This is a genomic window from uncultured Fibrella sp., from assembly GCF_964250085.1.
Lineage (GTDB): Bacteria > Bacteroidota > Bacteroidia > Cytophagales > Spirosomataceae > Fibrella.
On the sequence record NZ_CAXUEC010000009.1, the window covers coordinates 57,672 to 173,014 of the forward strand.

Annotated in this window: 95 protein-coding genes and 2 pseudogenes (2 of these 97 cut by a window edge); 49 read left to right on the forward strand and 48 right to left on the reverse strand. The window is 52.8% G+C overall.

The features are described from left to right. From ACFE8Q_RS23260 to ACFE8Q_RS23270, 3 genes are all read right to left on the reverse strand, one after another. Positions 1-1,121 carry the 5' portion of an MFS transporter gene (locus tag ACFE8Q_RS23260; RefSeq protein ID WP_375447838.1) on the reverse strand. The gene continues 157 nt to the left of window position 1, outside the view, so 1,121 of the gene's 1,278 nt are visible here — the first part of the coding sequence; its start codon is at positions 1,119-1,121; its stop codon lies beyond the left edge, outside the window. 78 nt (positions 1,122-1,199) lie between these two features. Beyond that, complete coding sequence (locus tag ACFE8Q_RS23265; protein ID WP_375447839.1) at positions 1,200-2,468, reverse strand: MFS transporter; 1,269 nt, start codon at positions 2,466-2,468, stop codon at positions 1,200-1,202. 37 nt (positions 2,469-2,505) lie between these two features. Then, entirely contained in the window at positions 2,506-3,456 is a 951-nt protein-coding gene (locus ACFE8Q_RS23270; RefSeq protein WP_375447840.1) for a hypothetical protein, read from the reverse strand. Between the two features lie 87 nt (positions 3,457-3,543). Here ACFE8Q_RS23270 and ACFE8Q_RS23275 point away from each other — a divergent pair, with 87 nt between their 5' ends. From ACFE8Q_RS23275 to frr, 10 genes are all read left to right on the forward strand, one after another. Further along, positions 3,544-4,671: a BamA/TamA family outer membrane protein gene (locus tag ACFE8Q_RS23275; protein WP_375447841.1), complete on the forward strand. Its 1,128-nt coding sequence runs from the start codon at positions 3,544-3,546 to the stop codon at positions 4,669-4,671. A gap of 200 nt (positions 4,672-4,871) precedes the next feature. After that, complete coding sequence (locus ACFE8Q_RS23280) at positions 4,872-5,465, forward strand: LemA family protein (RefSeq protein ID WP_375447842.1); 594 nt, start codon at positions 4,872-4,874, stop codon at positions 5,463-5,465. A 96-nt stretch (positions 5,466-5,561) separates the two neighbouring features. Next, on the forward strand, positions 5,562-5,987 hold the full coding sequence (locus tag ACFE8Q_RS23285; RefSeq protein ID WP_375447843.1) for a TPM domain-containing protein: 426 nt from the start codon (positions 5,562-5,564) through the stop codon (positions 5,985-5,987). Positions 5,988-6,022: 35 nt separating this feature from the next. Further along, positions 6,023-6,844 (forward strand): TPM domain-containing protein, encoded by an 822-nt coding sequence (locus ACFE8Q_RS23290; RefSeq protein WP_375447844.1) that lies wholly within the window; start codon positions 6,023-6,025, stop codon positions 6,842-6,844. 165 nt (positions 6,845-7,009) lie between these two features. Beyond that, positions 7,010-7,999 (forward strand): tRNA dihydrouridine synthase DusB, encoded by a 990-nt coding sequence (gene dusB, locus ACFE8Q_RS23295; RefSeq protein ID WP_375447845.1) that lies wholly within the window; start codon positions 7,010-7,012, stop codon positions 7,997-7,999. Between the two features lie 108 nt (positions 8,000-8,107). Beyond that, positions 8,108-9,028, forward strand: a complete 921-nt coding sequence (locus tag ACFE8Q_RS23300) for a DMT family transporter (RefSeq protein ID WP_375447846.1) — start codon at positions 8,108-8,110, stop codon at positions 9,026-9,028. Positions 9,029-9,119: 91 nt separating this feature from the next. Further along, positions 9,120-10,247: a hypothetical protein gene (locus ACFE8Q_RS23305; protein WP_375447847.1), complete on the forward strand. Its 1,128-nt coding sequence runs from the start codon at positions 9,120-9,122 to the stop codon at positions 10,245-10,247. Between the two features lie 106 nt (positions 10,248-10,353). Continuing rightward, positions 10,354-10,851, forward strand: a complete 498-nt coding sequence (locus ACFE8Q_RS23310; protein WP_375447848.1) for a biotin/lipoyl-containing protein — start codon at positions 10,354-10,356, stop codon at positions 10,849-10,851. A 224-nt stretch (positions 10,852-11,075) separates the two neighbouring features. Further along, the gene (gene pyrH / locus ACFE8Q_RS23315) at positions 11,076-11,807 is read left to right on the forward strand and encodes a UMP kinase (RefSeq protein ID WP_375447849.1); all 732 of its coding nucleotides are present in this window, start codon (positions 11,076-11,078) and stop codon (positions 11,805-11,807) included. A gap of 117 nt (positions 11,808-11,924) precedes the next feature. Next, on the forward strand, positions 11,925-12,485 hold the full coding sequence (gene frr / locus ACFE8Q_RS23320; RefSeq protein WP_375447850.1) for a ribosome recycling factor: 561 nt from the start codon (positions 11,925-11,927) through the stop codon (positions 12,483-12,485). 186 nt (positions 12,486-12,671) lie between these two features. Here frr and ACFE8Q_RS23325 read toward each other — a convergent pair whose 3' ends face one another. Both ACFE8Q_RS23325 and ACFE8Q_RS23330 read right to left on the reverse strand, forming a co-directional pair. Next, on the reverse strand, positions 12,672-13,652 hold the full coding sequence (locus ACFE8Q_RS23325; RefSeq protein ID WP_375447851.1) for a UDP-glucuronic acid decarboxylase family protein: 981 nt from the start codon (positions 13,650-13,652) through the stop codon (positions 12,672-12,674). A gap of 58 nt (positions 13,653-13,710) precedes the next feature. Continuing rightward, positions 13,711-15,024, reverse strand: a complete 1,314-nt coding sequence (locus tag ACFE8Q_RS23330) for a UDP-glucose dehydrogenase family protein (protein ID WP_375447852.1) — start codon at positions 15,022-15,024, stop codon at positions 13,711-13,713. 375 nt (positions 15,025-15,399) lie between these two features. Here ACFE8Q_RS23330 and ACFE8Q_RS23335 point away from each other — a divergent pair, with 375 nt between their 5' ends. Continuing rightward, positions 15,400-16,563, forward strand: coding sequence for an acyl-CoA dehydrogenase family protein (locus tag ACFE8Q_RS23335; protein ID WP_375447853.1), 1,164 nt, complete (start codon positions 15,400-15,402; stop codon positions 16,561-16,563). Here ACFE8Q_RS23335 and ACFE8Q_RS23340 read toward each other — a convergent pair. Next, positions 16,552-18,231, reverse strand: coding sequence for a gliding motility-associated C-terminal domain-containing protein (locus ACFE8Q_RS23340; RefSeq protein ID WP_375447854.1), 1,680 nt, complete (start codon positions 18,229-18,231; stop codon positions 16,552-16,554). The two genes, ACFE8Q_RS23335 and ACFE8Q_RS23340, sit on opposite strands and share 12 nt — an antisense overlap. Positions 18,232-18,485: 254 nt before the next feature. Between ACFE8Q_RS23340 and ACFE8Q_RS23345 the strand changes: the two are divergent. The 5 genes and pseudogenes from ACFE8Q_RS23345 to ACFE8Q_RS23365 all read left to right on the forward strand — a co-directional run. After that, a pseudogene (locus tag ACFE8Q_RS23345) lies at positions 18,486-18,632 on the forward strand (hypothetical protein); the annotation flags it as partial. Between the two features lie 518 nt (positions 18,633-19,150). Then, a pseudogene (locus ACFE8Q_RS23350) lies at positions 19,151-19,219 on the forward strand (hypothetical protein); the annotation flags it as partial. Positions 19,220-19,336: 117 nt separating this feature from the next. Then, on the forward strand, positions 19,337-21,808 hold the full coding sequence (locus tag ACFE8Q_RS23355) for an outer membrane beta-barrel protein (protein ID WP_375447855.1): 2,472 nt from the start codon (positions 19,337-19,339) through the stop codon (positions 21,806-21,808). A gap of 29 nt (positions 21,809-21,837) precedes the next feature. Further along, the gene (locus ACFE8Q_RS23360; RefSeq protein WP_375447856.1) at positions 21,838-22,845 is read left to right on the forward strand and encodes a YncE family protein; all 1,008 of its coding nucleotides are present in this window, start codon (positions 21,838-21,840) and stop codon (positions 22,843-22,845) included. Between the two features lie 112 nt (positions 22,846-22,957). Next, entirely contained in the window at positions 22,958-23,854 is an 897-nt protein-coding gene (locus ACFE8Q_RS23365) for a hypothetical protein (RefSeq protein WP_375447857.1), read from the forward strand. A 51-nt stretch (positions 23,855-23,905) separates the two neighbouring features. Here the strand turns inward: ACFE8Q_RS23365 and ACFE8Q_RS23370 are convergent, their stop codons facing one another. The 5 genes from ACFE8Q_RS23370 to ACFE8Q_RS23390 all read right to left on the reverse strand — a co-directional run bounded on the left by ACFE8Q_RS23370 (position 23,906) and on the right by ACFE8Q_RS23390 (position 29,159). Further along, positions 23,906-24,349 (reverse strand): hypothetical protein, encoded by a 444-nt coding sequence (locus ACFE8Q_RS23370; RefSeq protein WP_375447858.1) that lies wholly within the window; start codon positions 24,347-24,349, stop codon positions 23,906-23,908. Between the two features lie 67 nt (positions 24,350-24,416). Further along, the gene (locus ACFE8Q_RS23375) at positions 24,417-26,663 is read right to left on the reverse strand and encodes a TonB-dependent receptor domain-containing protein (RefSeq protein ID WP_375447859.1); all 2,247 of its coding nucleotides are present in this window, start codon (positions 26,661-26,663) and stop codon (positions 24,417-24,419) included. Between the two features lie 65 nt (positions 26,664-26,728). Next, positions 26,729-27,151, reverse strand: coding sequence for an EamA family transporter (locus ACFE8Q_RS23380; protein ID WP_375447860.1), 423 nt, complete (start codon positions 27,149-27,151; stop codon positions 26,729-26,731). Between the two features lie 5 nt (positions 27,152-27,156). Continuing rightward, a complete protein-coding gene (locus tag ACFE8Q_RS23385; RefSeq protein ID WP_375447861.1) occupies positions 27,157-28,428 on the reverse strand; it encodes a sensor histidine kinase in 1,272 nt (423 codons plus the stop codon). Further along, on the reverse strand, positions 28,425-29,159 hold the full coding sequence (locus ACFE8Q_RS23390) for a response regulator transcription factor (protein ID WP_375447862.1): 735 nt from the start codon (positions 29,157-29,159) through the stop codon (positions 28,425-28,427). Before ACFE8Q_RS23390 ends, ACFE8Q_RS23385 begins: the two co-directional genes overlap by 4 nt. A gap of 161 nt (positions 29,160-29,320) precedes the next feature. Here ACFE8Q_RS23390 and ACFE8Q_RS23395 point away from each other — a divergent pair, with 161 nt between their 5' ends. After that, positions 29,321-30,028, forward strand: coding sequence for a hypothetical protein (locus tag ACFE8Q_RS23395; protein ID WP_375447863.1), 708 nt, complete (start codon positions 29,321-29,323; stop codon positions 30,026-30,028). Positions 30,029-30,147: 119 nt separating this feature from the next. Here the strand turns inward: ACFE8Q_RS23395 and ACFE8Q_RS23400 are convergent, their stop codons facing one another. The 5 genes from ACFE8Q_RS23400 to ACFE8Q_RS23420 form a co-directional block, all read right to left on the reverse strand. Beyond that, complete coding sequence (locus tag ACFE8Q_RS23400) at positions 30,148-31,521, reverse strand: NAD(P)/FAD-dependent oxidoreductase (protein ID WP_375447864.1); 1,374 nt, start codon at positions 31,519-31,521, stop codon at positions 30,148-30,150. A gap of 181 nt (positions 31,522-31,702) precedes the next feature. Next, the gene (locus tag ACFE8Q_RS23405; RefSeq protein ID WP_375447865.1) at positions 31,703-32,359 is read right to left on the reverse strand and encodes an OmpH family outer membrane protein; all 657 of its coding nucleotides are present in this window, start codon (positions 32,357-32,359) and stop codon (positions 31,703-31,705) included. Positions 32,360-32,378: 19 nt separating this feature from the next. Continuing rightward, positions 32,379-32,960, reverse strand: a complete 582-nt coding sequence (locus ACFE8Q_RS23410) for an OmpH family outer membrane protein (RefSeq protein WP_375447866.1) — start codon at positions 32,958-32,960, stop codon at positions 32,379-32,381. 155 nt (positions 32,961-33,115) lie between these two features. Further along, on the reverse strand, positions 33,116-35,692 hold the full coding sequence (gene bamA / locus ACFE8Q_RS23415; RefSeq protein WP_375447867.1) for an outer membrane protein assembly factor BamA: 2,577 nt from the start codon (positions 35,690-35,692) through the stop codon (positions 33,116-33,118). Positions 35,693-35,789: 97 nt separating this feature from the next. After that, positions 35,790-36,527 (reverse strand): isoprenyl transferase, encoded by a 738-nt coding sequence (locus ACFE8Q_RS23420; RefSeq protein WP_375447868.1) that lies wholly within the window; start codon positions 36,525-36,527, stop codon positions 35,790-35,792. A 273-nt stretch (positions 36,528-36,800) separates the two neighbouring features. Here ACFE8Q_RS23420 and ACFE8Q_RS23425 point away from each other — a divergent pair, with 273 nt between their 5' ends. Both ACFE8Q_RS23425 and ACFE8Q_RS23430 read left to right on the forward strand, forming a co-directional pair. Next, on the forward strand, positions 36,801-37,760 hold the full coding sequence (locus ACFE8Q_RS23425) for a fasciclin domain-containing protein (RefSeq protein ID WP_375447869.1): 960 nt from the start codon (positions 36,801-36,803) through the stop codon (positions 37,758-37,760). Between the two features lie 92 nt (positions 37,761-37,852). Next, the gene (locus ACFE8Q_RS23430) at positions 37,853-38,290 is read left to right on the forward strand and encodes a DUF1569 domain-containing protein (protein WP_375447870.1); all 438 of its coding nucleotides are present in this window, start codon (positions 37,853-37,855) and stop codon (positions 38,288-38,290) included. Between the two features lie 104 nt (positions 38,291-38,394). Here the strand turns inward: ACFE8Q_RS23430 and ACFE8Q_RS23435 are convergent, their stop codons facing one another. Next, positions 38,395-39,516, reverse strand: coding sequence for a Gfo/Idh/MocA family protein (locus ACFE8Q_RS23435; protein ID WP_375447871.1), 1,122 nt, complete (start codon positions 39,514-39,516; stop codon positions 38,395-38,397). Positions 39,517-39,739: 223 nt separating this feature from the next. On the opposite strand from ACFE8Q_RS23435, the gene ACFE8Q_RS23440 reads away from it, so the two are divergent. Both ACFE8Q_RS23440 and ACFE8Q_RS23445 read left to right on the forward strand, forming a co-directional pair. Further along, positions 39,740-40,843, forward strand: a complete 1,104-nt coding sequence (locus ACFE8Q_RS23440) for an alcohol dehydrogenase catalytic domain-containing protein (RefSeq protein WP_375447872.1) — start codon at positions 39,740-39,742, stop codon at positions 40,841-40,843. Then, complete coding sequence (locus ACFE8Q_RS23445; RefSeq protein ID WP_375447873.1) at positions 40,843-41,655, forward strand: alpha/beta hydrolase; 813 nt, start codon at positions 40,843-40,845, stop codon at positions 41,653-41,655. The genes ACFE8Q_RS23440 and ACFE8Q_RS23445 overlap by 1 nt, the downstream gene beginning before the upstream one ends. Before the next feature lie 73 nt (positions 41,656-41,728). On the opposite strand, the gene malQ is transcribed toward ACFE8Q_RS23445, so the two are convergent. The 5 genes from malQ to ACFE8Q_RS23470 form a co-directional block, all read right to left on the reverse strand. Further along, positions 41,729-43,237, reverse strand: coding sequence for a 4-alpha-glucanotransferase (gene malQ / locus ACFE8Q_RS23450; protein WP_375447874.1), 1,509 nt, complete (start codon positions 43,235-43,237; stop codon positions 41,729-41,731). A gap of 102 nt (positions 43,238-43,339) precedes the next feature. Next, entirely contained in the window at positions 43,340-43,663 is a 324-nt protein-coding gene (locus ACFE8Q_RS23455; RefSeq protein ID WP_375447875.1) for a DUF3467 domain-containing protein, read from the reverse strand. 338 nt (positions 43,664-44,001) lie between these two features. Further along, on the reverse strand, positions 44,002-45,603 hold the full coding sequence (locus ACFE8Q_RS23460) for a ribonuclease E/G (RefSeq protein ID WP_375447876.1): 1,602 nt from the start codon (positions 45,601-45,603) through the stop codon (positions 44,002-44,004). A 355-nt stretch (positions 45,604-45,958) separates the two neighbouring features. Further along, a complete protein-coding gene (locus tag ACFE8Q_RS23465; RefSeq protein WP_375447877.1) occupies positions 45,959-46,825 on the reverse strand; it encodes a tetratricopeptide repeat protein in 867 nt (288 codons plus the stop codon). An 81-nt stretch (positions 46,826-46,906) separates the two neighbouring features. Beyond that, a complete protein-coding gene (locus ACFE8Q_RS23470) occupies positions 46,907-47,209 on the reverse strand; it encodes an HU family DNA-binding protein (protein WP_085412611.1) in 303 nt (100 codons plus the stop codon). An 85-nt stretch (positions 47,210-47,294) separates the two neighbouring features. Here ACFE8Q_RS23470 and mutY point away from each other — a divergent pair, with 85 nt between their 5' ends. The 3 genes from mutY (at position 47,295) to gldE (ending at position 50,497) form a co-directional block, all read left to right on the forward strand. Next, positions 47,295-48,464 carry an A/G-specific adenine glycosylase gene (mutY, locus tag ACFE8Q_RS23475; RefSeq protein ID WP_375447878.1) on the forward strand — a complete coding sequence of 390 codons (1,170 nt, stop codon included), beginning with the start codon at positions 47,295-47,297 and terminating at the stop codon, positions 48,462-48,464. Between the two features lie 69 nt (positions 48,465-48,533). Continuing rightward, positions 48,534-49,049: a single-stranded DNA-binding protein gene (locus ACFE8Q_RS23480; protein ID WP_375447879.1), complete on the forward strand. Its 516-nt coding sequence runs from the start codon at positions 48,534-48,536 to the stop codon at positions 49,047-49,049. A gap of 110 nt (positions 49,050-49,159) precedes the next feature. Next, complete coding sequence (gldE, locus tag ACFE8Q_RS23485; protein WP_375447880.1) at positions 49,160-50,497, forward strand: gliding motility-associated protein GldE; 1,338 nt, start codon at positions 49,160-49,162, stop codon at positions 50,495-50,497. An 88-nt stretch (positions 50,498-50,585) separates the two neighbouring features. On the opposite strand, the gene ACFE8Q_RS23490 is transcribed toward gldE, so the two are convergent. Together ACFE8Q_RS23490 and ACFE8Q_RS23495 are read right to left on the reverse strand one after the other, a co-directional pair. Then, positions 50,586-51,890 carry a DUF2851 family protein gene (locus ACFE8Q_RS23490; RefSeq protein WP_375447881.1) on the reverse strand — a complete coding sequence of 435 codons (1,305 nt, stop codon included), beginning with the start codon at positions 51,888-51,890 and terminating at the stop codon, positions 50,586-50,588. A 186-nt stretch (positions 51,891-52,076) separates the two neighbouring features. Continuing rightward, on the reverse strand, positions 52,077-53,894 hold the full coding sequence (locus tag ACFE8Q_RS23495) for a glycosyltransferase (protein WP_375447882.1): 1,818 nt from the start codon (positions 53,892-53,894) through the stop codon (positions 52,077-52,079). 180 nt (positions 53,895-54,074) lie between these two features. Between ACFE8Q_RS23495 and purU the strand changes: the two genes are divergently transcribed. Both purU and ACFE8Q_RS23505 read left to right on the forward strand, forming a co-directional pair. Continuing rightward, complete coding sequence (gene purU, locus ACFE8Q_RS23500) at positions 54,075-54,935, forward strand: formyltetrahydrofolate deformylase (protein ID WP_375447883.1); 861 nt, start codon at positions 54,075-54,077, stop codon at positions 54,933-54,935. 82 nt (positions 54,936-55,017) lie between these two features. Next, positions 55,018-55,374 (forward strand): YraN family protein, encoded by a 357-nt coding sequence (locus ACFE8Q_RS23505; protein WP_375447884.1) that lies wholly within the window; start codon positions 55,018-55,020, stop codon positions 55,372-55,374. A gap of 101 nt (positions 55,375-55,475) precedes the next feature. On the opposite strand, the gene rdgB is transcribed toward ACFE8Q_RS23505, so the two are convergent. From rdgB to ACFE8Q_RS23525, 4 genes are all read right to left on the reverse strand, one after another. Then, complete coding sequence (gene rdgB, locus ACFE8Q_RS23510) at positions 55,476-56,078, reverse strand: RdgB/HAM1 family non-canonical purine NTP pyrophosphatase (protein ID WP_375447885.1); 603 nt, start codon at positions 56,076-56,078, stop codon at positions 55,476-55,478. A 65-nt stretch (positions 56,079-56,143) separates the two neighbouring features. Continuing rightward, on the reverse strand, positions 56,144-57,079 hold the full coding sequence (locus tag ACFE8Q_RS23515; RefSeq protein WP_375447886.1) for an FKBP-type peptidyl-prolyl cis-trans isomerase: 936 nt from the start codon (positions 57,077-57,079) through the stop codon (positions 56,144-56,146). 168 nt (positions 57,080-57,247) lie between these two features. Beyond that, the gene (locus tag ACFE8Q_RS23520) at positions 57,248-58,189 is read right to left on the reverse strand and encodes an FKBP-type peptidyl-prolyl cis-trans isomerase (RefSeq protein ID WP_375447887.1); all 942 of its coding nucleotides are present in this window, start codon (positions 58,187-58,189) and stop codon (positions 57,248-57,250) included. A gap of 48 nt (positions 58,190-58,237) precedes the next feature. Next, a complete protein-coding gene (locus ACFE8Q_RS23525) occupies positions 58,238-59,251 on the reverse strand; it encodes a bifunctional oligoribonuclease/PAP phosphatase NrnA (protein WP_375447888.1) in 1,014 nt (337 codons plus the stop codon). Positions 59,252-59,504: 253 nt separating this feature from the next. On the opposite strand from ACFE8Q_RS23525, the gene ACFE8Q_RS23530 reads away from it, so the two are divergent. Beyond that, a complete protein-coding gene (locus ACFE8Q_RS23530) occupies positions 59,505-60,608 on the forward strand; it encodes a VWA domain-containing protein (protein WP_375447889.1) in 1,104 nt (367 codons plus the stop codon). Between the two features lie 72 nt (positions 60,609-60,680). Here ACFE8Q_RS23530 and ACFE8Q_RS23535 read toward each other — a convergent pair whose 3' ends face one another. Next, entirely contained in the window at positions 60,681-61,172 is a 492-nt protein-coding gene (locus ACFE8Q_RS23535; RefSeq protein ID WP_375447890.1) for a GNAT family N-acetyltransferase, read from the reverse strand. 79 nt (positions 61,173-61,251) lie between these two features. Further along, the gene (locus ACFE8Q_RS23540) at positions 61,252-62,295 is read right to left on the reverse strand and encodes a quinone-dependent dihydroorotate dehydrogenase (protein ID WP_375447891.1); all 1,044 of its coding nucleotides are present in this window, start codon (positions 62,293-62,295) and stop codon (positions 61,252-61,254) included. Between the two features lie 111 nt (positions 62,296-62,406). Between ACFE8Q_RS23540 and gcvH the strand changes: the two genes are divergently transcribed. The 7 genes from gcvH (at position 62,407) to ACFE8Q_RS23575 (ending at position 67,192) form a co-directional block, all read left to right on the forward strand. After that, entirely contained in the window at positions 62,407-62,790 is a 384-nt protein-coding gene (gene gcvH / locus ACFE8Q_RS23545; protein WP_375447892.1) for a glycine cleavage system protein GcvH, read from the forward strand. Positions 62,791-62,944: 154 nt separating this feature from the next. Next, a complete protein-coding gene (locus ACFE8Q_RS23550) occupies positions 62,945-64,285 on the forward strand; it encodes a dihydroorotase family protein (protein WP_375448076.1) in 1,341 nt (446 codons plus the stop codon). A gap of 17 nt (positions 64,286-64,302) precedes the next feature. Continuing rightward, a complete protein-coding gene (locus ACFE8Q_RS23555) occupies positions 64,303-64,830 on the forward strand; it encodes a DUF4199 domain-containing protein (RefSeq protein ID WP_375447893.1) in 528 nt (175 codons plus the stop codon). A gap of 12 nt (positions 64,831-64,842) precedes the next feature. Then, positions 64,843-65,391: a DUF4199 domain-containing protein gene (locus ACFE8Q_RS23560; RefSeq protein WP_375447894.1), complete on the forward strand. Its 549-nt coding sequence runs from the start codon at positions 64,843-64,845 to the stop codon at positions 65,389-65,391. Between the two features lie 3 nt (positions 65,392-65,394). Continuing rightward, positions 65,395-66,117 carry a gliding motility-associated ABC transporter permease subunit GldF gene (gene gldF, locus ACFE8Q_RS23565; protein WP_375447895.1) on the forward strand — a complete coding sequence of 241 codons (723 nt, stop codon included), beginning with the start codon at positions 65,395-65,397 and terminating at the stop codon, positions 66,115-66,117. A 20-nt stretch (positions 66,118-66,137) separates the two neighbouring features. Further along, complete coding sequence (locus tag ACFE8Q_RS23570) at positions 66,138-66,509, forward strand: VanZ family protein (RefSeq protein WP_375447896.1); 372 nt, start codon at positions 66,138-66,140, stop codon at positions 66,507-66,509. Between the two features lie 5 nt (positions 66,510-66,514). After that, complete coding sequence (locus ACFE8Q_RS23575) at positions 66,515-67,192, forward strand: hypothetical protein (protein WP_375447897.1); 678 nt, start codon at positions 66,515-66,517, stop codon at positions 67,190-67,192. Positions 67,193-67,216: 24 nt separating this feature from the next. Here the strand turns inward: ACFE8Q_RS23575 and ACFE8Q_RS23580 are convergent, their stop codons facing one another. After that, complete coding sequence (locus ACFE8Q_RS23580; RefSeq protein WP_375447898.1) at positions 67,217-70,393, reverse strand: efflux RND transporter permease subunit; 3,177 nt, start codon at positions 70,391-70,393, stop codon at positions 67,217-67,219. Between the two features lie 108 nt (positions 70,394-70,501). Here ACFE8Q_RS23580 and ACFE8Q_RS23585 point away from each other — a divergent pair, with 108 nt between their 5' ends. The 6 genes from ACFE8Q_RS23585 to ACFE8Q_RS23610 all read left to right on the forward strand — a co-directional run bounded on the left by ACFE8Q_RS23585 (position 70,502) and on the right by ACFE8Q_RS23610 (position 77,414). Beyond that, positions 70,502-70,753: a response regulator transcription factor gene (locus ACFE8Q_RS23585; protein WP_375448077.1), complete on the forward strand. Its 252-nt coding sequence runs from the start codon at positions 70,502-70,504 to the stop codon at positions 70,751-70,753. 194 nt (positions 70,754-70,947) lie between these two features. Further along, positions 70,948-71,160, forward strand: coding sequence for a hypothetical protein (locus ACFE8Q_RS23590; RefSeq protein WP_375447899.1), 213 nt, complete (start codon positions 70,948-70,950; stop codon positions 71,158-71,160). A gap of 63 nt (positions 71,161-71,223) precedes the next feature. Continuing rightward, positions 71,224-72,486 (forward strand): 6-bladed beta-propeller, encoded by a 1,263-nt coding sequence (locus tag ACFE8Q_RS23595; protein WP_375447900.1) that lies wholly within the window; start codon positions 71,224-71,226, stop codon positions 72,484-72,486. Positions 72,487-72,494: 8 nt separating this feature from the next. Continuing rightward, positions 72,495-73,103, forward strand: coding sequence for a hypothetical protein (locus tag ACFE8Q_RS23600; protein WP_375447901.1), 609 nt, complete (start codon positions 72,495-72,497; stop codon positions 73,101-73,103). Positions 73,104-73,176: 73 nt separating this feature from the next. Further along, a complete protein-coding gene (locus ACFE8Q_RS23605; protein WP_375447902.1) occupies positions 73,177-74,292 on the forward strand; it encodes an efflux RND transporter periplasmic adaptor subunit in 1,116 nt (371 codons plus the stop codon). Further along, entirely contained in the window at positions 74,289-77,414 is a 3,126-nt protein-coding gene (locus tag ACFE8Q_RS23610) for an efflux RND transporter permease subunit (RefSeq protein WP_375447903.1), read from the forward strand. Before ACFE8Q_RS23605 ends, ACFE8Q_RS23610 begins: the two co-directional genes overlap by 4 nt. Before the next feature lie 61 nt (positions 77,415-77,475). On the opposite strand, the gene ACFE8Q_RS23615 is transcribed toward ACFE8Q_RS23610, so the two are convergent. Beyond that, a complete protein-coding gene (locus ACFE8Q_RS23615) occupies positions 77,476-78,831 on the reverse strand; it encodes a tetratricopeptide repeat protein (RefSeq protein ID WP_375447904.1) in 1,356 nt (451 codons plus the stop codon). A 271-nt stretch (positions 78,832-79,102) separates the two neighbouring features. Between ACFE8Q_RS23615 and miaB the strand changes: the two genes are divergently transcribed. The 5 genes from miaB to secG all read left to right on the forward strand — a co-directional run bounded on the left by miaB (position 79,103) and on the right by secG (position 83,944). Then, complete coding sequence (miaB, locus tag ACFE8Q_RS23620; protein ID WP_375447905.1) at positions 79,103-80,527, forward strand: tRNA (N6-isopentenyl adenosine(37)-C2)-methylthiotransferase MiaB; 1,425 nt, start codon at positions 79,103-79,105, stop codon at positions 80,525-80,527. A gap of 99 nt (positions 80,528-80,626) precedes the next feature. Then, positions 80,627-82,003, forward strand: coding sequence for a sigma-54 interaction domain-containing protein (locus tag ACFE8Q_RS23625; RefSeq protein WP_375447906.1), 1,377 nt, complete (start codon positions 80,627-80,629; stop codon positions 82,001-82,003). 97 nt (positions 82,004-82,100) lie between these two features. Next, positions 82,101-82,565, forward strand: coding sequence for an LPS assembly lipoprotein LptE (gene lptE / locus ACFE8Q_RS23630; protein ID WP_375447907.1), 465 nt, complete (start codon positions 82,101-82,103; stop codon positions 82,563-82,565). An 85-nt stretch (positions 82,566-82,650) separates the two neighbouring features. Next, positions 82,651-83,511 carry a hypothetical protein gene (locus ACFE8Q_RS23635; protein WP_375447908.1) on the forward strand — a complete coding sequence of 287 codons (861 nt, stop codon included), beginning with the start codon at positions 82,651-82,653 and terminating at the stop codon, positions 83,509-83,511. A 43-nt stretch (positions 83,512-83,554) separates the two neighbouring features. Then, positions 83,555-83,944: a preprotein translocase subunit SecG gene (secG, locus tag ACFE8Q_RS23640; protein WP_375447909.1), complete on the forward strand. Its 390-nt coding sequence runs from the start codon at positions 83,555-83,557 to the stop codon at positions 83,942-83,944. Positions 83,945-84,105: 161 nt separating this feature from the next. Here the strand turns inward: secG and ACFE8Q_RS23645 are convergent, their stop codons facing one another. The 10 genes from ACFE8Q_RS23645 to ACFE8Q_RS23690 form a co-directional block, all read right to left on the reverse strand. Then, positions 84,106-85,026, reverse strand: a complete 921-nt coding sequence (locus ACFE8Q_RS23645; protein ID WP_375447910.1) for an AEC family transporter — start codon at positions 85,024-85,026, stop codon at positions 84,106-84,108. A gap of 152 nt (positions 85,027-85,178) precedes the next feature. Beyond that, positions 85,179-85,895, reverse strand: coding sequence for an ABC transporter ATP-binding protein (locus tag ACFE8Q_RS23650; RefSeq protein WP_375447911.1), 717 nt, complete (start codon positions 85,893-85,895; stop codon positions 85,179-85,181). Positions 85,896-85,933: 38 nt separating this feature from the next. Then, positions 85,934-86,443 (reverse strand): hypothetical protein, encoded by a 510-nt coding sequence (locus ACFE8Q_RS23655; protein WP_375447912.1) that lies wholly within the window; start codon positions 86,441-86,443, stop codon positions 85,934-85,936. 33 nt (positions 86,444-86,476) lie between these two features. Further along, entirely contained in the window at positions 86,477-89,509 is a 3,033-nt protein-coding gene (locus ACFE8Q_RS23660) for a hypothetical protein (protein ID WP_375447913.1), read from the reverse strand. A gap of 62 nt (positions 89,510-89,571) precedes the next feature. Then, complete coding sequence (locus ACFE8Q_RS23665; protein ID WP_375447914.1) at positions 89,572-90,438, reverse strand: SDR family oxidoreductase; 867 nt, start codon at positions 90,436-90,438, stop codon at positions 89,572-89,574. 12 nt (positions 90,439-90,450) lie between these two features. Then, positions 90,451-92,703 carry an ATP-binding protein gene (locus tag ACFE8Q_RS23670; protein ID WP_375447915.1) on the reverse strand — a complete coding sequence of 751 codons (2,253 nt, stop codon included), beginning with the start codon at positions 92,701-92,703 and terminating at the stop codon, positions 90,451-90,453. Between the two features lie 56 nt (positions 92,704-92,759). After that, positions 92,760-93,929: a serine hydrolase domain-containing protein gene (locus ACFE8Q_RS23675; RefSeq protein WP_375447916.1), complete on the reverse strand. Its 1,170-nt coding sequence runs from the start codon at positions 93,927-93,929 to the stop codon at positions 92,760-92,762. A gap of 192 nt (positions 93,930-94,121) precedes the next feature. Continuing rightward, the gene (locus ACFE8Q_RS23680) at positions 94,122-94,715 is read right to left on the reverse strand and encodes a TetR/AcrR family transcriptional regulator (RefSeq protein WP_375447917.1); all 594 of its coding nucleotides are present in this window, start codon (positions 94,713-94,715) and stop codon (positions 94,122-94,124) included. Between the two features lie 161 nt (positions 94,716-94,876). After that, positions 94,877-95,650: a class I SAM-dependent methyltransferase gene (locus tag ACFE8Q_RS23685; RefSeq protein WP_375447918.1), complete on the reverse strand. Its 774-nt coding sequence runs from the start codon at positions 95,648-95,650 to the stop codon at positions 94,877-94,879. Positions 95,651-95,755: 105 nt separating this feature from the next. After that, complete coding sequence (locus tag ACFE8Q_RS23690) at positions 95,756-96,217, reverse strand: redoxin domain-containing protein (RefSeq protein ID WP_375447919.1); 462 nt, start codon at positions 96,215-96,217, stop codon at positions 95,756-95,758. Between the two features lie 219 nt (positions 96,218-96,436). Here ACFE8Q_RS23690 and ACFE8Q_RS23695 point away from each other — a divergent pair, with 219 nt between their 5' ends. Further along, positions 96,437-97,357, forward strand: coding sequence for an ROK family protein (locus ACFE8Q_RS23695; RefSeq protein WP_375447920.1), 921 nt, complete (start codon positions 96,437-96,439; stop codon positions 97,355-97,357). Positions 97,358-97,437: 80 nt separating this feature from the next. Here the strand turns inward: ACFE8Q_RS23695 and ACFE8Q_RS23700 are convergent, their stop codons facing one another. Next, entirely contained in the window at positions 97,438-99,927 is a 2,490-nt protein-coding gene (locus ACFE8Q_RS23700; RefSeq protein WP_375447921.1) for a hypothetical protein, read from the reverse strand. Between the two features lie 580 nt (positions 99,928-100,507). Between ACFE8Q_RS23700 and ACFE8Q_RS23705 the strand changes: the two genes are divergently transcribed. Beyond that, entirely contained in the window at positions 100,508-100,978 is a 471-nt protein-coding gene (locus tag ACFE8Q_RS23705; protein WP_375447922.1) for a hypothetical protein, read from the forward strand. A gap of 35 nt (positions 100,979-101,013) precedes the next feature. Here ACFE8Q_RS23705 and ACFE8Q_RS23710 read toward each other — a convergent pair whose 3' ends face one another. From ACFE8Q_RS23710 to ACFE8Q_RS23720, 3 genes are all read right to left on the reverse strand, one after another. After that, the gene (locus tag ACFE8Q_RS23710; RefSeq protein WP_375447923.1) at positions 101,014-101,193 is read right to left on the reverse strand and encodes a hypothetical protein; all 180 of its coding nucleotides are present in this window, start codon (positions 101,191-101,193) and stop codon (positions 101,014-101,016) included. 291 nt (positions 101,194-101,484) lie between these two features. After that, positions 101,485-104,553, reverse strand: coding sequence for a TonB-dependent receptor domain-containing protein (locus tag ACFE8Q_RS23715; protein ID WP_375447924.1), 3,069 nt, complete (start codon positions 104,551-104,553; stop codon positions 101,485-101,487). A gap of 113 nt (positions 104,554-104,666) precedes the next feature. Continuing rightward, positions 104,667-105,371, reverse strand: a complete 705-nt coding sequence (locus ACFE8Q_RS23720) for a DUF2064 domain-containing protein (protein WP_375447925.1) — start codon at positions 105,369-105,371, stop codon at positions 104,667-104,669. A gap of 412 nt (positions 105,372-105,783) precedes the next feature. Between ACFE8Q_RS23720 and ACFE8Q_RS23725 the strand changes: the two genes are divergently transcribed. Next, the gene (locus tag ACFE8Q_RS23725) at positions 105,784-108,849 is read left to right on the forward strand and encodes a DEAD/DEAH box helicase (RefSeq protein WP_375447926.1); all 3,066 of its coding nucleotides are present in this window, start codon (positions 105,784-105,786) and stop codon (positions 108,847-108,849) included. Between the two features lie 76 nt (positions 108,850-108,925). Here the strand turns inward: ACFE8Q_RS23725 and ACFE8Q_RS23730 are convergent, their stop codons facing one another. Then, on the reverse strand, positions 108,926-110,038 hold the full coding sequence (locus ACFE8Q_RS23730) for a chemotaxis protein CheB (RefSeq protein ID WP_375447927.1): 1,113 nt from the start codon (positions 110,036-110,038) through the stop codon (positions 108,926-108,928). Between the two features lie 183 nt (positions 110,039-110,221). Between ACFE8Q_RS23730 and ACFE8Q_RS23735 the strand changes: the two genes are divergently transcribed. Continuing rightward, on the forward strand, positions 110,222-114,871 hold the full coding sequence (locus ACFE8Q_RS23735) for a CheR family methyltransferase (RefSeq protein WP_375447928.1): 4,650 nt from the start codon (positions 110,222-110,224) through the stop codon (positions 114,869-114,871). Positions 114,872-114,888: 17 nt separating this feature from the next. Here ACFE8Q_RS23735 and ACFE8Q_RS23740 read toward each other — a convergent pair whose 3' ends face one another. Further along, positions 114,889-115,343, reverse strand: the final stretch of a protein-coding gene (locus ACFE8Q_RS23740) for an RND family transporter (RefSeq protein WP_375447929.1). It continues 1,909 nt past the right edge of the window; 455 of the gene's 2,364 nt are visible here — the last part of the coding sequence; the start codon falls outside the window, past its right edge; it ends in the stop codon at positions 114,889-114,891.

Consider the following 115,343-nt stretch of genomic DNA (forward strand, 5'->3'; position numbering starts at 1 on the left):
AGCATACCCCGCACAATACTGGGAACCGACGTGGTTGCCGTAGCCCGCAGATTGGTGCCATACTGCTCGGCCACCATCGTCAGATACATGGCAATATAGCCCGTACAGATACCCAGCAATAAGCAGATAGTATACAGACTATCAGCCGTTTTAACGCTGCCGAACAGATAAACGGCACAGAGCGTCAGGCTTCCCATCAGCAGATACGTTACCGCCCGTTTTCGCGACTGTAACCACTGACTGAACGGCCCTGAGAGCAGATCGCCCACCGCCAGGCCAACGTACAGCAACATCACACACCGCCCCGGCTCAACCAACGTACCCAGCGCCATTGCTTCGCCAAATTCGTTGGCAAACGTGGCCAGAATACCCACGATGAACCAGGTAGGTAGCCCCACCGCCACGCAGCGAAAATACTTTTTTAGCTGGCCATAGCTACTGAAAAAATACAGAAAATTGCCCCGGCTTATATCCGTGTGTTCCTGCTTTAGATTAGTAAACAACCCCGACTCGAACATGCTTACCCGCAACAGCAGCAGTGCAAGTCCCATGCCGCCACCTACGAAAAAAGCCGTCTGCCAGTCGAACAGGGTATTGGTGGCGTAGGCTACACCCGCGCCGAGGTAGCCGATACCCGCCACAATCGACGAGCCGTAGCCGCGAATGGCTTTCGGCAAAATTTCAGATACCAGTACCATCGCCGCGCCAATCTCGCCCGACAGCCCGACGCCCGCCACAAAACGCATCAACGCATAATACGTAGTTGGCGATATGATGGTAATGTACGGCACAAACCCGCAGGCAATATTAGCCAGCGAATACATGATGATACTGCCGAACAAAACGGACATGCGCCCCCGGCGATCCCCGATTACACCCCATAAAATACCCCCAATCAGTAAGCCGGCCTGCTGGAAATACAGAATGTAGGCCCCCATTCGCGAAACGTCGGCCTTGGATAACCCCAGCGACTGCAAACTGGGCACGCGTACAATGCTGAAAATGAGCATATCATATACATCGACAAAAAAGCCAAGCGCCGATACGATAACAGGCAATGACCAGAGTGGCGACAGTGACGAGCGAGCAGCGGAGGGCAGAGGGCTTGGGGCGGAGAGCATGGGATGGCGGTGCTTGGGGCAGGGGGCTCGGGGCAGAGGACAGGAGTTTATATCCTAAGCACCCTGCCCCAAGCTCAATTATTCTTCAATGAAATCCATATCTTTCCCGTGGGTTTCGGGAATGGTCAGGATGCTGTAGAAGCCCAGGGCAAAGGCGATAATGCCGACCATAGCCCCCGCGTAGATGACGCCATGCAAAGGTTTGGCGAACTGATAGAGCGTTGTCATCGGGAAGGTCAGCCCACGCACCATGTTAGGAACGGTGGTGGCGGCAGTAGCCCGCAGGTTGGTACCAAACTGCTCGGCCCCGATCGTGACAAACATCGCCCAGTACCCAATGCCAAAGCCCAGTGCCAGACAGGTAAGGTATAAGGCTGTGGCATTGGTCAGACCTGCAAACAAATACACCAGGGTCGACAGGAAGGTGAAAAGCATCAGTAAACTGACGGCCTTTTTCCGTGACGCCAGCGCCTGACTGATGAATCCACTAGCCAGATCGCCCGTTGAGAGGCCTACATAACACCACATAATGGCCAGACCGGGCTTAATCTCTTCGGATATACCCAGCGCCGTACCAAACTCGTTTGAAAACGTGGCCAGTACGCCAATCACAAACCAGGTTGGAATGCCTATTCCGATGCATTTCAGGTAACGAAATAGCCGCTCGCGATTGGTAAAAAAAGCAAAGAAATCACCCTTTCTGACCGAATGATCGGCTGATACGTTTTTAAACATCCCCGATTCGACCACCCCGATGCGCAACAGCAACAGCCCGATACCCAGTCCGCCCCCAATGAAATAAGCCAGCGGCCAATCGAACAGTTTAACGGTAAAATAGGCCACTACAGCCCCCGAAAGGCCTACGCCCGCCACCAGCGACGTACCTATGGCCCGCAGCCGGGTAGGTAACACTTCACTGACAAGCGTGATACCTGCTCCCAGTTCACCCGCCAGCCCAACGCCAGCCACAAAACGCATCAGCGCATAGTAGCTGGTTGGCTCCATGAAGGTCACATTCGGAATAAACCCGCAGGCGATGTTGGCAATTGAATAGGTGATGATACTACCAAACAAGACGGAGAGCCGACCACGCTTATCGCCCAGAATACCCCAAAGAATCCCGCCCAGCAGCAGCCCGACCATTTGCCAGTTAAAAATCCGGGTGCCCTCACTGGAAATCTGCTCGGGTGTGAGCCCCAGGGCTTTCAGGCTGGGAACGCGAACAATGCCAAACAGCAGCAGGTCATAAATATCGACGAAGTAGCCGAGGGCGGCCACAATAACGGGCAAACTGAAAAGCCCAACGTCTTTTTTCGTTGGTCCGGTATCAGGTAAAGAGGTTTGCATGGTTAACTGGAAGTAAGGCTACGTACAGAAAGGAAAATCAGGAAGGAAACAACGAATTATCGGCGGTATCCGACTCATCAGCAGGCTGAATCGGCGGATGATCGGGTCGACTGGGCGGCACCGAACGCATGACAGGATGAGGTAGTGAATTACTATTGATAAGTGCAATATGTAATGACCAGACGTTCAGCACAACCCGGCTGAACACAAACGCCTGCTGCAACACGAATAGCAAGCCGATCAATAGCCAGTTATGCGCCTGAAACAACGACTCGAACAGCAGGTAAATCGCCAGCAAAACCGTTCCGATCAGGATCAGCAGCAGGTAACGGCCAAAGGTGGCTCTGGCATGCTGACCAACAAACCGCCAGCTTCGCCCGTAGGCCCGGAGTGCTGCCGTTTCGTCTTGCTGGTACATCAGCACACTTGCATATTGACTCGTGCACAGAATACGAATCAGAGCGAACCCAAACAGGAGTAGCCCCATAGCACCAATGGCAACGTACCCACGCTCAGAAAATGAATTGCCGGGAACAAGCTCCAACAGCAGGCCAACCAATATGCCAACCAGGATCAAAACCAACAGCCATAGTAGCACGAAAAGGCTTGTAAGGCCCAACAGACGCAGGTTTCGGCCGAAATAATGCGTTCCTGCCTGCCAGAAAGTAACCGCAGAGAAGCTGTTGGTGAGGCTGTAGAGCACCCCTCCTTTTGCCCATATGCTGATCAGCAGCGACAGCACCACCGTCCACCAGCCAGTGCGAATCAGCGGCCAGATAGCCCGGCCATGATCGTGCATGAAATCGGCAAAAACGGTGTAGTTAAAACCCGGCAGCATCTGCAACGGAGCCAGCGACCCCTCGCCCTCACTCGTCAGCGTACCGAAAAAAGCCAGGGCCGACGGCAGGGCGGGTAGCAGCGTGAGCAGGAAAAGCAAAACCAGCAAATGCCACTGGCGCAGGGTGTTGGAAAACGTCTGGGAAAGCATAGGAACGCGGCGAATAGCCACGCCGAAGATAACCAACCGCCTGTGGCCTACCAAAACCTTATGCAGCCCTTCCGCGTATAAACGGGTATGCTCCACGCGCTACTCCTATCGCTTTCAGTCCTGACGCCCCCCGATTCGGCCGCGCCAAAACGGTTCAGCCTGCTCCCCCTTCCGCTGATTTACTACACGCCCGAAACCCGGTTCAGCTACGGAGTAGCTGCCACGGCCACCTTCCGGTTCAAGGGCGACACCACCCGCCAGGGCTCTCCCTTCCAGGTACGTCCCTCGCAGGTGACGTTGGGAGCAGCCTACACCCAGAATAAGCAACTCCTGTTTTACCTGCCCTTCCAAATCTTCTACAAAAACAACCTGTACTTCGCCAACGGTGAACTGGGCTACTACCGCTACAACTACTACTTTTTCGGGCTTGGCCAACGCGACGTACCTGCCGAACTGTATGGCGTCAATTTCCCGCGTGTTCGGGTCAATGTGTTCCGGCGACTAACCAAGGCCGATCCCGCCAGACCGGGGCGCGGCCTATATGCAGGACTTCGGTACCAGTACGAAAACTATATCCTAACGAGTGTTGCAGCGGGTGGTGCATTAGCCTCCGGCAACGTGCCCGGAATGCAAATTCCGGGTGGCACGGGTAGTCTGCTGTCAGGCGTAGGTACGGGGCTTTTCTACGATTCTCGCGACAACGTGTTTTACCCCAGCCGGGGCATGGTAGCCGATCTAACGTACCTGAGTCAGGGGGCGGCTGTGGGTAGCCAGGTACGTTTCGACAGGTACGTTGCCGATGTATCTACCTATCATCCGCTTGGTAACCGGGCCACGCTGGCGCTCAACTACGTGCTGAGCGTTACCAGCGGTGGCGACGCGCCCTTCAACGCGCTGTCGTTGCTGGGCGGCACCAAACGGGGCCGTGGGTATTACGAAGGCCGCTTCCGCGATGAAAACATGGCGCTGCTTCAGGCCGAATTTCGCCTGCGTGTCTGGAAACGACTGGGTGCCGTAGCTTTCGGCTCGGTGGGTACGTTGGGAAATCGCAGCGATTTCATGCGGCTCAACGACCCGAAGGCAGCTTACGGGGCGGGCCTCCGGTTCCGCGTCAACCGCGATCTGGTCAACATCCGCCTCGATTATGGCCGGGGCATTCCTTACGCCAGCCTCGGCTCCAGCGGCATCTACCTAACCATCGGCGAAGCGTTTTAACAATGATCAATGATCAGTGCTGCCAGGTAGAGCCTTTATACCAGTAGCAGTGCTGATCATTGTTAATTGATCATTGTAGCCGTCCAATCCTGTACGCTGGGGACCGACCATTGATAATTGATAATTGAAAATTGATAACTGTTCTTAGCTTTGACCCGTTTACTGAACCATAAGCCAATTCGGCCAAACCACGTAAAACCATGTCAAGAGGATTAATCATTTTTATTGTTGTTGCCGCTATATTCGGTATGTATGGCTGTAGTTCATACAACGGCTTAGTTGATAAAGATACGAACGTCGATAAGTACTGGAGCCAGGTACAAACGCAATACCAACGCCGGGCCGACCTGATTCCCAACCTGGTACGTACCGTACAGGGCGTTGCCGATTTCGAGAAAAGCACCCTTCAGAGCGTTATCGAGGCCCGCGCCAGTGCTACGTCGATCAAATTATCGGCCGATCAACTGACTCCCGAAAATATCCAGAAATTCCAGGCCGCTCAGGACCAACTCGGTGGTTCTCTGTCGCGATTGCTGGCCGTTTCTGAGAACTATCCGCAGTTACGCGCCACACAGAACTTCTCGGAATTACAGGCCCAGTTGGAAGGTACCGAAAACCGAATTGCTGTGGCGCGGAATGACTTCAACGGAGCCGCCACTGAGTATAACAAGTCGGTACGGTCGTTTCCGAACAACATCTTTGCCGGCATCTTCGGCTTCGCCCGCAAAGGCCTGTTTGAAGCCAGTGCCGCCGCTCAGAACGCCCCAACCGTCGATTTCGGCACCAAGAAGTAGAAATCAATAACCGATTATCAATGATCAATTGTAGCATTGCTCAGGTACGTTGCCTGGCAAAGCCATTGATCATTGATAATTGCTAGTTGACAAGCTATGATCCTATCTCCCGACCAGCAGCAGCAGATTATTGCCGCCATCCGGCAGGCCGAACGCGAAACGTCGGGCGAAATCCGGGTGCATATTGAAGCAAATTGCCCCAATGGCGACCCCGTAAAGCGAGCCATCGAGGTGTTTCGCCATTTAGGCATGCATCAGACGAAAGAGCAAAATGGCGTGCTCTTCTACGTGGCCCACACAGACCGGAAGTTTGCCGTGCTGGGCGATAGTGGCATCGACGCTAAAGTGCCTGCCGATTTCTGGGAGAGCACCAAGAGTCTGATGCGCCAGCACTTTGCCGCCAACGAGTATGCGATTGGCCTGAGCCAGGGCATCGAGCGAGCTGGTCAGCACCTGAAAGCGTTTTTCCCGCGCGCCAGCGACGACGTCAACGAACTGCCCGACGATATTTCATTCGGCTGAGCCCTACATAGCTCCGCCAGACTTCACTGTACTCCGTGACTGCTTCCCGATCTATTTTCCGGTTGTTATCTGCCAGGCTCACCGGGGGCCTGTGGCTGCTTTGCCTGCTACTCTCCGTAACGCTGCACGCACAGACAGTGCCCGATGATTCATTGCCCAACCGCCCGGCGCCGCCCCGTCTGGTCAACGACCTGGTGGGTATGCTGTCGCCAACCGAGGTACAGCAACTGGAGCGAAAACTCGTCGCGTATAACGACTCAACCTCGTCGCAACTAGCCATTGTCGTGGTTAAATCGACAGGTCTTTACGAGCCCGCTGATTATGCGTTCTCCATTGGGCGTAAGTGGGGAGTGGGCCAGAAAGGCAAGAATAACGGCGTGGTGCTGCTTTGGGCCACCGGAACCCGTAAAATATACATTGCCACCGGCCGCGGGATGGAAGGCGCGTTGCCCGACGCCATTGCCAAACGGATCATCAGTCAGATCATCGCGCCTAATTTCAAACAGCAGCAATACTACCAGGGCCTCGATCAGGCCGTTGACGAAATGTTCCGCCGGGCTACGGGTGAATACAAAGCAGACTCTAGCTCAGGCGACGATTCGGGCGGAGGCGAGATCTTCATCTGGTTACTCATCATTGGGGTAATCATTTTCTTTGTGATTCGCTCACGCGGCGGCGGAGGGGGCGGCACCCGTTACCGGGGCGGGGGCGGCATGTTCCTGCCCTACACCACCTTCTCGGGCTGGGGCAGTTCGTCCGGTAGCTTTGGGGGAGGCAGCAGCGGTGGAGGTGGTGGTGGCTTCGGCGGTTTCGGTGGCGGCGATTTTGGCGGCGGTGGCGCAGGTGGCGACTACTAAAAATGAGTCCTCGGTCTACTTTCCTCTATTGCGCTACTACATCGCCAGTCTCGCTGGGTAGCAGCGAAACAAAGGGCAGCAGACTGTGAAACATTGGATGTTGTGCCTGACAAACTATTCCATCTTGCCCGGCGTTGGAAAGAACGTACAGCGTAGAAAGGGATTATGGTTAAGATTGGGTCAATTGAATTAGGTGATTTTCCGTTGCTGCTGGCTCCGATGGAGGATGTCAGCGACCCGCCGTTTCGAGCAGTTTGCAAGGAAAACGGGGCCGATTTGATGTACACGGAGTTCATTTCATCGGAAGGGCTCATCCGCGATGCGGCCAAGAGCGTTCAGAAGCTCGACATTTTCGAATATGAACGGCCAATTGGTATTCAGCTATTTGGATCAGACATTGAAACGATGGGTGAATGTACCCGCATTGCCACCCGCGCCAACCCCGACCTGATCGATATTAACTACGGCTGCCCGGTGAAAAACGTGGCTTGCCGGGGTGCCGGGGCCGCGCTCTTGCAGGACATTCCGAAGATGGTGCTCATGACCAAAGCGGTTGTAGAGGCCACTCACCTGCCCGTAACGGTGAAAACCCGCCTCGGCTGGGATGATAGCACCAAGAATATCATGGACGTAGCCGAACGCCTTCAGGATATTGGTATTCAGGCGCTTACCGTTCACGGACGTACCCGCGTGCAGATGTACAAAGGCGAAGCCGACTGGACGTTGATTGGCCGGGTGAAAGAAAATCCCCGTATCAAGATTCCGATTTTCGGCAATGGCGATATCGACTCTCCCGAGAAAGCGCTGGAGTACAAAAACCGCTACGGCGTCGATGGCGTCATGATTGGTCGCGCCAGCATTGGCTACCCCTGGATTTTCAACGAGATCAAGCATTTCGTCAAAACCGGGCAACACCTTGCCCCACCAACCGTAACCGACCGCGTAGCCGCCTGCCGCAAACACCTCGACTTCTCCATTCAATGGAAAGGCGACCGGCTGGGTATTTTCGAGATGCGCCGCCACTACACCAATTACTTCAAAGGCCTGCCCGATTTCAAACAGTTCCGTATGCGCTTCGTCGTTGCCGACTCTTACGATGAACTCCTGGGTATCCTCGCTGAGGTATGCGAAACATACGACGGCGTCATGGCTTAATGGTACGCGGATTTATAATGGGTACCGCGCGGTCCGCTGCTGCGGTACCCATTATAAATCCGCGAAAATCCCTTTAATCCGCCCAAGCCGTGTACCCATCATCTCTATATGACTGAAACAACTACGCCGGAACCTGTTCTTGTTACCCAAAAACGCCCGGTGCTTGCCTGGGTACTGCTTACCTGCATGGCGTTGGTGTGGGGTAGCTCGTTCATTATGATGAAAAAGGCACTGGGCGCTTTCACCGTGCAGCAGGTGGCGTCGGGACGAATCTTTTTCGCTTTTCTCTTCTTTGTTCCGTTCCTCGTTGTGCAGGCTCGTCAGCCCGACGTGCAATTGGCGCTTCGTCGCCGCTGGCTGGCGTTGCTGGCATCGGGTGTGCTCGGCTTTTTACTACCGGCCTTTTTGTTTGCCGAAGCGGGGGCACATTTAAGCAGCTCGTTATCAGGTACGTTAAACTCACTCAGTCCGCTGTTTGTGTTGCTTACAGGTACGTTATTATTTAAGCAGCAGTTTAAGGCCAATCAGGTTTGGGGTATTCTGCTGGGCTTCGCCGGCTCGCTTATTCTGGTGTTTTTCAGTGCTACGGGTACGTTCACCATCAACGGATACGCCTTTCTGGTGGTGCTGGCCACGGTCATGTACGGCATCAATACCAACCTTATTGGCAAGTACCTGAGTCACTTACCCGCCCTCGTAGCTACGCCCTGGACGTTTGCCTTTGTTGGCCCGATCGCTGGGATATTCCTGCTTTCTACCGATTTTATCAGCCGGGCCGTGGCTGCCGACGCCCTCATTCCATTGGGTGCTGTGCTGTTTCTGGGCATTATGGCGTCGGGTATTACGTCGGTACTATTTATCCGGGTGGTGCAACTGGCGTCGGGCGTATTTGCGGCGTCGGTAACGTACCTGATCCCCGTGGTGGCTGTTGTCTGGGGTTTGTTCGACGGCGAAATGATTTACCCCCAGCAATACCTCGGTCTCACGATCAGCCTGCTGGGCATTTACCTGGTAAATCGGCAGAAATAAACGTTGTGCCCAGTCGATCAAATTCACAGTAATTTAACGGGTAATCTCTGCACGGTTGGTATACTTGCCCTCCTACTCAACCTGCAACTTTATGTCTTCTTTACGTCGCGTCGGCCTGTCATTAGTAGTCGTTGGCGGGCTGTGGTCTTGCCAGGAAAAAGCCCCGGATACGCCCACGCCTCTCCCCGATCCCGGCCTTAGCTGGCAGGCCAGTGATGCCTTTCTTTACGGAAACAAAATTCAACTGAACAGCTACGCAGACAGCAGCAGAATCATTCTGGCAGGTAGCCAGACAACATCCATTGCCCCCGGCGAATCGCGGCCCGGCACAGATACGACCTTCGTGCACTACAGTGGCCAGGCCCAACCCTACGGCAACACGTATCAGCGGCCAGCTATTGGTAGTCAGTTACTTGCCTTCGCCAACACCAGTACTGTCAACCTCGTTTCCGTAGCCAGCCCGGTTGCCAATTATTCAAATGCCGTGGTGCGGATGAAGGATGTAGACCCCGACTTTGCCGATTTTAACCTGGTCCCCTATTCAGTCGGCGACTGCATGGCCATCAACCAGCAGCAGCAGGTATTGATCCCTTACAGCAACTACGACCGAAGTTACCAAACGCCCGTGATCGACGGAAATACGTTGCACCTGGCCCTGGTTTCAACGGTTATAGCGCCCACCAGCGGATACGTCAGTGTCAGGAGTGTGTTGCCTATCCATATTCCGAATACGGGACAGGTAAGCAATCTGGTTGCGCAGGGCAACTATTTGTTTGTGGCTACCTACGGAGGAGGCGGTGCCTACCGGATTGCGCCGAACGGTTCGTATCAGCAGACGTACCCGTATAGTATCCTGCGCTTTTTTGTGGGAAACGGCACGCTCTACGGCTTGACGTACGCAAATACTCAATCGCTCAAACTGATTGCATCTACTGATCAGGGTGTTAGCTGGAAGGTACTTACCGACCAACTTCCGGCTGATTATCAATCATTGCAGATACGCCAGGTGAACAATCAGCTCATTGCCTGGTATAATAGCCAGCTTTTTCAGCTAACCATAACGCCAACCAAACTGACAGCCGTTGAGTTAGACAATACAGGGCTGTACGGAAACCAGATCACGTCGGTGGCTACCTTCCGCAATACGGTGTATGTGTCGACCCTATCGGGCGTATTTACAAAACCTGTTCGTACCTTTCTGACGCCGAAAAAAGTCTGAAAAAGTCTCAAATCTCAGGTTTCGAGTGCTGCGCTTGCCCACCAGTTGGTAAGCAAGCGCAGCACTCGAAACCTGAGATTTGAGACTCGAAACTTAACATAACTCCATGTATACTGCTTCCGTCAACAACGCCGCTCCCGTCAGTATCGACATTCAGCCTGCGGGCATTATGCTCAACGATCAGCCCTACGACTGGGATTTATCAAAACTGGGCGAGGGTATGTATCACATCCTGAAAAGCGACCGGTCGTATTCAGTAGAAGTGTTGGCGGTCGATGCGGCCACCAAGACGGTACAACTAAAAATCAACGGGCATATTCACGACGTTGCGGTAAAAGACCGGTTTGATCTGCTGCTCGAAAAGATGGGCATGAGCAACGCCGCCGCCAGCAAAGTCAACAACATTAAAGCCCCCATGCCCGGCCTCATCGTGGGCATCAGCCTCGAAGTGGGCAGTGTTGTAAGCAAAGGCGATACGGTGTTGATTCTGGAAGCGATGAAGATGGAAAACGTCATTAAAGCCCCAGGCGACGGCACCGTTAAAGCCATAAAAGTCCAGAAAGGCGACCGCGTGGAGAAAGGGCAGGTACTGGTTGAGTTTTAGAAGCGGGTAACTGCTAATACGTTTTTATTAGCAGTTACCCGAAACACCTGCTGGCTACGGCCCTGGGTCTGCACTCGCAACACATATACCCCCGCAGGCAACGTACCTGCTCTAGTCAAGGGCCAAATACCCGGCTCCTCTGAATCTCGCCCATTCGTGGTCGTTGCTCTTCCTACCTTTCGCGGGTTTCCTTATCTTTGCCCCCGCAAAAACGGCACCTACGCATGGCTCAACAACCCAAGTACAAACGCATCCTGCTCAAACTGAGCGGTGAAGCACTCGCTGGCCCTGGCGGCTATAATATCGACCCGGCTATTCTGGAGCAATACGCCAAAGAAATCAAGCAGGTCATCGAACTGGGCGTCGAAGTGGCGGTAGTAATTGGGGGTGGCAATATTTTCCGGGGCGTCTCGGGCGAACGTTCAGGCATCGACCGCGTTCAGGGCGATTATATGGGCATGCTGGCCACGGTCATCAACGCAATGGCCCTGCAAAGCTCATTTGAGAAGCAGGGCATGTTCACCCGCGTGATGTCGGCCATCAAGATGGAGCAAATCTGCGAACCCTACGCCCGCCGCCGGGCTGTTCGGCATCTCGAAAAAGGGCGCATCGTCATTTTCGGCGCCGGTACCGGTAACCCTTATTTCACCACCGACAGCACGGCCGCCCTGCGCGCCAACGAGATCGAAGCCGACGTGGTGCTGAAAGGCACGAAGGTTGATGGCGTCTACACCGCCGACCCGATGAAAGATAAAACGGCCACGCGCTACACGCACATTACCTTTCAGGACGTTTACGAAAAGAAATTGAGCGTAATGGACCTCACCGCCTTTACGCTTTGCCAGGAAAATAATCTTCCCATCATCGTCTTCAACATGAACGAGACCGGCAGCCTGCTCCGCCTCGTGCTCGGCGAAGACGTAGGTACGTTAATCACCGTAGATTTACCAAAATAAAAATAGTCATTTGCTTCGCGTCATTGATAAGCATTAAATGGTCACTGGTTGTAAAACAAAAAATGACTATTTAGTGACCACTTAATGACAACGCAGCGTAATGACTAAAATTTAAACATGGAAGAGATTGAATTATACCTCGATGACGCCAAAGAGACGATGGAAAAGGCGTTTAAACACCTCTCTATCGAACTGACCAAGATCCGGGCGGGCAAGGCGTCGCCCGATATGCTGGGTGGTATTCAGATCGACTATTATGGCTCTAAATCGCCGATTACCAACGTGGCCTCTGTCACTACGCCCGACGCCCGCACCATTGCCATCAAACCGTTTGACCGGAAGATGATCGGTGAGATCGAGAAAGCGATTCGAAACAGTAACATCGGCCTTGCGCCCATGAACGATGGCGAACTGATCCGCCTGAGCGTGCCACCGCTGAATGAAGAACGCCGTCGCGACCTGCTGAAACGCGTAAAACAAGAGATCGAAGTGGCGAAGGTGAACGTGCGCAACATCCGCAAAGACACCAACGACGCCATCCGTAAACTGACCAAAGAAGGGGTATCGGAAGATGCCGTAAAAGTAGGCGAAGAGCGCGTTCAAAAACTGACCGACGCCTTTATCAGCCGCGTCGATGAGACATATTCGGCCAAAGAGCGCGATATCCTGACGGTATAAAAATGTCGCACAGGGCACCAGCCCTGTAGTAAAGCATTCCTATTTTCACTACAGGGCTGGTGCCCTGTGCGATGTTTGGCAACAAAAAACCTGCAAACGAAAAGCTTGCAGGTTTTCTAAAGACAGCTAAATGGGTAAGCCCTGTGGACTTACCGGACGTAAATATAATCGTTTGAGCGATACACTTTACTTCTTCACGAAATCGCGGTGGTTGGCGGCCGAATAAAGTTCTTCCTGCGGCAAACTACGGAAGTAGTCATACGTAATTTTCAGTCCTTCCTCGCGCGACACTTTAGGCTCCCAATCGAGCAGTTCTTTCGCCTTGGTAATATCCGGGCGGCGCTGTTTCGGATCATCAACGGGTAACGGCTTCAGAATCAGCTTCTGCGACGTACCTGTTAGTTTGATAATCTCTTCGCCAAACTCTTTGATGGTAATCTCGACCGGGTTACCGATGTTGACCGGATACGCATAATCGCTCAGCAGCAGACGGTAGATTCCTTCGACCAGATCGGCCACGTAGCAGAACGAGCGCGTCTGCGAGCCATCGCCGAATACCGTCAAATCTTCACCACGTAACGCCTGTCCAATGAAAGCGGGCAACACCCGACCATCGTTGAGGCGCATACGTGGCCCGTAGGTGTTGAAAATTCGGACAATACGGGTTTCCAGGCCATGATAGGTATGATACGCCATCGTCATCGCCTCCTGGAATCGTTTAGCTTCGTCGTACACGCCACGTGGGCCAACCGGATTTACATTGCCCCAGTACTCTTCCGGCTGCGGATGCACGTTCGGGTCACCGTATACTTCGGAGGTTGACGCGATGAGCACCCGTGCTTTTTTCACCCGGGCCAGGCCCAGGCAGTTGTGAATCCCCAATGACCCTACTTTCAACGTCTGAATTGGAATTTTCAGGTAGTCGATCGGGCTGGCCGGTGACGCAAAATGCAGAATGTAATCCAGTTCGCCAGGTACGTGGATAAACTTGGATACGTCGTGGTGGTAGAACTCAAAATTGGGCAGCTTGAAAAGGTGCTCGATATTACGCAGATCGCCCGTTATCAGGTTATCCATCGCAATAACGTGGTAGCCTTCCTTAATGAATCGATCACACAAATGCGACCCGAGGAAACCGGCCCCTCCCGTTATCAATACTCGTTTCATAGTTGTCAGTGAATTTATCGTTGGCGTAATCCCCTGGAGGAGGTTACGCCAACGATTATTAATTGCTTACGACCTCCCGGCCGATCGAGTAGTACGTATACCCCATCTCGCGCATTTGATCGAGTTCGTAGACGTTACGACCATCGAAAATCACTTTGCTCTTCAGCAACAGGTTCATCTTCTCGAATTCGGGCGTGCGGAACATTGGCCATTCAGTCATGATCACCAGCGCATCGGCATCGTCGAGGGCCGCGTATGACGTGTGGGCAAACGTGATCTGGTTACCCAGAATATTACGTACGTTTTCCATGGCTTCCGGGTCATAGGCCGTTATTTTGGCACCAGCCGCCAGTAGTTCGCGAATATTGTCGAGGGCGGGTGCTTCCCGGATATCGTCGGTATAAGGCTTGAAGGCAAGACCCCAAACGGCGATGGTTTTTCCCGTCAGATCACCACCAAAGTGCTGTTTGATAAGGGGCAACAGGCGCTTTTTCTGGGCATGGTTCACGTCCATCACCGATTGCAACACTTTAAAATCGTAGTCATAATCCTGGGCTGTTTTAGCCAGTGCCTGCACGTCTTTGGGAAAGCAGCTACCGCCATAGCCAATACCGGCGAACAGGAACCGCTTGCCAATCCGGCTGTCGGTGCCAATGCCTCTGCGGATATCGTCGACGTTGGCGCCTACTTTTTCGCAGAGATTCGCAATCTCGTTCATGAACGTGATTTTGGTAGCCAGAAACGCATTGGCGGCATACTTGGTCATCTCGGCCGAGCGCTCGTCCATGAAAATGACGGGGTTACCCTGGCGAACCAGCGGCGCGTAGAGCCGGTTCATCACCGATTTGGCTTTCTCCGATTTGGTACCGATCACGACCCGGTCGGGCTTCATGAAATCTTCAACCGCTACACCTTCACGCAGAAACTCCGGGTTAGACACCACGTCGAAATCGACCCTGGCGTTTTTAACGATACCCGCGTGTACCTTTTCGGCTGTTCCCACGGGCACGGTGCTTTTGTCGACGATCACCGCATATTGCTCCAGGATTGGTCCCAGATCATTGGCGACGCCAAGGATATACTTTAGATCGGCCGATCCATCCTCGCCCGGAGGCGTTGGTAAGGCCAGAAAGATGACCTCTGCGCCTTTGATTCCTTCGGCCAGATTGGTCGTAAATTTCAAACGGCCTTCTTCCACATTCCGGTGGAACAGCACATCAAGGCCGGGTTCGTAGATGGGAATAATGCGGTTGTTAAGCTTTTCAACCTTCCGCTCGTCAATGTCGACGCAAGTAACCTGATTGCCGGTCTCAGCGAAGCAGGTGCCGGTAACCAGCCCTACGTACCCCGTACCTACTACTGCTATTTTCATACAAATGGATTATATTCTATAGACGATTTTTGAGCCGTTGGGCCACATGTTATTTTGTACTATTTTGACATGGCTGATTGGCGGTCACAAAAATAGACGTTTTTCCTAATTGCACGAATTCGCGACGCAATACACTGATTAAGTGATTTTTTTGCCAATTAGCCGATCACCTGGATTATAGCTGGAATGCCCTATATACCCTCTATTATGTGGTAATTTTTTAGGATCGAACTATACTATTCTGACAATTAGCGTATACGCCTACCGGCCACTTTTTTATCGAGTGGCTACGGGAAACATCGGCTTCCGAATTCGGTTATCTCACTATATATTACTGACTACTTCATCAATATACAACGCCCTTAACGAATTGCCATGACTATAGAAATAGTAGAAAACCAAGTTGATAATGTCCAACTAATTCGTGAATCGGTGCGCGACTTTGCCGGCCGGCATCTGGCCCCACACGTTCGGGAATGGGATGACGATCAACACTTTCCGGCCGATGAGTTCCGGCAGATGGGCGAGTTGGGCCTATTGGGCATGCTTGTTCCCGAAACCTACGGCGGAGCGGGCCTGGGCTACCACGAATACGTAGCTGCCATTGTTGAATTATCGAAAGTCGACGGTGCCGTGGGCCTGTCGATGGCAGCGCATAACTCGCTCTGCACCAACCATATATTAACCTTTGGTTCGGAAGCTCAGAAACAGAAATACCTACCGAAACTGGCTTCTGGCGAGCATATTGGTGCCTGGGGACTCACCGAGCCAAACACTGGCTCGGACGCAGGCAACATGCGTACCCGCGCGGTTCAGCAGGACAACGGCGACTGGCTGCTCAACGGGGCTAAGAACTTCATTACGCATGGCCGGTCGGGCAACGTAGCGGTGGTAATTGCCCGTACGGGTGAACCCAACACGCCCCACAACGCCACGGCCTTTGTGGTCGAACGCGGCACGCCGGGTTTTCGGGGTGGCAAGAAAGAAGACAAGCTGGGAATGCGGGCGTCTGAAACCGCCGAAATGATTTTTGAGGATTGCCGGATTCCCGACAGCCAGCGGCTGGGTGGCGTTGGCGAGGGCTTTGTGCAGTCGCTGAAAATCCTGGACGGTGGCCGTATTTCGATTGCCGCGCTGAGCCTGGGGATTGCGATGGGCGCTTATGAAGCAGCACTGGCCTACGCGCAGGAACGGCAGCAATTTGGTCAGTCGATCTTTAATTTCCAGGGTATTTCGTTCAAACTGGCCGATATGGCTACCGATATTGAAGCGTCGCGGCTGCTGATCGAACACGCCTCGGAGTTGAAGAATCAGCATAAGCCGGTCACTAAAGCGTCGGCAATGGCTAAGTTGTTTGCCTCCGAAGTGTCGGTACGGGTTGCCAATGAGGCCATTCAGATTATGGGTGGCTACGGCTACATCAAGGATTTTCCGGTCGAGAAATTCTACCGCGATGCCAAGCTGTGTACCATTGGCGAAGGCACCAGCGAAATTCAGAAACTGGTAATCGCCCGGCACCTCATCAAGTCAGCGAAGTAAGGTCAGTTCTCCCCGGTATTCTTCGCCGGGAAAGCCGGTTCTGATCAGGTACGTATACAGGCCCGACGGGGCGGGTGTATCCCCCACTCGCCCCGTCCAGGGTGTTGCGTAGCCTTTCGAGTAGAAGATCACACTGCCCCAGCGATTGAAAATAAACACGTCGGCATCCGGCATCGACTCGATGTTCTGCAACGTCCACGTGTCATTTTTGCCATCATCATTGGGGGTAAATGCCGACGGAATAAACAGCCGATTGGCCACCACTACCCGAATCCGCAGACCAGCCTTACAACCAGCCGGGCTAGTGCCAGTCACCTGATACGTAACCGAATCGAGGGGCGTACATACCGGGTTCAGCGACGCAGGATCATCCAGATACAGCGGTGGACGCCAGGTCAGCGTTGTACCGGGCAAACTCGGCCGAACGGGCAAGGGAACGCCAACCGTCGGCGCAACGCGGTAATAAGTTTCGCCGGTCAACGTCAGGCTCGGCGACAGGGTTACCAAAACTGCCTGCGAAATCGTTTCGTTGGTACAGGTCGTAGCCGAGCTTTTCACAACCGTATACGTACCTGAAGTAGCCACCGTTAGCGTCGGACCAGTTGACCCAATCAGATTGCTCTCGTTTTTCTGCCATTGATACGACCACTTCGGATCGTTTTCGGTCGTCAGCGTTACCGAAGCGGGCAAACATACGGACACCGCCGACAGCGCCTGTCCCTTACTCAGGATCACGGCGGGGGGCGGCGTCACGGCATTACAGTCGACAACGGGCAACTGGAAATCCCGGCGAACCAGCCCGATACGAACGCCATTACGCCACTCTTCTACCTGCACGGTGAAGAGAAACAGCCCCTGCCGGTTTGCCTTTACAGACAGCTTTCCCGTTGAACTGATGGCCAGGGCCGGATTGCCGGGAATAGCGTTTTGCGCACTCAACCCGGTTGACCAGCTAACAAGCGGAAACGAACTGTGCGAAACGGGTAACACCAGCGGATCGGCGAACGAGGTGAACCCGCGCATGGGCGTCACGATTGAGTAACGAAGTTCATCACCGTCGGCATCCGTCGCGCTGAAATCGGTGGTAAACAGCTTTTCCTGACAGATGTACTCCCCGTTTGGAAAGCCAAATTCGGGCGACGAGTTTACGACGTTACTGCCATTCCGTACCATCGCCGGAAACTCCATATAAAAGAGCATTCCCACGTTTGTACCGTTGGCAATATTGCTGATGTCGTTATTCCGGCAACAGCGATCCCACGATATGTAATAGCCTTCCGCGTCAGCGTACCGGTTTTTATCGAGTTGAATGGTGGCGTTGTAGATGGCTTTCAGCGTCCGAAGATTACGCTGCTGAGCGCAAAGCACATTTTTATACGCGACCGAACTGGCTTGCCGAAAAACCAGCCGTACCGTATCCATCAGCGCATTGTCGCGCTTCCGAAAAATGCCCACTGTAGCACTGGGATCACGATTGCCCGTGTTGGCATTCAATTCGTTCCAATACTGATTCATCTGAACCAGAAAAAGGCCCGGCGTATTGTTGGTCACCCGCATGGTGAGTTCGCCGCCCATGATATGCGACGCCCAGACTAACCGGCTACTGGTCAGCAACAGAGCTATGAGCACGTACCTGATTACCGTTTCCCGTTGGTATTTATCTATCATTGACTAGCTACAGACTATCTTTCTTCTACTGTAAATCTATGACAATCACGGCGATACTATTTTTTATTTAGCCCTTTCTTATTAAAAGTGACTGAACATAAACATTATGTTTCAACTATTGAATATTATTGCACTTATATACCATAAGTAAAACATACAACACTTTACCTGTTCCATTTATGATTCGTCTAACTCAGTCACAAATGCAGCAACTTTTTGCATTGCATGACTACATACGCGACCACTTTACCAAGATGGACTGGATCAAGGTGGCCTACCTGACCAACAGCCTCGACCTGATCGAAGACCATCCCCGTTTGCTCCGCAGCCTCGACTTCAATGACGACGACTACGAAGGAAATAGCCTTCAGGTACTGGCGCGGATCATTAGTACCGACTCTGGTTATCTGGCCGATATAGAAGAATTTATAACCGAGAAGAAAATGAAAGACAAACAGCCTGCGGCCCCGTCCGTCGACGAATTCGTGTCGACTATCCGCACCACCATTCCCGAACGCGTAATCCGGTTTGCGCCCGACGTATTTCAGATTCCCGACAAATCGGTGGAGCCGAACGTGCTGTCGGTGATGATGCCGTTTGAGGGCCGGTTTGCGGGAACGTACCTGGCCATTCGCAATGTATGCGCCCGACTGAATATCGTGTGCCGCCGCGCCGACGACATCTGGGACAACAGCATTCTGATTCAGGACGTGTTCGATCTGATCTTTACGAGCCGGGCCGTCATCACCGATTTCACCGACCGGAACCCCAACGTGTTCTACGAAACCGGTGTGGCGCATACGCTGGGCAAGCTCGTGATTCCGATCACGCAATCGGTGGCCGATATTCCGTTTGACCTCAGGCATCACCGCGCCCTGACGTACCTGCCAAACCAGGAAGGCCTGCTGAAGCTAGAAGCCGATCTGGAAAAAAAGCTGGCGCGCGTTTTTACTACATGAGTCTATCTACAGGTTGTCTTCAGATTTGAGCAGTTTGTTTGCAGAAGTAGCCTATTCGTCGGTTTTACACCAGACCCAATGAACCAAATCAGGCATTCTAAGCCTGTTCTGAGTAGAGTTTGGTATACAACCTGTTCAGACACTTCATGATCCGTTTCTTACTTCTATCAATTGCAGTTCATCTTTTTATCAGCCATCCGGGACGTACCCAGACGCTGTCTAGCCGGGGCCAACTAACGGGGCGCATTCTGGATGCCGCCACGCAGCAACCCATGCCCTTTGCCACGGTAGCGGTCTGGAAAAAAACGGGTACCGATAGTACCCTTGCCGGCGGTGCTCAGACAGATGATCAGGGGCGTTTCTCGGTAACGAATCTACCCGCCGAACGGCTCTGGGCGGTGGCTTCATTCGTCGGCTACGTCTCGAACGGACAAACCATCACGCTCACCGATAGCCAGTTAACCGCCGATCTGGGTACGTTATCCCTGCGCTCCGACTCGCGCCTGCTGAACGAAGTAAAAGTAACGGGTGAAAAAGCCGCGATCAGCCTGAGCACCGAAAAACAGGTTTTCAACGTAGCCAAGAACATAACCACCGTGGGCGGCACCGCCGAGGCATTGCTGCGAAATGTACCCTCGATCAGTATTGATGAAAGTGGTAACGCAACGCTGCGGAATCTGGCCACGACCGTCTACATCAATGGCAAACCAACGCAGCTTACCCTGGCGCAGATTCCGGCCAACCAGATCGAATCGGTGGAGGTAATCACCAACCCCTCGGCGCGGTACGACGCCTCTACATCGGGCGGCATTGTGAACCTGGTGCTGAAAAAGAACCGGCAACCGGGCTATAACGGGCTGATTAGTCTGGGCATCGGCAACAACCACCGCTATGATGCAACCGCCAACATCGACTGGCGGCAGGGGCGCTGGAACATAACGGGGCTTTATAGCCTCAACGCCACACAAAACCCACTGACTGGGTACGTTAGCCGTACCAACCGGGACGCTATAACGGGCAGGTCAACCAGCTTTTTCGACCAGAATACGAACATTCAATTAAACAATACTTTCCAGAACGGGCGCGTGGCGGTTGACTATACAGCCAGTCCGAACAGCGTGCTGTCGCTGGCGGGGACGGTGGCAGAAGGCGCGTTCAACAACGCGTCGGATCAGCAATATACCTACCGGGACGCTGCGGGCAACCGGACTGGCTATGGTGGTCGCACGGTTGATCCGCGCAACAATTTCAGCAACGTCGGCGTCGAGTTTGGCTGGAAACGTACTTTTTCGCGCAAAGGGGAAGAGTTGAACGTGATATCCTCGGTCAACCGCAACCAGGTATCCAACGCGGCCGACTGGTACACCACCTCGTTCAACACCGAATCGGGCACAACAGCGGGCCCAAGCCAGCCCGGTTTTCCCGAACGTGACCGCATCGATGGCCGAACGGCCGGTACGCAATACCTGGCGCAACTCGATTATGTCCGACCAATGGGCGATTCGGCCAAGTGGGAATTTGGTGCCCGTAGTTTCACCTTCAGCCGCGATCTTCAGTACTTTTTTAACCAGCAGAACGAGGCTACCCAGGCGTATCAACTTCTAACTACCTATTCGCAGAACGCGGCTATCACCGAGACGGTAAACGCTGTTTATGCCATGTATACCAGGCAGTTGCGCAATGGCATCGGAATTCAGGCAGGGTTACGGCTTGAGCAGTCGAGTTTGAATGGGCTGAACCGCTTCGATAACAGTTCGTTTGGCTATAACTATCCGTCTGCGAATGGGCAGAACTGGTTCCAGGCTTTTTTTCCCACTTTTTCGGCCACGAAGAAGCTCAGCGAATCGAGTGAACTGGGACTGAGTTTGAGCCGGAAAGTAGGTCGCCCCGGTTTTCGGCAGGTGTCGGCGAGTATTCAGGCGAGCGACCGGCAGAACATCACGATCGGCAATCCGGCATTGCGCCCCGAATTCGTAAATACCGCCGAACTGATCTACAACCGCAGCATTGGCGCGGCGCAGTGGCTGGCAACGGCTTATTACATCTATGAAGACCATACGATCAAGCCCTTTGTGCAGCCCTCGCTCACCGATTCGTCGTTGCTTGTTACCACCTTCGTCAACGTGAAAGCGGATATTCAGTACGGGCTTGACCAGACGCTGAAACTGGATGTTGGGCGGCACCTGAGTTTGCTGGGTAGCCTGAACCTACGGCACTTCATCATCCAGTCGACCACGATGCAGAATGAATTGTGGGTGTACAACGCCAAAATAAACCTGACCTACCGGTTCCCGGCCAACATCACGGCGCAGGTGACCGGCACCCGCGACAGCCGGTCGGTGCAGTTGCAGGGGTATCGCCTGCCCGTAACGGCCGCCGATTTTGCGTTGCGGAAAGGCCTATGGCAAAACCGGGGCAGTCTGGTTTTCAGCGTCAACGACATCTTCAATTCGCGGCGATTCGTGACGACGTATGAGCAGCCTACCGTTTTCCAGCAGTCGATGAACCGGCGCGAGGTACGTTTCTACAAAATTACGCTTCAGGTACCGCTGGGCGGTGGCGATGCCAGCAAACGCAAAGAACGCAACGACCGCCCCGACGTTGATTTCAGCAATTAAGCATTTATACGAATATAGCTCTACAACCCATGTCACTACGCAAAGTAACTCTACTGACTACCCTTTTCCTGGTCATATTCCTGGTCCATCAGGGAGCCGCCCAGCCAGCCTACCAGTTACTCAATAGCATTAGTCTGCCGGGCGACGGTAAATGGGACTATATGAAAATGGACGGAGAACGGCTTTTCGTTTCGCATGGCGATCGTGTTCATGTTGTTGACCTGAAAACCAATGCCCCTATTGCCGAGATCACCGGCCTGAACGGCGTTCATGGCATTGGTTTGGCCAAAGACCTCAACAAGGGGTATATCACCAACGGAACCGACAACACGATCACCGTCTTTGACTACACGACCTGCAAGGTGCGGCAAACGATTCAGGTTGAAGGTAAAAAAGCCGATGCTGTACTATACGACCAATTCTCGAAGAAACTATTCATTTTCAATAATGGAAGTGGCAACGCCATCGTGATTGATGCGGTTACAGACAAAGTAGTGGGGAAGATCGAGATGGGCGGTGCTCCGGAGTTTGCCTGCAGCAACGATAAAGGCCTTGTCTTCAACAACAACGAAGACACAAACGAGATTTTCGGGATCGATACGAAGACGCTGACCGTCAAGCATAAATTCTCGCTTGCCCCAAACGAAGTAGCTACCGGCCTGACTATCGACATAGCCAATAACCGGCTGTTTTCTGTGTGCCGCAAAACCAAAACGCTGGTTGTGATGGATGCATCGACCGGCAAAATCATCCAGACGCTACCCATTGGCGGCGGAGTTGATGGGGTAATCTACGATAAAGACCTGAAGCTGATTGTCACCTCCAACGGTGAGGGAAATGCAACCATCGTTCATCAGGATTCGCCCGATCAGTACCGGGTTGTTCAAACGCTGACGACGAAACCCGGTCAAAAAACGATTGTTCATCAGCTTGCTACGCACCGCATCTTTCTAAGTGGAGCCGACTATAAAGACGGGACCAGAGAGCTGGCACCAGGTACGTTCGGCGTGTATGTATACGGGCCGAAAGCGAACTAAATCGCTCGTACATTCGCTGCGGAAACCGTTGGCTGGCCTTGTACATGCCACTAAATCAGCTTCGCACTAACTTGCGCCGGGTTAAAACCCGGCGTTTTGTTTTTACTTCCGTATGCAATCACTCCCCTTTTTTCTGCTTACTCTTTTTGTTGTCAGCAGTTGTCATGAGAAAAGCAGTTCATCCACGACCTCACAAGCCGACTCAATGCTGTTTGCCCAGCCAGAGCAGCTAGGCGACCTGAATGATGGCCTACTTTCGGAGTCGTCGGGCGTGGCACCCAGTAAGCAAAACCCCGGCTACCTCTGGACGGAAGAAGATTCGGGGAACCCGGCGGAGATCCAGTTGATCAACCAGAAAGGCGAGGTAGCGGGCCGGTACACACTGGCGGGCGTAGACAACCGCGACTGGGAAGATATTGCCGTTGGGCCAGGGCCATTACCGGGCAAATCGTATGTGTATGTGGCCGAGATTGGCGATAACAAACTGCGCTACCCGGTTAAAATCATTTACCGCTTCCCAGAGCCAACGTTACCCCGAAACAAATTACCTGTCGTAGATACTATCAGAAACTTTGATCATATCAGACTTCAGCTTCCCGACGGCCCCAAAAACGCCGAAGCCATTATGGTTGATCCAGGTACGTTAGATTTATATGTGCTCTCGAAGGAAGACAATTGCGTTCTGTACAGGGCTAGTTACCCGCAGTCGCTGACCAAAACCACGATGATGCAGCGGCTGTCAAGCATTCCCATCGGCTACGTAACGTCGGCGGCTATATCGCCCGATGGTCAGGAAATTCTGGTTCGCAGCTATCACCAGCTAGACTATTTTCGGCGCGGAGTTGATGAATCAATTGTAGATGCCCTGAAGAAGCCGCGCTTGTTGCCTCTTGCCGAAGAACCACAGGGTGAAGCCATTGGCTGGGCAACCGACGGGTCAGGTTATTACACCACCAGCGAACGAACTTTCTTTTTCGCGCAACCCCTTTATTTCTACCGGAGGAGATAAAGGGGTGCTTCGGAGTCCGTTTCAGGCCAGGGGGTATTGAACTGGCTTACATTAGTTCAACGGCTTGCCCGTTGTGTTGAACAGCAGATCTTTCCCTCCTACTTCGGCTTCAAATACCTTAACCCCTTTTGCATCAACGATTTCGGCAGCTTCTTTAATCGGTTTGCCAGGCATCCGTTTGGCAATATAGTTGCGTATGGCGGCGGGCAAATCACTTACTGCGATAACCGTTTCAGTTTCTTTCACTACTCCTTTTGCATCCAGCACCACCGACATTGCCTTACCGTTATGGGTAAACCCAACCTCGTAACCGGCATTTTCTTTTTCGTACTTCACTCCCTTGGCCGTTGGATAAAGGCGGGTAATCGTTGCTTTTACGGCGGCAGGTGTAGGCACCGCCGCGAAGGTGAGCATCAGCTTCTCTCCGGCAACCGAAGGAAGTACTGCGGTGATCGTGGCTACGCCGAAGATGGTAGCAAACAGGCTATTTTTCATAGGTAATCCTGGTCGTTGATTTGACAACTTCTGAAAGATACCAACTGATTCTGAAGCAATTCTGGATTTAGTGATGCAGCTTATAGCGAAGCGCGAGATTGACGATACGCCCTTCCTGCGGGCCCCAGAGTGGCGCAGTAGACGGGTTATTGCGTGAGCCTGTAACGACCGGGCCGTACTGAATCTGTTGCACATTGAACAGATTCTCAGCGTTTAACACAATGCTGACTTTGCCAAACATCCGCTCAAGCGCAGCGGCCCAGAACCAGTAATTCGGCACCAGTTGGTTATCGTACAGGTATTGATTGCCCACCCAACTCGATTCGATACCAAACCGCCATTTGTCGGGAATGCTGTAGGCCAGGGTCAACGAGAATTTGTCGCGGGGGCTGTAGGGTAGGAACGAGTTGGCTCCGATTGGTGTCACATCGCTTCCCTGCCGAATGGCATCGCCCCGCCGAACGGCCGTGTGGTTAAAGCCCAGATAAAACTCGATCTCGCCGTACTCCATACGCAGGTATGTATCTGTGCCCAGGCTGGTGATGTCGTAGGCGGCGTTCTGCAGTATGGTTCGCTGGTTGGCCGACGTTGAGCCAGCCGCCGTGACGGCCACTACCGGATTGCTGATGGCAGTATAATAAAATGCCTGATCGAGTTGAACGCTCAGTTCGCCAATGTTCCCGTGGAACGCAACGTCCATGTTTACTCCCAGCGATCGTTCCGGCCGGGTATCGGTATTAATCGGGAGCAGGTAACGATAGTTAAGACTGGTGCGGGCATCGGCACCGGTTAGGTTTGAAAAGGTGTTGGGCGTTTTGTAGCCCGTTCCAATGCTGGTTCTAACGCTCCACTGATCGTTCGGCTTGATGAGCACTGACAGGCGCGGGAGGAAGAACGTGCCAAACACATTGTGTTGGTCCAGCCGCAGACCACCCTGAAACGTCACTTTGCCAACCCGGTAATCGTCCTGCACAAACACGCCCAGCGTCTGGTAATTATAGTCGGTGATGCGTGTGCTGTCTCCTGCGCCTTTACGGAACTGCTCCAGCGTCAGGTTCGCCCCGGCAACCATCGTGTGTGGCCCATGCTCAAGGTAATCGGCGGCTTCAAAATAGCCCGATAGCTGTTTACCCGCAAACAGATAGCCTTCGTCAACCTGGGTACGGTCGAAAAAACTGGCGGTACCGCGGGCTGTCAGCGTATTGGTCTGGCTGAATGACTGGTTTAGCGTAGCGTCTACCGTATGCCGTTGCGAGGTGTTGTCAACGATGTAGGTACGTGCTGCATCGCGTCCGTAAATAGCCTCCACATCGCCACCCGTCCGTTTTTCGTCTACCAGCGTGTAGCCAACGTTGAGCTGGGTACGTTCGGTTGGTGTCAGAAACAGGCGTGGGTGTAGGGTAAATTGTTTGATGAGCGGCACATCGGCGTAGCCATCACCGTTTACATCAACGGCGGGCTGATCGGTATAACCGCCAAAAATGGTTGCGCCGATTTTGGAGCTCCACTGCTCTGAATAATAGGCGTTTAGGTTGCTTTCCTTTAGTGTCGAGCGGTTCAGTACGGCAGTTAGTTCACGTTCTGCTTTTGGGCGGCGCGACACCAGGTTGATCAATCCGCCGATGGCCCCGCCACCGTAGAGTGTAGAAGCCGAGCCCTTCACTATTTCAACCTGCTTCAGGTCGAGCGGCGGAATCTGCAACACACCCAGATTGCCCGAAAAACCTTCAAAGAGAGGAAGTCCATCGCGCAGAATCTGGGTGTATTTCGGGTCCAGCCCCTGCATTCGTATTCCCTGGTTTCCCGTGGTCAGGGAGGTACGTTGTACGTGTATGATCGAAATATCGCCCAGGATACTGCCCACATTGCCGGGCACTACGGCGGCTTCTTCATCCATATCTTCCTGCCCCAGCACTTCCACTTTAATGGGCAGATCCTCGATACGTCGGTTGGTACGCGTGGCCGTTACCACCACTTCCTCCAGCGCCGCCTCGGCCGCAACCAGCCGAATGGTCAATACAGAGTCGGGGTTGATCTGCGGCAGGGTCAATGTGTAGGGCGCATCCTTGTAGCCAACCAGACTCACGATCAGGCTGGTCGGGCCGGGCTTCAGATTGGAGAGCCGGGCGATCCCATTGGCATCGGCAGCCGCACCCGTTGGTGGTTTGGTCTGAACGCGCACCGTAGCACCCGCCAGCGGTTGGTGGGTCAGGCTATCTTCGATGCGGAGCTGTACGGTTTGCGCTTCTGCCGCACCAGCAATGAGCAACAGACTGACCAACGCGAGTAGAAAAACAGGAATACGTTTGTGCATAGGGTAAAATCTTTGGCGTGAAAGTAGCCGCGAATGTTGAAGCGAATCTGAAGCGACACTTTTTTTCAACGCCATACCAGGACCAGTAGCCCGATCAGGATCAGGCCGCCGCCAAGCAGTAGTTTTGGCGTCACCGGCTCACGAAGCAACGTAACAGAGAGCAGGATCGTGATAATGATGCTTCCCTTGTCGATCAGGGCCACATCAGAGACGCGGCCAATCTGAATGGCTTTGTAGTAGAACACCCAGGAAAGCGAGGTGGTCAGGCCAGATATCGCCAAAAAACCGACCGTTCGGGCGTTAAGTTGATTCACTTCGCGGACGTTCTGAAAGACCAGGAAGTTGAGCAGAACCAGCCCGAACACAACCGTTGTACGCACGGCCAGGCCCAGGTCAGAACTAATGTCTTTCAAACCCATTTTGGCAATAACCGAGGTTAACCCGGCAAAGAACATCGAGATAAGGCTGTAGATTACCCAGGTTGGCATACGCATCAAGTGGCAGGGAATAAGACGGTGAAGGTGTGTAAGCGAGTAAGCGGGTCGTAGTGGTGGTGTACGGTTTGGTTATACCGATCAGCAATCTGCCAGACTAACGCCAGGCCAAGCCCCGTTGACTCGGGACGGGATGGATTCTTAACGAAACGCCCAAAAAGCTGCTCGGCCGGAAACGGGAGCGGTGGCGCTTCGTTGACAGTTTTCACATAGGAGTTAGTCAAAACTACCTTCGTTTCTGTGTTCGGAAGCGAATGAACCAACACATTTTTGATCAGGTTGCTAACCAGCACGTCGGCCAAATGGGCGTTCATGGGTCGACATACGTTTGGTGTAATGGCACTAGTCCAGTTGAGGTGCCGATGATGGGCGTATGATTCCAGATTTCGGATCTGCTTTTCAACGATTTCACTCAGGTTAACCGACTGTTGATCAGCAAATTGATTATTGTCGATCTTGGTTAATAGTAGCAAGCTTCGGTTGAGTTGCACTAGCCTCCGAACCGATCCCTGCGTTTGCTCCAGGTACGTTACCTGCTCGGTCGTCAGTGGTTCTGTGCCCAGCAGTTGGTCCAGTTGAGCCGTAACCACAGCCAGGGGCGTCTGCATTTCGTGGGCGGCATGGTCCGTAAATTCTTTCTGCACCGTATACTGCCGGTGCAGATTTTGGCTCATCGTATTCAGAGCCAGCCGTAATTGCCTAAACTCATCGATGGTACTATCAGTAAAAGTTAGGGGTGTTTGGGAATCGAGCCGGTACGCGCTCAGTTGCTCGATCAGTTGATAAAAAGGGTGCCATAACCGGCGAGATACCCAGCTATTGAGCACAACGAGAAAGCCAAGCAACAGAAGAAAGGCCACGATGATGCTGACAGAGAGTAACCTGGCGATCTCGTCAAATTCGCCCATTGCCTGTTTCACCGTAATCAGGTACGTCTGTTTACCCGCCTGCGTGGTGGCCCGTAGCTCACGCACGGGAACGAGTTCTTTTTCACGCTGATCATAGTCCATCGTATCCAGATAAAGCCGGGGCATTGGTCGACTCGCGGGCGCGATGGCGATGTGCGGATCGCCCACGTACTGCTCACGATTTAACAACGTACCGGCCGCCGCAAGCTGGCTATTCACGTATGTGAGATCGCTGCTGAGTTGCTCATCTACTTCGTAGCGAATTCCCCGGTAGATGAGCGTATGAAAGAGCCAGCCGCCGCCAATGCCCACCGGAAGGGCCACTAGAAAAAGGTAAAGCAACGTTTTGCGCAGTAGACTCATGCCGTTGTGGTGAAGATGTAACCCGCTCCGTAGCGCGTTTTCAGGTAATCGGGGCAGCCGCCATCCATAAGCTTTCGGCGAAGATTTTTGATATGCGTGTACAGGAAATCGTGCGAATCGACCATGTCCATATGATCGCCCCACACCGATTCGGCAATGGCGGCCTTCGTCAATAATCGATTGGGGTTAGCCATGAAGAAAAGCAGTAATTGATACTCTTTCTCCGTCAGGTCGAGCGTCTGCTCCTGAACACTCACCCGGTGCACGTGCGGGTCAATGGAAAGATCACCAAGCCGGATCAGCTTATTTCCCCCAAAAAAGCGACGGCGAAGTACCGATTTTATCCGTGCATTAAGCTCTGGTAGATGAAACGGTTTAGTGATATAATCGTCAGAGCCTAGCTCCAGCCCTACTAACTTATCATCGAGCGAGTCATTCGCCGAAATAATGATGAGACCCGGCATGGAGGTGCCCGGCATGGAGGTGCCCAATTCTTTGCGATCAGGCAACAGAGCCCTGTTTTCGGTAGCCTTTACTTGTTTAACCAGGTTCAGCCCGTTTCCGTCGGGCAGGCCAATGTCGACCACAACACAGTCGTAGTCATAATCGTTGAGTAACTGCGAGGCTGTGGCAAAGTTGGCCGCTGTGGTGATGAGGTACCCTTCTTTGTCAAGGAATTCCCGCATAGCCCTGAGCAAAGCAGGCTCGTCTTCGACCAGCAGAATTTTCATAGCCCAGTTCGTTTAGCCAAAAATGCGCACAAAAACTGTAGCAATTCTGTGTTGGTCCATAAACAGGTCCGACTTCGTGTTTCTCCGCTACGGGTGTAGACAGACAAAGCGAGGCGTAACTATTTCGTATCTTCACAAAGCGTACCAGTAAAACCAGACTCATGAAGAAACCATTGATTTTTCTGACCTCAGCTCTCCTGATGTCAGTTAGCTCTTATGCCCAGACACTCAGCGAGGTAGTGAATAAACACATCACCGCCATCGGTGGGCTCGATAATCTGAAAGCATTTAAATCGGCGAAGTACATGCAATCGACTATTGCGCCCGGCCAAACCATTGATGCTACCGCTACCGTCATTTTCGACAAAGCATTACGCATCGATATGAACATGGGTGGCACCGATATCGTGGTGGCGACAAAAGGGGCCGCCGGCTGGGCGCAACAAGGTGGTGCAGCGGCTCAGGACGTACCTGCCGAACAGCTTAAAGCCATTACCGAGAGCGTAACACTGCCCGGCCTTGAAATCGCCAATGCCTCGTTGAAAGGGCAAACGATAGACTTTAAAGGCAAACAAACGATAGACGGTAAAGAGTATTACGGCCTGTCGATACCTATTCAGGGTGGTACCTCTACGTTTTATATCGACCCGGCAACGTACCTGATCACTATGCGCAAGGGGTCGGTTCAGGCAATGGGCCAAACGGTAGACGCTAGCCTTGAGTACGACGATTACAAAAAAGCTGGTGCCCTGACCCTGCCCTACAAAGTGATTACAGAAGCGATGGGCCAGTCGGTTACAATACGCTTAACAGCTTTCGAAGCCAACCCCGCCATCAACGAAGCGATCTTCGACAAGCCGAAACAATAAAGGAATGTCATTAATTGGTGATTTAACTACGCTGTCATTGATAGTCATCATTGTGAAAAAGCAATAGATGACTATCAATGACAGCGTAGTTAAATCACCAATTAATGACGTCTCTAACGTTAGCTAGCTGCCGTTGTTCGGTCGGTCACCAGTTGGCCGTCGTTACGCATGGCGTAATCCTGCCCTGCTTTATCATCTTTGCGCACAAACGGACGGATGATGAGCCGCGTGCCCCGGTCGTAGGTGAACAGGCGGTATATCCAGTTGCTCAGTACGACGAGCTTACTGCGGAAGCCGATCAGATACCAGATGTGCACAAACAGCCAGGCTATCCAGGCAATGAAGCCACTGAGATGCAGGCTTTTCGATAAATCCGCCACTGCCCTGTTCCGGCCTATAATGGCGAGTGATCCCTTATCGAAATACTCAAACGGGCGGATTTCGCCATTTCGCAACATAAGCGTCAGGTTCATGGCCAGGTGTTCACCTTGCTGAATAGCCGGTTGCGCTACACCCGGATGCCCGTTCGGCCACTTCTCCGACTTCATATTGGCGATATCACCAATGGCATAAATGCCTTCTACGCCCTTAACACGGCTATATTCGTCGACCAGGTAACGGCCCCGCTCCACCGATTCAGCGGGCATCCCATCAATGGTTGCACCCGCCACACCCGCCGCCCAGATCAGCGTCTGCGTCGGAATCGTCTCACCCGATTTGAACGTCACTACATTACCGTCGTAGCTATCGACCAGCGTCTTGGTCTTGGTAATAACGCCCAGATCGTTCAGGTAGCCCTGCGTTTTGGCCGCTGATTCCGGCGACATCGGCGGCAGCACACGGTCTACGCCTTCTACAAGGTAAATATTCATCTTGCTGAAGTCCAGCCCTGGGTAATCGTTGGGTAGCACATGCTTGCGCATTTCCGCCAATGATCCTGCCAGTTCAACGCCCGTTGGTCCACCGCCAACAATAACGAAGTTGAGCAGGCTTTGCCGTGTTTCAGGATCTTTGATGATGCTTGCCTGCTCAAACGACTGCAGCAGTTGGCTCCGTAGGTTCAGCGCGTCGGGGATGGTCTTGAGCGGAAACGAATTATTCTTGATCTGATCATTGCCGAAGTAATTCGATTTAGACCCGGACGCAATCACCAGATGATCATACTTGATATCGCCAATCAGTGTAGAAACGGTCTTCGTGGCTGGGTTCACTCCCGTTACGCGCACCAGCCGAAAATGAAAATCGTCGTATTTTTCGTCGAATAGTTTGCGCAGTGGTTCGGCAATGGCGTCGGGTTCCAGGCCGGCCGTGGCTACCTGGTACAACAGAGGCCAGAAACCGTGATAGTTCTGTTTATCGAACATAACTAGCTGAAAACCTTTGTTTCTCAGCCCCTTTACTAAATTGATACCACCGAATCCGCCACCAATCACCACCACACGCGGTTTATTCGTGTCAGGAATGTTTAGTGATAATTTATCGAAGTTTACCATCTTATCAGTCTGTTGAATACCTACTGCTCTATCTACTGGTTTTGAGCGAGTTTTGTTTTCATTTCAGCACAACCTATCTCCAAATGAAGTCTGTCGAGGAAAGGGCATAAACGAAAAAACGCCCGGCCTAACAGACCGGGCGTTTGCCTTAACGTACCTACCGCAATCAGCGTGAGTACATTTATTTCTTTGGCGTGGCCGCCGGTGTTGTGGCTGGAGTGCCAGCAGGCTTAGGCGTTACACCCATCTTCTTCAGCACCATATCCGAAATGTTGCCATCTTCCGGCGCATACAGCAGAATAACGGCTGTACCGGCACCGGCATCGAGGTTGAACACGTGCGAATAGGCGTTCTCTTTAGCTACAGCATCGATGTTCTTCTGGATTTTCTGAAGCACCGGGCTAACTAGTTGCTGGTATTTCTGCTGCAACGTAGTTTCAGCGTTCTTCTGGAAATCCTGGAAGCGAGCTTGCAGGCCTTGCAGTTCTTTCTCCCGATCTGCCCGAATTACTTCCGACATCTGAGCGCCGCCCTTTTCGTAGTTCTGTAGTTTTTCCTGAAACTCTTTCTGCATCCGCGTCGACTCGTTTTCGAGTTGCGTCCGCTGAATCGTCAGTTGGTTTTGAATATCCTTCGCTTCGGGCACCTGACCCAGCAGGTAGTCCATGCTCGTATAGCCAATCTTAATCGGAGTAGCTGCCGTTGCCCGTGGCGCTGCTGTAGCGGCCGTTGTTTGAGCTGGCGTAGTTACCGGCGTCGACGCTTGGGCTTGCGCCCGTGCGCTCAGGCCCCCCATCAATAGGGCTGCGCTAAGCGCCATGACCAGATTCTTTTTCATTCGACTGTTTATTGAATTGTTATTTAGGTTTTGCACTGTTTGCTGGTTGAGCAATAGGGGTCTGTTTGGCTTTCTGACTGTCAGGATCAAGCCCTAATTCCTCCATTACGTAATCGGTGTAGTCATGCTTGGGATCGGTGTATAACATCAGCATCCCTTCGCTGGCTTTATCGAAAATAAAATTGAGTTTCCGTTGCGATGCCACCTTTTCAAGGGCTCGATTCAGTAACTCCATCGGTGTTTTCATGAGTTCCTTCTTTTTCTGAAAGAGAAGCCCCTCGTAGCCAAACACTTTATTGTTGTACTCTCTGGCCTCGCGCTCTTTATCACCAATCACACGTTGCCGTTCCCGTTTCATATCATCCGTTAACAAAATTTCTTCGGCCTGATATGCACGCTGCATCTTCTCAATCTCCAGTTGCTTGTCGAGTATGTCTTTCGACCACCGATCGGCAAACTGATCTATGCCTTCCTGCGCCTTTTTATACTCAGGTAACTTACTGAAAATGAATTCAGTATCGACGTACCCAAATTTTTGTGCCCAGGCGGGCGCGCTTCCAACAAGAAGCAGCAAAGTTACTAAGAACAAACCCCTTTTCATACTTCTCTTCGGTGGCTGCCTACTGGTTAGATGTATTTATGAAGAGAACGTTTAATTCAATGATCAATTATCAATGAACAAGTATCAGCTTCGCTTTAGGTCAGATTGACAACTGATACCATTGATACTTATTCATTGATAATTGATCACTGTTTCTACCTGAACTGTTGACCGATGGTGAAGTGGAACTGGCCGGTACCTGCCTGCTGCACACCGGGAACGGTGTCGAAGCCCCAGCCGTAATCGATACCGATCAGACCAAAGGCAGGCATGAAGATACGGGCACCAGCACCTGCCGAACGCCGCAGATCAAAAGGATTGTACTGTTTGTAGCTAGCCCAGTTATTACCCGCTTCAACGAAGCCAAGCACGAAAATCGTAGCCGACGGATTCAACGATACCGGGTAACGCAGCTCGGCTACGTACTTACTGTACACAACCCCACCCTGACTGGTCTCATTACCGGTTGGCACCCGGTTGTTGTCGAGCGTAATAACCCGACGGTCGGGGTAACCCCGCAGACCGATGATATCCTGCGCCAGCGCAAACTGGCCCTGACCTGCTAAACCAGAACCACCCAGCACAAACCGTTCGAATGGCCCGATCGGCGTACGTGAGTTATAGCTCCCCAGGAAACCCATGTGAGCGCGGGCGTTCAGCACGAACTTACCCACCGCCGTCTGGAACCAGCTCGCATCAAACATCCACTTGTGGTATTCTACCCATTTGTAGGGGTTCGACTGATCGACCTGGTAATCTTTCGAGCGAAATACTGAGTAAGGCGGTGTAAATGAGCCGCTTAAGGTGAACGACGACCCTAACCGCGGGAACTGCGGATTATCAATACTATTGCGCGACAGGGTGGTGTTGAACGTAAAGTTGTTCGAGATACCATTGTTATACCCGTTACCGAAGATGGCGATATTGTTCAGGTCATAACGCTGATACGTGATCGAATTACTCAGCGAGAAATAGTCATCCGGCACTTTCAACTGCCGACCAAGGCCCAGCGTAATGGCCGTATTGGTATAGGCACCAATCGGCACCGCGCTACTGCCAGCCGACGAGTAAAAATCGAGGCCGAACTGCCGATACACGGTGTGGCTCAGGCTTACTGATAGCGCATTAGGCTTGCGACCACCCAGCCAGGGCTCTGTAAACGTAGCTGAGTACGTCTGGTACTGCCGACCATTTGCCTGGAAACGAAGCGACAATCGCTGCCCGTCACCGGCGGGTAATGGCCGCCATGCGCTCAGGTTGGTAATGTTACGGGCCGAGAAGTTATTGAAAGTCAGACCCAACGTACCTACGAAGCCAATGAAACCGCCCCAACCACCCGATAGCTCGATCTGGTCGTTCGGTTTTTCTTCCACGTTGTATTCAATATCCACTGTCCCGTCGGGTTGTGGAATAGGGTTGATCCCAATTTTCTCCGGGTCGAAATAACCGAGCGTCGATAGTTCGCGCTGGGTACGTATGATGGCTGTCTTCGAGAATTTCTGACCGGGCAGAGTACGGATCTGCCGCATCACCACGTGGTCAGACGTCTTGGTATTTCCGTTCAGGATAATGCGGTTGATTGTAGCTTGTTTGCCTTCAAAAATCCGAATGTCAAGGTCGATGCTATCGCCTACTACGGCCCGTTCTACAGGTTCGGCCCGGTAATACAAATAGCCATCATCCATGTAAACCGAGCTTAGGTCCTGACCGGGATTACCTCCCATTTTCTTCTCCAGCTCTTCAGGATTATACACGTCACCCTTCCGAATATTCAGCACTTCGCGCAGCCGGTCACTGGGGTACAGGTAGTTACCTTCAAAATTCACATTCCGGTAATAATACTTCTTTCCTTCTGCCAGGTTTATTTTCAGCCCAACGGTTGCTCCACCGCTATTGATGACGCTGTCTTTCTCAACAACGGCATCGCGGTAACCCAACTTGTTGTAGTACTCGACGAGTTTTCCTTTGTCTTCGTCAAACTTTTTGGGAATGAATTTTGACGGAGAAAACACCCGACCGAAACGCATCTGTTTGGTGCTCTTCATTTTGCTCCGCAACGCGCTTTCGGCTACTTCTTCCCGTCCGGCAAACTCGATATTGTCGATTTTTACCTTCTCGCCTTTAGCGATCTGAATCCGCATGGTGGCGTTGTTGCGGGTACTGTCGGGAATGGTGGTCACCTTCACTTTTGTGTTCAGGTAGCCTTTCTCAATATAGTACCGGCGTACGGCCAGTTGTGCATTCTTGATGTCGGTGTTGGTAATGATCTTACCACGCGTCAACTTCACCTTCTCTTTCAGCGACTCCGATTCGCCTTTACGAATACCGGTGTAGGTGATCTGAAACAGACGGGGACGTTCGTTGACTTTAAACTGCAACCAGATGTTGGATCCCTCTACTTTACTTGCGTTCATAACCACGTCGAAAAGCAGCCCCGAGTCCATCAGCTTACGGATAGCGCCGCCCTGGGCTTCGCCCGGTAGCCGAATTTTATCCCCTTTTTTCAAACCTGTCAATGACAACAGGGAGTTAGGGTCCAGAAAACGGGTGCCGGTTAAGGTCAGTCCGGCAATAATGTATTCTTTCGGGTTGGCGTAGTCAACGAGCGCGTTGGTAGGCGGTGCCGGTGCGGCGGCCTGTGGCGCTCCGTAGCCAACACGTACCTGCGCCCAGACCTCGGTGTTGGCCGACAGGACTGTAATAAGCAGGCTGGCAAAGAGAAATTGTTTCACGGAGGAAAATAAGTTTAATGTGTAAGGGTCTACTGCCTACGTGTTCAATTCCCGAAGCGACAAGCTCTAGACATTGAACCTTCTACGTTGGACCCTTTTATTTCACCACTTGCTCGCTGGTTTTGCCAAAGCGGCGCTCACGTTTCTGGTAGGTCAGAATAGCCTCCCAAAGGTGTGGTTTGCGGAAATCGGGCCAAAGCACATCGGGCATATAAAACTCGGAATAAGCCAACTGCCACAGCATGAAATTACTGATCCGCATTTCACCACTGGTACGGATCATCAGTTCGGGATCAGGAATACCGCCTGTGTTCAGATAGCTGTTGAATAGACCCTCATCAATGTCGCTTGGTTGGAATCGCCCCCGTTGAATATCAGCCGTAAGGTTGCGAACGGCTTCCAGTATCTCCCAGCGCCCACTATAGCTCAACGCCAGAATGAGCGTCAGACCAGTGTTACCCTCCGTAGCGCGCATGGCTTCGTGTAGTTCGCGCTGACAGTCGGCTGGCAGGCTTTCGGTATGGCCAATCGTCGACAGGCGTACGTTGTTATTCATCAGGGTTTTAATCTCCCCTCTGATCGTATGTACCAGGAGCGTCATCAACGCGTCGACTTCAAATTTAGGGCGGTTCCAGTTTTCGGTCGAAAAGGCGTAGAGGGTCAGGTATTTAATACCTAACTCGGCACAGCCTTCAGTTACCTCCCGAACGGCTTTAATAGCGCTTCGGTGCCCGAATACCCGGGCGGCTCCCTGTTGCTTAGCCCATCGTCCGTTCCCGTCCATGATAACGGCGATGTGCTGCGGGAGATTGCCAGGGTCAATGTGGTCTTTCATTCAACCAATTGGTTTTTAACAACTTTTAAGGATAGACAAGGTTAGTTACCACCCCTGTTTATCGGACTGCGAAGGTACGCAACCCATCACCCGTTTCAAAATCTACTTAACCAGTAGAAAGGCCATTTCAAAGCCCGTTAACGCCTATCTTTGCCGTTGCCAACAAAATGGCATACCATTTGTCCTTCGCTTCAGCGTTAAGAGGCAAGCAGAAACCGATCAAAGGACCGGGCTGCTGGTTGCCCGGTTTTCCTCAGACCTCTACTCCGTTCAATGAAACGCTTCATACTCCCTCTTCTCGTCCTGCTCACGCTGATTACCGGCTGCCAAAAAACCGCCGACCCTATCGACGCGCAGCCCAAGACCGTCAGCGATGTACTCACCGAAACGGCTTCTTTTTCCCTGTTGAAAGCCGCGATTCAGCAGGCGGGTTTGAACGATGCCCTGAAAGCAACTAACCTGACGATTTTTGCGCCCACCGATGATGCGTTCAAGGCTAAAGGGTACACTACACCTGAATCATTACAAGCCTTATCGGCCGACGCCCTGCGAAATCTGCTGCGTTATCACCTGGTAAACGGCATTGTGACCACGAAAACGCCGGAATTGGCAGCGGCCAGCAATCTGCCCGTCGAGGCATCAAATACATCGGTCCTGTATCTCACCAATAGTTCGACCGGTTTTTTCGTGAACGGTGGCAAAATCACCAAGGCTGATCAAGTGGTGGCCAATGGCGTAGTTCATACCATTGGCAGCTTGCTCCTACCGCCATCGAGCGACGGCCTCACAACCCTGAAAGCCCGCGCTGATCTTGGTTTGTTGGCCGCCGCCATCACCCGGATTTCGGTTATGCGCCCTGATCTGGTGGCCATTCTGAACGGAACCACGCCCAACGCAGCTTACAAAAACAGTACCTTCTTTGCGCCCACTGATGCTGCTTTTGTAGCAGCCGGTTACCGGACATTAGCCGACATCAACGCCGCTTCAGCAACCACACTGGCTAATTTGCTGAGCTACCATGTTGTGCCGGGGCGAATTTTTTCCAGTCAGTTACAGGCCGGGCAAGTCACCACATTTAGCACGGCAGCCAATAACAAACTCACGATCGCGCTCCCCTCATCGGGGCCAACCGTGAAGGGGAACAGCAACGCTACCCCAGCGACAATTAAAGAGGCTGATGTAGCCAGTAAAAATGCTACGATTCATATCATCGACCAGGTATTACAACCGTAAAAAGTACCAGTCTTACCAATCATTATAGTGAAAAGGGTGCGGCTAACTACCTATTCGGTAAATTAGTCGCACCCTTTTCACTGTAATGACTTATGAATATAGCAACCCTTTCAGATCGCATAAACACGCTTAGCTCCGATAGTCAACGGCTTTGGGGGCAGATGAGCGTTGGTCAAATGCTCACGCACTGCACCGACCAGGTACAGATTGTACTTGGCGAAAAACCAGCGAACAAGTTCAGTAACGCACTCTTCCGCAAACTGGCAAAATGGATGTTCCTGAACGTACCCATGCGAATGCCCAGAAACCTGATGACCGCGCCCGAACTAGACCCCAACGGACCATTGATGACGCAGCCCAGCGACTTCAAAAAAGACCACGCTAACCTACTGGCCGCCCTTCACCGCCTGAACAACGTACCTGAAAGCCAGCCGATTACTCATCCCGTTTTCGGTGCCATGAGCAAAGCAGAGGCCATGAAGCTTACCCAGATTCACCTCGATCATCACCTCCGCCAGTTTGGTGTTTAACTTTCTTCCCCGCACTACACACCAAGGCTTTCTCATAAAACTTGCCACGCGTCAGCAATTTTGGGGCTGAAACTTTTTATGAGAAAGCCCTCTCTACCCGCTATTTACCCCTTCAAGTCTATCTTCCGACCGGTTTCGGCGGCGCGGTAGATCGCCTGCAACAGCTTCACATCGCGCAGACCTTCTTCGCCCGTAACGTGGTCCGGTAACTTTTTACCGTCGAGCAGGTCTTTGCAAACACCATCCATATGAGCGGCCTGATGATTGACCACCGGCATGTCGATGGGGCCTTTACTGGTTCGGCCCTTCAACGGGCCGTAGCCAAAAGCGGGCGATAACTCAAACCAACCGTCCTGGCAGGAGGCATACAACCGCTCGACACCCGCCGTGTAGCTGGTTGTGGAGTTGGAAACGGCACCGCTCGGAAACTGAAACTGCCAGAACAACGTCTCTTCCACATCTTTAAACTTTTGTGGGTCGGTCTTTGGCGAAAACTGGGCCGTTACCGAAACAGGCTCTTCACCGGTAACGTACCTGGCTCCCTGAATGGCGTAGATACCAACATCCATTAGGGCACCCCCACCCGCCATCGATTTCTTCAACCGCCACTGCGTGGGATCACCGATCTTAAACGCATCGCTGGCTTCAACAAACCGTACGGGACCAAATACTTTCTGCTGACCAAGCCGCATTACTTCTTTCGTAAATGGCTCGTAGTGAAGGCGGTATCCAATGGCCAGTTGTCGATCTGCTTTCCTGCACGCGTCGATCATCGCCTGACAATCAGCGGCTGTAATCGCCATCGGTTTTTCGCAAATAACGTGTTTCCCCGCCTGCGCTGCCCGCACCACAAACTCACGGTGCATCGAGTTGGGCAACACCACATACACCACGTCAATATCCTTGTTGTCGATAATCCGGTCGAAAGTTTTGTAGTCATAAACGTTCGCTTTAGGAATATCGTATTTTTTCATCCACTCTTCAGCTTTGGCGGGTGTGCCCGTCACAATACCGGCCAGTCGGCAGTTGGTTGTTTGCTGGAGAGCCGGCGCCAGTTGATTCCGGCTGTAGCTGCCTAACCCAACCAGGGCAATGCCCAGCTTACGGCCGGGTTGAGCTGACTGGATGGGTTTGCCAAACACGTCGGTCAGTGTAGGAATGGCGAGGGCCGAAGCACCTGCATTCATCAAAAAACGGCGGCGTGACTGGTTACTTAAGTGTGTCATAGTAAAGCAACGAGAAGGTTTAGGTACTAAAAAGCCCCGCAAACAAAGCCTTTACCCGCTTAAAGCCAAGCTAATCCGCTTTTTTGTTTGCGAAATGGTAAACTACGACAACTTACTCTTAGCATCAGGTACGTTGCTCCGACGTGTATATTTGGCCACTAAACAGTGGACTTTAGCCATTGAACCTTGAACAAGGTTAACTCATCATTCCTAACAAGCAACAATGCAGGTAGAAGCGGCTATTGCCACAGGCAACGGACAGTTTGAGATTGATTTTATTGACGTTCACGAGCCTCAGGCCGACGAAGTGCTGGTAGAGCTGAAAGCCGCTGGCATCTGCCATACCGACTACGATTCCCTGTCCTGGGGTAAACCCATTGTGATGGGCCATGAAGGAGCGGGTATAGTTCGTCAGGTTGGGTCGGCTGTTCGCAAGGTGCAGCCCGGCGACAGTGTGATTCTAAACTGGGCCATCCCCTGCGGTCACTGCTTTCAATGCTTGGAAGGAAATCAGCATATCTGTGAAGTTAATTCGCCGGTAACGTCGGGTAATAAGGCCAGTGGTGGGCATGCCGCAATGGAGCGTACGACGTATAAAGGCCAACCCATCGAGCGATCCTTCAGCCTCGGCACCATGTCGGGATTGACCGTAGTTCGGGAAGCGGCCGTGGTAAAAACGAACGTACCTATCCCGTTCACGTCAGCCGCTATCGTAGGCTGCGGCGTCATGACCGGTGTTGGTTCGGTGATAAATGCCGCTAAAGTGAAACCGGGCCGGTCGGTGGTGGTGGTAGGCACCGGCGGCGTTGGCCTAAATGTGATTCAGGGCGCGCGCATTGCCGGGGCCGGTATGATTATCGCCGTTGACGTCAACCCGAACCGGCTAGAAATGGCGGTTCGCTACGGGGCTACACACACCATTCTGGCCGACCGCGCCGATCAGGGCCTTTTACAGGCTGTTGGCCAGGTAAAGCAACTGACGGGTGGACGGGGAGCCGACTATGCGTTCGAGTGTACGGCTATTCCCGAACTGGGCGCCGTACCGTTGGCGATGGTTCGTAACGCCGGACTGGCCTGCCAGGTAAGCGGCATCGAGCAGACAATAAGCTTCGACATGAACCTCTTCGAGTGGGACAAAATATACATTAACCCCCTTTATGGCCAGTGCCGCCCCGAAATTGATTTTCCCATTCTGCTGAACCTGTACCAGAAAGGTGACCTGATTCTCGACGAACTGGTCACCCGCACGTATTCGCTGCACCAGCTTGGCGACGCTTTTGACGATATGCTGAACGGCCGAAACGCGAAAGGTGTACTTGTTTTCTGATGGAAACGACCTTACGAACTATCGAGATCTCTGATCCAGCCTACGAGCGTGATGGGCTACGCCAGATCACCGTTAAAACACCAAATCTGGCTGGCCGGGGCGATATCACCGTCTGGATTCCCGATGCCGACCTGATTGGCACTGAACCGTTACCGCTTGTTATCCTGCTCCACGGCGTTTACGGCAGCCATTGGGCCTGGTCGCTTAAAGGAGGCGCGCATCGAACAGCCGACAAACTGATTCGCAACGGTAAATTGCGTCCAATGATTCTGGCCATGCCTTCTGATGGGCTTTGGGGCGATGGCAGCGGCTACTTACCCCATAATGGACGCCACTTTGATCGCTGGATTGTGGACGACGTACCCAGCGCCGCAGCAGCAGCCCTCCCTCCCGGTTCAACGCTCAACGTTCAGTCAGGTCTATTCATTGCCGGGCTGTCTATGGGTGGATTTGGTGCGCTACGGCTGGCAGCAACGTACCCAGACCGGTTTCGGGCGGCCTATGGTCTTTCGTCGATCACGCACGCTGATCAACTTCCTCTTTTTGTTGAAGAGCACCCCAGCAACTATACTCAGGCCAACGCCGACGATGAATCAGTGCTGGCCGTCATGCAGCGCAATCGGGATCGGTTACCCGCCATTCAGTTCAACTGTGGCACCGACGATCTTCTGATCGAGCACAACCGAACCTTACACCGGGAATTGACCGAAGCTGGCATCGCCCACACGTACGTCGAGCATCCGGGTGCTCATTCCTGGCCCTACTGGCAACAGCACCTCACCGATGCGCTGCTTTTTTTTGATAAGGTGTAAGGGATTTTGTTGTTACCGTTCTGTTGCGCTCATGTGCCACGCGCAACAGAACGGTAGCAATAGATGAAGCCAATTACGCCCGGCCTGTCATCTTGGTAAGGGCTAATAGGGCATCGCTGACTTCATCGGTCAACTGGCCGGGCTGCAGTCGCCACTGCCAGCTATGACCACCCGAGCCGGGCGTATTCATGCGGTGTTCTTCGTTGAGCGACAGTATATCCTGAACAGGTAGAATAGCCAGCCGCGCTACCGATTGCATCGCCATGCGTGTCATTATTGTCACCACATTTTCTTCCGTAACGGGTATACCTACATATTCGTCCAGGCGCGCCCGTACGTCTTCGTCGCTTAACCGATACCAGCCAAGTGAGGTGTTATTATCATGCGTGCCTGTGTATACCACATTATTCATCGTATGGTTATGCGGAATGTGTGACGACGTTGGCAGGTCATCGCCGAAACCAAACTGAATAACGCGCATACCAGGTAGCGCATAATGCGTTAAAAGCGGCTGAATCTCGGCCGAACGGGCACCCAAATCTTCAGCAATCAACGGCAATTGCACAAATTGGCGGTACATCGCATGAATAAACGCTTCGGTTGGTGCCTTTACCCACGTTCCCACTTTGGCGGTCGGTTCGGTAGACGGAATTTCCCAGTACATATCGAAACCCAGAAAATGGTCGAGGCGCGTCAGGCCATAAAGAGACATCTGGTGTCGCATGCGCCGAATCCACCAGGCAAATCCTGTTCGCTCGTGTTCGGCCCAGTCGTAGATCGGGTTACCCCAGCGCTGCCCATCGGCCGAAAAGTAATCGGGCGGCGACCCGGCAACGTACCTGGGCATCCCGCTTTCATCGAGTTTAAACAACGCTTTGTTGGCCCACACGTCGGCACTGTTCTGCTGAACATAGATGGGAATATCACCGATCAGGTGAATCTTCCGGTTATAACAGTACGTGATCAGGTCGCTCCACTGCTGATAGAACAGGTATTGCAACACCTTCACTATCCGTATTTCGTGCGCCAGCCGTTCGGTCTGGGTAGCCAGTTCAGCCACATCCCGGCGAACAAGTGCCTCGGGCCAGTTAGTCCAGGTTGGAATGTTGAGGTCTTGCTGGAGGGCCACAAACAGGGCGTAATCATCCAGCCATTCAGATTGCCGGTAGCAGAACGTATCAAAACCAAGGCCTTCGACAGTAAGTCCCTGCTCAATGAATGTCTCGGCGGCTTTTCGCAGCAAGGGCTGCTTTTTCACCCAGGCCGTAGACATCGATGCATCAGCGGCCTGCCATTCAGTGGCCAGTACCGCTACCTCACTGGCAGGCAACAGCCCTTGCTCGGCCAAACGGTCGAAGCTGATCAGCAGCGTATTACCGGCAAAAGCAGACGGACTACTATAGGGAGAAAAACCCGCGCCCGGATCGAGGGGGGTAAGTGGTAGAATTTGCCAGTATGTCTGACCGGAACGGGCCAGAAAATCGGCGAACTGATAAGCGGCTGGCCCCAGATCACCCACGCCATGCGCTGAAGAGAGCGAGGTGATATGGAGCAGCAGGCCGCTCGAACGAAGTTGCAACATAGGAGAGAGACATTGAGTTAGCAATCGTTGGCAGAATCCGGCCGAAACCATTCTGCCAACAATACGTACGTCATCTCAACCCCACCGCCTCAGTAATGTTTGTCAGGCTTCGCCCACGGGTCCGCCGAAACCACCGCTCGGAAACCGAAATGTGTCGTCGGGCTGGTTGATCGACCCAAAATTCTCTTCGTACTTACGGATGTTCTCTTTCAGCGCCTGTAACAGGCGCTTGGCGTGTTCGGGCGTCAAAATAATACGCGATTTCACCTTGGCTTTGGGCACACCGGGCATCAGGCGAATAAAGTCCACGATAAACTCGCTGTTCGAATGGGCAATCATAGCCAGATTGGCATAGATTCCTTCGGCAATCTCCTCACTCAGTTCGACGTCGATGGAGCCGTCGTTATTAAAATTTTGCTGTTCCATATCCAAAAGTAGCCTATATGTCCGACAATAAAATAACCCTGATACCAGAGGCACCAGGGTCTTCCTTTACAAGTGGGGAAAGTTGAAGCTATTTACAAACACACGCGAACGGGTGTTCTGTAAGTCAAGCCGCACAAGCCGTTTTCACGAACTTGTTTACAAAACTAGAAAATAGTTAAGAGACCGCCAAGCGGAACCACCCAGCTTTGAGTGAAAGGCAAAAAGGCCCGGCACTGCTGCCCCGGACCTTTTCACTATCTACACACTGGTACAGAGGCACTAAGCGAATCCGGCGCGTCTACCAGTAATAAATTGCCCAATTACCTAATGGCAACGCTTCAGGCTTCGACCGGCGTTGCCGTTACTGCCGACGATGGCAGGGTTGCCGACGTCAGTTCAATCTCGTCGCCGTGTTTGTTCAGGAACCGGAACTCGGTAATACCCAGCGAGCTGTCTTTTACCAAGTTTACCCAGGTCTTGTATTTAAAAAACCACTGACGCTGTTTCGACATGATGCCTTTGGTAAAATAGGCGTGCAGAAATGGATGCAGCACCACCTGAATACCCCGTTCGTTCTGCTTCGTGAGAATGTATTCTAGATTACCCTCAATAACGTCGGTAATGAGTACGCTCGCCTGAATACTGCCCGTTCCGTTGCAGGTGGGGCACACTTCCCGCGTCACAATGTTCATTTCGGGACGTACCCGCTGCCGGGTAATCTGCATCAGACCAAACTTGGTCAGGGGCAGAATGGTGTACTTCGAGCGTTCGGTTTTCATTTCCTCCCGCATAATGTCGAAGATCAGCTTCTTGTTGTCGGCCTTCTTCATGTCGATGAAGTCGATGACAATAATGCCGCCCATATCCCGCAGACGTAGCTGACGGGCAATTTCGCGGGCCGCCTCGCGGTTCACGCTGATGGCCGTTGCTTCCTGGTCTTCTTCCGAATTCGACTTGTTACCGCTGTTTACGTCAATGACGTGCAACGCCTCGGTATGCTCGATAATCAGGTAGCCGCCGCCGGGTAAACTCACCGACCGCCCAAACAGGGACTTGATCTGTTTTTCCAGCCCCAGGGCTTCAAACATCTTTGTTTTGCCGCTGTGCAACTTCACGATTTTCTCCTTCTCGGGAGCAATCGTATGAATAAAGCGGCGAATCTCGTCGTAGCTCTCCGGCGTATCCACCGTGATGCTATCAAACGATTCGTTGAGCATATCGCGCAGAATCGATGAGGCCCGATTCATTTCGCTCAATACCCGATCCCGTGGTTTGGCGTCACGCAGGGTCTGCATGGCGCGGTCCCACTTGTCGATCGAATCCTGTAGGTCGCGGTCGAGTTCTTCGACTTCTTTTCCCTGCGCAACGGTTCTGACAATGACCCCGAAGTTCTGAGGCTTGATCGACGACATCAGGCGGATCAGGCGGTTGCGTTCGCCACGATCCGTAATTTTTTTAGACAGATTGACCCCGTTTGAAAAGGGGACGAGCACTAGATAACGGCCCGCAATAGAAATATCACACGAGAGGCGCGGCCCTTTGGTTGAGATGGGTTCTTTCACCACCTGCACCAGAATAGACTGCCCTTTAGTCAGCACTTTATCGATCTTTCCGATCTTGTCGATATCCGGTTCCAGTTCGAAACCCGACAGGCGACCTGTGGTGACACGCTTGGCAATTACATCTTTAGTTAACTTGTTTAGGGAGTTGATGTGTTGACCGAGGTCCTGATAATGCAGGAATCCGTCTTTCTCGTGGCCCACGTCGACAAATGCCGCGTTTAAGCCCGATGACAACTTCTTAACAGTACCTAAATAGAGATCGCCAACCGTAAAGCTGCTTTCCGACTCATCGAGGTGGTACTCAAGCAGGCGTTTATCCTGCAACAGAGCGATCCGATCCCCTTTTTGAGTGGAGCTGATTACAATTTCGTTGCTCACAAGCTGATGGCACGGTTAGAATGGCATATATAAAACAAAGAAGCCACGCACGCAAAAACGGCGGGGCTTCCTCTAAATAAGTTCATCGTTTGTCGTTTCGGCTTTGTAGTTGCGCTGCCAGTAAGCGAAGCAACCGCAGCGGCGGACCGCAACATACCTTGAACAACAAACTTCAAACTACTTTTTCTTGTGCCGATTCTTTCTGAGCCGTTTTTTCCGCTTATGGGTGGCAATCTTGTGCCGCTTCCGTTTTTTACCGCAAGGCATAGTGTAAGGTTTTTTTGATGTGTTAAACTAACTGACGACCTGCCACCCGGCAGACCCTATTTTTTGAGTTTACCGAAAACAGAAAACTCTACTTCATTCGCTCTTCCAACTCTTTTATCGCCGCCTGAATCTGCGGGTCTTTTTCATTGGCTTTCACCTCAGCCAGTACTTTTTTGGCTTCGGCTAACTGATTGGCTTCCACCAGGCTCACGCCCAGATAGAACTGCGCCTTGCGGTTGGCAGGATCATTGACTAAAATCTGCCGGAACCGGTCGATCGCTTTGCTGTATTGTCCCGACCGCATCGACAACATACCCAGATTAAACAGGGCTAATTCGTTGGTGGGGTCCTGCTCAAGCACTTCGCGCAACAGCATAATCCCATTCATCGGCGTTTGGGTGTTGACATACGTCATCGCCATATTCGCTTTTGCGGCCAACAGGTTTGGGTTCTGCGCCAGGGCTTTTTGGTAATAAGCCCGGGTTTGCTCACCCAGATACGCTGCTTTCTGCTCGGCAATGGCAAACCCATAGGCCTCAAAATACTGATCGCCCGCCCGCAGGTTAGCCTGTTGTGTTGGCTCAATCTTAGCGATCTCACCCGCATAATAAGCGGCACTGTCGAACCGGCTCACCGAGCGATAGAACGTAATTAATTGCTCAGCCACAGTTTTTCGAGCGGCTGGCTGGGCAACAGCATAGCGTTTCCACAACCCTTCTGCCGCTTTTTGCTGATCAGGCGTGAGTGGCTCGTTATGCTGAACGTCAGCCTCCGCTTCCGCACCCGTGTTAGCCACTACCTTCAGCGAGTCGGCAACAGGTGTGTCGGAAGACCTACCACCCTGCGCACTACCCAACTGTTTTGCCCCATTCTGAACAACTACCCTGGGGAGGCTATAAAGCCCTGCACTAAGTACAAGGGTCGATGCAATTACAAGTACGGTTGATGCTTTCATGCCCAAAGGCGGGTCGAGCCATGTTTAGAAACAGCCCTGCGATTGGCCTGAATGGCAAAGCGCAGGGCTGTTTCGATGTGCCTACTCAGCCGATACTTTGGCTTTGTCGCTTGTTTTTACTTGCTCAACGAAGATTTTAGCCGGCTTGAAGCTGGGAATAAAATGCTCGTCGATTACCATGGCCGTATTCTTGGAAATGTTACGGGCCACTTTCTTCGCACGCTTCTTATTGATGAAGCTACCAAACCCACGAACGTAAATATTCTCACCTTCGGCTAGTGAATTCTTGATCACCGAGAAGAATGTCTCCAGGGTATGCGTTACATCTGCTTTTTCGATTCCGGTTTTATCGGAAATCTCAGCGATTACGTCTGCTTTCGTCACGACTTTACTAAACTTTAGCGATTACTTGTATGTTGATTTTCTGGCACTGAAAAAGGAGTACAAAGGTAAGGCTTTTCGATTGATAATGAAACCCCTCGCTTCTTTATTCCCATTCAACGGTGAAATCTCCTTCTTTATTTTGAACTGGCAATCAGACTACAACGCAAAAACCAGTGACCCTGAGGTCGTCGGCTTTGCCCCTACGCTCGAAGCCTGGTACGCCCGGCATCGCCGTGATTTACCCTGGCGAAATACGACCGATCCTTACCAAATCTGGCTCTCGGAAGTGATCCTCCAACAAACCCGCGTGGCGCAGGGGCTCCCCTACTATCTGCGCTTCACCGAGACGTACCCAACCCTGCCCGAACTGGCCAACGCCGACGAACGTGACCTGCTCCGACTCTGGCAGGGACTAGGCTATTATTCCCGCGCCCGCAATTTGCACCAGACGGCCAAATTCATCGCTAGCGCGCTCAATGGGCAGTTTCCGACTACATATGACGGTTTACTGGCCCTGAAAGGAATCGGCACATATACGGCGGCGGCAGTGGCTTCTTTTGCCTTTGGCGAGCGTGTTCCGGTGGTTGATGGAAACGTATATCGAGTGTTGGCCCGGGTATTTGGTATTGAGGAAGACATCACCACAACACAGGCTAAAAAGACCTTCGCCGCCCTGGCTAAACGACTGATGACCTATGCCATCGATCCGGCCACCTACAACCAGTCGATCATGGAGTTCGGGGCCATTCAATGTACCCCCGTTGCGCCCGATTGTTTGTTCTGCCCGCTCCAGCAACAATGCCGTGCTTACCTCACCGGACGACAACAACTTTTGCCTGTTAAAAAGAAAAAAGCGCCTGTACGGGACCGCTTTCTGACCTACTTCGTCCTCCGAAAGGGCAAAGGAGAGGCCCTGAAACTCGCTTTGCGCGAACGTACCGGCCGGGATGTGTGGCAAAATCTGTTCGAATTCTACGGAGTTGAAACCGATGAACCAACCTCGGGCTGGCGTTCAATCGACGTACCTGAGGAGTTGAACGAATTGGTTGTGCAGGGCGTTTTGGTTGGCCCGCCTGTTAGTGAACAGCAGCTACTGTCGCACCAGCGAATACGGGCTGTTTTCCACGAAATCAGTTTGCCGGAAGCGAACACTACGCCCCTGCCCGATGGTGTGAACTGGTATTCGATGGCGCAGGTAAAGCAGTTGCCGAAGCCCGTTTTGATCGCTTCATATGTTGAAAAACAGTTTGGATAAGTCTGTAAGATTCAGTATCTTTAATACATATAACCCCCGTCTTAAACCAGTTTTAACGAATAGCATAACATGGCAAGTTTGAATAAAGTCATCCTGATTGGTAATGTCGGCAACGACCCCGAAGTGAAGTATTTCGATGGCGGCAGTGTGGTGGCCCGCGTAAGTCTGGCTACCAACGAGACATATACCAACCGTAACAACGAAAAGGTTGAACAGACAGAGTGGTTTCGGGTGGAATTCTGGAATGAGCAAGCCAAAACGATTGAAAAGTACCTCAAAAAAGGCAATCAGTTGTATGTAGAAGGTCGTTTGCGTACCGAAACGTATACAGACAAGGAAGGTAAAGAGCGGTTCTCGTTAGGCGTTCGTGCCCAGACTTTCCAGTTCATTGGTGGCAATCGCCCCGAAGATGGCGGCCAGTTCGAGGCGGCTCCCCGTCAGCAGCAGGCCGCTCCGGCACCTGCTCCCCGTCCGCAGGCACAGGCTGCTGCGCCGCAGGCTGCACCAGCCCGGCAGGCAGCACCCAAAGCCGCGCCAGCTCCGGCTGCATTTGACAATAGCGGCGATGATGATCTGCCCTTCTAAAAATTAGTTTGAGGTTTCGGGTTTGCTGGTTGCAATTGCTTGTCTAATCTGTTCTTTTGGTAGCTTAGCCAAGCAATTACAACCAACAGTCCCGAAACTATATTCACCCTATGGATCCAGGCGACCCGTCTTCCACACAGGTGCTTCCGGTTGGCAACAACTGGAGCACCTATCTTAGTTTTTACGGCCCCTATGTTGCCGTAGTCTTGCTGTTGCTGTTTCTGGCCGCGCTCGCTTCAGCAGCCGAAGCCGCTTTCTTTACCCTTACTCCACAAGATCGGGCGCAGTGCCGCGATAGCGAAGCCCCGGCCTATCAGCGCATCGCCGCCATGCTGGAACGTCCCCGACGTCTGCTGGCCTCGCTCGTTATCCTGAACAACCTGCTCAACATCGCCATTGTCCTCATCGTCACCTACGTGACCTGGATCGTCACGGGTGTTTCGCACGGCTCTGGCTGGCTGCTGGCCGCCATTACGCTGGCCACCACACTCGTGATCGTGGTTTTTGGGGAAATGGTGCCCAAAATATACGCGGCTCAGTATGCTCTGGCCGTCGCCAACCGCACGCTGTGGGTAGCCCGATCAGCAATGCTCATCTTCACCCCCATTTCCAGCCTGCTGGTATCGATGAGTAACCAGGTCGACAAGCGCATTCACCGGCGGGGCTACAAACTGTCGGCCGAAGAACTCAGCGAAGCTGTTGAACTTACAGGTACGTCGTCGAGCGAAGAAGAAAAAGAATTACTGAAAGGCATTGTTAACTTCAGTAACCTCACCGCCCGGCAGGTAATGCGGGCAAGGATGGATATCACTGCTTTCCCCGATGATTTACCCTTCCCCGCTTTGCTGGAACAGCTCAACGATGCGGGCTACTCGCGAGTGCCTATCTACAAAGAAACCATCGATCAGATCGAAGGTGTACTTTACCTGAAAGACCTGTTGCCACACCTCGCTAGCGATGATTCATTTAACTGGACATCGTTGCTCCGGCCCGTCTTCTTTATTCCCGAAACCAAAAAAGTAGACGATCTGCTTCAGGATTTCCAGCGAAAACGCGTTCACATGGCCATTGTGGTTGATGAATATGGTGGCACACGCGGCCTGGTGACACTGGAAGATATTATTGAAGAAATATTCGGCGACATCAACGACGAATTCGACGAAGAAACGCCCACCAGCTACCGGCGCATTGACGAGCAGACCGTTATTTTTGAGGGACGTACCCCGCTCACTGATGTCTGCCGCGTGCTCGATGTTGACCCCACCGCCTTTGATGAAGTCCGGGGTGACAGCGAATCGCTCGGTGGTCTGCTGCTCGAACTCTTCAGCCGACTACCCAAAACCGGCGAAGAAATCACCTTCGACGACTTCAATTTCCACGTCCTCGCCGCCGACGATAAGCGCATCAGCGAGGTACGTGTCACCCAACAGGATTTGACGGAGAAGTGAACATGTAATGGACAACGAATGGCTAATGATTTCGCTCTGGAACGTACCCAGTAGAGCCATTATTCATCATTCATTGTCCATTACATGTTTATTCCCTCACCAACGCCATACCAATCTGACAGTTCAGGCAGCGTTTGGGCGTGCAGAACTCGTTATAGAGTTCGATGGCGGCCTGCGAGTCGAAAGCGGTGCGAACGTGCAGACCGATCTCGTCCCAGAGGCGGGTGATGCGATTATCTTCAGGCGGGAGTTGTTCCAGAATGGCAATAGCCCGATCGAGCAGGTCAGGTGCATCCTTGTGTTTGGCGTAGGTAGCCAGAAGTGGCGCGGCGGTGTTGACCAGCAGCCCTTCGGCGGCGGCTTCGCCCAGCGATGAAGAGACTTTATTGGCGGCTTTTCCGAAGCGGTAATGGGTTTGCCAGTAGGCCGATGGCATAACCTGTAGTGCTTTCAACAGTGTTGGGGTGTCGCTGCTGCCAATAAGCACTGAAAATAAACTGCCATGTTCCTGAACCAGCCGCGCCAGTTGGGCCAGTCGCATGGTTGGAAAACCGGCGGGGCGAAGCTTCCCCCACTTCCAGATATGAACGGGCAACTGCTTGTCTGCAAGGCCGTATTTTGCCGCCAGAAACTGATACTCGCGCCGAAGCACCACCGTGTAATCATCATTCGTATCAGCCTCTATCGGGATGAGCCCCGCTATGCCAAACAGCAGTGCTTCAAGCTGGATCAGGCTGTTTCGGTGCTTGTGCAGTAGCCGTACCGGCAATACGCGGGCCAATTGCTCCATCGGCTCAGCGTTGACTTTGGCTCCCAGGTACGTTGCCAGCAGCCGATAGGCGGTTTCTTCCCAATCCTGCCCGCTATGATCATAAACGAATTTTACATGATCAGCTTTGCGCTCGAGGCGTTGCATCAGTGCCGTATCGAGCATGGCGGTTTGCCGAAGAGGCTTCACCATCCTAAACTGACCGGCGCAGGGAATAGCGTCGGTCCCTTGCGTTAAGGCTTGGTACTTCGTCAGCAACGTACCTGGCGTAATCGGAGCCAGTTCGAGCGTGGGCAGGTACGTTCCGTCGGGGCGGGGAACGGGCCTGTCGTGTTGCCAGACAATGTGCAGGATCACGTTATCATAAGCGCGATCGCCCTGATGTCGATGCAGCAGCCAGTCGGAGGTTTTAACGTGCGCTTCCACCGTACCTACCCATTCCACACCTCCAATACGAAGTCTGGCGTTCAGAAAATCGGGCCCGGCGTTATGATTTCGGAAACCAGGGTGGTGCACCTCGATCACCTCACCATCCGTAGTGGTCAGCGTTGCAGTGGAGGCGTACTGAAACTGCCAGATAAAATACAGGAACTCTTCTTGAACAGGGGATAAAGCGGGCAACATAACTCAACATATAACATTGGCAATTAAGAGGTTACGTCGAGTATAAGCAATGCAATCAGGTGCTAATAAGGGTGCCTGATTGCTAGGAAATGATTACGTGGAACAGACCTCGGTTTACCCCCAACCCTCTAAAGGGGAGGGCTGGGGTAAAGTCTAAGTCAGTTTCACATAATTACATTTGATTTGTCAAGCTGGCTTCCAGCGTTTTAGCGACAGGTCGTGGGCAGTGTCGTAGTAAGATCGAAGGTTTGTCCAGTCGAACACATCGGAAATGCTTTCGACCCGGTTTCGCTGCTGTATCCGGTCGCGCATGCTCATGCGAACGAAGCGGAACAGGATATCGGCGAGTTGGTCGGCGGCTTCGTCAAAGTTCTGGGTACGTCGGTTCACCACGTAGATACCCCGGTTTTCGTAGTCGCGCATGATCTGCATGATGAAATCACCAAAGCCCGACTGATCGCTCGTCACGGTTGGAATTCCCCGCACTACACATTCCAGCGGCGTGTAGCCCCACGGTTCATAGTAGCTCGGGAAAACGCCCAGGTGGCAACCGCGCACAAACTGACTGTAGTCGAGCCCAAACAATGGGTTTGTCGAGGCGATAAAATCGGGGTGATACACGATCTTAACCCGGTCATATTCGTTATTCACCAGGTTGGCCTGCCGGATAAAGCGGGTCATGTCGTCTTCCTGCAAGAGATCGTGCGTAACGAAGCGTGGCAACTGCTTGGTCTTCCAGCTCTGGATCGTACGCCGGAGCCGGAGCCGCCAGTACTCATCGACAAAGGTGTTCAGATCGGGTAAATTCGTGCTTTTGCCCGAAGCTGACGCTAAAAACAACCGCTCGCCAACCTGTTTTTCAATCGCCTGGCTTGTTTCACGAATCTCATCAAGCAGCGCGCGGGTGTGCAACACCTCAGGGTTGATAGACCGGTAGGGCTGTTTGGTTACCATAAACATGACTACGGTGGTATCCATGTTGGCTTCGCGCATGCGCCAGTTCAGTCGGGCGAGGGCTTCCAGCGTGAGGTCATAGCCTTTATTGGTGAACTCGAACCGGCCCGACGTGAAGAAATACAGCGTCTTATCCAGATCAAACGAATAATTCTGGAAGAAATGGCCCATCACAAATTCATGGATGCGCTCCTTAAACTTTACGTGGAGGTTCTGAAACTCGTGTGCGGCGGCAAAGCGCGTCACGTTCAGGCCATTGGGTAACACAAGATCGGGGTTACGCCCCAGAAAAACCTCACATTCCCGGGCTGTCACATCGCTAACCGTGGTGAAGACGTGGCTCTGCAACGCCGCCAGCCGTTCAACAGTTGCCTGCGCCTCAATGCCGTAATGACGGGCTTCTTTCTGCCAGTTGAAGGTACTTAGCCGGGCATAAAAGCCTTCTTCGTTCTGGGCAAGATACCGCCCCAGCATGGTAGCGTGGGTAGTAAAGGTAGTGGCTACACGGACGTTCTCGCGGCGAAGATCAGGTAAACCCGACGCGGCCATCCATTCGTGAAAATGGGCCGCCAGATCAATACGACGGGAATGATCATCGGCCAGGAGTTTGATAAACACCCGAACCATCTCGCCGAAGGCCAGCGTCTGATCAACCAGTTCTTCAACGCCAAGCGTGGGCAGTTGGTAGCGTTCCCAGAGGCCGGCTTTCAGGGCATTGAGGTTACCCATCATGCTCTGGAAATTGAACATCACCACGCGTGGTCGGCCTGTAACTAACCAGTAGCCATACTCCACCTCGTAGCCCATCTGTCGCATTTTTCGGACAGTCTGCCCAATCTCCGTTTCGTCGGGCTCGGTGATCGGTTCATATTCAGCGGCAGCTTTCTGTGCGAAATAAGGCCCCAGCAAGACGTAGTTATCGTCCCACTTTTCGACCATCGCCGGCACCTTCGACCGAATGACGGTGTATATGCCGCCAACCTGGTTACAGACCTCCCAGGCGATTTCAAGCAGGAGCTTGCGTTTTGTGGTTGAGCCTAATCGTTCCACGGCGGGTTATAATTGGGTGGTTTTGTTGAACACTAAAATCACTGCTAAGTAAGCAGTTTATGGGTATGAAAATGGCCCCGCCTGTAAGTTTTACTCTAAACAGGCTAACTTACCGCCGTTGGCTGGCGTATTTAATTGACAGTTAACGTATTCTTTTAGGCCGTTAAGGTCAATTAAAACATGACTAGACATATCTTGCTAATGGACGGCCCCGATGGGCCGGGTCTTATCTACCACGTCACCAGCATCCTGTTTCATCATGGGCTCAATATTATTCGGAATGATGAATACGTTAGCCCGGATGGCCGTTTTTTTATGCGGACCGAATTCGAAGCAGGTCCGCAACCAGCCGGGAATGCAGGCAACGTACCTGATGGGCAGACGATTCTCGACGAGTTGCGTACAGTGCTTCCGCCAGACGTTACACTGCGGTTAAACCCAAAGGCAAAGAAGAACATCGTAGTGTTTGTCACAAAAGAACACCACTGCCTCGGCGAGCTGCTGATCCGGTACGGCTTTGATGAGTTGGACGCTGATATTCTGGCTGTTGTGAGCAATTACGCAACCCTGCAACCGCTGGTCAGCAAATTCGGCATTCCATTTCACTACATTTCGCACGAGAACAAAACGCGGGAAGAGCATGAAGAATCGGTACTGCGTACCCTGGCTATCTACCAGCCCGATTACCTGGTGCTGGCCAAATATATGCGCGTGCTGACGCCTGATTTCGTAGGCCACTACAACAACCGGATTGTCAACATTCACCATTCATTTCTGCCCGCTTTCATTGGGGCCAGCCCCTACCGGCAAGCCTACGAGCGCGGGGTGAAGATCATTGGTGCCACGGCCCATTTCGTCAACAACGACCTTGACGAAGGACCAATCATTGCGCAGAACACGCAGGAAGTCGATCACCGACACACGGCATCCGATATGGCCACGATGGGCCGTGACGTGGAGAAGATTGTGCTGTCTCAAGCCCTGAAACTCGTCTTCAACGACCGGGTTTTCATTCACCAGAACCGGACGATTATTCTTTAAAAGTCTTCTGTCTTCCGTCCTCTGTTGCGCTGCTGGTCAGCAGTAACGTACAAAAGCAGCGCAACAGAGGACATAAAAACTTATGGCCCAACACAACGATACCGGTAAGCAGGGCGAAGACGCTGCCATGCAGTATTTGCAGGAGAATGGTTATCAGATTCTGGAAACCAATTACCGACATCAGCATGCCGAAATCGACCTGATCGTTCAGAAAAATAAGTTGCTTGTATTTGTGGAAGTGAAAACGCGGTCGAACCTGAGCTTCGGTGAGCCAGAAACGTTTGTCACCTTCACCAAGGCGAACCTGGTCATGCGCGCCGCCGATCATTATATCTACGCCCGCGACTGGCATCACGATATTCGCTTCGATGTGGTAGCCGTGAGCATCACCCCGCGTGGCGAAGTAAAGGTCAGACATATCGAGGATGCGTTTTGCTGAGATTAGTTAAAACACGGAGAAACAGAGATTTCACAGAGAACACAGAGTTGCTATTGGTTAATCTCTCTGTGTTCTCTGTGAAATCTCTGTTTCTCCGTGTTTTAACTAATTTTCTCCAGTTCCCTCAAAAACGCCACCAGCCCCGCCAATGCCTTCGCACGGTGGCTAATTTTGTTCTTTTCTGATAGGGGCAACTCACCGAAGGTTTCAGTATAGCCGTCGGGCAGAAACAGTGGATCATAGCCGAAGCCGCCATCGCCGCGTGGGGCGGTTAGGATAGTGCCGGTTACAATCCCTTCAAATTGATGTTCAGCCACCTGGCCTGTATCCGTGCGGTAGACCAGCGTAAACACCGACCTGAACTGCGCCCGGCGGTTGGTTTGGCCTTCCAGGTTGGTGAGCAGCAGTGCTTTATTTCGTTCGTTATCACGGGGTTCACCCGCGTAATAGGCCGAATCAACGCCGGGTTCGCCATTGAGGGCGTCTACTTCCAGGCCCGTATCATCGGCAAAACACGCCACGCCGAAATGGTCGAATACGTACTTGGCTTTCTGGTACGAGTTACCGGGAATGGTACCGGTGGTTTCGGGCAATTCATCCGTACAACCAATTTCTTTCAGCGTGCGCAGCGGAAAAGCGCCGCCTAGAGCAGCAGCGACCTCTTCTAATTTATGCGCGTTGTTGGTAGCGAAGCAGAGTTCCATAGACATAGAAAAGCCGCTGGGTATGTACCCAACGGCTTCACAAAAATAAGCGAAGCAGTCTTGACTTAACGTACCCGAAGTACGTCCATTTCAAAGACCAGTGGCTTGTAGGGCGTTATGACCGTTCCAGAACCAGTGGATCCATAGGCCTGCGATGACGGTATGATGAGGTAAAACTTTTCGCCACGCCGTACTTTTTGCAAACCAAGCGTCCAGCCAGAAATAACCGACGTTTGGCCCACTGTTACATCGTAGCCAATTGTTGTGCTGGTTGGATCAGTGGCAATGGCCGCCGCCGTAGGTACGTTCGTATCGAAGACGGTTCCGTCCAATAATCGGCCTGTGTATTGAATAGAAGCGGTTTCACCCACTTTAATCAAGGCCGAATCTGGTCGAGCTCTTATTTTAACAATACGAATGCCCCCTCCGAGTGTATCGGCAACGGTTAGTTTATTGGCAGTAATGTAATCTTTGATTTGCTCCTCTTCTGTTCTGATCGACAATACGCGAATATCGTAGCGGATCGGCGAGTACTGCGGCAGCAGCAACGTACCCTGCCGACCAGCATCCAGCGAAGAAGGAACAAGCACCACTACTTTTTCTCCTTCATTGGCAATTGTCAAGCCCAGGAAAATCCCGTTAGTGATTGTATTATATAGATAAGAACCGTAGAGAAGCGTACCACTCCGGGCAGGATTGGTACCATATGTATACGTAGCCGGGTGAATACCATCTGTACTATCGAGTACTATTCCATCTAATCGGCTCGACGTAACATAGAAACGGATTTCATCGCCAACCTGCGCTGTCTGATTCGTTGGCGCAGAGATCACTTTGGCATAATACGCTCCCGTTGTACCTAGCTGAACGGCCTGCATGTTTTTAGCCGTAATGTATTGCTGAATCTCGGCATCGTTTTCGCGTTGCTTCCGGTCAGTAAGGGTCTCACCGGTTTGCTGGCAGCCCAGTAGCCAAACGCCACTAACGAGACTCGCGGCCACTAAAAAATATCGTTGAAATACGCTACGCATAGTACGTTACCCGTCGGTTGTAATGCTGTAAAATAACCAGGAGCCTGTATGACCCGGTTCATGCCTGAAACGTTCGAATAGCCTCCTGGAATAACGACGGCGGGTGGCAGATTGGCCACCCGCCGTCGTTAATTTTTCTTAACGGCCACCAGCCTGTGGCTGTCCTTGCGGCTGTCCGGGCATCTGCGGCATTTGCTGCGGCTGTCCTTTCGTTACGTCCACCAGTTCGATATCGAAAATAAGCGGTGAGTTGGCCGGAATCGTTGGCGGCGCGCCCTGTAGGCCATAGGCCATTCCTGATGGAATGAACAGTGTGCCTTTGGTGCCTTTGGTAAACTGCATGATGCCTTCTTCCCAACCCGGAATGATCATACCCACGCCTACCTGGAATTGAACCGGCTTGCCACCACTCTGCTGATTGGTGAGTGAACTGTCGAACACTTTCCCGTTCATCAGTTTACCCGTATACTGCACCTGTACGTTATCGCCTTTGTTTGGCTTGGCACCCGTACCCGGCGTGTTGATGACGTAATACACGCCGTTGGCCGTTTTCTGCGCTTTGCCAGCCAGACCATTCTTAGCCAGATAATCAGTCAGGATTTTATCGTCGATCGATTTCTGCTTATCGCGGCTTTCGGTCTGCGCTTTCTGGAATTCCTGTTCGTTCTGTACGTTCAACAGTTTCACATTGAACACAATGTCAGATCCCTTCGTGATGCCGGGAGGAAATGGCTGGCCAGCCCGCGTAAACAGCGAATCGGCTTTCACGAAGAACGTGGCGCTATCGCCTTTACCCAGCATGGCCAGTCCTTCTTCAAATGATCCTTTGAATGGGGGCACCTGCAACATCAGTTGCAGCGGCGTACCTTCTTTATGCGTATCCCGGATAACCGAATCTTTCGCATTTTTCAGGGCCAGGTGCAACGTCAGGATATCGCCGACTTTTGATTTACGAGCGCCTTCAATCTGCTCGTGCATTTGGTATTTCAGGCCACTCTCGGTGGTCTGTACACGGTCTTTGCCACAGGCCATCATCACGGCTGCGAGCAGGGTTGCTTTGGTAAGCGTCTTAATCTGCATGGTTAAACTATATTCAGTTGAATGTGTTGATTGCGCCGTTGATGGGTGTCATACGGCCATGAGTTGTTCTTGGTAATCAGGTAATACAGCCAGCAGTTTTCGCTCTGTCTCGGCCAGCGACAGCTTCATACGCCCGCCAGCAGCATTTTTATGGCCGCCACCGTTGAAATGCGTACTCACCAGATCGCGCACCGAAAAATTGCCTACCGACCGAAATGACAATCGAATCTCATCGACCCGGTCAATGAGGATGGCTGCTGCTGTAACGCCCTCAACCGATAGGGCATAGTTGACAAGCCCTTCCGTATCGCCCGTTTTTGAGCGATAGCGCCGAAGCTCGTCGGCGGTCAGCGTGATATACGCAAAATTATATTGGGGCAATACGCGCAGCTTTTCGTTCAGCACGTACCCGAGCAGCCGCAACTTATCAATCGAAACGCCGTCGAAAATCCGGCGGTGGATGCTGCTTACATCGATGCCGCGTTCCAGCAACTGGGCAGCAATACGGTGTACTTCGGGCGTAGTGCTGGGGTGGCGAAACGATCCCGTATCAGTCATCAGACCCGCATACAGGCACGCCGCCACATCCGCGTTGATCAGGTCGCCCTCACCCAGTTGGTCGATTAGTTTGAAAACAAGCTGCGTGGTCGATGCCGCTTTAGGGTCCCAGTAAGCCAGATCAGCAAATGATTCGGGTTCCAGATGATGGTCGATCATTACTTTACGACCAGCCGCGCCACGCACCATAGGCCCCAAATCCTTGATACGGTCGAGACCCGAAAAATCGAGGCAAAAAATAGTGTCAGCATTAGCCATCAGGCCTTCCACCAACGTGCGGTTCTTACCATCATAGACTATTACCGTATCGTTGCCGGGCATCCAGGTAAGATTATGCGGATAGTCGGTCGGTGTAACCACCGTAACCGCGTGGCCTTTCTGCCGTAAATAGCCCGCCAGCCCCAGCGACGACCCCATTGCGTCGGCATCCGGGTTTTGATGGGTGGTAATCAGAATACGATGGGGGTGCCGCAGCAACTCGCCAATGGCCTCAATATCATGCATATTGTCTAACGGAGCAACGCGCCGTTAACTGGAAAAACAGAGCAGCCCCCTGTTGACGGATCGAAAAACGAATGGCGAAATTACGAATAAATTGCCAAATAGGGCCAAGGCGAACAAAAGGGCAGAACAAAGATGTTTACCGTTTACTGTTTGCTGTCTTCTGTTGCGCTCCCTGCCAAGTAAGCCCCTTCAGGGGTTTGGGGTAGCAGCGCAACAGAAGACAATAAACAGTAAACTTCTTAACTGACTTGTCATGAAAGGCTTTAATTTCTCTGAATTTGTGCCACCTGAGCAGAATGGGGGTAGCAAATTCGATCAGTTGCTCAACATTTTTCAGCAACTATTGCTCATTACGTCGGGCGATGTAGAGCAGGCAATGGCCTGGATGAACCAGCTTGACCGCCAGTATAGCCTCACCGACGATAAGTATGGGATGGGCAACTTTTTCGATGAGTTGAAAGAAAAAGGCTACCTGACGGAGGAAAATCAGGAAGGAAAAATTTCGATCACGCCAAAAACCGAGCAAACGATTCGCCGGTCGGCTCTCGACGAAATCTTCGGCAAACTGAAACGGTCCAAAACGGGCGGTAACCACAAAACACCGTTCACGGGTTCGGGCGATGAACTTAGCAGCGACCTGCGTACCTACCAGTTTGGCGATACGCTGGAGCAGATTTCCATGACCGAGTCGATCAAGAACGCGCAAATCAACAGCGGGGTCGATGACTTCAAACTGATGGAGCGCGATCTGGAAGTGACCGAGAAGGAACAGAAAACGCAGACCAGCACGGTGTTGATGATCGACATCAGCCACTCGATGATTCTGTACGGCGAAGACCGAATCACCCCTGCCAAAAAAGTAGCCCTGGCGCTGGTTGAGCTGATCAAGCAGAAATACCCCAAAGACACGCTCGATATTGTGGTGTTTGGCAACGACGCCTGGCAGATTCAGGCCAAAGATCTGCCTTATCTGGAAGTGGGTCCCTACCACACTAACACCGTGGCCGGTCTGGAACTGGCAATGGACCTGCTCCGCCGCCGGAAGAACAAGAACAAACAGATTTTTATGATCACCGATGGCAAACCCACCTGCCTGAAGGAAGGAATTCGGTATTATAAAAACTCGTTTGGCCTCGACCGCAAGGTGGTGAGCAAAACACTGACCCTGGCTGCCCAATGCCGCCGCCTCGACATTCCGGTAACGACGTTCATGATTGCTACCGACACGTACCTGAAGCAGTTTGTGCAGGAATTCACGAAAGTAAACAACGGCCGGGCCTACTATAGCGGCCTGCAAGGACTTGGCAACATGATGTTCGAAGATTTCCAGCGCAACCGCCGGAAGAACATTAAATAAATTAGTAATGCTTAAGTAAGAATGGCTCCGCTTGCAGACGACCTGTTCTGCAAGCGGAGCCATTCTTCACTCTTACTTACCCAACCACTGATACATCACGTAGGTATCAACCAGCCCCAGTGTTTGGTGTTGATACGCGTTGGGAACAGTACCGATTATGGCGAAGCCGCAACGCTCCCAGAGCTTCACAGCTACCGTGTTGGTTGATACCACGGCGTTGAACTGCATGGCTTTGAAACCCAGTCGACGGGCTTCGGTCAGCGAAAAAAGGCACATGGCCTTCGCCAGCCCCCGGCCCCTCGCATCAGGATGAACCATATAGCCCGCGTTGGCCACGTGCGCACCAAGCCCCGGCTGATTGGCAAGCATAAAGAACGTACCCAGAATTTGACCGTCGACTTCGGCCACATAACTGGCCTTACCAGGCATGAACCAAATGGTCAGCATCTGCTCCCGGCTCGAGTCAGGGGCATACATATAGGTATCGCCTGCCTGAATGACGGGTTCGATAATGGCCCAAATTGCGTCGTGATCCGTAGCGTTGGCGGGACGAATAGTGATCATAGCTAGTAGCACCGAAGCGCCAGTTCCGGTAGTGTTGAACTGGCCAATGACTCCCGAAGCTAGCGCTTCGGCGTTACACTTACTTTACCAGTCCCCGGCAGATTTTGCTGGCCAGAGCCGGTCCTTCGTAGATAAAACCGGTGTAGACCTGAACCAGGCTAGCCCCGGCGTCCAGCTTTTCCTGCGCGTCGGCGGCGGTTTGTATCCCGCCTACACCAATGATCGGGAACGCCCCGTTCGATTTGGTGTGCAGATAACGAATCACCTCCGTCGAACGTACCTGAACGGGTTTACCGCTAACACCACCCGCACCCATTTCTGAAACGGCTGCTTCGGGCGTAGCTAATCCCTCCCGGCTGATGGTTGTGTTGGTAGCGATCACGCCCGCAATCCCCGTTTCCTGCACAATCTCGATAATATCATCGAGTTGGCTATCGGTGAGGTCGGGGGCAATCTTAAGCAGAATCGGCTTTGGTTTATTTTTCACCATATTTTCGCCCTGTAATCGGCCAAGAATAGCCGTTAAAGGCCCTTTTTCCTGCAAATCGCGCAGTCCCGGTGTGTTTGGCGACGATACATTGACGACGAAATAATCCACGTCGTTGAACAGATCGCGGAAGCAAAGCAGGTAATCGTCTATGGCCGATTCGTTGGCCGTCAGCTTATTTTTACCAATATTTCCCCCGATCAATATCCGGGACGTACCTGCGTTTTGCCGGTAATGCCCCAGCCGACCGGCCGCCGGTCCCGACCCTTTGTTGTTAAAACCCATCCGGTTGATCAGACCATTATCCGCTTTGAGCCGGAACAGACGCGGCTTATCGTTGCCGGGCTGGGGTTTTGGCGTAACGGTGCCAATTTCGATAAAGCCGAAACCAAGGCTGCTAAGTTCAGAAATCCACTCGCCATTTTTGTCGAAACCCGCCGCCAGGCCTACCGGATTGGGAAAGTGCAGGCCAAATACCGTGCGCTCAAGGCTGGGATGCCTGTACGTATAGAGCCAGCGCAGCAAACCGGGAAGGCCCGGAATTCGGTGGGCCACCTGCAACACCGACATGGCGAAATAGTGAACAGATTCGGCGTCGAAACGAAAGAGAATGGGCAGCAGAATACGCTTGTACATAGCCGCAAAGGTACGAGATTCGACTAAGTTCGTCGCAGTTTGGCACTGATGGTGGATTTGCAATTGCGGGGCGGTGTGCCGTATTTTGTGCATCTTAAAATACGGACACTAATGACGTTCCCCGACGAACTCCAGTACACCCCTGATCACGAATGGATTCGGCTCGAAGCCGACGGTACGGCCATCGTAGGCATCACTGATTTTGCCCAGCATGAACTTGGCGACATCGTGTATGTAGATATCAACACCATCGGTCAGACACTGGCCAAAGGCGAGATTTTTGGCTCGGTAGAAGCCGTCAAAACGGTATCCGACCTGTTTCTTCCTATTGCTGGTGAAATACTGGAAATGAATGATGAAGCCGAAAAAAGCCCGGAACTCGTCAACACAGACCCATACGGCCGTGGCTGGATCGTTCGCGTAAAACTGACAGACGGCACCGACACCGACGACCTCCTATCGGCCAGCGCGTACCAGGAATTGATTGGACAATAACTAACTGGTTCAATGTTTAACGTTCAATGTCTAAAGTTTGCGTATCAACCTCACGACGATAAATGCAGTAGCTCGACGTTGAACTTTAGACATTGAACATTGACTTATTTTAGGCTCCAGCGAACAGTTTGTTTATGGAGCCTTTTTTATGCCTATGCTTCTCCTGATTCGATCGGCCCGCGTGGTCGACACAACTTCTGCCCACCATGATCAGGTCGTTGATCTGCTGATCGAAAATGGACTTATCACCCGGATAGGTACAGGCCTGGCGGCTCCCGATGGCGCGCAAGTCATCGACGTACCTGATCTCCACGTATCGGCAGGCTGGGTCGATGGGCGGGCAGCGGCCAATGACCCAGGTCACGAGCACCGCGAAACGCTTACCGATCTGGCCCGAGCCGCCGCCGCCGGTGGCTTCACCGACGTGGTACTGCTCCCCAATACCAGCCCGGTCATCGACGCCAAAGACACGCTTGGGTATGTTCGCCGGATGGCCGAAGCACTCGGCGGCCCCGGCCAACCCAGCCGGCTTCACCCGATGGCGGCCATCACCAAGGAAGCCAAAGGCGTTGACTTCACCGACATGATCGACCTGCACCGGGCGGGGGCCATTGCATTTTCCGACGGTGATCACCCACTACAAAACCCGGACCTGCTGCTGAAAACGTTGCAGTACCTCCGCCCAATGAACGGCCTATTGGTGAACCGGGCCGAAGAGCAGCTACTAACCCAGTTTGGGCAGATGCACGAAGGCATCCAAAGCACATTACTGGGGTTGAAAGGACTGCCTGCCATGGCCGAAGTGATGATGATCGAGCGCGACCTGCGCCTGCTGGCTTACGTGCTGGAACAGGAAACAGACGTACCTGAGAACCCCATCCTGCATTTCGCCTGCCTGTCGGCGGCCGAATCGGTCGAGTTGGTTCGCCGGGCCAAGGCAAAGGGTTTACCCATTAGTTGCGATGTGGCTGCCCATCAGTTGGTATTTACCGATACCGATCTGGCCGGTTTCGACACGTACCTGAAAGTGAACCCGCCGTTCCGCGCGCAAACCGACGTTGATGCGCTCTGGAACGGCCTGGCCGATGGCACCATCGACATGATCGTGTCGGATCATCACCCGCATGATGAGGAAAGCAAAAACATTGAATTCGACATGGCTGAATTTGGCATCAGCACCATCGAAACCGTCTTCGCCTCGGTGCTGACGCAGGCAGGCACGTTACCGCTCACTACCCTGATCGACCGCCTTACGCTGGGGCCTCGTCGTGTACTTCGTCTGCCAGCGGTAACCATCGCCGAAGGCCAGGCCGCCGTGCTGACGCTGTTCGATCCCGGCGCCCAGTGGACGTTTAGCCGCCCGGTTTCGCCCGCAAAAAATTCCCCTTTTTTAGGCCAGACATTGACCGGAAAAGTGCTTGGAACTGTTTTATTGAATGGAACCACACTCTCTTTACCTTCGCAGACACCGAAGGACTACGTAGCTGACCGATGAATTACTTTAATCACCCTTTGTTAAAAATTCCCCTTCTGTTCGGACTGGCCGCCGGACTGGCGGTCTTCCTCTACTTTCTGGGGATGTATGCGCTGGGAATTTCTGCGCTGTTTGTCAATGAAAAGTACCCGTTCGATTTTGGTATTCATCTGATTCTGATGGTAGCCGCCGTCTGGTATTACCGCCGAAAAGTGGGTAACGGCTTGCTGCATATGTGGGAAGGGCTCACCATTTGCTACATCGTAAACACGGTGGGAGCGTTACTGGCGGGCTGGCTCATCTACGGATTCGTGACCCTGATCGACCCGGCCGAGTTCACGCGTTACCTTGGCGACCTGCGGCATTTCCAGATCAGCGACAAGGCCAATTACGTGAAAACGTTCGGTGAAGAAGCGTATAAGGCGCAGTTGGCAAAAACGGCCGCTACCACCCCCGACGTACTGCCGCTCAGTATGCTGGGCAAGAAAACCTTACTGGGTATTTTACCGATTCTGATTATTTCGTTGCTCTTTCGCAAGCAGGATTACAGCATCATGAATCCGTAAACCACCAGAATCATGGAAGAGAAACCATCTACCGCCAAACTTGCGCTGAAGTGGGGATTGATTACCGGTTTAGTCGAAATTTTAGTCACCACTATACGTTATGCGTTAGGCTATTACTCAGGCTTTAGTGCAACCGCCTTTATGGTAATCAATCTGATTCTTATTGTGACTGGCTTGGTCATGGCTTTGCGCGAGTTTAGAGAAGCCAACGGAGGCTACATGACTCTTGGCGACATGATGGGGCTTGGGGCATTGGTCTTCACAATAACTGGCTTAGTTGACAGTGCGTATACCCAATTTTATCAAAGTTTTATCGACCCGGATTTAATCGCCAAGACTCTCCAGCAAACGCGTGATTTCATGGAAAAGCAGGGCGTCCCTGATGAACAACTAGATAAAATAGATGAGCAGATGAGCGAACTTGTTGAACAACAACAGCAAAAAGGTGCGTCGGGGAGCGCTTTTTTACTCGGTATCATTTGGTGGAGCGTTGGCGGTGTTGTTCTCACATTGATCACATCGCTCTTTATGCGCCGCAAAAAAGAGAATCCCTTCGATTAGCGCATGGTAGCCATTTTTCGTAAAGAGATCAATCAGTTTTTTTCATCGCCTATCGCCTACATCATCATGGGCGTGTTTCTGGCGGTGATCGGGTTGTTGCTCTGGGTTTTTCCGGCTACCAATCTGCTCGATTACGGCTATGCCGACATGGGGCAGTTTTTTACCTTGACTCCCTTTGTGTTGCTATTTCTGGCCCCAGCCATCACCATGCGCGCCATTGCCGATGAAGTGCGCGGTGGTACCCTTGAATGGCTGCTCACCAAACCCGTTAGCCGTTGGGGCGTAGTGCTTGGCAAATTCGCCGCCTGCTGGATGCTGGTGGCCCTTACGCTGCTGCCAACGCTGCTCTACTACGTCAGTCTCTACAAGCTTGGTAACCCACCCGGCAACATCGATTCGGCCGTGGTGGCGGGGTCGTATGTGGGGCTGCTGTTGCTGGCTGGCGTGTTTGTGGCCGTGGGCTTGTGGGCATCTTCGCTCAACGACAATCAGGTGGTTGCCTTTGTGCTGGGTACCGTAGCCTGCCTTATCCTGTATGCTGGCCTGAGTACGCTGAGTGGCTTGCTGGGTACGTCCGACGCTGCCTACTGGTTTGATTACCTGAGCCTTGACCAGCAATATGGTGACCTGGGTCGTGGTCTGCTGGATTCGCGAAACGTACTTTATCTGCTCAGCCTGACCGCCCTCTTCCTCTATCTGACGACAAGTCGCCTTGCCCGGCGTTAACAACCGAAGTCAGCCTTTTTATGCTACGCACCCTTTTTCATCCAACGCTACTTCGACTGGCCGCCATCGGCTGGACGATAACCATTAGCATTGGCTGTTTCTGGCCAAGCAGCCATTTACCCGACCTGAGCCACAACCGGGATAAGTACCTTCACGCCATCATCTTTTTTCTGTTCGCCATCCTGTGGCGGCTGGCGGGCTGGTCGGTAGGGCGGGTACTGATTGTCGGCCTTCTTTATGCCGGAGCTATCGAAGTGATACAGGCGATGGTTCCCGAAATTCACCGGTCAGGCGACTGGCTCGACTTCGCGGTCGATGCAATCGGCCTGCTCATTGGCTTAGTAGTACCAACACACCTGTTGCTGTCGATCAGCCCGCAACAGGACTTATAAAGTACATGGAAACAACAACGTACCTGCGCATCGCCCCTGAGGATTTGGATGATGTGCTGACAAAAATAGAACAGGCTTACTCGATCACCCTCGATACCAATGAGCTTCGCCAAGTTGAAACATTTGGCCAGTTGTGCGAAGCAGTTACGGAGAAAATTCGGTTAGCCGAAGTGGCCGACTGCACCTCGCAACAGGCTTTTTACAAGCTCCGGCAAAGCCTTGTCGACGTGCTGCATATCGACCGTCAAACGATTCGCCCCACCACTGAGTTAGCAACTCTACTGCCGAAAAAGACACGCAGAGCGGCCGTCAGGCAACTGGAATCAGTAATGGGCTTCAACCTTGACATGACAATGGCCAGTCCATATGTGACCATCCCGGCGCAGGTTCTCCTACTTGTCTCAATCATTTTACTGATTAAAGGCAATGTACCAATCTATGCGGGAAGTGGTGTCCTTCTTGGCATCGGTCTGTTTATCGCAGCCATCAAATTCGCCCGGCACCTAACGGTTCAAACCGTTGGCGAACTGGCTGAGAAGTTGGCCCGCGAGCACTACACCAAGGTGCGGCGTGATTCATGCACGGTCAACAAACGGGAAATCGCCGATCAGGTCAAACAGCTATTCTCCGCCGACCTCGGCCTCGAACCGCACGAGCTACAACCCGAAGCTATATTGGTATAGCAGGGCTTTACTGGCAGAACAAAATCAAGTATGAGTAGCTATCGGCTGCCTTCTCTGGAACCACAAGAGTAAGGTGGGCAACATGAACAGCATGACTAGCAGCGACATAGTTAGCCCGCCGATGGTGCCGATACCCAACGCATACCAGAACGGCTCCTTGTCGTAGATGAGAAACGGAACCATGCCCACGATGGTCGATACGACCGTGAGCATGACGGCGACGCACTTGTGCCGGAACGCTTTCAGGTACGTTTGGCGGACCGGCAACCGGGGGTAACGTACCGACAGCCGGTTCATTTCGGCCACGATGAAAATACCCGCGCACACCACGTTGCCCGCCAGCAGCACAAAGCCCGCGTAGCCCCCCTGATCGAAGTTGCTGTCGGTGACGTAGAACGCCAGAAACACACCCGTGTACGACAGCGGAATGAGGCCGATCAGGGCCAGCGGTTGCCACAAACTTTCGAAAATGATGGCGCAGATAAGGTAAATCAGCACCACCACCAGGCCCAGCAACTTATATGGAGTCTGTTGGTCGGTGCCGAACCAGAACCGGTCGATGGCCTTGACGCTATAACCCATCGGCAGGTTGGGCCGTAGTTCGTTCAGGGTGTTGGTCAGAAATTTTTCGCCGAAATTGGCACTGCCCAAATACTCGAAACTGATGACCCGGCGATACTGCTGGTTTTCGCGGTAAATTTCGGGTGTTGCGCGTTGCCGGGTTACGGTGGCCGCATCGGTCAGTTTCAGCATCATTCCGCCAAGCAGCATCGGCTGGCGTTGCAGCATCCAGTTATCAACCCGCTGACTTTGGGTAGACTGTAGGTTAACGGCCTCATAATCAGCCCCGGTCAATACATACAGATCGGGTTGCGAACGGGCGTTGAAATCGGCCAGGTACGTGTAGAGGTCGCTGGTGTTGGTGCCGTGCATGGCCAGCGTTGGGGCGTCAACAGCGAGGGCGAATTCATACAGTCGTTTGCGCTGAAACAGGCCCGGGCTCCGGTTTAGGTTCACCGTTTCAACGCGCGGGTGCTTCTCCAGCATCTGCGCCAATAGCGACGCCTGTTGCCCCAGTTGCTGGTAATTATAGCCCAGCAGTTCCACGCTGAAGGTGGGCGTTTCGTCCTCGTTCAGGTTTTGGCTGAACCCCTGCCCTACCCCGAAAATGTCCCATTCGATGCCGCTCATTTCGGTGGATAGGAGGATAGCGCGGTTTTTTAACTGGTACGGAAACAGCCCGGCATCGTGCGGTTGCTTGAAATACACCACCAGGCTTCCTTCCTGCCCGCTGTTGACCTGCGTAATATACTGGTCGATTTCGCCGTATTGGCTCAGTTCAGCCTCGAACTGCCGAAACACCGCGTTCATTTGCCCGGGCGTGCTTTGGTTCGGTAACTCGGCCACAATGTAGAGAGCCGTGCGTTCCGGCTCGCGCTGATACGAGCCTTCGTAGACGTAATTGACAAACAGCCGCAACGTCCCCCCCAGCCATTTGTTGGCCAGCGGCTGAATGGTGTCGGTATACAGATCGCTGCCGAAAACGGGGTTATACCAGGTAGCCAGCGGGTTTGTGTCGGGCAGTTTGTTGGGCAGCCAGAACACCGGCAAGCCAAACAGCAGCACAGCACTCACCAGCACCAGGCCCCGAAACCGGATCAGGTACGTGATAAGCCGACCGTAGGTACGTTCCCACCAAAGCCACCGCCGCGCCGGCCGGCGGTTGTTGCCAGCCGCCAGCGTACCTGACGGCTCGGGCCAGAAACGGGCCATCACGGCGGGCACGAATCCTACCGATACGAGCAGCGACACAAATAGCGTAACGGCCATGACCACGGCAAAATCGCTAAGCGCCTGCCGGTTTTCCTCAGGCAGAAACCACACCACCACCAGCCCGGCGCAGGTAGTGAGCGTAGCGCCCAGCAGGGCCGTAAACACCCGCCCATCGCGGTAGCGGCGGTAATGGTCGGTCATCACAATGACGTTGTCCATCACAATACCGAGCGAGGTAGTAAGCGCGGCCAGCGAATAGAGATGCAACTCCACATGAAGGAGCATAAACACGCCCACCGACAGCAGGAGCGTTACCAGCGTACTCGTGACGATGAGGGTAACATACCGGCGGCTGCGGGTAGTGAGGGCCACAAACAAGAGTAACACCACTACCGCCACGCCCGTTTGCACGCCGACTTTGCGGAGGTTTTCGCGGATATACACCGTAGTATCGTAGCTGATATCGAGATGGTAACCGGGCGGCAGCGTCAGGGCGGCGAGTTGCCTGCGCAGGTTGGCAGCAGTGGTGAGTTGATTTGCCCCGGCCACCGCCGACACCACCAGGTTGATGGCCGTTTGGCCGTTGATGCGGTAAAACTGATCGGTGGGCGGCTCCTGCCGGCTCACCGTCACCAGATCGCTCAACCGAATAAGCCGCCCCGCCCGGTTTGCCACCGGAAAATCCCAGCGAACCGACACGTTGGACTGGGTAGACGGATCGTTATTGAGGCTGACGCGGAGGGTTTGGCCATTGCCCTGCCGGAGTTGACCCAGCGGTTGGCGGCTAAACTGCTGTTGCACGGCCCGGCGCAGATCGGCCTTGGTGAGTTGCAGGGCCGTGAGCGCGTCGGCGTTGTAGGTCAGCACCCATTCGGGGCGGGTGCCGCCGTATACGACCACACTGCCCACGTCGGCCACCGCCGCCAACCGGGGTTTTAGCTGCTCCTCGGCATAACGCTGCAACTCGCCGGATGACGCCGAACCGCTGAGTTGCATCGTGAGTAGCGGCGGGGCGAATCCACGCTGGGTACGTTGGGCCTCATCCGACGGGTTGACCGTAATCTCTGGGTACGTTAATTGGGCGGGCAGTTTTGCGTACACTTGACGTACTAACTGCGCCAACTCGAACCGGATGGCATCGCCGTCGACATCTGAATCAAGCTCTAGGGTGATCGCCCCCCGGTTATAACCCGACACCGAACTGATCTTGTGTACACCCGCCAGCAAGGCAAACGCCCCTTCGAGCCGACTCGTCACCTGCCGTTCTACGGCTTCTGGCGAAGCCCCCGCCCAGGCATAGACCACCCGCAACGACCGCCCCCCCGCCGAGGGCACCAACTGCACCGGCAAACGCGGCAGCAGGGCTAAACCGACTACCGACAGCATCACAAAAGCAATGACAAAGCCGTAACTTGATCGAATTAACATATTTATAAGTATATCCAATTATAATAAAAAGGTAAGTATGATTTGATTATGAATCGTTTTTTTTTACGTTTGCTAAATCACCGTTTCCCGTGGAATACCCACATACAGATGTACTTTCCAGCCAGATTACCTATTGACGAGCACTATCTAACCGCTCGCGAAGCCGAAGTAGTATGGTATTGCCTGAAAGGGCTGACAATTTGTGAAACGGCCGACCAGCTTTTTATTAGTCCGAATACTGTTGGCAACCATCATTCTAACATCCGTTCACGTTTTGGGCTGCGGGGTTACCATGCACTTCAACAGTTTGCACAACGTATACAGCCAGTACTCGAGAACTATACTAAAGCAGCAAATTAACTTGCCACTACAGGAACGTTAAACGAGAGATAGGGAATCATAAAGTACACAAAGCTATACGACTCTGCTTAACTTATTCTTCACGGCAATGCCACGTTGTAAAAATGAAGAATGTTCACTATTGATGATCTAACAACTAAGCTTGATTTTTGTACTGTTCAATAAATTTATTCATTTCTTATTCTTTCAAGATCATGAAAAACAAGAATCAAAAACTGTGGATTAAATCCTTACTACTTACGGCATCACTTGTAGTAGGCGCAACAATGGGTCAGTCATTAGTTAATGAAGCCCAGGCACTAGGCAAAGCTGCTGAAGCAGCAGGTTGTCTTAAAAGCAGCAATCCAAATACAATGAATTATTGCTGCGCCTGTGGAGGAAGTAGTTGTTTTGGCGTTTGCTGTTAGCTAAAAAAATTGTGAGGATTTCATAGAATCCTCACAATAACTGTACTCTAAATCTATTTCCACATGAATTTATGTAAGTTTTATAAAATCTTTACGATTTGGCTTATTATATGCTGTATCTCGTATGCTTGTAATAGTAATAATAATGACAGTAATAGTCAATTCTATACATCATCTGCATCACAAAGTAATGTACAGAAAAATGGCAAACTAACATCTATATCAGTAGATATTTCATTAAAGGGTATAGTGAATTATTCTGACATTTTCTCTAATATAGACTATAAAATACTATCTTCTCCTAAAGGTATATTAGTTGGTAAAGTAGATAAGTTAGTAAATGCAGATAGCTTATTCTTTCTAAAGTCTAATGGAAAAATTTTTATTTTTACCTATACCGGTCAATTCTTATCAAAAATCGATCAACAAGGAGAAGCCCCAAACCAATATAGAGCTATTACAGATTTCATAGTCGATACCAAAAACAAAAAGGTTCAGGTATTAGACAATCACAGTTTCTCTGTATTTGAATTTAATTACAAGGGTCAATTAATTAGAAACTGGAAACATGGAATATTGTCTTTTCAGTTTCAACAAACCTCGCCGGAAGAGTATTTGTTTTATGCAGATAAAGAGTTGGTTTCAAGCTATAATGGCAGGTTTTTGCTGTACAATAAGCTTAAAGAGCGCGTTCTATCTTACTACCTTCCTATCGATAAAAGAAGAATAAAGTATGAAGGTTTTTTAGATGTCAATAATTTTTACAGATATAAAAATGAACTGCTTATCTCCTGTTCAGGAAATGACACTATCTTTTCCTACAAGTCAGGAATAATAAATCCAAAATACGTCTTTAATTTCGGCACTAAGGCAGTATCAAATGATTTCTACGATAAGAATATGGAATCCGTCGTAGATTTCAATAACGCACGCATAAAAAATGAATTTGCTGGCCTATACTATAATTCCTTCGCCGAAAATGACAATATATTAATCACTCAAATTGTTCAGGCTAAATCAGTATACTATTTGTGGTTTAATAAAAACAAACAAAACTATTATCTTATAGATCAATTTGCGGATGATCTTGTATTTAAAGGCACACGCATCCGCGTTGGTGAAACATTTCCAATGTATTTCAGCGATAAGAAAGCGTTCAGAATTCTGGAGCCGGAAGTTGTTATAAACACCTTAGACTCTATCAGAAAATCTTCTTCAACCGATGGATGGAATAAGTTAATCAGTACAAATTCGAATATAGCACTTCTTCATAAAAATGTTAATTTGACCTCCAATCCAGTCATCATGATAATGACTTACAAATAATAAGAACGATGAAAAACATATACATGTCGGCTTTATTCTTAATGGGCTTGGGTCTTGCTGTTAGCTATTCTATCAATAATAACAAACAGAATAAAGAACAATTATCGATTCTACAAAAAAATATTGATTTCAACAGTAACCGATTAAAAGCCTCCCATGAGCTTAGACTATTGGAGTTTAAAAACAGGCTATCACGAATAAGTTCTACAAGTTTATACAAAAAAATTACAGGCGATTTAGTAACATCATCTGTATTGTGTAACAATGGAGAAAAGCTGATTTTTTCTATTCCTGAAAGTGTTTGTAATACTTGCCATGAAAATACATTTAAACAATTGGAAAAAATTTCAGAATCAATAGACCCGAAAAATATACTTGTGCTGGTAGATAATTCAAAATTAAGAAGTACATACGTAGAGTTTCAGGAAAGAAAAAGCAATATAAACGTAATGGGTGTGAATTTTAAAGAGTTAGGATTCGACATTCACTACGTTCCTTTTTTCTTTATCTTATCACCCGATTCTTCAGTTAAAAACTTATTCGTTCCAAACAGTTTCGATCCAGAACTCACGTTCAATTACATTGAGGTAGTTAAAAAAAACTATTTTCAATTATAGATGCCTGTTTTAGAGATGCCGTTATGCGCGTATGACTCTGACCAAACCCAACTCAAACAGACTGCATCTGAGATTGGCTGAATCCCTTGTCTATGCACCTTGTGCCATAATTATAACTCACTCGCTGCTACTTGCTAGTTGCGGCGGATTCGGGTTGTTGGCCAGTTGCCAATCAGCTACGTCGACTACCGAAAAAGCTGATACGCTTTTACTCCATCATCAAGCCATTAATCAATCGCCTGCCGTCCGTAGTCGGGCGGCCTTGTCAGGTACGTTCACCCTTGCAACGGCGGCGACTGGCCTGCTTCGCGCACAGGCTCAAAGTAAACTTAGCTTTCGCATTAGCGGTACTATCAATCAGATTACAGTTCGTAACGGAGGTGGTGTAGCGGCCGGACAGGTGTTGGCGCGGCTAGATGATCGCGATCAGCAGATGGCCCTGCGGGTGGCGCAGGATCAGGTACGTGAGGCGCAGGCCCAACTGCGCGGGCTCATTGCCGAGTATGGCGGTACTGAGCTGGATACGACCAGCCTCACGCGCAATGCCCGTGCGTTTGTGCTCACCAAAAGCGGCTACTACCGCGCCCAGACTGCCCTGGAGCAGGCACGCCAACAACTCGACTACACGGTGCTGCGGGCTCCCTTCGCAGGGCGCGTGGCCAACCTGTCGGCCAAACCGTTCAACTTCATCACGTCTTACGAACCGTTCTGTACCCTGTTAAGCCGCGATGGCCTGCTGGTGGATTTTTCGGTGCTGGAGAGCGAACTCGCCGCCGTGCAATTGGGGCAATCGGTGCGGGTGCTGCCCGTGGCCCTGCCCCAACGTACCTACGCCGGGCGCGTTTCCGAGATCAACCCGCTCGTAAACGGGCAGGGGCTGGTGCTGGTGAAAGCCCGCCTCGACCGGCCCGACGCGGCCCTGTTCGAGGGCATGAACGCCCGCGTGGTCATCGAGCGGCGCATCGCTAATCAGGTCATTATTCCTAAGTCGGCGGTGGTGGAGCGGAGCGGGCGCAAGGTGGTGTTTACCGTCGAAAAAGGCCTGGCAAAGTGGCACTACGTAACCATCGCCCACGAAAACGAAACCGAGGTAGCCATCAGCGAGGGGCTGAGGGCGGGCGACCAGGTGCTGGTGTCGGGACACGTCAATCTGGGCCACGATGCGCCCGTAACGGTGCAGCAACCATGATCCGCTACCTGCTACACCGGCCCATTGCCGTGTGTGTGGTTACGCTGGCGCTCACGGTGCTGGGCATACTGGCGTTCAGGCAGTTGCCCGTATCACTGTTGCCCGATATTCCCGTCCCCGAAATTACGGTGCAGGCCAGCTATCCGTCGGCCTCGGCGCGGGAGTTGCAACGCATTATCGAGCAGCCCTTACGCAATCAGTTGGTGCAGGTGGCCCATGTAGACGACATCAACAGCGTAACGCAGGACGGCCTCTCGGTGCTGACGCTCCGGTTCGCCTACGGCACCAACACCCGGCTGGCGTATCTGGAAACAAACGAGAAGATCGACGGTATTCTGAACCAGTTGCCCCGCGATCTGGAACGCCCCAAAGTGATCAAGGCCGGGGCGGGCGATATTCCGGTGTTTACCCTCAACGTGTTGCCGGGGCGGGGTTATCAGAACGACTTTCTGGCCCTGAGCGAGTTGGGCGAAAACGTGCTGAAACGCCGCATCGAGCAACTGCCCGACGTAGCCCTTGTGGACATGACGGGCGGGTCGCAGCCAGAGGCCTTAGTGCAGGTGGATGCGGGCAAGCTGGCCGGTCTGGGCCTGAGCGAACAGCAGGTGGCCGAAGCCATTAAACAGGCAAACGCACAACCGGGCAATTTCAGCGTACGCGAAGGACCCTACCAGTACAACATCCGGTTTTCGTCGGTATTGCGCACCATCGACGACATTGGCCGCATTGCCCTTGTGGTGGGTGGCTCAGGTACGTCTGGTGCCCTGGCGCAAAACGACCCGCGTGTGAGCTACTTTGCCGATAACGTACTGAACGCCCAGGAAAGCCGCCTCGACGTACCCCGGCGGTTGCTGGCTCTGCGCGACATAGCCACAATCACCCTGCGCGAACAGCCGCTGCGCGGGGTGTATACATTCAATGGCAAGCGGGGGCTGGGGCTGGCGATCATCAAGCAAAGCGACGCGCAATTGCTCAACCTGCGCCGCGAGCTGGGTACGTTGCTGACCCAGTTCAAAACCGATTACCCCCAACTCGATTTTGCCCTGAGTCAGGATCAGACCGAACTGCTCGACCTGTCGATCAACAACCTGATTAGCAACCTGCTGACGGGCGCGTTTCTTACCTTCTGCCTCATCTTTCTATTCATGCGCGACTGGCGAATACCGGTACTGGTGGGGCTGGTTATTCCGGTGTCTATTGCCATTACGTTTCTGGGCTTTTTTCTGCTGGGGTTATCCATCAACATTGTGTCGCTGGCGGGGCTGGTGCTGGGCATGGGCGAAATTGTGGACAGTGCCATCATCATTCTGGAAAACGTTGAAGACAAACGCGACGAAGGCTTATCCGTCGATGAAAGCTGCGTAGCCGGGGCCGACGAGGTTATCCGGCCGCTGTTTACGTCGGTGCTAACCAACTCGGCAGTTTTTCTGCCCCTGTTGCTGCTCAGTGGCCTGGCGGGTGCCTTGTTTTTCGATCAGGCCGTGTCGGTATCGCTGGCGCTAGGCATTTCGCTGTTGTGTTCCTACACGCTGGTGCCCGTGCTGTATTTCCTCATATACCGGCACCAGCAAACGCGGCAGGTGCTTCCGCCCACGCGCGTTACCCGCTGGCTGGAGGCAGCCTACAACGCCACATTCAGGGCAGCATTCCGGTTCAAGTGGGGCCTTGCTGTGGGGCTGGGTACGTTGCTGGCCGGGGCCGTCTGGATGGCGGGCCGGATCGACAAACGGGGTATGCCCGATGTGAGCCGCACCGAACTCGAAGCGTTTATCGACTGGAACGAACCGCTCACCGTAGTCGAAAACCAACGCCGCATTGGGCAGCTTACGGGAGGATTAACACCCGCGCCGGTCTATGTGAGTGCGTTTGTGGGGCAGCAGCAGTTTTTACTGAACCGGCAGTTGCAGCAGACCGAAAACGAAACGATGCTTAGTATCAGGGCCAATTCCGAAACCGACTTCAACCGCCTCTCAATCCGCTTAACGGAACAACTTCGACAACAGTATCCGGCGGCGGCGGTCACGATTCAACCCGCGCGCAACGTGTTCGAGCAGGTGTTTGGCACGGCTGAGCCACCACTGCGTTTACATGTCTATAACACACAGGGTCAGCAGCTTCCATCGCCCTCCGTGGCCACCCACATCGGGCAATTGCTGGCGCAGGCAACCACTTCGAGCGGTTCGCCGGGGCAGCCGGTGCGACAACAAACACAACTGACCGTTCAGTTGCTGACTGAGAAACTGCTGATCTACGACGTACCTGAAGACCTGGTGGTGCAGACCTTGAAAACGGTTTTCAACAACAACGCCATCAGCAACCTCCAGGGCGAGCAACGGTTTATGCCTATTCTGCTATCAGGGCCAACCCGGCAAACCGACTGGCAAAACACGTTTGTGTATAACCGGCAAAAACAAGCCGTTCCATTGCGCAGCCTCATCACCGTTACCCCCACCACCGACTATGCCGTGGTGTATGCCGACCATGAAGGTCCCTTCGTCCCGTTCGATTTCGAGACCGATTCACACACGGCCCCTCAGCTACAGCACCGGGTGGGCGCGGCGTTGCAGACCGAACCGGGCATCCTGCTCAGTTGGTCGGGGCGGTATTTCCGCGACCGAACGTACCTAACCGAACTTACCAGCATTGTGGCCGTGGCCATTGCACTGCTGTTCTGCATTCTGGTGGCGCAGTTCGAGTCACTACAACAGCCGCTGATTGTGATGCTCATTGTGCTGCTGGGGCTGGCCGGGGCCGTTTGGGCGTTGTACCTCTTCGGCAACAGCCTCAACGTGCTGTCGGCCATTGGCATGGTGGTCCTGATTGGGCTACTCGATAACGATTCGATCCTGAAAATCGACACCATGAACCGGGGCGCATCCACCATGTCGCTGCGGGAGGCCATCTGGCTGGGCGGGCAGCGGCGGCTGAAATCGCAGATCATGACATTCATGACCACGGTGCTGGGCCTGCTGCCGGTATTGTTCAGTGGCGGCCTTGGCTCGGAGTTGCAGCAACCCCTGGCCCTTGCTGTCATTGGTGGCATGTGTGTGGGCGTGCTGGCCTCCTGGACGGTGATTCCGCTCCTCTACTGGTGGCTGGCCCGCCGCAGGCAACGTACCTGAGACAAAAAACAGCCCCGCCTCTGGCACAGAAGCGGGGCTGTTTGGGCAAAAGTGCAGAACGTTATTGACGAGCCACCTTGTTGCACCGATCCGTGATCAGCTTGTAAGCCTGAACGTACCCAAGCTCACCGGCACGGCTTAGATCACCACAACCCGCTACTTCATCGCCACCATCGTACCGAATGATACCCCGCAGGTAGTACGCCTCGGCGTGGCGTGGATTCAGTTTTACGGTGCTATTGCAATCGATCATGGCCCCTTTCTGATCGCCCAGCGACGAACGGATGATACCCCGGATAAAATAAGCTTCTGAATTAATTGGATTCAGTTCAACAGCCCGGTTCAGGTCGAGCAGAGCGGGTTTACCATCACCGGTCGAGTTTTTCAGAATACCCCGAACCATGTAGGCATCGGCCCGGTCTTCGCTCAGTTCGGCTACTTTGTACCGCTCCTGCACCACCGTGGCCAGCAACGGCAGCAGATTCTGCGTGATAAATTCGCTGTAATACGATTTGGTTTGCAGGCTCCGGTTATCCATCTCGATCGACTTATCGAGATCGGCTAGGGCTACTTTAGTGTTTCCCGACCGGCTTCGACAGAAACCACGGCTGAAGAACGCCCTGAAGTGATTGGGGTTCAACTCCAGCGTTTTGTTGTAATCGGCAATGGCATTGTCGAATTCACCCAGGCGGGTTTTGACCAGGCCACGCTTGTAAAACAGATCAGCATCCTGCGGGCTAAGTTCGATGGCCCGCGAAAAATCGGCCAGCGACCCTTTGTAATCTTCCAGCTTGAACCGGGCGTAGCCACGTCCAGCCAGGGCGTTGGTTTTGTTGGGTGCCTTTTCCAGGGCCAGGCCAAAATCGGCCAGTGCGCTTTTGAAATCGGTCAGGCTATTTTTACAATTCCCTCGGGCGGTCAGTATGTTTGCGTCGTTAGGTGCCAGCGTTGCTGCCTTGTTGTAGTCGGTCAAGGCACTGGCCAGGTAGTTCATCTGCGACCGGCAAAGGCCCCGGTTGTAGTACAGGAACGCATCATTCGGGCTCAACTCAATCGAGCGGTTGAAGTCCTGCATCGCCCCCCGGTAATCCTCCAGTTTAGAGCGACTTACACCCCGATAGAGATACGCGTTGGCATCCTGCGAATTCAGTTCGATAGCCTGATCAAGATCAGCAATTGATCCCTGAAGGTCATTCAAACTGCTCTTGGCCAACGCCCTGTTGTAATAACTTGGTGCATTTTCCGGATTCAGAATAATGGCGGTAGTAAAAGCCTGGAGCGCACCGGTGAAATCCTTGGCGTTACTTTTCTGAATGCCTTCGTTGAAGAAATCAACGGCGGTTTGTTGACCCAGAGCAACCGACGATAGCAGCAAACCAAGACTTGCTGTGCAAAGGGATACGTAAATTTTTTTCATTTAGGCTGTTTAAAATAGTTCACACTTATTTTGTTAGGGATTCAAATCTATGTGGCTTACCTGTTACGAACAAGTTGACACTATTAAATTTTTATATATAAAGTGTATATATTTATATATCTATAATACCCATAGAATTAAAGCTTTTCAGTTTTTTAACGCCTCAACATCATCCATAGCCTGACAATCTGTCAGCCAAGTCGACTGAATCTTTGTACCTTTGCGGTATCGACTATGACCAGACGAGACACGCCTGTCTCTAGACTATATTATGGAACGCATTGCTGAATTAACCATCCTGTCGACCAACGATAAAGAACCTGTTGACCTGCCCCGCACCTCGGTTGATGAACTGGCCGAAGGCAAAAAGCGGCTGTACATTGAGAGCTATGGCTGCCAGATGAATTTCTCCGATTCGGAGATTGTGGCGGCCGTTATGCGCAATGCCGGGTTTGCGACCACATCGTCGGCCGAAGACGCCGACCTTATTTTCCTGAATACCTGTGCCATCCGCGATAATGCCGAACAAAAAGTTCGGCACCGGCTAAAGCAACTCAACACGTATAAGAAGAAGAAGCCCGAACTGCTGGTTGGTATGCTGGGCTGCATGGCCGAACGGCTGAAAACCCAGCTTCTGGAAGAAGAACAGATTGTTGACATTGTGGCCGGTCCTGATGCGTACCGTGATATTCCCAAGCTGGTCGACGAAGCCGAAACGGGTCAGAAAGCCGTAAACGTTTTTCTATCCCGTGAAGAAACATACGCCGACATTGCGCCCGTCAGATTAAACTCAAACGGCATCACGGCGCTCATTTCAATCATGCGTGGGTGCGACAACATGTGTAGCTTCTGCGTGGTGCCATTCACCCGTGGCCGCGAACGTAGCCGCGATGCCGACAGTATTGTTCGCGAAGCGGAACAACTCGTTGCCGACGGCTACAAGGAAGTAACGCTCCTTGGCCAGAACGTAGACTCGTATAAGTGGCGGTCGGCCGATGAGGAAGATGTCACCTTCGCCGCTCTGCTGGCACGTGTGGCGCGCATCAGTCCCGACTTGCGGGTACGCTTCTCAACTTCGCATCCTAAAGACATCACCGATGAGGTACTGTACACCATAGCGCAGTACGACAACATATGCAATTATATTCACCTACCTGCCCAAAGTGGTAACAGTCGGATTCTGGAGTTGATGAACCGTACCTACAACCGGGAGTGGTACCTGCAAAAGATCGACCGTATTCGGGCCATCCTGGGCGAAGACTGCGGCATCACGCACGATATGATCTCGGGGTTCTGCTCCGAAACCGAAGAAGAACACCAGGATACGCTCTCGCTGATGCGATATGCCCGCTACGACTACGGCTACATGTTTGCCTATTCGGAGCGGCCAGGTACGTTAGCGGCCAAAAAATACAAAGACGACGTACCTGAGGCCGTAAAAAAACGACGCCTCGCCGAAATCATCGACCTGCAGTTGCAACTGTCGCTGGAACGTAATAAACGTCATATCGGGCAAATCCATCGGGTGCTGGCCGAAGGGCCCTCAAAACGCTCGGACGCTGACCTGTCGGGCCGCAACGACCAGAACAAAGTGGTTGTGTTTCCGAAGGGTACGTACCAGAAGGGAGATTATGTCAACGTGCTTATCACCGAGTGCTCGTCAGCCACGCTGATTGGAACAATAGTTAGTCATTGAGTAGTCATTCGTAGTCATTCGTAGTCATTGATCGTTTTCAAGGCCCACACCATGAATGACCACTTAATGACCACGAATGACCACTTAATGATCTTTTTAATGAATATACAGGAAATCCAGGCAGCTAAAAATCGGTTCGGCATCATCGGCAATGCAGCCGCCCTGAACTACGCGATCAGCGTGGCAACGCAGGTGGCCGCTACCGATCTGACCGTACTTATTACGGGCGAAAGCGGGAGTGGTAAAGAGTCGTTCTCCAAAATCATTCATAGCCTAAGTGCCCGTAAACATGGGCAGTTTATTGCCATCAACTGCGGGGCGATCCCGGAAGGAACCATTGATTCTGAGCTATTTGGTCACGAAAAAGGCTCATTTACCGGTGCCGTTGATCAGCGGAAAGGCTATTTCGAAACCACCAACGGCGGCACCATTTTTCTCGACGAAATCGGAGAGATGCCTCTGGGTACGCAGGCTCGCCTGCTGCGCGTGCTTGAAAACGGCGAGTTTATCCGCGTAGGCTCGTCGAAAGTGCAGAAGACGGATGTGCGTGTGGTAGCCGCTACCAACGTGAATCTGCTGGCTGCGGTTGAAAAAGGACGCTTCCGCGAAGACCTCTATTACCGGCTCAACACCGTTCCGATTTTTGTGCCGCCCCTCCGTGAACGAGGCAACGACATTGACCTGCTCTTCCGCAAATTCACCACCGATTTTGCCGAGCGTTACCGGATCAAGCCCATCCAACTGACCGACGATGCGAAACGGATGCTGCTGAATTACCCGTTTCCGGGCAACATCCGGCAGTTGAAAAACTTCGCCGAGCAGATATCCATCCTCGAATCAGAACAGAACAAACCGATCGACAGTGAAGTGCTGGCCAGGTACCTGCCCAGCCCCAAGGCACCGGGTAGCTCGTCGATGGCCCTGACCGCCTCAGGGACAGGGCCCGCCGATTCTTTTTCGGAGCGCGAACTACTCTATAAAGTATTGTTTGATATGCGCCGCGATATGAACGACCTGAAAAGGCTCGTTCGCGATGTGCTGAACAACGAAGCATACGGCCCTCAGGTGCTCAACAATCACCGCGACCTGTTTGAGTCGGTGGGGGGTGAAGGCACCAACGATTATGCCGATGCTGGCGCGCGCGAGCCGAATTACGCCCGCTTGCTGCCCGATGGTAGCCGCCCCGCCAGTGCAGCTCCGCGTCCCGCCGCGCCTGCTTACGAACCCGACTATGGCCACCCTGCGGTAGAGGTCTACGACGACACGGATGGCGACCTCAACGAGGCCACCGTTGAAGATGTGAGCCACGAAACCGAGGAAGACGATTCGCTGTCGCTGGAGAAGAAAGAGAAAGAGATGATTGTGAAGGCGCTTCGCCGGAACAACAACAAACGGAAATACGCCGCACAGGCACTCGGCATTTCAGAACGCACACTCTACCGTAAAATAAAGCAGTATGAAATTGATGAAGAGTAGGCAGTTAACAATGATCAATGATCAGTTATCAACTGTTCTTGACCGGCTGCCATCTATCAGTAGACTAGTAACATTTCTGATCGTTGTTAGTTGTTCATTGATCATTGAAAGCTGCGGCGTTTACTCGTTTTCGGGCACCACGCTTTCACCGGATATCAAGACCGTTACGATCAATAACTTCACGCTGCAAACGGCGGGTGGGCCGGCCAACTTACCACTGAATCTGACCGAGAAACTAAAGGAATATTACCAGCGCTACACCAACCTGAAAGTGATTCCGTCGGGGGGCGATATGGCATTGGAAGGGACTGTAACGGGTTATGACCTGATTGCGGTGGCTCCCACGGCCAATGACCAGGCCGGGCTCAACCGCCTTCAGATTACGATTCAGGTACGTTTCACCAACGCCAAAGACGATACCAAAAGCTTTGATCAGGCGTTTTCGTTCTATAAAGATTTTCCGCAGAACCAGACCCTCAGCCAGAATGAAGGGCAATTGGTACCACTCATTCTGGATCAGCTTGTGCTCGACGTTTTCAACAAGACTGCCGCCGACTGGTAACCGACAGTAAGCAAGCGGCGGGCCACTGTGAAAAATGCCGAGTTCTTTGTAGCTTCGCCAATCCCAGTGACACCAAGCCTCGTTCATGCCGCCAATTGATAAAGAAACCTTTTCGTATTGGGTAACCCACCCCAATGATCTGACTGCCGCTGACTTCCAGCAGTTGCAGGACAGTCTGGTGGAATACCCCTATTGTCAGGCCCTGTATACGCTGACGGCAAAAGCCGCTTCCATGCATCAGAAAGGGCAGACGGTTCCGCTTGTTCGGCGGGCAGCAGCCCACGCGCTAAGCCGAAACGCGCTGCGCAAACTGATCGATAACGAGTTCCAGTGGTCTGATAATCTGTTGCTAAAGCTGAACGAACTGGCTTCGCGGCAGGTGCCTATCCCCGACGATTACCAGCATGAGAGTTACGCCCTTTACCGCAACAAACCGGGTGTGGCGGGAAGCATGCCCATGTCGTTGCTCTCTATTCCGAAGCTGTCTTTTACCAATCCCGAATCGTTGGGCCTGGCCGAATCAACACCGCCCGTTGATGATCCGACCCTGGCCGAAGAAGCGATTCATGCTGAACTGGCCCTGGAAGAACAAGTGGCGACCGAAGAAGACAGCAACGCCGCCCGGCAGCGCATTATGGACGAAGACCGGAAGCGGCAACTGGAAATCATTGAAAATTTTATTCGCAACGAACCGCGCATTGCGCCCGTTCGCGGTCGGCTGGGCGAGCCCGCCGAACAGGAAGATTTGGCCTTACGCAGCCAGCCAGCACCAATAGTTGGTGGGCTGGTGACCGAAAGTTTCGCCAAGATTTTGTGCAAACAAGGCAAGTATAGCAAAGCCATAGAGATTTACGAGAAACTGGCCTTGAAAAACCCAGATAAAACCGCGTACTTTGCGGCCAAAATCAGTGAAATCAAAGAGGCACAACCCATTGCCGGTAGCTGAGAAAGACATCGCCACTGTATAGTTAACCGTATTAACCAAGTTCATGGTAACCACAATTATTGTTCTCATTTGCATTCTGACCGTTCTGTTGATTCTGGTCGTATTGATTCAGAATTCAAAAGGCGGCGGCCTATCGGGCGAACTCGGTGGCCTTGGCTCAAACCAGTTGATGGGCGTTAAAAAAACGACCGACGTCGTTGAGCAGATCACCTGGGGCCTCGGCATCGGCGTGATGGTACTGGTTCTCTCTACATACGCGCTCGTCGACAAAACGGGTGCTGGCCTGATCAACAGTGCCAACGTTGAGCGCGCTGCTACCAAGGCATTGCCAGGCGCGGCAATGGCCCCGGCTCAGAACCGTCCTGCTCCGGCGCAGGCTCCTGCACCAGCAGCGGCGGCACCCGGCAACTCAGCGTCGGCTCTACGCCCCTAAGCGAAACGCATTTACTTTCCATGCAGAACCCCACCTGAGCAATCGGGCGGGGTTCTTCGTTTTTACGCAGTTAATTCGTGAATAGGCAACTGGTCAAGTGGTTCCTGACGCTCAATTAATTGCCTACCAACCAGTTAACTAATCACCCAATTACTAATTACCTAAGCAAGCCCCAACCAGAATACCATCAGCCAGAGAAGCCCGAAACTGATGATCAGCGACAGGTTGACCAACGTACCGGCCACGCGAGAGTCGAAATTGAACTCGTCGGAAAAAGGGAGCACGGTCATACCTACTGGCAGTAGGCAACAGACCGTGAGTGTGGTACGGAGCAGGGTTGGGTCGGGCAGTACGACATAGAGCAGGGCGATGGCCGCAAAGCAACCGGCGTACCGTAGTGCCAACAGCCGGAAAATGGCAAACTGCTGCGTTTTTTCTAACTGGAAACTCAGGTAAATACCCAGCAGCAGCAGCACAAGCGGCTTGTTCGCCTTAGCCAACGTATCCAGCGCGTTGAACGCTACTGGTGGCAAGTCAATCGAAAGCACGTTGAGCGTTAAGCCCAGCAGCATTCCCAGGAATGGGGGCAGGCGCATAACCCGACGTAGTATGGCCCCAACCGGTGGCCTGTCGACGCCACCCGAAGCAAAATAATAGCCGATTGGGTAGACGATCCCGAAGATAACCACGGTGTTTCCGATATCATACAACACCGCATAGACCAGTGCGTCGCGCCCCCAGATACCCTCGACAATCGGAAAGCCGAACAGGCCGATATTGAACGCACCGACACCAATGGTGAGTACGCCCCGCAACCGAACAGGCTGGTCGGCAAGCATGAACCAGGCGAGTAGCAGTAACGCACTGCCCAGCCCTATGCTGACGAATGGAATAGCAACCAGGGCAGCCGTCAGCGGCACGTGCAGGGTTGACACGATCATCAACGCCGGGAAGGTGGTGTGCATCAACAACCGCGATACAACTTTACCGTCCTGTTCACTGATAACGCCCCAATGCTTCAAAGAGAAGCCCAACCCAACGATGCACAACGTGACTAAAAAAACCAGATTGGCCTGCTCCATAGGGGAAATTGGTTAAATGGAATTTGGGTATTGGTTGAATGGTAATGAGGAATTAGGGGGTTGGTAGATTGGGAGAGTGGTTATTGACCAATACCCCGATTTACCAATCCCCTGATCCCCGATTACCATTCAACCAATACCCGGTCCACCAATCAAGCCTGCATGAATGCCTTTGCTTTGCGGATGTTCTGGTTTACCCGGTCAGTTTCGATCAGACCATCGCGCAGGCGAACGATACGGTGGGCATACTCGGCAATGTCTTCTTCGTGGGTCACCATGATCACCGTGTTCCCTTTGCTGTGAATCTGGTCGAACAGGTCCATGATCTCATACGACGTTTTGGAGTCGAGGTTACCCGTGGGTTCATCGGCCAGCAGAATACTCGGGTCATTGACCAGTGCCCGCGCCACCGCCACCCGTTGCCGCTGACCACCCGACAATTCGTTGGGGCGGTGACCGGCGCGGTTTTCAAGGCCCACATTTTTCAGCGCAAGCATCGCCTTTTCGGTACGATCGGCTTTGTTGAAGCCAGCATAAATCAGCGGCAGGGCCACGTTTTCGAGCGATGTCTGGCGCGGTAACAGGTTGAAGGTCTGAAACACGAAGCCAATTTCTTTGTTACGAACTTCGGCCAGCGCATTTTCCGTCATGTTACTCACATCCTGATTGTTCAGAATGTAGCGGCCCGACGTGGGCGAATCAAGGCAACCCACGATGTTCATGAGCGTGGATTTACCCGAACCCGACGGCCCCATGAAGGCTACGTACTCCCCTTTCTGCACCGAAATAGTGATCGATTTCAGGGCATCGATCACTTCGCTACCCATTATGTACCGCTTGGCTACTTCGCTGGTTTCAATAATATTCATGTTGCCTGATAAAATGACAGTATAATTTGTCGGTTTGGTTAGGCTGCTCCCGCAGCAGCGGCCCGCCGACGCCGTTGAAAATAGTTGCGGATAAACAGGCCGGTCAGCACAACGATGTCTGCTTCGGGTGAGGGTAGGTCGGTACTAATATCGCCATGATCGGCCAGAAATTTCCGGGTCAGGCTGTAATTCACGACTTCCTTATCGTCGGCGTCGGTAGCTCCTTCGCGAATCATAGTCCATTCACGCATGAGCATGTTATGGCGCTTCCAGGTGTAGACCGTACCGTTTTCGAGCCTGAGTTCCGCCCGTTTGCCAAAGTGCAGCGTGATCGTAGCAATAACACGATTATTAGCCTTCATATCATGCACATTCACGGAATGGAATAGAAATCCGGTTACGTCGTAGCGGAGTTGTACAGCATGCAGCGATGCAGCGACATCACGCTCAAAGACAGCCCTGTGTAGGCGGCCGACTTCCACGCCGTTTTCCAGTAGATGTACTTCCCGGCTAAATGCCTCTTTGACCCAGCTCAACGTAGTTGCCATGCGCGGTGATTTACGAACGTGGGCTAAATTACATCACTGCACAAAGGCGTTACGGTCGTTTTCGATAGCCGCTATTTTTTGCTGATAGGCTACCGCAAACGCCTGATAGTCGGCGGGTGAGTCGGCAACCTGTAATTGCACCATCCCCTCTTCGGCGTATTCGAACAGGCTCTGATCGAGGCAAAGCAGGACGTAGCTCTTCAGCAAAGCGGGGTTGTTACCGTTATAAGGCAAGGCCTGGCGAACAGCTTCGTAGGCGGGTCCAATCCGCTTTATCGACCGCAGAAACTGGCTGGCTTCCGCTACGATCGGCCCTTGGGCGGGTGCCAGTTGCAACGCCTGCTCATACGCCTTGCGCGCGTCGGCGGGGCGTTTTGAGGCGGCAAAGGCACTCCCCCGCAACGCCTCGACCAGCGCCCGGTGCGCAGGTACGAAGAAGGCTTTCGCCAGTGAATCGGTAGCCGCCGCCTTTTTACGGAACGCCGCAATCTTCACCGCCGACAGGTTTTCAAGCGACCGGGCGAAGGGCGTGAGTTGGCCGGGTTGACCCATCTGGCTCAGAATCATCTGGGCGTAGAAGTATTGCCGGGTTTCCAGGTACGTATCGATCAGGCTGGCTCCGGCAACGGTTTTCAGGCTGGCATCGCGGATCGTTTCCCAGGTACGTCCCCGATTGGCATCGTCGGGGCGATAGGTGACGTAAAACGCCTTTTCCAGATCTGTTTCGGGCTTCTTTTCGTCATAGAGCACCTGCTCAATGCCGCGAAGACTACTATCCTGCCTGACAGCCGTTTGCCAGAAAGGCCGAGCCGCCGCCAGCTCGCCCACTTTAGTGAGCGCAACCGCCCGGTAGAAGGTCGACAGCGTGTCGGAATTCAGCGCAAACGTTTGGGCAGCCAGTTTGTGCAGTCCCTGTTCGGTCTGAAGCAGGCCAAGGGTAGTGCGGTAGGCCGCCGCACGTTTGGGGTCAGTCGTAGCCAGTTGATTCAACAGGTCGAAGGCTTCGGGCTGTTGATTGGCGCGGTACCGGCCCAACGCCAGCCCAAGCAACAGGTCGTCGACCAGTTCCTGATTGGCCGGATTGAGGGCGGCACGTTGCAGGCGATTCAGCAGGGTGCTGTCTGGATTTGGTGCCACAAACGCGTAGTTGTAAAGCGACGCAAACTGACCGGCATCAAGCACAGGATCGGGCGCGGCACTGGCTAGCCATTCGGGCGGTGCCGGCAATGTGGTGTCGCGGGGGGAAACAAGGCGCAACGCCAGTTTATTGGCCTCGAATGCCGGATCATCGCGCGTTTCTACCTGGCCGATAAGGGCTGAATCGGCGGCGATCACTTCCGGGTTGCGGGCGTACAAACCAAGCAGATTGGCCAGCGGAACCTCATCGCGCCGGGTATGCGCCACCGCCGACTGCGAATAGTAATAAGCCGAATCGGCAATGGCGGTTTTGCCATAGAGGTAACCCAGATTCGTTCGCAGTTCACCGCTGTTGGGAAACGTCTGTATACCTCGTTGCAACGTCTTGATGGACTCGAAAAACAGGTTTGTTTGCCGGTACGTGTCGCTCAGCCCGGCGAAGGCCTGGGGTGAAGGCTGCTTTAAGAGTGCTTTTGAGAAAAAGAGAGCGGCCGAGTTCTGGTCATTCCGCGTCAGGGCGATCGAAGCCAGCGCGTAGTTGGCTTTGTGCTGCTGAAACTCTTCGGCGATGGATTCCTGATAATAGGTCTGCGCCAGATCGACCTGGCTTTCGGCCAGATACGCGTCGCCCAGGGCAGCAAGCGTGGCTGCGTAACCTTGTCGCACCGTGAAATAATCGCCGCCCGCCACCATGCCTACCATTGCCACTAACCCGGCCAGCCGAAACAGCGGCAGATCGGCCATGCGGGCTTTGTAGATGACCCGATGCACCGGCAGGCGCTGCTGATAGATGGGCCAGAAGTTCAGGACCGTGTATAAGACAAAGGCCAGACCCATTCCGAAATGGCTGTACACAATAGCGTCTTCAAAGACCTCGATCAGCGGGTCATTGGCCGTGGCAAAGGCATAGGCCATCGTTAGCGTCGCCAGAGCGGCTACCCCCACATAAAGGCCCGCCCCCGCCTCGCGAAAAGAAAGCAGTTCCCGCTGCTCGACCAGGCGGCGAAAACCCCAGATGCCCAGCACAACCGACGTACCCACGATTAAAAACGGACTGATCGTGGTTACCTGCCAGTCGATCACTTTGGTGTTCTGCAACCAGATCAGCAGCAGATTCAGCAGATACAGTATGCTGATAAAGAGAAAGTTAAAGATTCCCAACGGTCGGCCAGGTACGTCGGTATCCCGGCTTTGCCGACTGACGCTGGTCAGCCAGACCATGCCAGCGATGATGTCGATGGCGATGAAAGCGATGAAGGCAATGCTCACAATGACCAGGCCGGGCAGTGCGTAACTCAGCAGCACCATCGCCGGATTAATGACTGATCCAGCCTCGGCAGAGCGGGCTGTGCCCAACGTAATACCTACGGCCACCCCGGCCATCAATCCCATAAAAGCCAGCAGCCGGGGCACGAAACCAACCTCCGTTCGGAACGCGTGGAAGTAGAAACTGACGCCGCCGAACAACGTAGTCAGCCCTAGGAACAGCCATTTCCCTGAGCCGCCGGGCAATCCCAGCGTTTCGAACCGGCAAACAGCGAGCAACAAAATAAACGCACCCATTGCCAGCCGGTAGCGCAACGCTGGCAATCGACAGATACCCGCCAGCGAAAACGACAGCGCAACGCACAACCCCGCTACGGTACCAGTGGCCACGAACGGATATACCTGCATGGGCGAGGCGATGAACTGGCCCGCTACTGTCTGCACCTGCCCCTGAATAGGGTACGTGAGCAACCCGTCGGTGAACTGATACAGCGTGGCAGGCAGGCTAACGAGTTCGTTCAGCACCTCCCAGCGCACTACGTTTTCAAGGCCGCGGTACCCGGCCAGTGCCAGCCAGCCAAGCGATATACCTAATAGAACAAGCCCGACCACGTAAGTAACGCGTTCGGGCTTCGTCCAGATTTTCCAGAATTGTAACGACATATTATATCAACGAAAAACGACCTGCCGAGGCGTATACTGTTGGTGGAAACAGGCGAATCATCCTACCTTGCCCCTGCTGCAAAGCTATCGATCGTTCGCATAGGTTTACCGAGGTCTGTCCAGGTACGTTCGGCTTCGAACTGTTCGGGATAACCGTTCAGGGCTTCGGCAATGTGAACACCATAGTCGGCCTGTTGCGAGAACAATTGGCCAAATCGAAGCAAGGCCAGCGGCATTTCCAGCACGCGCAGTTTGGCCTCGGTATAGCTGGCAACCAGCCGCCGGGCGGCCTCCAGTTGGTTTACCGGTTCGGGACCTTGAATGACGTACTCCTGTAGCTTGCCGGGCTGGGCCAGTTGCAACGCTCTGGCTACCTGCTTTCCGTAATCCCGAGCAGCAATGAACCACGGCTTCACCTCCGACCGACCAAGTACCAGCACCAACGGCCCCATGCGCTGCGTGGTCAACATGGTTTCCATAAAATTCGACGGGTAGAAAAGGCTGTAATCCAGCCCCGATGCCTTGATGAGCGCCACGGCTTCGTGCTTGATTCGAAATACCCACCAGTCAAACCCGTTTGTGCCTTGGTAGCGCATCACTATCGACGACAGGTACATTATCCGTTTCACACCCGCCACTTTCGCTGCCTCCAGCAGATGCCGCAGGCCATCCGATTCAGTATGAAAATCAGATGGTTTTTCGGTTTGCTTCACCGACAGATTCAGGTACGTTGTTTCGCAACCCGCCAGTGCTACGGGTAATGAATCGGGCTGCTGAAGGTCGCCAAAAACAACATCAGCAGTCGGAAAAAGTCGTTTGGCTTCCGCCACATTCCGGGCAATAATGCGCACGGCAAATCCGGCCGTGATAAGCTCACGGGTAACAGGTTGCCCCAGCATGCCAGTGGCTCCGATAATGGTAATGGTCATAAGCTTTACCCGTTACAGTGGCAGCGCAAGAATAAACTCAGTGTACTCGCCGGGCTCAGACCGCACATCAATGGTGCCGCCGTGGCCTTTGGTAATGATGTCGTAGCTGAGGCTCAGGCCAAGGCCGGTTCCCTTGCCGGTGGGTTTGGTGGTGAAGAACGGCTGGAAAATCTTGCTACGCACCTCATCGGGGATACCCGTGCCGTTATCACGTACCCGAATCTGTACCTTATCGCCAACACGAGCTGTCGTTACCGTCACGGTTGGTTTATACGTACCTGATTCCGAGGCGGTGCCGAGCTGGGTACGTTCCTGCACGGCGTAAAAGGCGTTGGTAAACAGGTTCATCAGCACCCGGCCAATATCCTGCGACACGGTAGGCACTGCCGGTAAGTCCGGGTCGAAGTGCGTGACCAGATTCACCTCAAACGCCTTTTCTTTCGCCCGAATGCCGTGGTAGGCCAGTCGCAGGTATTCGTCGGTGAGTGCATTCAGGTCGGTGGGTTCGCGCTGGCCGGTGCTGGTGCGGCTGTGTTGAAGCATCCCCCGAACAATACTGGCCGCCCGTTGCCCGTGATGGCTAATCTTGCCGATATTCTGTTTGATATCGCCCAATATTTCTTTCTCCAAATGCACATCGCGCTCCTCAACGGGCTTTTCCTGTTCTTCTTCCAGTTCCGTGAGCAATTCAACCGACACCTCCGAAAAGTTATTGACGAAGTTGAGCGGGTTCTGAATCTCATGGGCCACGCCGGCAGTCAGTTCACCCAGGCTAGCCAGTTTTTCGCGTTGAATCAGTTGGTCCTGCGTGGTCTTCAAGTCGGTGAGCGACTGGTCGAGGGCGGCGGTTCGTTCGGTAACCAGGTGTTCGAGGGTTTCATTCTGCCGGGCCAGTATCTGCTGTTTTTCCTGCTCCTGCGCCACCGTCCGGGCCGACAACGCTTCTACTTCGCGTAGCTTGTCGGCCAGCGATCGGTAGGTACGTGTGTAATCCTGGACCAGCGAGAGCGACAGGCCAACCGGAATACTAAGCATAGCAATGAAAAACAAGACGAAAATAGGTGCCAGAACCAGATCAAAATCAACATTCAGCAGTTTCGTTTTACTGGCTATTACACCAATAATAGCCACTATAAAGACACCGCCAATGCATAGAATAGCCAGTTTCAATGATTTCCAGGGAAGCCTGGCATCAGCCACCTTGCGCTTACGGCCCACCCAGCTTAACCGGATGTAATCAATGAAGCTTAACAACACACCTATTCCATCGGTGTAGTCAGGCACTGGTCCAATCAGGGCCCGGTATACTAAATCGATGGCTAATAAGGCTACTATAGTGTAGAAGAACCAACCAGCCTGGATTTTCAGGTACTGGTAAACGCCCCACAATAGCAACGCGCAACCCAACCGAAACCCCAGTTTACCACCCAACTCAACCAGTGAATCAATAGTCAGACTGGGCGTAATGTCACTGAAAAAATCGGTCAGGAAAGCCATCGCAAACGCCAGCATTGTCCAGAACAGCGTGCGGTTAATTCGTTGCGCTCGGTTGGCCCGAAAGAAGAGAAAATGCAGGAGACTCAGCGTACTGAAAATACCTGCGCACAGGAAGTCTATACCTATGCCAAACGATTCTGAAAAGTAATAGCTGGTTAGCCCTTCACTGGCCTCGATAACGGATAATTTCATTGGCGGCTCGCCCAGCTCAGCAAAAAAAGTGGGCTCTTTCCGGAAGGCATACCGAATGGCCAATACGTGCTCGCTGGTATCGGCAATGGGCAATGGTATCAGCTGTGTTATCCGTTGCGAGCCGCCTGAATCGATACGAAAGGGAACTAATTTGGTCAGCAGCCGACCATCTAAATAAAACTCCGAACGACCAAACTGATCGACTACCAGATTTACCGGGTTAGTGATCGTCTCCGTATTGGCTTTGATCACCAGCCTGAACCAACCTTTACCGTTATTCCAGAGGCTTTTATTCGCCATGATCGCGTTTTTGGGCGTCATTGTTTTCACCCAATGGCGGTCTGCATAATCCGGCCTGGCCCAGCCTATACTGTCGCCTTCTTTAAATCGCCAGCGTGCCCCGCCCAAATCATTAGTTGCGCTCAACCGGTACGGTTTAATAGCCGAGGTATCCATCGAATTAGACTGGCCGGCTGACACTGAAAACCCGGATTTCCCACCCGACATTTTAACTGTTTGGCCAACAGCACAGTCAGTCAGCAGCAGAAGGCATAGCACGGTAAAGAGTCTCATCATACAGGAAAGATACAGGAGGTAAATGTTAATGTACAATGGATAATGAATAATGTACATCAGTCTCTCACCGCCGCCAACACGCGCTTAATCAACTCGTTTGGGCTACCGTTATGCCAGCGCCACACAATCACGATGTCGTGCTCGGGATCGATCCAGACCGTGTTCGAGCCAGCACCAAGCGCGGCAAAACTGGTTGAGGGCGCGTCGGGCCAGGGCTTTTTCCCGCCCGCTGCGTTACCCGTATTGAGCCACCATAAATAGCCGTAATCCGGGCCAACGGCGTTGCCGGTGGTGGCCTGCTTTACCCAGTCGGCCGAAACGATCTGGCGATCCTGCCAGCGTCCCTTCTGCCCGATCAGATACCCAAACCGGGCCAGATCACGGGCACTGATGCGTAGCCCGCCACCCCAGCGGGTTCCGCCACTCACCGAAGGCATCGGCTTACCCTCTACGTCGGCAATCGCGTTTGGATACGGAATGTACTGCCACGTACCTGACGCCCCGATCGGGTTCATGATTTCGTCGCGAACCACATCGGGCAGGGGCTTTTTCCAGAGGCGTAGCAGCGACAGTGCCATGCGGTTGATGCGCACATCGTTGTATTCGTAGAACGTACCTGGCTTTTGCAGCACACGTGGTTTGCGCTCACCGCGCCCAAAAGCTTCTTTGCCCACAAAATCGCTGTTCTTTCCCCATAGCGTCCCCTCCCATTCGCTCGTTTGCCTGAGGTGGTTTTCCCAGGTTATCGCCCGGTTCTGCTCCGACTCATAGCCGCCATCGTGAATCAGTTTGGCCACCGGCTCATGAATATCCGGGATCAGGCCCCGCTCGTGGCTGATGCCAACCAGCGTTGCCAGCACGCTTTTTGCCACGCTATAAGTCGGATCAACGGCGCGGGTATCGCCCCACTCGGCCACAATGTAGCCGTGACGCAGAATAATCCCGTTCGTCGCCGCCCGGCTGGTAGGCATAGGGCCAAGCAGTTTGCCGAAAATCTCTTCCTGCGTTGAAAAATCGGGCTTCATCTGCGTTGTTTCCTGTGTTTTAGCAAACGCCAACGCCGAATCGAGCAGGGCCGCGTTCATCCCTGCCTTTTCGGGGGCCAGCCGCGCCCAGGTATCGCCCTTCGGCGGAAAATACGGTTTCGACAACGTACCTGGCCGATGGCAGGCAACCACCAGCAACAGGCAGACAATGTAGCTGATACGGGAAACAAACGGGTTCATGATGAAACAAAGTGCAATTAATGATGGACGGTTTTGTGCTGTTGTATTGCTTTGTCGGCTTCGCGCTATGTGCCCTTCAACAGGCCAATGCTATCAAGAAGAAGCCGCACACAGCGGGGGCTGGTGCGGCTTTGGTATGAATGAACAAACGGCAAATCGGGACGATTGCCATCTATTGCTTAGCCAGATTTCCTACCGCAGGTTCCTGACAAATCGCCGCATGGTTTCGCGGTAGATCTGTTCGGTCGCTTCGAGCGGTTGCTGATGACGGAGTAAAGCGCCCAGCATGATAATACCGTGGGAGGTAGCCCACCACTCGAAATACAGACGGCGAATGGCGTCGGATGATTTGGGGATGAACGAGAATATGATCCGGCAAACGATCTCGTTGACCGCCTTTATCTCTTCTGATTCAGCCAGCGGGGCCGTGCAATTGGCACCCTCCAGGTTATACATCACCTGGTAGAGTTCAACCTGCTGCGTGGCGAACTGCCATTGGATTAATGAAATCTCGTAGAGCAGCTTTTCCGGGTCACGATAGAGCTTCACCAGGCGTTCGTACTCGGTGCGCAGGTGACGGAACCCCTCGTTACGAATCTCATCGAGCAGGCTGTCTTTGCTATCGAAATAGTCGTAGACCACAGGGGCGCTGTAATCGATGGCGTCGGCAATTTTGCGGATCGAGACCGCCTGCCAGCCTTCCCGGCGGGCAATGTCTTTGGCGGTGTGGAGAATACCCGCCCGCGTTTGTTCGCGGGTGCGCTGCTTGCGCTCGACTACTTCCATGATAGGTCAGAGTTGTTAACGGTGTTAATCTGGCTGAAAGTTAGCCGATTATCCTGATTAATTCAGAAGCAGAAAATTATTTATAAACTTTTTATCATAAATGCACAATAAAATAATGTCCACTTGTTGCAAAGCGTATACAAGATATGATTTTATAAACGTTAACTAGGCTTTTTCACAGCCAGCACCCAGACGCCTTCATCACCTACCTGGTAACTATCTCCTTCAACGGTGCCATAACAAGCTATTGGTTCAAGATTGGCTTCGTTGAATAGGCGCAGTAGGTCGGCCAGGGTGTAGATGTAGTATTCGGCAGTTCGCTCAACAACCTCCACGCCGGTTTTGCCGCGCCGGTAATACGTCAGGTGCTGGTCGACGCGGGCGGTGAGGGGGTCGTATTGATTCTCGATCAACACCTGTATTGCATCACCAACGGGTAACCAGGCGCGTTCCTGAAAATCGGGCAGGAAACTCTCGGCCACCATCCCCGACTGTGCCAGAAATCGCCCGCCCGGTTCCAGCAGATCGGCAATACGTTGCAGAAAGGCGAGCATCTCAACACGCGGGAAAAAGCTTAGGCTATTTCCCAGACAGTACGCTGCCTGAAACGAGGCGGGTGCCCCCAACGCAGCCGTATCAATGGCCATAAAATCGCCCGCAACGGCCGTCAGGGCCAGTTTCTTCCGGCCAACAGACGCGTTTAACTCAGCAATCGACTCGTCCGAAATATCGATGCCAACCACGTCGGCACCCATTTTCGCCAGGGGCAATGCATGTCGGCCGTAGCCACAGAATACATCGAGCACCCGATCATCGGGGCCGAACTCGAGCGATTCCACGATCCGTTCCAGTTCGAGCTGTGTCTGCTCGTCGGTCTGCGCGGCCTTCCAGGCTTCCTGCGGCAGGCCGGTAAAAAAGTGTGTATACCAGGGCATAGAAGAGAAAGAGTGAAAGAATAGATGAGTGAAAGAGTGAGTAGCCTGGCAACCCTAAACGGTCATTCTAGTTGTCACTCCTTCTCTCATTTACTCGTTTACTCTTTAAGTTAAGCTTGCTTTCACGGCGTTAAAATCAGGTACGTTACCTGCGTTTTCCAGCACTTCGGCGTATTTGATCTGGCCCGTTTCATCGATCACGAAGGCCGCGCGTTTGCTCACCCCTTTCATGTTCATGACGAAGTTTTCGTACAGCGCATCGTACGCCTCCGATACCTCTTTATTGAAGTCAGACAGCAACGGAAAGGGCAGGTTCTGCTCTTCTTTGAACTTGGCCAGCGTAAACGGCGAATCGACCGAAACAGCCAGAATCTCGGCGTTCAGGTTAGTGTATACGTGCAAATTATCGCGCATTTCGCACAACTCGGCCGTACAGACGCTGGTGAACGCCATGGGGAAGAACAGCAGCACTACGTTTTTACCCGCATAATCGCTGAGCGAAACAGGTTTATTTTCCGATGAGAAAAGCGTGAAGGCGGGGGCCGGTTGGCCAATTGATAGAGCCATGATGATGGAGTTGATTACGCATTGATTTAACCGTGCAAAGGTAGTCGCAAACACCTTGGCACCGGGCGCTGTAACACGGACTTCAGTCCGTTTTTATACGCCACAAAAACGGACTGAAGTCCGTGTTACGGGGTGGGCGCAGAGGTGTTTGCCGGACTTCCGTATGTTTGCAGCCTGATTCCCGGCCATCTGAAAGCCGATTTAGACGAAACAGTCGTTATGCAAACATTATGGGGTATTGATCTTGGCGGGACCAAGATCGAAGGTGTCATTCTTTCATCGCCCTCGCCCGAGGCCGTCGTTATCCGCAAACGGATCGACACCGAAGCGCATCTGGGCTACGAACACATTGTGAGCCGGATCAAACTGCTGGTCGATCAGTTGCGGGCCGAGACGGGCTACGTACCTGACCACATCGGTTTTGCCACCCCCGGCACGCTCGACCCCGGCACGCAGACAATGAAAAACTGCAACACCACCTGCCTCAACGGCATGCCCCTGAAACAGGCCCTGACCGAGCAATTGAACGTACCTGTTTCGCTGGCCAACGATGCAAATTGCTTTGCACTGGCCGAGGCTACGCTGGGTGCGGTACCGGGCGTTGTACCCAATTTTCAGATGATGTTTGGCGTCATTATGGGCACCGGCGTTGGCGGCGGCGTAGTCGTACGCGGCCTCGACGGGCGGCCCTTCGTCATCAACGGACTCCACGGCATTGGGGGCGAATGGGGCCATAACATTCTGGAAGAGAACGGGCATGCCTGTTACTGCGGCAAGAGCGGCTGCAATGAACAGGTGCTGGCGGGTCCGGCGCTCCAACGGTTTTATCTCGAGCAGAGCGGCGAAAAACGGACGATGAAGGAGATTGTCGAACGCCACCGCGCCGGCACTGACCCGGTGGCTTCGCTCACGATGGAACGCATGCTGGACTACTATGGCCGGTCTATCTCAACGCTCATCAACGTGCTCGACCCGGACGTGATCGTGCTTGGTGGCGGCGTAGGCAACATCGACGAATTGTATACGGAAGGTTATGAGCGGATCAGGAAATATATTTTCAACAATGGAGTCGTCAAAACACCGATTATCCGCCCCAAACTTGGCGACAGTGCCGGTGTTTTCGGTGCAGCGATGCTGTGAAATGACGTTTGTGGTTTAAGGTTAGTGGTTGTGCTGCTAGTTAACCGACTAGTAACGCAACCACAAACCTTAAACACTATTTACATTCTTACATCAATCGTTGCTGTATCGTCTTCGCCATTGGTATACCCGTTATCCGGCGTACTGTCTGGATCAGGTACGTTACTGCTGGCTACCTGTGCCTTGATCTGCTGTAAGCCGCTACCCGCCACCCGAACCACCACCGGAAGCTGTATTCTCGTATTCGGCAACAAATCAATCAACGGTTGCAGGGTGTATTCGTTAGGCGTACCTGTAGAATTCCAGCCTGGCGTGACCAGTTGCCAACCCGTGGGCAGGAGTAGTTTCGGCCTTATACCCGGTGCCCTGGCTCCTCCCTGATTAGTCAGCTTGAGAGTTATTGTAGCTAGTTCGCCAAGCTTTGGCAGGCGGGTATTACTGTCTATTCCCAGACTCAAATCAGCTTTGTCAGGATCGCCTGGAGGTTCATTCGATATCACTGCTGGTAATATTCGTTGATTCGGGTTGGGTGAATAAAACACTGGCCCGCCTGCATCTTGGGTACGTATATCCACCTGAGCGGCATCATCTTCCCCATCGGCATAGCCCGTATCTGGTTCGCTGTCACGATCAGACCGACCAGCCTCAGTAACTTCAGCGGCATTGATAAATCGCCCTGGCTTGCTCACCCTGGTACGGAAACGAAACGTGTGCGATTTAGCTGGTGCCAGCCTCGTATTGATGTTTACGCCACCGGAAAAGTTTAACTCCCAACGGGAATGCGGACTATCAACAAACGACAAACCTGCTGGTAGTCTGTCTATTACCTTGACAGATACCGAGTCTGCTCCATCATTACGCAATGTAAGCGCGTACGTAACCAGGTCGCCTACTTTTGGTGTGCGGTTATCTACAGACATGGCCAGCGAGTAGTCTACCGGTGATTGAACGATAAACTGTTGATACGAAGTAAAGTCCGACACCTTATTCTCATCACAGTGAATACGTACCTGGGCTTCGTAGGCTTTCTCAGGAATAAGATTAGTGAGATCGCAAATGAAGTTACCACCTTTTGAACTAGCTGGTGTTGTGAGAGAAGTGGCAGTGGGTGCGTCTGCTATGCGCCATACAACGTCGTAGCGCGTACCTGCGGGTGCATAACTGTAACTGGTTATCCGCACTCCCGTTGACGAAATATCCCGTATAGAAATACCGTATGGCGAATTACAGGCCGCCGCAAACGTAGATGAGACAGAGTAGGAGGTTCCTTGCCCATCATCACAAATCGTTTGTACCTGCCATTCATACATAGCACCGTTGCTAAGCCCAGTCAAGCTGTATTGTCCGGCGGTAGTAGGAGTACCATAAATCCACTCTGTGCGGGACACATCACGCCAGCGTACCCGTTGCTGATACGTGGCAGTGATAGTAACCCACTCGACCAGTGCCCCTATTGATGTCACGCCTAATACCCGCAGCTTTGAAGGTGCTGCACAGCCGGTTGTAAACGAACGTACCTCGCTTGTAGTAAAAACACCCGCATTGCATGTATTTATGACTCGCCATTCATAACTAGAGCCCGAAGCCAGTTCATCGAGTATCAGTGTATTTTGCGAACCAGCAGGCATTGATGACCATGCTACGGACTGCGCTTTTCGATATTGAACACTATATATTCCGTCGGGTAGAGCGCTCCAGCTCAATCCTGCTGCTGTTGGTTCAATTGCATAAACGGCCAAACCAGTTGGAACGGGACAGGGTTCTGTCCTGAAGGTTTGACTGTCACCGACACTAGTTGTGCTATTCGCACATGCCAGGGCTAACCGCCATTCATAATCTGTATCTGAAAGTAGTGTTGTTATAACCAGATTACCGTCTGTACCAGCGTATTCGTCCCACACCGACGTTCCCTTGGGACGCAGTTGCACTGTGTAGGTTTCCTGCGAATATCCACCGTACCAGGCTAGCTCGGCGGATGCAGGTCCATATACGCGGCTGCTTAACAACGTCGGTAGTGAGCAGTTTTCTGTGGTGAATTGCCGGGGCTCGGTAAACGCGGTTTTTGTTCCGTCCGCACAAACAGTACGTATCTGCCAGCTATAGGTTGTACCTGCTGCTAATCCCTTCAGACTGTACCCGTCTCCATAGTGATTCTGAGGTTCCAGCTCAATGCCAGCAGTTGTTTGTGAGGTCGGTGCGCCAACAGCTTGCCAAACTATATCGTAGCGCGTACTTCCTTCAATACCATTCCAGTTGAGGTTGGCAAACGTGCTGCCGATTGCCTGTTCCAAAGCACCCGTAGGCGCTTCACAGGCCGTTATGAAGGTTAGAGACGATGTAGAGCTACTTCGATACGTATCGTCGCAACTTGTTTGCACTTGCCATTCGTAGGCTGTTGCAGGAGCAAGACCAATGATACTAAATGGCCGGGCGGCATTTTGTCGTTGACTCCAGGTAGTGCTGCCCACAGCCCGCCAACGAGCGGTATAACTATAGGAATAGCTTCCGTCCCAGGAAACCAACGCTCCAGTACTTGAGCGAGCCAGTATAGTTGGATTTGCCGGAGGCACACATTGGGTGACAAACGAACGGATTAAACTTACTGCCGTACTTGCGTCAGGACAGGTGGCGATGACCCGCCATTCGTAGGTTGTCTGATTGGTTAGGCCATATACATCAGCGTACTGATTAGTTTTGGCTGCAATAGTAGTCCAGTCAGTATTGCTCTGCTGTCGGTACTGTATGGTGCTTAGCTGACCCGTATTTACAGACCAATACAACGATACTGACGTTGGATAGATAGTATATTCTACCAGACTGGACGGCGCCACACAAATGCCTTGTCCATTTTTCAGAGGCTCCTGTTGACTTGAAACCCTCTCTAATGAATCGGGCAGAATGCTGTTTACAGCTATTTTAGAGGGAAGGCAACCAGAATGTGCCGCAAAAAGTTGACTGGATAATAGAAGAAAAATAAACGGTAAACAGTGTTTCATAAAAAGGTAAGCAGAAAAGTAGCAGGTAAATATATACTTATTAACCGCTCTGACCTTGCCTTCTATTTAACTGTGTAACTTCGCAAAGACAGGCTCTCAACTTTAGCAGGCCTATTGCATCGCGCTATCAACAAACAGATTTTACTCTTAATTTATGATGATGAGTACACGCTATCAGGTTGCCATTAGTTGGTTCATAATTACCTGTTCGTTAGCCTGTTCGCCGGAGAAAAAGACAGAGCAAAATAACGCTGACTCAACGGTTAGCTTTGATAAAGTGGCAGCCGAGTCGGCGGCGGTGCTGAATCAGTTGCACAATGCGGCCCGCGAAATCAACAGTGCCTGCCCCGTGCAGATTGACCCGGCCACGCGGCTGGATAGCGCCCAGGTGCTATCGGAGGCCGCCTTGCAGTTTAACTACACGTTGATTACCGCCAGCCGCGACGACATTGATCTTCAACAACTCGAAGTCACCACAAAGCCAGCCCTGATCGAATCGGTGAAGACCAACAGCGCCATGAACGACTTGCGCGACCATAGCATCACGATGGTGTATAACTACCGCGACCGGAATGGCGAATACCTGCTGAAAATTCCCGTCACCCCAACCGACTACGCCCGATAATTCCGACTTGCGGGACAGGCTGTACCCAAACACTATCAGCCCCGCTTTTTAGCCTGGCCCGGTGGCAGACCGCCATACCGGCCATTTTTGTACCAGCCTTTATGCTTGCCGTTGTCGTGGGGACGGTTGGGCCTATCATTGACCAAAACGGGCCGTGGAGCACAGGCGACAAACAGCACAGAGAGCAAAAAGCTATAGATGACTATGCGTTTCATACGTTGACTGTCTTTCAATCAATAACGTACCTGGCCGTTTATGGCGTATAAACATGACTTGGCGCCACGCCTGATAAACAAAAAAACCCCTCTGCTTTTTGGAGGGTTTTTTTTGTTTAGAGATGAGACTAGGTAAACGTTCCTATCCTCCTTTTTTGTGCAGCTTCTCGTTGGCGTGTGTTGCTTTTGCGAGTTAGGCTTCGCGCTTGTGGCCCTGAGCGGAGTCAAAGGGCCACAAGCGCGAAGCCTAACTCCAAAACAATCTGCGACACTACTCTGCGGCAGCTTTTGCTAGAACAAATACCGGACACCAAACTGAAACTGGCGGGGTGCACCGGCATTGCGCTGCACAATACCACTACCAGCCGCCCCAACCTGAATCTGGTTACTCTGCGTGGCGTTGTTCGAGTAACCACTGAGGTTATTGGTATTCAACACGTTGAAAATGTCCGCCCGGATTTCGATACGCTGTCCGGTCTGTGCGTTTATAGGTACGTTGTACTGGGCACTCAGGTCCACCACTTTCGACCAGGGAAGCCGGTCTGAGTTGCGGCTTTCGCCCGGCTGACGGTCGGAGTTGCCTACATACGCATCGCCGAAGGCACTGCCATCGCCATTCAGGTCATTGGTAGTTAGCGGCTGGCCGTTGCTGCCCAGAATCGGCTGATTCTGCGCGTTGACGATCACGAACTTCGAGGCGTTGGGAATGCGGTTGATGGGTTGACCACTCTGGATGAGGGCGGCGGCGGTAAGCGTAAACTGCTGCCCCGCGTAATAGGTAAAAATTCCGTTGATAATGTGCGTTCGGTCGTTGATGCTCGGTGCCCATTCGGCCGCGAAATTATTAGCGTCCATCGCCCGGAAGTTCACGTCTTCCGTATCGTTATACAGCCGCGACAGCGTGTAAATCAACCGGTACGCGTACGGGCTACTGCCCCGGTTCTTTTGCAGATTCAGACTCAGGGCCGTGTAGCGTGAGCGACCCGCATCTTCCGTCATCACCACGCTCTGGGCAGCACCTGCCAACGGCTGTCCGTTCAACACACCCGCTCCGCCTACGATGGGCAACGGGCGCGAGGCATTGGCCACATCCGACGAACGGGCGGTTCCGTTTTGGGCGCTGATCGTATAATCGTACGGAGCCGGGGCGTTCAGGTTGCGGGTGCGGAACAGGTTGTACGACTCGTTGTATACGGCGTCGGCATAAATCAGCACGTCGTCGTTGACCTGGTATTGATACCCCAGCGTGCTCTGAATCGTGTACGGGCTCTGGTAACCGTTGGGGTTCAGAATCCGCCGCTCGCCGCTGAACAGGTTCCGCTGGCCGGCAAACGACGAAGCAGGTGGTCCCTGCAAATACCGGATCGGTACGCCCGCGTTGTTGCTGCCCCCCACGGTCAGGTTGCCGTCGAACGTAACCCGGTTGATATCCGTGTTGGCGGGCAGAATTCCCTTGTCGATGAAGTACTGCAGCTCGCGTTTGAAATCAGTGCTGGTGTTGTTCTGCTGCAATGCGTCGCTGTAGATCGTGTACAGGATTTTGTCGTAGAAAACACCGACGCCACCCCGCACCGACGACCGGCTGCTGGCTTTGTAGTTGAAGCTGAACCGGGGTGCAATGTTGTTGAAATCGCCACTGGCGGCACCACCTTTAGTCAGGTTATCGTAGTCGTAACGTACCCCCAAGGTCAGGTTGAGGCGCGACGAAGCAGCCCATTGGTCTTCAACGTACCCGGTCACAATGTTTTGCGTGGTACCAAACGAAGCGGGCCGCAGCTCGACCGAATAACCCAGCACCTGCGCATCGGCGGGAATATCGGTCACGTTCAGGTTACTGCCCAGTCGCCGTTCCTGTAGCGACGCGAGTTGAGCGGCCGTCAGCCGAACGGTGTAGCTCCCATTTGGATTGCCGCCGCCAAACAGTTGGTGCCGCGCCGAAATGAGTTCAGCACCCGCCCGAATGGTGTGGTCGCCCCGGTAAAATGAGAATTTCTGCTGGATCTGAAACGTGTTTTCGTGCGAGTCGAACAAATAGCCGGGATGGCCGAGGTAAGCAATGCCTACGCCGGTTGGGTCCTGCACGGTCACGTCCGGGCTATTAGCATCTACGGGGCGGGCGTAATTCCAGCGGAAGCTGCTGTATTGCAGGTTGGTTTCCGACGCAAAACGCGCGGTCGAGTACGTGTTGCGCGACGCGATCAGCAGTGAGTTACGATCCTGCGCGTTGGCCGCCGACGGAAACGCAATGCCCCCCGTGAGGCCACCCGCCTGCCGACCAATAGCCACCTGCCCCACGTTCACCCGCAGCGATGATTTGAATCGATCCGTCCAGAACTGGTCGATTTTTCCCGATATGTAGGTAAAGCGGTTGGTGCCCCGAATAGTCTCGTTCACCCCCAGTTGCGGGGCCGTCAGCAGATTGTCTTTGATGTCGGTCGTGTGTTCAACGTTCAGGTAGTAGAACGTCTTGTTCTTCACCAGCGCACCGCCAATGCCAAAACCGGCCTGATACCGCTGGAAGCCTTCTTTTACCTGGTTGCCCGACAGATCACGGAGGGGATAGCTTGTTTGCGCGTCGATGGCCGAACCGGGGCGGGTCAGAAAAAACACTTCGCCCGTCGTGTTGTTGCTCCCCGATTTGCTGGTGATGTTGATGATGCCGTTGCCGGTGTTGCCAAACTCAACCGAGTAATTGTTGGTCAGCACCGACACGTTGCGGGTAAAGCCAACAGGAATGGCGAATTTCTGCCCACCCAGAAACCGCTCGTTATTATCCATACCATCAATCAGGTAGTTGTTGAACAGACCGTTGGCCCCGTTGATGCTCACGTTTGGTGCTTCGGGGAAGAAACCCGTGGCCTGACTTACGTTGGGGAGCCGGTACAGTACCCGCGTAATGTCGCGTCCCTCAACGGGTAGCTCCTCCACCTGTTTGATCGTCAGTTGAGAAGCCACTTCGGCGTTGATCGTATTGATCTGCGTAGTACTCCGACCACGTACCTGGACTTCCTTCAGGTTTACCTCGCGTTTCGAGGGCAGTTGCAGCGATACGCTCTGCCGGGAGTTGGCCCGTAACACAATGTTTTCGGCGGCACTTTCCAGGTACGTTGCATCTTCTTTCGTAAACACCCGGTAGATACCGTTCAGCGACAGCGACCCAAACGTGACCTGGCCGTTATTGTTGGTTACCGCCTGACTATTGACGCCAATCGAGGGGTTCTCCAGATAAACCGTAATACCGGCAATAGCCTGTTGCCGGGTTAATTCGCGCACCGACACGGTCATATCCGTTACCTGAGCCAGCGCAGTAAGTGTAGCCATTCCCCACAGGAGAATACTGAGTAGAGTTATTTTTTTCATAAAAGATGAATGTTCCGACCGTAAAGCGGGGGAAGTGAGAAATGAAATCTGGTTATTGGTTACTGGTTATTGGTCATTAGTTGATCAGTAGCTGATTAACCAGTAACCAATAACTAACAACCAGTGACCACAACCGGTGGAGCCCTTAGCCCTGAAGGAGCGATTGAACGTTGGTAAGGGGTACTTGTGTGGACAGGCGGAGAGCCTATTGTTGCCGGGCAAAGTGCCTCGGCTAGTTGATAGAGCCAGGTACGCAGACCCGTTGCCTGACTCAACTGCGTATCGGCAAGCACATTCCAGTCGGCATGGCTGGCAGATAGTAGTGCTGTTTGTTGGCCTCGCTCACGAAGGTAGCCGATCAGGTCGGTGGCCAGCGTAGCCGTTTGCCAGGACAGGTCGATCAGTGCTGCTTCGCTTGTCAGCGAAGCCCGGTTGAACCCCGTCAGGTAGACGCCGCCCCGTTTGTCGGTCCCGATCGGTATAGACCCGGACTGTAGCAAACCGGCGGCTTCGGTCAAATCAGCCGGGCGCAGGGCGGGGCAATCATTGCCAATACAGATCACGGAGTCATAGCCCAGGTCGAGCACCGCTTTCGCCGCTTGCTGAAGTTGCTCACCGAACGTACCTGACAGGTGAGCCGATATTTTATGCGAAATAAAACCGGGTAGACCAGCCGACCGGATTTTGGCGAATGTCAGCCGTTCCAGCGATTGCCACACCCGTTGGTCGCGCACCACAGAGCCAGTCATCGACTTGCGACGGGCTTCCTGTGTCGACGACAGGGAGAAAAGTAGAACCGCAACTGAACCCGCAGGCATCCGCATAAGTCGGAAAGGTACTCTATGATTAGGTGAGTAAAAGGCGACAAGCCCTATTTGGCTGCAATTTCCTGTGAACAAAGCATACTATTTACATCTACGGCAAAAAATACACCCCGGATTCCATAAGGCGTTGAGTAAACCACACCCTATATTGCCACTAGAATAACAGTCAACGTATATACTTAACAGTTTGGTGATTTGGCACTTTATCCTGGGCGTGTATATTTGAGACCGTTTGCTCAATATGTTTGTGTTAGCTACTTTTCTTTTTGTTATTATACGACAAATAGTGAACTCACTAAAATTCTATCAGTGAGTTCTTTATCCGTCCGTTAGCCCATTACCCAGTGGAGCCACATTCCCTTGTGGAGTAGCTCTTTATTGGTCAATTGGCCCCATTCCTCTTCTCATGAAAGTTTCCCCGGCAGAGCCTTTTCAAGTTGTTTACTCCTTACTCGAACACGAATATCTGGGTTATTTAATCGAAGCATTCGTGGTTCGGCTAAATGGCAAAGGGGAACTGACGCTCCAGACCCAAAGCCTTTCCCCACAGAATGTCCGCGAATTCTCGGCGGGGCTGGATGAACGCGATTTTGAACTGGTTCGGCTCACCGATTATATCTGTCAGGATACGCTGCTCCGGCGATTTAATACCAAGAAATGGTCGGCGGTCGATTTCTTTCTGCGCGTATACGATCCGCAGAAGGGCGACAAGGTCATGCAGGAAGCTATTGCCGATTATGTGCAACGAACAAAAGCACAGATTCTGCCCTTGCTGGCCGGAAAGCCCCTTTTTCTGATGACCCACGACGGTGATCCCGTCGGCGATGCAGTTACGTACATGCCCGAACCGGCCCGGGTGTACTTTCATTTTGTGCGGAACGACGAGGCCACGCATTACTTCCCGATTATTCGCTATCCGCTTGGCAGGGAACAGGTAAAACCCGGCGAATCAGCTACGGAACGTGTTGATTTTCAACATCGTAATGCTATGCTCCTTTGCGATGACCCAGCCTGGTTGCTGGTCAACAACAAGTTGTACCATTTTGCCAAACTGTCGAAAAACGAACTCTCGGCGGGCATTGATGTCGATGGCAAAAAGTTGCGGCCCTTTCTCAACAAGCAGCACATTGTGGTTCCTAAAAGTATGGAAGCCCAGTACTACGAGCGGTTCATTGTTCCTCTGATTGCCCAATACGACGTCTTTGCCAAAGGGTTCGAGATTCGCTCGACGGCGCTTGACCCCATTCCGGTCCTTACCCTTTCGGAGCAGGCGAGCAGCCACCAACGCGAACGGATGGCCACTTCCACAACGCTGTTTAGCGATACGCTGGTTGCCGATGACGACGACGCCGGCAGCAACGAAGTGGTGCTGGACTTATCTTTCCAGTACGGTGACTTCACCTTCCGGTTCAACAGTTTCGCCAACTCGTCGAACGTGAGCCTCGAAAAAGTGGGCGACGAGTACGTATTCCACAAAATAAAGCGCGAGCTTAAAGCCGAGCGAAATCGGTTTGTACAGCTCCGCGATCAGGGACTCGACTTGCGAAACGGGCAGTTGGAGTTACCCAAATCAAAGGCCTTCACCTGGCTGTCGGAGAACCGGGACATGCTCAGCGAAGCTGGCTTCCAGGTACGTCAGAACGCCAGCGATACACGCCGTTATTTTCTCGGCTATTCGAGTTTAGATATTTCGATCCGCGAAAGCCGCGACTGGTTCGACATTCACGCCAAGGTACGCTTCGGCGATTTCGAGATTCCGTTTCTCCGCCTGCGGTCGCTGATTCTGGCCCAAAAACGGGAGTTTACGCTACCTAATGGCGAGATCGCCGTTATTCCGGAGGCCTGGTTCGTCAAGTACGCCGAACTGGTTGGCTTCATGGAACACCCGCCCGCCGACGACACAGAAGCCCCGTCTGAACGGCTGGTTTTGCAAAAGCATCACCTGGCGCTGGTGCAGGAACTGGATAACGAATCGCTGGCCGAAACCGTCATCAGTCGGCGGCTGGAAGGGCTGCGCGAGTTCGAGCGCATCGACGAGTTTCCGTTGCCAACTGGCTTTAAGGGCACGCTGCGGCCTTACCAAAAAGCAGGTTACGACTGGATAAACTTCCTGCGACAATACCACTTTGGCGGTTGCCTGGCCGACGATATGGGCCTCGGCAAAACCGTGATGACGCTGGCGCTGTTGCAGGGGCGTAAGGAAGCCGCCAGCCGTGATGACACCGCCGTATCGCGGCCCGCACCGACGTTGCTGGTTATGCCTACCTCGCTCATCTATAACTGGGAACTGGAAGCGCGCCGCTTCACGCCCGACCTGCGCGTGCTCGTATATACAGGTACGTATCGCGACAAAAACACGGCTCAGTTCAACGATTATGATCTGATTCTGACCTCCTACGGTATTGTGAGGATCGACATTGAGCTGCTCAAAAATTACCGGTTCGACTACGTGATCATGGACGAATCGCAGGCGATCAAGAATCCCAATTCACACATTACGCGGGCAGTGATGCAGCTCAATTCAGCGCACCGGCTGATTCTGACGGGTACACCGCTGGAAAACAGCACGATGGACCTGTGGACGCAGATGACTTTCATCAATCCCGGTTTGCTGGGCAGCCAGTCGTTTTTCAGGAATACCTACCAGATTCCGATCGAGAAGCGGGGCGACGATCAGAAAATGCAGAAGCTCTACGGGCTGATCAAACCATTTATGCTGCGCCGGAACAAAAAGCAGGTGGCGACCGACTTGCCCGCTAAAGTGGAAACGGTGCTGTATTGCGAGATGACACCCGAACAGGCTACGACCTACGAAGAAGCCAAATCGTATTACCGCAACCTGATTCTGGACCATATCGAGAAGGATGGTCTCGCCAAATCGCAGATGGTGGTGTTGCAGGGCCTGACCAAACTACGGCAGATTGCCAACCACCCGCGCCTGGTCGATGCCAGCTACGAAGGTGACTCCGGCAAGCTCGACGATGTGCGGATGCGACTGGAGATTGCGCTCAACGAAGGTCATAAAATTTTGATATTCAGCCAGTTCATTAAACACCTGGCGGTTATTAAACAGTATCTGAAAGAGAAGAAAATCACCTACGCCTACCTCGACGGGTCGAGCACCGACCGCCCCGAACAGGTCGCCCGTTTCCAGACCGACGAGACGGTGCAGCTCTTCCTGATTTCATTGAAAGCCGGAGGGCTGGGCCACAACCTGACCGCCGCCGACTACGTTTTTTTGCTCGATCCGTGGTGGAACCCCGCCATTGAAGCGCAGGCCATTGATCGGGCGCACCGCATTGGGCAACAGAAGCCGGTCTTTACTTATAAGTTCATTACCAAGAACAGCGTGGAAGAGAAAATTCTGGCCCTGCAACGCAACAAACAACGCCTCGCCAGCGAACTTGTTGCCACCGAAGAAGGCTTCATGAAGTCGCTGACGAAAGAAGACGTACTGGTGCTGCTGGATTAGTTTTTCACTGGTTCTACGCAAACAGTTACGCCATATCCCGGCGATGTGGCGTAACCAGGCTAGCTACTACACTTGGCTACTCACTGGACACTGTACCATCCAGCGCGAGCTTTTCGTTGGCAAAAATAAGTTCGCGGATGCGGTGCGCCCGGTCCAGGGCTTCGGCAGACTGCGTCCGATACTTTTCAGCGGCGTCGGTCTGCCCGCCCTGCTCCAGTTGATCGGCGGCCTGATTGAGCAGTATAACACTTTCTTCCAGCCCCCGAACCGACTTCCACATCGTATCTTCGATGGATTTAGTTACGTCGGCCAGCAGGGTACTTGCCGTATACGAATGTCCCGTATGACACCGATACCGGATGAGGTGGCCCTCGCGGAAGCTAACGAGCGTGCCACTGCATTCGGGGCAGGTCAACGGCGTCAGGTCACCCATCGATAAAATACCCCGATCGAACGGACTGACCTGGGTAGCCGCAGCTACCTCGACTTCGGTTCTGATACGATTCAGTTCATTTTCCACAAGCGTAGGGTCCAGAGAAGTGTCTAAACGAGAATCTGCGGGTTCGGGCGCTGTTTCATGCGTCAGTTGGGCCAGTAACTGAGCCACATTGGCAAGTGGCACAACGTGGTCAACGTTAACGTATTCGAGCACGCTTTCAGGCATACTGGAATACAGCGCATCGTCGGGCTGTTGCACAATACCTACACCGCCCAACCGGTTGATCGTCCACATGCCAGAGGTGCCATCGTTGAGCAGGCCCGTCAGCACCACGCCAATAACACGAGTACCAAAACTATAGGCCGCCGACCGGAACAAGGCATCAATTGATGGGCGAAATCTGTTTTCTTTGGGGCCTTTTCTGACCAATATATGACCAAGACTCGCCGGAATTGCATGACCGTGACCCAGGGATTCAAAGTCAGCGTTCTTTTCAATCAACAAGTGGTGATCGGGCGGGGCAATATAGATACACCCCGGCTTAATTGCCTCACCATCATACGGATGCCGGGCATCGAGTGGCCCACACCGACCCAGAATAGCCGGCATTAAGCTGGTTGAATAAGGTGCCAGATGCTGCACAATAAAAATCGAGCCGGGGAAATCGGCCGGTAATTGACTGACCAGTTTCTGAAGAGCATATACGCCGCCCGCCGATGAGCCAATGACCACAATATCTCGTTTCGCCATACAACTAATAATATCGTCTACCCAAAATCGTAGCCCTGATGTCTAGCCCATAAACATACATCAGTAGACACCGGACAAACGAATTTTCGTCACATTTAGCTAGTTAATTGTCTAATATTTATCCATCGAATTAATAGATTTACAAAATCGGTAATTTAACTAATTGCCGTCTATCACGTCGACATGCACAACGACACACTGTCAGATACCACTACTCCGCTGGAAGGTCATACGCCTGTTGTGGCTATAGGCGGATCGGCGGGCGGGCAGGAAGCTGTAACCGAATTACTGCATCACCTATCGCCCACGACAGGCTTTGCCTTTGTTTATATTCAACACCTGAGCCCCAGCCATGAAAGTAATCTGACTGATATTCTGAGTCATGCTACGTCTATGCCCGTGGTGGAGGCAGACCACCTGATGCCCATCCGGCCAAACCATGTCTACATTATTCCACCCAACCAGGAGATGGAACTTCAGGACAACGTATTGAGCCTGATGCCACGCAGACGGAACATGCACATGCCGATAGACCGGTTTTTCACGTCCCTGTCGGAAGGGCAAAAAACCGGGGCAATTGCCATTTTACTGTCGGGCATGGCCACCGACGGCACCCTTGGGCTAAAAGCTGTTAAAGTAGCTGGCGGTATCACCCTGGCGCAGGATACTACAGCCCTGTTTCAAACCATACCTAAAGTCGCTATTGCCGAAGGTGTGGTTGATCTGGTGCTGCCGCCTCAGGCAATGGCCGACGAACTGCTGCGGTTAAGCCAGCACGCCGATGCCCTGCGGTTGACGATCGACGACGATGACCTTGACGTGGAAGAGGAAGAAGAGTCTGCTAGAGACCAGAACCTAACCAGGAAGGACTCCAACAATGACGAAGACCTTCGGCCCATCATTCAGCTCATTCACCGGTCGATTGGCGTCGATTTCAGCCAGTATAAAATCACGACGATCCGGCGGCGCATCATCCGGCGGATGCTGCTGTATAAACTCGATAACCTGGCCGATTATACCCAGTATCTGAAAGAGCATCCCGTCGAAGCCAGAGTACTCTACAACGACCTGCTGATCAACGTCACGTCGTTCTTCCGCGATAGCGAAGCCATGACGTATATGGGTAAGGTGCTACTGCCCCAGTTGGTTAAAAATATGTCGGCACGGGAGCCGCTGCGCATCTGGGTGCCCGCCTGTTCTACGGGCCAGGAAGCGTATTCGCTCGCTATGCTGTTACTCGAAACCATCGGTGATGACGTTGCCAGCCCGCCCATTCATATTTTCGCAACCGACCTCAGCGAACCGGCTATCGCCAAAGCGCGGCAGGGCACGTATACAAAAAGCGAGGTGATCGACATATCGCCGGAACGGTTACAGCGCTTCTTTATCAAAATAGATGACCAATACCGTATCCACAAAACCATCCGCGATCTGTGCGTGTTTGCACCTCATAACCTCTTTAAAGATCCACCTTTTTCCAGGCTCGATCTGATAAGTTGTCGTAATCTGTTAATTTATTTGAACAACGGATTGCAGCGGAAAGCCTTCTCGACCTTCCATTACGCCTTGAAACCAACCGGGTATCTGCTGCTGGGAAAATCGGAGACAGTCAATAACTCAACCGCTTTATTCACGGCGGTTGAGAAAAATTTCCGGGTGTATTCCCGCCGAAATGACAGCAACAACATCCCACCCGGCCAGATCTCATTTGGCCGAAACGGCGATCGCATTAGCCCAAACCGGGTTCAAACCGGACGGACGGACAATACGGACACTATGGATAAGAAAGGCTATTCGCCTAAAAGCGTCGGCAATGATCTCAATAAGCTGGTCGACAACCTGTTACTGAATCAGTACGTACCTGCATCAGTAGTGGTTGACCAGGAACTTGAGATTCTCCAGTTTCGGGGATCAACGGGTTTGTTTCTGGAGCCCGCCCCCGGCAAAGCCAGTTTGAACCTGCTTAAAATGGCCCGGCCACCGTTGGCTTTTGAATTGCGCAATGCCGTTCATAAAGCCCATAAATCAGGCCAGAGCGTTCGCAAATCGGGTCTGACACTCAACGTAAACGGCCATCCACATCAGGTTGCCATCGAAACTGTGCCGTTGACGGGCGAAGGAGAAACCCGCCTGTTTCTGGTCCTGTTTGCTGAAGAGGTGATCGTGGCATCGCCCGAAAGTGACGCAGAAGGTGTACGCAATACCCGAATCCGGCAACTGGAAGACGAACTCTCGCTGTTGCGGGAAGACATGCACTCGATCATTGAAGAGAAGGAAGCTTCCAATGAAGAATTGCAATCGGCCAATGAAGAGATTGTGAGCAGCAACGAAGAGTTGCAGAGCATCAACGAAGAACTCGAAACCAGCAAGGAAGAAATCGAGTCGACCAATGAAGAACTGCTGACGATCAACCAGGAACTGCAACTACGCAATGATCAGCTAACGGAAGCATATGGGTACGCCGAAGCTATTTTCGATACCATCTGCGAAGCCACGATTGTGCTTGATAAAGATCTGAGCGTGAAATCGGCCAATCAGGCCTTTTACTCCATCTTCCGGGTCAATCGAGAAGAAACCGAAGGGAAACTCCTGTATGAACTCGGCAACCGACAGTGGGATATTCCCCAGTTGCGGCAGTTGCTGAGCAGTGTCATCACCCAGAATGCCAACATACAGTCGTATGAAGTAATTCATACGTTTCCCGGAATAGGGGAGAAGGTCATGCGGCTCAACGCCCGTAAGGTGGTGCAATACCAGCGGCAGGAGGCCGTTCTGCTGGCCATTGAAGACATCAGCGACCACCGCCGGGCCCAACGCCTGCTGGAAGAACGCCAGGCCTGGTTCCGTGATCTGATGGACAATGCCCCTACCCTGGTCTGGGTGGCTTCGCCCGACGCCTTGTTTAGTTTCGTGAACCGGGCCTGGCTGGAGTTTACCGGCACAGCAGTAGACGAAGTGATGGGGCAATCGCTGGCCCTGAACGTTCACCCCGACGACCACGACGCCTACCTGGCTACCTACGCCACCAACTTTCTGCGCCGGCAGCCTTTCAATACGGAGTTCCGGCTACAACGGCAAGATGGCGAGTACCGCTGGATGCTTACCAACGCCCGGCCCCAATACAGTAGCGATGGCAGTTTCATTGGCTACATTGGCACCAGTCAGGAGATTCACCTGCAAAAAACGCTAAACCAGGAACTGGACATGCGGGTGCAGCAACGTACCCGGCAGTGGGCCGACGCCAACGCCCGGCTCGAACAGGCAAACCGCGAGCTACAACAAACCGCCGATCGCCTGCAAAGCGTACTCAACGGTATTCCGGCCAGTATTACGATGCTGGAAGTTGTTCGCAACGAAGACGGCGAACCAGTCGATTTCAGAACGTCGGCCTTTAACGAAGCAGCACTGGCTATGACCGGGCAATCGGCCGGGGATATCATGGCCCGAACCTTACTGGAGGCGCATCCCGATTTTAAAAGCAACGGCCTCTTCGATAAGTATGTGCAGGTGCTGAACACCGGCGATTCAGTATACGACGAACGGGAGCTCGACCGGCCAACGAGTGGCTGCTATGCCTTCTTTATCACCCGGCAGATAGACGCCAATGGACTGGTGATCACTATTTTAAATATCACAGACCGAAAAAATGCGGAAGCCCAGGTACGTCAAACAGCCGACAGTCTCCAGGCCGTTCTCGACAGTTCGCCTGCCTCAATTGGCTTGCTGAAAGCCCATCGAAATGAACAGGGGGATGTAACCGACTTTACGCTTTCGGCCTGCAATCAGAAGTTTATTGAGTTAACCGGCCAGCCGTCTGCCGAGCTGATTGGTAAGTCGATCAGCAACTTTAGCGACGTTCTCTGGTATACCGATACCTTCAAAAGCCTACTGCACATCTTGACTACCAGCGAGACACTGTATGAAGAACGTCATCATACGCGCCAGGGTGCCGACAGTTGGCTAGCCCTATCACTCAGTAAGCACGACGACGGCGTAGTGGTAATGGGGCTCGACATTACAACCCTGAAGCAGGCCGAACAGCAGCGGGTATCCTGGTTAAAGGAGCTGGAACGGTCAGACGAGATGGTGCAAACTCTGGAAGGCATGCGCGAGCATATCCGGCAACGGGGCGAATTCTTGCGGGCTACTTCACACGACCTGCGGGGCAGTTTCGGCGTCATCGAAGGGGCGGCTTCGCTCCTCAACGAGATGGATACGGAAGAAGAACGGGCCGAGATGCTGGCGATGTTGCAGCGTAACCTGCGGCAGGTTACCCAGATGCTTACCCAGTTGCTCGACTATTCCCGGCTGGAAGCTGGTCATGAGCAGTTTCAGGAAGGCCAGTTCGATGCGGCTGACGTGTTGCGCGAGTTAGTAGCCGGGCTTCAACCAATGGCGGTAGAAAAGAGCCTGTTTCTGCGGGGTGTTGGTGTAGAGAAGCTACCCGTTGAAGGTGATGTGGTCAAGTTTAGCCGGATAGCCCAAAATCTGGTGCTGAATGCCCTTAAATACACCAAAAATGGTGGGGTGAATGTAAGCTGGAAGCAGGACGAAGAGACCGATTACTGGTCATTCAGCGTTCACGATACCGGGTCGGGGCTATCTCCTTTGCTGGTAGCCATGCTCACGGCCGCGCCCAGCAGCGAAGCGGAGCAAAACAGCAGCAACGAAAACCAGCTTTCGGTACCAACGTCGTCTGGCGAAGGCATCGGCCTGTTCATTGTCAAACGATTATGCAATCTGCTTGGTGGCCGCATCACCATTGATACCACCCCCGGCGAAGGCACCCGTATCCAGGTCGAACTACCGAAAACATATAGTGCAGCGCCGTAGAACGTACCTGAAAAGCCTCAGGCCGCCACTTTGTTGCGGCGGCGTTCGTACATGGTCATCAGAAAAGCAGGGAGCAACACCAGGTTGGAGGTCATGCCCATCAGCAGGGTAATCGACACCAGAATACCCAGCGAAACCGTACCCTGAAACGTAGAGGCCGTAAAAATGGCAAAACCGGCGAAGAGGATAAACGCTGTGTAGACCATGCTCACACCCGTTTGCCGGATAGTACGCGACACGGCCTCGGCCACATCGGCACCATGCCGCAGCTCGTCGCGGTACTTGGTCACGAAATAGATCGTTCCGTCGGACGACAGGCCAAAGGCGATACTGAAAATCAGGATGGTCGACGGTTTCAGGTTGATGCCGAAATAGCCCATCAGCCCGGCTGTGACCAACAGCGGAACCACGCTCGGTAGAATGGCGATGAGGCTCAGCCGTATATCACGCAGGAGAATGATCAGGATGACCG

What these genes read in the sequence shown, in the direction of transcription:
- ACFE8Q_RS23265 (WP_375447839.1), bottom strand. Translation starts at nt 2,468, where the DNA reads ATGCAAACCTCTTTACCTGATACCGGACCAACGAAAAAAGACGTTGGG.
- ACFE8Q_RS23270 (WP_375447840.1), bottom strand. Translation starts at nt 3,456, where the DNA reads ATGCTTTCCCAGACGTTTTCCAACACCCTGCGCCAGTGGCATTTGCTG.
- ACFE8Q_RS23275 (WP_375447841.1), top strand. Translation starts at nt 3,544, where the DNA reads ATGCTCCACGCGCTACTCCTATCGCTTTCAGTCCTGACGCCCCCCGAT.
- ACFE8Q_RS23280 (WP_375447842.1), top strand. Translation starts at nt 4,872, where the DNA reads ATGTCAAGAGGATTAATCATTTTTATTGTTGTTGCCGCTATATTCGGT.
- ACFE8Q_RS23285 (WP_375447843.1), top strand. Translation starts at nt 5,562, where the DNA reads ATGATCCTATCTCCCGACCAGCAGCAGCAGATTATTGCCGCCATCCGG.
- dusB (WP_375447845.1), top strand. Translation starts at nt 7,010, where the DNA reads ATGGTTAAGATTGGGTCAATTGAATTAGGTGATTTTCCGTTGCTGCTG.
- ACFE8Q_RS23300 (WP_375447846.1), top strand. Translation starts at nt 8,108, where the DNA reads ATGACTGAAACAACTACGCCGGAACCTGTTCTTGTTACCCAAAAACGC.
- ACFE8Q_RS23305 (WP_375447847.1), top strand. Translation starts at nt 9,120, where the DNA reads ATGTCTTCTTTACGTCGCGTCGGCCTGTCATTAGTAGTCGTTGGCGGG.
- ACFE8Q_RS23310 (WP_375447848.1), top strand. Translation starts at nt 10,354, where the DNA reads ATGTATACTGCTTCCGTCAACAACGCCGCTCCCGTCAGTATCGACATT.
- pyrH (WP_375447849.1), top strand. Translation starts at nt 11,076, where the DNA reads ATGGCTCAACAACCCAAGTACAAACGCATCCTGCTCAAACTGAGCGGT.
- frr (WP_375447850.1), top strand. Translation starts at nt 11,925, where the DNA reads ATGGAAGAGATTGAATTATACCTCGATGACGCCAAAGAGACGATGGAA.
- ACFE8Q_RS23325 (WP_375447851.1), bottom strand. Translation starts at nt 13,652, where the DNA reads ATGAAACGAGTATTGATAACGGGAGGGGCCGGTTTCCTCGGGTCGCAT.
- ACFE8Q_RS23330 (WP_375447852.1), bottom strand. Translation starts at nt 15,024, where the DNA reads ATGAAAATAGCAGTAGTAGGTACGGGGTACGTAGGGCTGGTTACCGGC.
- ACFE8Q_RS23335 (WP_375447853.1), top strand. Translation starts at nt 15,400, where the DNA reads ATGACTATAGAAATAGTAGAAAACCAAGTTGATAATGTCCAACTAATT.
- ACFE8Q_RS23340 (WP_375447854.1), bottom strand. Translation starts at nt 18,231, where the DNA reads ATGATAGATAAATACCAACGGGAAACGGTAATCAGGTACGTGCTCATA.
- ACFE8Q_RS23355 (WP_375447855.1), top strand. Translation starts at nt 19,337, where the DNA reads ATGATCCGTTTCTTACTTCTATCAATTGCAGTTCATCTTTTTATCAGC.
- ACFE8Q_RS23360 (WP_375447856.1), top strand. Translation starts at nt 21,838, where the DNA reads ATGTCACTACGCAAAGTAACTCTACTGACTACCCTTTTCCTGGTCATA.
- ACFE8Q_RS23365 (WP_375447857.1), top strand. Translation starts at nt 22,958, where the DNA reads ATGCAATCACTCCCCTTTTTTCTGCTTACTCTTTTTGTTGTCAGCAGT.
- ACFE8Q_RS23370 (WP_375447858.1), bottom strand. Translation starts at nt 24,349, where the DNA reads ATGAAAAATAGCCTGTTTGCTACCATCTTCGGCGTAGCCACGATCACC.
- ACFE8Q_RS23375 (WP_375447859.1), bottom strand. Translation starts at nt 26,663, where the DNA reads ATGCACAAACGTATTCCTGTTTTTCTACTCGCGTTGGTCAGTCTGTTG.
- ACFE8Q_RS23380 (WP_375447860.1), bottom strand. Translation starts at nt 27,151, where the DNA reads ATGCCAACCTGGGTAATCTACAGCCTTATCTCGATGTTCTTTGCCGGG.
- ACFE8Q_RS23385 (WP_375447861.1), bottom strand. Translation starts at nt 28,428, where the DNA reads ATGAGTCTACTGCGCAAAACGTTGCTTTACCTTTTTCTAGTGGCCCTT.
- ACFE8Q_RS23390 (WP_375447862.1), bottom strand. Translation starts at nt 29,159, where the DNA reads ATGAAAATTCTGCTGGTCGAAGACGAGCCTGCTTTGCTCAGGGCTATG.
- ACFE8Q_RS23395 (WP_375447863.1), top strand. Translation starts at nt 29,321, where the DNA reads ATGAAGAAACCATTGATTTTTCTGACCTCAGCTCTCCTGATGTCAGTT.
- ACFE8Q_RS23400 (WP_375447864.1), bottom strand. Translation starts at nt 31,521, where the DNA reads ATGGTAAACTTCGATAAATTATCACTAAACATTCCTGACACGAATAAA.
- ACFE8Q_RS23405 (WP_375447865.1), bottom strand. Translation starts at nt 32,359, where the DNA reads ATGAAAAAGAATCTGGTCATGGCGCTTAGCGCAGCCCTATTGATGGGG.
- ACFE8Q_RS23410 (WP_375447866.1), bottom strand. Translation starts at nt 32,960, where the DNA reads ATGAAAAGGGGTTTGTTCTTAGTAACTTTGCTGCTTCTTGTTGGAAGC.
- ACFE8Q_RS23420 (WP_375447868.1), bottom strand. Translation starts at nt 36,527, where the DNA reads ATGAAAGACCACATTGACCCTGGCAATCTCCCGCAGCACATCGCCGTT.
- ACFE8Q_RS23425 (WP_375447869.1), top strand. Translation starts at nt 36,801, where the DNA reads ATGAAACGCTTCATACTCCCTCTTCTCGTCCTGCTCACGCTGATTACC.
- ACFE8Q_RS23430 (WP_375447870.1), top strand. Translation starts at nt 37,853, where the DNA reads ATGAATATAGCAACCCTTTCAGATCGCATAAACACGCTTAGCTCCGAT.
- ACFE8Q_RS23435 (WP_375447871.1), bottom strand. Translation starts at nt 39,516, where the DNA reads ATGACACACTTAAGTAACCAGTCACGCCGCCGTTTTTTGATGAATGCA.
- ACFE8Q_RS23440 (WP_375447872.1), top strand. Translation starts at nt 39,740, where the DNA reads ATGCAGGTAGAAGCGGCTATTGCCACAGGCAACGGACAGTTTGAGATT.
- ACFE8Q_RS23445 (WP_375447873.1), top strand. Translation starts at nt 40,843, where the DNA reads ATGGAAACGACCTTACGAACTATCGAGATCTCTGATCCAGCCTACGAG.
- malQ (WP_375447874.1), bottom strand. Translation starts at nt 43,237, where the DNA reads ATGTTGCAACTTCGTTCGAGCGGCCTGCTGCTCCATATCACCTCGCTC.
- ACFE8Q_RS23455 (WP_375447875.1), bottom strand. Translation starts at nt 43,663, where the DNA reads ATGGAACAGCAAAATTTTAATAACGACGGCTCCATCGACGTCGAACTG.
- ACFE8Q_RS23465 (WP_375447877.1), bottom strand. Translation starts at nt 46,825, where the DNA reads ATGAAAGCATCAACCGTACTTGTAATTGCATCGACCCTTGTACTTAGT.
- mutY (WP_375447878.1), top strand. Translation starts at nt 47,295, where the DNA reads ATGAAACCCCTCGCTTCTTTATTCCCATTCAACGGTGAAATCTCCTTC.
- ACFE8Q_RS23480 (WP_375447879.1), top strand. Translation starts at nt 48,534, where the DNA reads ATGGCAAGTTTGAATAAAGTCATCCTGATTGGTAATGTCGGCAACGAC.
- gldE (WP_375447880.1), top strand. Translation starts at nt 49,160, where the DNA reads ATGGATCCAGGCGACCCGTCTTCCACACAGGTGCTTCCGGTTGGCAAC.
- ACFE8Q_RS23490 (WP_375447881.1), bottom strand. Translation starts at nt 51,890, where the DNA reads ATGTTGCCCGCTTTATCCCCTGTTCAAGAAGAGTTCCTGTATTTTATC.
- purU (WP_375447883.1), top strand. Translation starts at nt 54,075, where the DNA reads ATGACTAGACATATCTTGCTAATGGACGGCCCCGATGGGCCGGGTCTT.
- ACFE8Q_RS23505 (WP_375447884.1), top strand. Translation starts at nt 55,018, where the DNA reads ATGGCCCAACACAACGATACCGGTAAGCAGGGCGAAGACGCTGCCATG.
- rdgB (WP_375447885.1), bottom strand. Translation starts at nt 56,078, where the DNA reads ATGGAACTCTGCTTCGCTACCAACAACGCGCATAAATTAGAAGAGGTC.
- ACFE8Q_RS23520 (WP_375447887.1), bottom strand. Translation starts at nt 58,189, where the DNA reads ATGCAGATTAAGACGCTTACCAAAGCAACCCTGCTCGCAGCCGTGATG.
- ACFE8Q_RS23525 (WP_375447888.1), bottom strand. Translation starts at nt 59,251, where the DNA reads ATGCATGATATTGAGGCCATTGGCGAGTTGCTGCGGCACCCCCATCGT.
- ACFE8Q_RS23530 (WP_375447889.1), top strand. Translation starts at nt 59,505, where the DNA reads ATGAAAGGCTTTAATTTCTCTGAATTTGTGCCACCTGAGCAGAATGGG.
- ACFE8Q_RS23535 (WP_375447890.1), bottom strand. Translation starts at nt 61,172, where the DNA reads ATGATCACTATTCGTCCCGCCAACGCTACGGATCACGACGCAATTTGG.
- ACFE8Q_RS23540 (WP_375447891.1), bottom strand. Translation starts at nt 62,295, where the DNA reads ATGTACAAGCGTATTCTGCTGCCCATTCTCTTTCGTTTCGACGCCGAA.
- gcvH (WP_375447892.1), top strand. Translation starts at nt 62,407, where the DNA reads ATGACGTTCCCCGACGAACTCCAGTACACCCCTGATCACGAATGGATT.
- ACFE8Q_RS23550 (WP_375448076.1), top strand. Translation starts at nt 62,945, where the DNA reads ATGCTTCTCCTGATTCGATCGGCCCGCGTGGTCGACACAACTTCTGCC.
- ACFE8Q_RS23560 (WP_375447894.1), top strand. Translation starts at nt 64,843, where the DNA reads ATGGAAGAGAAACCATCTACCGCCAAACTTGCGCTGAAGTGGGGATTG.
- gldF (WP_375447895.1), top strand. Translation starts at nt 65,395, where the DNA reads ATGGTAGCCATTTTTCGTAAAGAGATCAATCAGTTTTTTTCATCGCCT.
- ACFE8Q_RS23570 (WP_375447896.1), top strand. Translation starts at nt 66,138, where the DNA reads ATGCTACGCACCCTTTTTCATCCAACGCTACTTCGACTGGCCGCCATC.
- ACFE8Q_RS23575 (WP_375447897.1), top strand. Translation starts at nt 66,515, where the DNA reads ATGGAAACAACAACGTACCTGCGCATCGCCCCTGAGGATTTGGATGAT.
- ACFE8Q_RS23580 (WP_375447898.1), bottom strand. Translation starts at nt 70,393, where the DNA reads ATGTTAATTCGATCAAGTTACGGCTTTGTCATTGCTTTTGTGATGCTG.
- ACFE8Q_RS23585 (WP_375448077.1), top strand. Translation starts at nt 70,502, where the DNA reads ATGTACTTTCCAGCCAGATTACCTATTGACGAGCACTATCTAACCGCT.
- ACFE8Q_RS23590 (WP_375447899.1), top strand. Translation starts at nt 70,948, where the DNA reads ATGAAAAACAAGAATCAAAAACTGTGGATTAAATCCTTACTACTTACG.
- ACFE8Q_RS23595 (WP_375447900.1), top strand. Translation starts at nt 71,224, where the DNA reads ATGAATTTATGTAAGTTTTATAAAATCTTTACGATTTGGCTTATTATA.
- ACFE8Q_RS23600 (WP_375447901.1), top strand. Translation starts at nt 72,495, where the DNA reads ATGAAAAACATATACATGTCGGCTTTATTCTTAATGGGCTTGGGTCTT.
- ACFE8Q_RS23610 (WP_375447903.1), top strand. Translation starts at nt 74,289, where the DNA reads ATGATCCGCTACCTGCTACACCGGCCCATTGCCGTGTGTGTGGTTACG.
- ACFE8Q_RS23615 (WP_375447904.1), bottom strand. Translation starts at nt 78,831, where the DNA reads ATGAAAAAAATTTACGTATCCCTTTGCACAGCAAGTCTTGGTTTGCTG.
- miaB (WP_375447905.1), top strand. Translation starts at nt 79,103, where the DNA reads ATGGAACGCATTGCTGAATTAACCATCCTGTCGACCAACGATAAAGAA.
- ACFE8Q_RS23625 (WP_375447906.1), top strand. Translation starts at nt 80,627, where the DNA reads ATGAATATACAGGAAATCCAGGCAGCTAAAAATCGGTTCGGCATCATC.
- ACFE8Q_RS23635 (WP_375447908.1), top strand. Translation starts at nt 82,651, where the DNA reads ATGCCGCCAATTGATAAAGAAACCTTTTCGTATTGGGTAACCCACCCC.
- secG (WP_375447909.1), top strand. Translation starts at nt 83,555, where the DNA reads ATGGTAACCACAATTATTGTTCTCATTTGCATTCTGACCGTTCTGTTG.
- ACFE8Q_RS23645 (WP_375447910.1), bottom strand. Translation starts at nt 85,026, where the DNA reads ATGGAGCAGGCCAATCTGGTTTTTTTAGTCACGTTGTGCATCGTTGGG.
- ACFE8Q_RS23650 (WP_375447911.1), bottom strand. Translation starts at nt 85,895, where the DNA reads ATGAATATTATTGAAACCAGCGAAGTAGCCAAGCGGTACATAATGGGT.
- ACFE8Q_RS23655 (WP_375447912.1), bottom strand. Translation starts at nt 86,443, where the DNA reads ATGGCAACTACGTTGAGCTGGGTCAAAGAGGCATTTAGCCGGGAAGTA.
- ACFE8Q_RS23660 (WP_375447913.1), bottom strand. Translation starts at nt 89,509, where the DNA reads ATGTCGTTACAATTCTGGAAAATCTGGACGAAGCCCGAACGCGTTACT.
- ACFE8Q_RS23665 (WP_375447914.1), bottom strand. Translation starts at nt 90,438, where the DNA reads ATGACCATTACCATTATCGGAGCCACTGGCATGCTGGGGCAACCTGTT.
- ACFE8Q_RS23670 (WP_375447915.1), bottom strand. Translation starts at nt 92,703, where the DNA reads ATGATGAGACTCTTTACCGTGCTATGCCTTCTGCTGCTGACTGACTGT.
- ACFE8Q_RS23675 (WP_375447916.1), bottom strand. Translation starts at nt 93,929, where the DNA reads ATGAACCCGTTTGTTTCCCGTATCAGCTACATTGTCTGCCTGTTGCTG.
- ACFE8Q_RS23680 (WP_375447917.1), bottom strand. Translation starts at nt 94,715, where the DNA reads ATGGAAGTAGTCGAGCGCAAGCAGCGCACCCGCGAACAAACGCGGGCG.
- ACFE8Q_RS23685 (WP_375447918.1), bottom strand. Translation starts at nt 95,650, where the DNA reads ATGCCCTGGTATACACACTTTTTTACCGGCCTGCCGCAGGAAGCCTGG.
- ACFE8Q_RS23690 (WP_375447919.1), bottom strand. Translation starts at nt 96,217, where the DNA reads ATGGCTCTATCAATTGGCCAACCGGCCCCCGCCTTCACGCTTTTCTCA.
- ACFE8Q_RS23695 (WP_375447920.1), top strand. Translation starts at nt 96,437, where the DNA reads ATGCAAACATTATGGGGTATTGATCTTGGCGGGACCAAGATCGAAGGT.
- ACFE8Q_RS23705 (WP_375447922.1), top strand. Translation starts at nt 100,508, where the DNA reads ATGATGATGAGTACACGCTATCAGGTTGCCATTAGTTGGTTCATAATT.
- ACFE8Q_RS23710 (WP_375447923.1), bottom strand. Translation starts at nt 101,193, where the DNA reads ATGAAACGCATAGTCATCTATAGCTTTTTGCTCTCTGTGCTGTTTGTC.
- ACFE8Q_RS23715 (WP_375447924.1), bottom strand. Translation starts at nt 104,553, where the DNA reads ATGAAAAAAATAACTCTACTCAGTATTCTCCTGTGGGGAATGGCTACA.
- ACFE8Q_RS23720 (WP_375447925.1), bottom strand. Translation starts at nt 105,371, where the DNA reads ATGCCTGCGGGTTCAGTTGCGGTTCTACTTTTCTCCCTGTCGTCGACA.
- ACFE8Q_RS23725 (WP_375447926.1), top strand. Translation starts at nt 105,784, where the DNA reads ATGAAAGTTTCCCCGGCAGAGCCTTTTCAAGTTGTTTACTCCTTACTC.
- ACFE8Q_RS23730 (WP_375447927.1), bottom strand. Translation starts at nt 110,038, where the DNA reads ATGGCGAAACGAGATATTGTGGTCATTGGCTCATCGGCGGGCGGCGTA.
- ACFE8Q_RS23735 (WP_375447928.1), top strand. Translation starts at nt 110,222, where the DNA reads ATGCACAACGACACACTGTCAGATACCACTACTCCGCTGGAAGGTCAT.